At 64.4% G+C, this 114,752-nt stretch carries 97 protein-coding genes, 3 tRNA genes and 1 riboswitch (2 of these 101 running past the window's edge); of the genes, 37 read left to right on the top strand and 63 right to left on the bottom strand.

Translation table 11 applies throughout. The features are described 5' to 3' along the window. The 9 genes from PSEMAI1_RS0103120 to PSEMAI1_RS0103085 all read left to right on the top strand — a co-directional run. On the top strand, positions 1-435 hold the 3' portion of the coding sequence (locus PSEMAI1_RS0103120) for an inositol monophosphatase family protein (protein WP_024301454.1). It extends 354 nt beyond the left edge of the window; the window shows 435 of its 789 coding nt (coding positions 355-789); its start codon lies off the left edge, out of view; the stop codon is at positions 433-435. A gap of 501 nt (positions 436-936) precedes the next feature. After that, positions 937-2,154 (top strand): IS21 family transposase, encoded by a 1,218-nt coding sequence (istA, locus tag PSEMAI1_RS0103115; RefSeq protein ID WP_029770402.1) that lies wholly within the window; start codon positions 937-939, stop codon positions 2,152-2,154. Then, a complete protein-coding gene (locus PSEMAI1_RS22375; RefSeq protein ID WP_304412732.1) occupies positions 2,154-2,582 on the top strand; it encodes an ATP-binding protein in 429 nt (142 codons plus the stop codon). The genes istA (PSEMAI1_RS0103115) and PSEMAI1_RS22375 overlap by 1 nt, the downstream gene beginning before the upstream one ends. A gap of 38 nt (positions 2,583-2,620) precedes the next feature. Continuing rightward, a complete protein-coding gene (locus PSEMAI1_RS22370) occupies positions 2,621-2,938 on the top strand; it encodes an ATP-binding protein (RefSeq protein ID WP_304412731.1) in 318 nt (105 codons plus the stop codon). 965 nt (positions 2,939-3,903) lie between these two features. Continuing rightward, positions 3,904-4,872: an ABC transporter substrate-binding protein gene (locus tag PSEMAI1_RS0103105; RefSeq protein WP_024301453.1), complete on the top strand. Its 969-nt coding sequence runs from the start codon at positions 3,904-3,906 to the stop codon at positions 4,870-4,872. An 8-nt stretch (positions 4,873-4,880) separates the two neighbouring features. Further along, positions 4,881-5,648: an ABC transporter permease gene (locus tag PSEMAI1_RS0103100; protein ID WP_024301452.1), complete on the top strand. Its 768-nt coding sequence runs from the start codon at positions 4,881-4,883 to the stop codon at positions 5,646-5,648. Between the two features lie 11 nt (positions 5,649-5,659). After that, complete coding sequence (locus PSEMAI1_RS0103095; protein ID WP_024301451.1) at positions 5,660-6,457, top strand: ABC transporter ATP-binding protein; 798 nt, start codon at positions 5,660-5,662, stop codon at positions 6,455-6,457. A gap of 19 nt (positions 6,458-6,476) precedes the next feature. After that, positions 6,477-8,351, top strand: coding sequence for an ATP-binding protein (locus PSEMAI1_RS0103090; RefSeq protein ID WP_024301450.1), 1,875 nt, complete (start codon positions 6,477-6,479; stop codon positions 8,349-8,351). Beyond that, entirely contained in the window at positions 8,348-9,688 is a 1,341-nt protein-coding gene (locus tag PSEMAI1_RS0103085; RefSeq protein ID WP_024301449.1) for a sigma-54 dependent transcriptional regulator, read from the top strand. The genes PSEMAI1_RS0103090 and PSEMAI1_RS0103085 overlap by 4 nt, the downstream gene beginning before the upstream one ends. Before the next feature lie 62 nt (positions 9,689-9,750). Here PSEMAI1_RS0103085 and PSEMAI1_RS0103080 read toward each other — a convergent pair whose 3' ends face one another. Together PSEMAI1_RS0103080 and PSEMAI1_RS0103075 are read right to left on the bottom strand one after the other, a co-directional pair. Further along, complete coding sequence (locus PSEMAI1_RS0103080; protein ID WP_024301448.1) at positions 9,751-11,244, bottom strand: CoA-acylating methylmalonate-semialdehyde dehydrogenase; 1,494 nt, start codon at positions 11,242-11,244, stop codon at positions 9,751-9,753. 71 nt (positions 11,245-11,315) lie between these two features. Continuing rightward, positions 11,316-12,659, bottom strand: coding sequence for an aspartate aminotransferase family protein (locus PSEMAI1_RS0103075; protein WP_024301447.1), 1,344 nt, complete (start codon positions 12,657-12,659; stop codon positions 11,316-11,318). Positions 12,660-12,781: 122 nt separating this feature from the next. Between PSEMAI1_RS0103075 and PSEMAI1_RS0103070 the strand changes: the two genes are divergently transcribed. Then, a complete protein-coding gene (locus PSEMAI1_RS0103070) occupies positions 12,782-13,696 on the top strand; it encodes a LysR family transcriptional regulator (protein ID WP_024301446.1) in 915 nt (304 codons plus the stop codon). A 12-nt stretch (positions 13,697-13,708) separates the two neighbouring features. On the opposite strand, the gene PSEMAI1_RS0103065 is transcribed toward PSEMAI1_RS0103070, so the two are convergent. Next, positions 13,709-15,238 carry a TolC family outer membrane protein gene (locus PSEMAI1_RS0103065; protein WP_024301445.1) on the bottom strand — a complete coding sequence of 510 codons (1,530 nt, stop codon included), beginning with the start codon at positions 15,236-15,238 and terminating at the stop codon, positions 13,709-13,711. Positions 15,239-15,435: 197 nt separating this feature from the next. On the opposite strand from PSEMAI1_RS0103065, the gene PSEMAI1_RS0103060 reads away from it, so the two are divergent. Beyond that, entirely contained in the window at positions 15,436-16,086 is a 651-nt protein-coding gene (locus PSEMAI1_RS0103060) for a transglutaminase-like cysteine peptidase (protein ID WP_029770469.1), read from the top strand. A 23-nt stretch (positions 16,087-16,109) separates the two neighbouring features. After that, the gene (locus PSEMAI1_RS0103055) at positions 16,110-18,023 is read left to right on the top strand and encodes a LapD/MoxY N-terminal periplasmic domain-containing protein (protein WP_024301443.1); all 1,914 of its coding nucleotides are present in this window, start codon (positions 16,110-16,112) and stop codon (positions 18,021-18,023) included. Positions 18,024-18,142: 119 nt separating this feature from the next. On the opposite strand, the gene PSEMAI1_RS0103050 is transcribed toward PSEMAI1_RS0103055, so the two are convergent. From PSEMAI1_RS0103050 to PSEMAI1_RS0103035, 4 genes are all read right to left on the bottom strand, one after another. Further along, complete coding sequence (locus PSEMAI1_RS0103050; RefSeq protein ID WP_024301442.1) at positions 18,143-26,113, bottom strand: Ig-like domain-containing protein; 7,971 nt, start codon at positions 26,111-26,113, stop codon at positions 18,143-18,145. A gap of 129 nt (positions 26,114-26,242) precedes the next feature. Continuing rightward, positions 26,243-26,854 (bottom strand): response regulator transcription factor, encoded by a 612-nt coding sequence (locus tag PSEMAI1_RS0103045; RefSeq protein ID WP_051460191.1) that lies wholly within the window; start codon positions 26,852-26,854, stop codon positions 26,243-26,245. Between the two features lie 5 nt (positions 26,855-26,859). Continuing rightward, the gene (locus PSEMAI1_RS0103040; protein ID WP_024301440.1) at positions 26,860-28,269 is read right to left on the bottom strand and encodes an HlyD family type I secretion periplasmic adaptor subunit; all 1,410 of its coding nucleotides are present in this window, start codon (positions 28,267-28,269) and stop codon (positions 26,860-26,862) included. Next, positions 28,269-30,437, bottom strand: coding sequence for a type I secretion system permease/ATPase (locus tag PSEMAI1_RS0103035; protein ID WP_024301439.1), 2,169 nt, complete (start codon positions 30,435-30,437; stop codon positions 28,269-28,271). Before PSEMAI1_RS0103035 ends, PSEMAI1_RS0103040 begins: the two co-directional genes overlap by 1 nt. A 387-nt stretch (positions 30,438-30,824) precedes the next feature. On the opposite strand from PSEMAI1_RS0103035, the gene istA (PSEMAI1_RS0103030) reads away from it, so the two are divergent. Together istA (PSEMAI1_RS0103030) and istB are read left to right on the top strand one after the other, a co-directional pair. Then, positions 30,825-32,042, top strand: a complete 1,218-nt coding sequence (istA, locus tag PSEMAI1_RS0103030) for an IS21 family transposase (protein ID WP_029770402.1) — start codon at positions 30,825-30,827, stop codon at positions 32,040-32,042. Continuing rightward, positions 32,042-32,827: an IS21-like element helper ATPase IstB gene (gene istB, locus PSEMAI1_RS0103025; RefSeq protein ID WP_024301438.1), complete on the top strand. Its 786-nt coding sequence runs from the start codon at positions 32,042-32,044 to the stop codon at positions 32,825-32,827. The genes istA (PSEMAI1_RS0103030) and istB overlap by 1 nt, the downstream gene beginning before the upstream one ends. Positions 32,828-33,256: 429 nt before the next feature. Here the strand turns inward: istB and PSEMAI1_RS0103020 are convergent, their stop codons facing one another. The 3 genes from PSEMAI1_RS0103020 to PSEMAI1_RS0103010 are packed head-to-tail and all read right to left on the bottom strand — an operon-like array spanning position 33,257 to position 36,183. Next, positions 33,257-34,267, bottom strand: coding sequence for a cytochrome d ubiquinol oxidase subunit II (locus PSEMAI1_RS0103020; RefSeq protein ID WP_024301437.1), 1,011 nt, complete (start codon positions 34,265-34,267; stop codon positions 33,257-33,259). Beyond that, complete coding sequence (locus tag PSEMAI1_RS0103015; RefSeq protein ID WP_024301436.1) at positions 34,264-35,610, bottom strand: cytochrome ubiquinol oxidase subunit I; 1,347 nt, start codon at positions 35,608-35,610, stop codon at positions 34,264-34,266. Before PSEMAI1_RS0103015 ends, PSEMAI1_RS0103020 begins: the two co-directional genes overlap by 4 nt. Positions 35,611-35,613: 3 nt before the next feature. Next, the gene (locus tag PSEMAI1_RS0103010) at positions 35,614-36,183 is read right to left on the bottom strand and encodes a GbsR/MarR family transcriptional regulator (protein ID WP_024301435.1); all 570 of its coding nucleotides are present in this window, start codon (positions 36,181-36,183) and stop codon (positions 35,614-35,616) included. Between the two features lie 222 nt (positions 36,184-36,405). Between PSEMAI1_RS0103010 and mutS the strand changes: the two genes are divergently transcribed. Both mutS and PSEMAI1_RS0103000 read left to right on the top strand, forming a co-directional pair. Further along, positions 36,406-38,952 carry a DNA mismatch repair protein MutS gene (mutS, locus tag PSEMAI1_RS0103005; protein ID WP_024301434.1) on the top strand — a complete coding sequence of 849 codons (2,547 nt, stop codon included), beginning with the start codon at positions 36,406-36,408 and terminating at the stop codon, positions 38,950-38,952. 68 nt (positions 38,953-39,020) lie between these two features. Beyond that, positions 39,021-39,458, top strand: a complete 438-nt coding sequence (locus PSEMAI1_RS0103000) for a hypothetical protein (RefSeq protein WP_024301433.1) — start codon at positions 39,021-39,023, stop codon at positions 39,456-39,458. A 69-nt stretch (positions 39,459-39,527) separates the two neighbouring features. Here the strand turns inward: PSEMAI1_RS0103000 and aceK are convergent, their stop codons facing one another. Together aceK and PSEMAI1_RS0102990 are read right to left on the bottom strand one after the other, a co-directional pair. Next, positions 39,528-41,333, bottom strand: coding sequence for a bifunctional isocitrate dehydrogenase kinase/phosphatase (gene aceK, locus PSEMAI1_RS0102995; RefSeq protein ID WP_024301432.1), 1,806 nt, complete (start codon positions 41,331-41,333; stop codon positions 39,528-39,530). An 85-nt stretch (positions 41,334-41,418) separates the two neighbouring features. After that, complete coding sequence (locus PSEMAI1_RS0102990; protein ID WP_024301431.1) at positions 41,419-42,096, bottom strand: rRNA large subunit pseudouridine synthase E; 678 nt, start codon at positions 42,094-42,096, stop codon at positions 41,419-41,421. 521 nt (positions 42,097-42,617) lie between these two features. Between PSEMAI1_RS0102990 and PSEMAI1_RS0102985 the strand changes: the two genes are divergently transcribed. Together PSEMAI1_RS0102985 and icd are read left to right on the top strand one after the other, a co-directional pair. Then, positions 42,618-44,855 carry an NADP-dependent isocitrate dehydrogenase gene (locus PSEMAI1_RS0102985; RefSeq protein WP_024301430.1) on the top strand — a complete coding sequence of 746 codons (2,238 nt, stop codon included), beginning with the start codon at positions 42,618-42,620 and terminating at the stop codon, positions 44,853-44,855. 289 nt (positions 44,856-45,144) lie between these two features. Next, positions 45,145-46,389 (top strand): NADP-dependent isocitrate dehydrogenase, encoded by a 1,245-nt coding sequence (gene icd / locus PSEMAI1_RS0102980; protein WP_024301429.1) that lies wholly within the window; start codon positions 45,145-45,147, stop codon positions 46,387-46,389. Between the two features lie 217 nt (positions 46,390-46,606). Here the strand turns inward: icd and PSEMAI1_RS0102975 are convergent, their stop codons facing one another. Beyond that, on the bottom strand, positions 46,607-46,810 hold the full coding sequence (locus tag PSEMAI1_RS0102975; RefSeq protein ID WP_024301428.1) for a cold-shock protein: 204 nt from the start codon (positions 46,808-46,810) through the stop codon (positions 46,607-46,609). Between the two features lie 232 nt (positions 46,811-47,042). Between PSEMAI1_RS0102975 and clpS the strand changes: the two genes are divergently transcribed. Continuing rightward, on the top strand, positions 47,043-47,351 hold the full coding sequence (gene clpS / locus PSEMAI1_RS0102970) for an ATP-dependent Clp protease adapter ClpS (protein ID WP_024301427.1): 309 nt from the start codon (positions 47,043-47,045) through the stop codon (positions 47,349-47,351). Continuing rightward, positions 47,351-49,630: an ATP-dependent Clp protease ATP-binding subunit ClpA gene (gene clpA, locus PSEMAI1_RS0102965; RefSeq protein WP_024301426.1), complete on the top strand. Its 2,280-nt coding sequence runs from the start codon at positions 47,351-47,353 to the stop codon at positions 49,628-49,630. The genes clpS and clpA overlap by 1 nt, the downstream gene beginning before the upstream one ends. A 57-nt stretch (positions 49,631-49,687) precedes the next feature. Here clpA and xerD read toward each other — a convergent pair whose 3' ends face one another. The 8 genes from xerD to PSEMAI1_RS0102925 form a co-directional block, all read right to left on the bottom strand. After that, positions 49,688-50,578: a site-specific tyrosine recombinase XerD gene (gene xerD / locus PSEMAI1_RS0102960; RefSeq protein ID WP_024301425.1), complete on the bottom strand. Its 891-nt coding sequence runs from the start codon at positions 50,576-50,578 to the stop codon at positions 49,688-49,690. Beyond that, positions 50,562-51,029, bottom strand: a complete 468-nt coding sequence (locus PSEMAI1_RS0102955) for a methylated-DNA--[protein]-cysteine S-methyltransferase (RefSeq protein WP_024301424.1) — start codon at positions 51,027-51,029, stop codon at positions 50,562-50,564. The genes xerD and PSEMAI1_RS0102955 overlap by 17 nt, the downstream gene beginning before the upstream one ends. Positions 51,030-51,097: 68 nt before the next feature. Next, a complete protein-coding gene (gene rplS / locus PSEMAI1_RS0102950) occupies positions 51,098-51,466 on the bottom strand; it encodes a 50S ribosomal protein L19 (protein ID WP_024301423.1) in 369 nt (122 codons plus the stop codon). Between the two features lies 1 nt (position 51,467). After that, positions 51,468-52,238 (bottom strand): tRNA (guanosine(37)-N1)-methyltransferase TrmD, encoded by a 771-nt coding sequence (gene trmD, locus PSEMAI1_RS0102945; RefSeq protein ID WP_024301422.1) that lies wholly within the window; start codon positions 52,236-52,238, stop codon positions 51,468-51,470. Continuing rightward, the gene (rimM, locus tag PSEMAI1_RS0102940; protein WP_051460190.1) at positions 52,238-52,744 is read right to left on the bottom strand and encodes a ribosome maturation factor RimM; all 507 of its coding nucleotides are present in this window, start codon (positions 52,742-52,744) and stop codon (positions 52,238-52,240) included. The genes trmD and rimM overlap by 1 nt, the downstream gene beginning before the upstream one ends. Before the next feature lie 37 nt (positions 52,745-52,781). Then, positions 52,782-53,030 (bottom strand): 30S ribosomal protein S16, encoded by a 249-nt coding sequence (gene rpsP / locus PSEMAI1_RS0102935; protein ID WP_024301420.1) that lies wholly within the window; start codon positions 53,028-53,030, stop codon positions 52,782-52,784. A gap of 105 nt (positions 53,031-53,135) precedes the next feature. Then, positions 53,136-55,817, bottom strand: coding sequence for a bifunctional acetate--CoA ligase family protein/GNAT family N-acetyltransferase (locus PSEMAI1_RS0102930; RefSeq protein ID WP_024301419.1), 2,682 nt, complete (start codon positions 55,815-55,817; stop codon positions 53,136-53,138). Beyond that, on the bottom strand, positions 55,814-56,824 hold the full coding sequence (locus tag PSEMAI1_RS0102925; RefSeq protein WP_024301418.1) for a cation diffusion facilitator family transporter: 1,011 nt from the start codon (positions 56,822-56,824) through the stop codon (positions 55,814-55,816). Before PSEMAI1_RS0102925 ends, PSEMAI1_RS0102930 begins: the two co-directional genes overlap by 4 nt. Positions 56,825-57,021: 197 nt before the next feature. Between PSEMAI1_RS0102925 and nadA the strand changes: the two genes are divergently transcribed. The 5 genes from nadA to rpoS all read left to right on the top strand — a co-directional run bounded on the left by nadA (position 57,022) and on the right by rpoS (position 61,587). Further along, positions 57,022-57,939 (top strand): quinolinate synthase NadA, encoded by a 918-nt coding sequence (gene nadA / locus PSEMAI1_RS0102920; protein ID WP_024301417.1) that lies wholly within the window; start codon positions 57,022-57,024, stop codon positions 57,937-57,939. Positions 57,940-58,050: 111 nt separating this feature from the next. Next, entirely contained in the window at positions 58,051-58,794 is a 744-nt protein-coding gene (gene surE / locus PSEMAI1_RS0102915; RefSeq protein ID WP_024301416.1) for a 5'/3'-nucleotidase SurE, read from the top strand. Continuing rightward, on the top strand, positions 58,779-59,447 hold the full coding sequence (locus PSEMAI1_RS0102910; RefSeq protein WP_024301415.1) for a protein-L-isoaspartate(D-aspartate) O-methyltransferase: 669 nt from the start codon (positions 58,779-58,781) through the stop codon (positions 59,445-59,447). Before surE ends, PSEMAI1_RS0102910 begins: the two co-directional genes overlap by 16 nt. 74 nt (positions 59,448-59,521) lie before the next feature. Beyond that, entirely contained in the window at positions 59,522-60,595 is a 1,074-nt protein-coding gene (locus PSEMAI1_RS0102905; RefSeq protein WP_024301414.1) for a peptidoglycan DD-metalloendopeptidase family protein, read from the top strand. Between the two features lie 41 nt (positions 60,596-60,636). Then, complete coding sequence (rpoS, locus tag PSEMAI1_RS0102900) at positions 60,637-61,587, top strand: RNA polymerase sigma factor RpoS (RefSeq protein WP_024301413.1); 951 nt, start codon at positions 60,637-60,639, stop codon at positions 61,585-61,587. Between the two features lie 52 nt (positions 61,588-61,639). Here rpoS and PSEMAI1_RS0102895 read toward each other — a convergent pair whose 3' ends face one another. From PSEMAI1_RS0102895 to PSEMAI1_RS0102885, 3 genes are read right to left on the bottom strand one after another with little or no spacing between them, the layout of a single operon-like run. Beyond that, complete coding sequence (locus tag PSEMAI1_RS0102895) at positions 61,640-63,589, bottom strand: DUF3488 and transglutaminase-like domain-containing protein (protein ID WP_024301412.1); 1,950 nt, start codon at positions 63,587-63,589, stop codon at positions 61,640-61,642. Then, entirely contained in the window at positions 63,586-64,533 is a 948-nt protein-coding gene (locus tag PSEMAI1_RS0102890) for a DUF58 domain-containing protein (RefSeq protein WP_024301411.1), read from the bottom strand. Before PSEMAI1_RS0102890 ends, PSEMAI1_RS0102895 begins: the two co-directional genes overlap by 4 nt. Next, positions 64,520-65,434, bottom strand: coding sequence for a MoxR family ATPase (locus tag PSEMAI1_RS0102885; RefSeq protein WP_024301410.1), 915 nt, complete (start codon positions 65,432-65,434; stop codon positions 64,520-64,522). Before PSEMAI1_RS0102885 ends, PSEMAI1_RS0102890 begins: the two co-directional genes overlap by 14 nt. 74 nt (positions 65,435-65,508) lie before the next feature. Between PSEMAI1_RS0102885 and PSEMAI1_RS0102880 the strand changes: the two genes are divergently transcribed. Beyond that, positions 65,509-66,468, top strand: coding sequence for a histone deacetylase family protein (locus tag PSEMAI1_RS0102880; protein WP_024301409.1), 960 nt, complete (start codon positions 65,509-65,511; stop codon positions 66,466-66,468). A 57-nt stretch (positions 66,469-66,525) separates the two neighbouring features. On the opposite strand, the gene plsY is transcribed toward PSEMAI1_RS0102880, so the two are convergent. Continuing rightward, complete coding sequence (gene plsY, locus PSEMAI1_RS0102875; protein ID WP_024301408.1) at positions 66,526-67,170, bottom strand: glycerol-3-phosphate 1-O-acyltransferase PlsY; 645 nt, start codon at positions 67,168-67,170, stop codon at positions 66,526-66,528. Positions 67,171-67,241: 71 nt separating this feature from the next. Between plsY and folB the strand changes: the two genes are divergently transcribed. Continuing rightward, a complete protein-coding gene (gene folB, locus PSEMAI1_RS0102870) occupies positions 67,242-67,601 on the top strand; it encodes a dihydroneopterin aldolase (RefSeq protein WP_008953411.1) in 360 nt (119 codons plus the stop codon). Between the two features lie 55 nt (positions 67,602-67,656). On the opposite strand, the gene PSEMAI1_RS0102865 is transcribed toward folB, so the two are convergent. The 10 genes from PSEMAI1_RS0102865 to mutY all read right to left on the bottom strand — a co-directional run bounded on the left by PSEMAI1_RS0102865 (position 67,657) and on the right by mutY (position 77,017). Then, on the bottom strand, positions 67,657-67,884 hold the full coding sequence (locus tag PSEMAI1_RS0102865) for a hypothetical protein (RefSeq protein ID WP_232219820.1): 228 nt from the start codon (positions 67,882-67,884) through the stop codon (positions 67,657-67,659). Between the two features lie 185 nt (positions 67,885-68,069). Continuing rightward, positions 68,070-68,447 (bottom strand): group II truncated hemoglobin, encoded by a 378-nt coding sequence (locus tag PSEMAI1_RS0102860; RefSeq protein WP_232219819.1) that lies wholly within the window; start codon positions 68,445-68,447, stop codon positions 68,070-68,072. A 79-nt stretch (positions 68,448-68,526) separates the two neighbouring features. Further along, a complete protein-coding gene (locus PSEMAI1_RS0102855; protein WP_024301405.1) occupies positions 68,527-69,786 on the bottom strand; it encodes a D-amino acid dehydrogenase in 1,260 nt (419 codons plus the stop codon). 82 nt (positions 69,787-69,868) lie between these two features. After that, on the bottom strand, positions 69,869-70,735 hold the full coding sequence (locus tag PSEMAI1_RS0102850; protein ID WP_024301404.1) for a CheR family methyltransferase: 867 nt from the start codon (positions 70,733-70,735) through the stop codon (positions 69,869-69,871). Positions 70,736-70,792: 57 nt separating this feature from the next. Then, positions 70,793-71,143: an iron-sulfur cluster insertion protein ErpA gene (erpA, locus tag PSEMAI1_RS0102845; RefSeq protein ID WP_024301403.1), complete on the bottom strand. Its 351-nt coding sequence runs from the start codon at positions 71,141-71,143 to the stop codon at positions 70,793-70,795. A 211-nt stretch (positions 71,144-71,354) separates the two neighbouring features. Next, positions 71,355-72,398, bottom strand: a complete 1,044-nt coding sequence (gene argC, locus PSEMAI1_RS0102840) for an N-acetyl-gamma-glutamyl-phosphate reductase (protein WP_024301402.1) — start codon at positions 72,396-72,398, stop codon at positions 71,355-71,357. A gap of 125 nt (positions 72,399-72,523) precedes the next feature. Beyond that, positions 72,524-72,916, bottom strand: a complete 393-nt coding sequence (gene rpsI, locus PSEMAI1_RS0102835) for a 30S ribosomal protein S9 (protein WP_024301401.1) — start codon at positions 72,914-72,916, stop codon at positions 72,524-72,526. Positions 72,917-72,930: 14 nt separating this feature from the next. After that, positions 72,931-73,359 carry a 50S ribosomal protein L13 gene (rplM, locus tag PSEMAI1_RS0102830; RefSeq protein ID WP_008953419.1) on the bottom strand — a complete coding sequence of 143 codons (429 nt, stop codon included), beginning with the start codon at positions 73,357-73,359 and terminating at the stop codon, positions 72,931-72,933. A gap of 352 nt (positions 73,360-73,711) precedes the next feature. Next, entirely contained in the window at positions 73,712-75,913 is a 2,202-nt protein-coding gene (locus PSEMAI1_RS0102825) for a bifunctional (p)ppGpp synthetase/guanosine-3',5'-bis(diphosphate) 3'-pyrophosphohydrolase (protein WP_024301400.1), read from the bottom strand. A 63-nt stretch (positions 75,914-75,976) separates the two neighbouring features. After that, positions 75,977-77,017: an A/G-specific adenine glycosylase gene (mutY, locus tag PSEMAI1_RS0102820; RefSeq protein WP_024301399.1), complete on the bottom strand. Its 1,041-nt coding sequence runs from the start codon at positions 77,015-77,017 to the stop codon at positions 75,977-75,979. Between the two features lie 159 nt (positions 77,018-77,176). Between mutY and PSEMAI1_RS22445 the strand changes: the two genes are divergently transcribed. Together PSEMAI1_RS22445 and PSEMAI1_RS0102810 are read left to right on the top strand one after the other, a co-directional pair. Beyond that, a complete protein-coding gene (locus PSEMAI1_RS22445; protein WP_024301398.1) occupies positions 77,177-79,528 on the top strand; it encodes a THUMP domain-containing protein in 2,352 nt (783 codons plus the stop codon). Positions 79,529-79,777: 249 nt separating this feature from the next. Beyond that, positions 79,778-81,118, top strand: a complete 1,341-nt coding sequence (locus tag PSEMAI1_RS0102810; protein WP_024301397.1) for a dicarboxylate/amino acid:cation symporter — start codon at positions 79,778-79,780, stop codon at positions 81,116-81,118. A gap of 123 nt (positions 81,119-81,241) precedes the next feature. On the opposite strand, the gene PSEMAI1_RS0102805 is transcribed toward PSEMAI1_RS0102810, so the two are convergent. The 7 genes from PSEMAI1_RS0102805 to PSEMAI1_RS0102775 form a co-directional block, all read right to left on the bottom strand. After that, positions 81,242-81,317 (bottom strand) — tRNA-Phe (locus PSEMAI1_RS0102805). Positions 81,318-81,361: 44 nt separating this feature from the next. Beyond that, positions 81,362-81,437: transfer RNA gene (locus tag PSEMAI1_RS0102800), tRNA-Phe, on the bottom strand. Positions 81,438-81,578: 141 nt separating this feature from the next. Beyond that, a complete protein-coding gene (gene maiA, locus PSEMAI1_RS0102795) occupies positions 81,579-82,232 on the bottom strand; it encodes a maleylacetoacetate isomerase (protein ID WP_024301396.1) in 654 nt (217 codons plus the stop codon). Continuing rightward, the gene (locus tag PSEMAI1_RS0102790; RefSeq protein ID WP_024301395.1) at positions 82,225-83,208 is read right to left on the bottom strand and encodes a fumarylacetoacetate hydrolase family protein; all 984 of its coding nucleotides are present in this window, start codon (positions 83,206-83,208) and stop codon (positions 82,225-82,227) included. The genes maiA and PSEMAI1_RS0102790 overlap by 8 nt, the downstream gene beginning before the upstream one ends. A gap of 194 nt (positions 83,209-83,402) precedes the next feature. After that, positions 83,403-84,533, bottom strand: coding sequence for a homogentisate 1,2-dioxygenase (locus tag PSEMAI1_RS0102785; protein ID WP_024301394.1), 1,131 nt, complete (start codon positions 84,531-84,533; stop codon positions 83,403-83,405). 198 nt (positions 84,534-84,731) lie between these two features. Further along, the gene (hppD, locus tag PSEMAI1_RS0102780; protein WP_036986175.1) at positions 84,732-85,814 is read right to left on the bottom strand and encodes a 4-hydroxyphenylpyruvate dioxygenase; all 1,083 of its coding nucleotides are present in this window, start codon (positions 85,812-85,814) and stop codon (positions 84,732-84,734) included. 66 nt (positions 85,815-85,880) lie between these two features. Further along, positions 85,881-86,666, bottom strand: coding sequence for a phenylalanine 4-monooxygenase (locus PSEMAI1_RS0102775; RefSeq protein WP_024301392.1), 786 nt, complete (start codon positions 86,664-86,666; stop codon positions 85,881-85,883). Positions 86,667-86,837: 171 nt separating this feature from the next. Here PSEMAI1_RS0102775 and PSEMAI1_RS0102770 point away from each other — a divergent pair, with 171 nt between their 5' ends. From PSEMAI1_RS0102770 to PSEMAI1_RS0102760, 3 genes are read left to right on the top strand one after another with little or no spacing between them, the layout of a single operon-like run. Next, complete coding sequence (locus PSEMAI1_RS0102770) at positions 86,838-87,317, top strand: Lrp/AsnC family transcriptional regulator (RefSeq protein ID WP_024301391.1); 480 nt, start codon at positions 86,838-86,840, stop codon at positions 87,315-87,317. A gap of 2 nt (positions 87,318-87,319) precedes the next feature. Further along, on the top strand, positions 87,320-88,411 hold the full coding sequence (locus tag PSEMAI1_RS0102765) for an ABC transporter substrate-binding protein (RefSeq protein WP_024301390.1): 1,092 nt from the start codon (positions 87,320-87,322) through the stop codon (positions 88,409-88,411). A gap of 3 nt (positions 88,412-88,414) precedes the next feature. Then, a complete protein-coding gene (locus tag PSEMAI1_RS0102760) occupies positions 88,415-90,268 on the top strand; it encodes a diguanylate cyclase domain-containing protein (protein ID WP_024301389.1) in 1,854 nt (617 codons plus the stop codon). A 62-nt stretch (positions 90,269-90,330) separates the two neighbouring features. On the opposite strand, the gene metF is transcribed toward PSEMAI1_RS0102760, so the two are convergent. The 3 genes from metF to metK all read right to left on the bottom strand — a co-directional run bounded on the left by metF (position 90,331) and on the right by metK (position 94,179). Beyond that, positions 90,331-91,167: a methylenetetrahydrofolate reductase [NAD(P)H] gene (metF, locus tag PSEMAI1_RS0102755; RefSeq protein WP_024301388.1), complete on the bottom strand. Its 837-nt coding sequence runs from the start codon at positions 91,165-91,167 to the stop codon at positions 90,331-90,333. A 142-nt stretch (positions 91,168-91,309) separates the two neighbouring features. Beyond that, positions 91,310-92,722: an adenosylhomocysteinase gene (gene ahcY / locus PSEMAI1_RS0102750; protein ID WP_024301387.1), complete on the bottom strand. Its 1,413-nt coding sequence runs from the start codon at positions 92,720-92,722 to the stop codon at positions 91,310-91,312. A gap of 64 nt (positions 92,723-92,786) precedes the next feature. Continuing rightward, a riboswitch (S-adenosyl-L-homocysteine riboswitch) is annotated at positions 92,787-92,857 on the bottom strand. A 152-nt stretch (positions 92,858-93,009) separates the two neighbouring features. Further along, positions 93,010-94,179, bottom strand: coding sequence for a methionine adenosyltransferase (gene metK / locus PSEMAI1_RS0102745; protein WP_024301386.1), 1,170 nt, complete (start codon positions 94,177-94,179; stop codon positions 93,010-93,012). A 79-nt stretch (positions 94,180-94,258) separates the two neighbouring features. Between metK and PSEMAI1_RS0102740 the strand changes: the two genes are divergently transcribed. Beyond that, positions 94,259-95,146 carry a lysophospholipid acyltransferase family protein gene (locus tag PSEMAI1_RS0102740; RefSeq protein WP_024301385.1) on the top strand — a complete coding sequence of 296 codons (888 nt, stop codon included), beginning with the start codon at positions 94,259-94,261 and terminating at the stop codon, positions 95,144-95,146. A 9-nt stretch (positions 95,147-95,155) separates the two neighbouring features. Beyond that, positions 95,156-96,022 carry a lipid A biosynthesis lauroyl acyltransferase gene (locus PSEMAI1_RS0102735; RefSeq protein WP_024301384.1) on the top strand — a complete coding sequence of 289 codons (867 nt, stop codon included), beginning with the start codon at positions 95,156-95,158 and terminating at the stop codon, positions 96,020-96,022. A gap of 346 nt (positions 96,023-96,368) precedes the next feature. Here the strand turns inward: PSEMAI1_RS0102735 and PSEMAI1_RS0102730 are convergent, their stop codons facing one another. The 18 genes from PSEMAI1_RS0102730 to tpiA form a co-directional block, all read right to left on the bottom strand. Continuing rightward, positions 96,369-96,665, bottom strand: coding sequence for a DUF2818 family protein (locus PSEMAI1_RS0102730; RefSeq protein ID WP_024301383.1), 297 nt, complete (start codon positions 96,663-96,665; stop codon positions 96,369-96,371). A 9-nt stretch (positions 96,666-96,674) separates the two neighbouring features. Continuing rightward, on the bottom strand, positions 96,675-98,129 hold the full coding sequence (gene nuoN, locus PSEMAI1_RS0102725; protein ID WP_024301382.1) for an NADH-quinone oxidoreductase subunit NuoN: 1,455 nt from the start codon (positions 98,127-98,129) through the stop codon (positions 96,675-96,677). Between the two features lie 18 nt (positions 98,130-98,147). Next, positions 98,148-99,641: an NADH-quinone oxidoreductase subunit M gene (locus PSEMAI1_RS0102720; protein WP_024301381.1), complete on the bottom strand. Its 1,494-nt coding sequence runs from the start codon at positions 99,639-99,641 to the stop codon at positions 98,148-98,150. Between the two features lie 43 nt (positions 99,642-99,684). Further along, a complete protein-coding gene (gene nuoL / locus PSEMAI1_RS0102715) occupies positions 99,685-101,736 on the bottom strand; it encodes an NADH-quinone oxidoreductase subunit L (protein WP_024301380.1) in 2,052 nt (683 codons plus the stop codon). A gap of 34 nt (positions 101,737-101,770) precedes the next feature. Next, positions 101,771-102,076: an NADH-quinone oxidoreductase subunit NuoK gene (gene nuoK, locus PSEMAI1_RS0102710; protein WP_008953442.1), complete on the bottom strand. Its 306-nt coding sequence runs from the start codon at positions 102,074-102,076 to the stop codon at positions 101,771-101,773. A 26-nt stretch (positions 102,077-102,102) separates the two neighbouring features. Beyond that, a complete protein-coding gene (locus PSEMAI1_RS0102705; protein WP_024301379.1) occupies positions 102,103-102,747 on the bottom strand; it encodes an NADH-quinone oxidoreductase subunit J in 645 nt (214 codons plus the stop codon). A gap of 9 nt (positions 102,748-102,756) precedes the next feature. After that, positions 102,757-103,236: an NADH-quinone oxidoreductase subunit NuoI gene (gene nuoI / locus PSEMAI1_RS0102700; RefSeq protein ID WP_198019650.1), complete on the bottom strand. Its 480-nt coding sequence runs from the start codon at positions 103,234-103,236 to the stop codon at positions 102,757-102,759. A 28-nt stretch (positions 103,237-103,264) separates the two neighbouring features. After that, complete coding sequence (gene nuoH / locus PSEMAI1_RS0102695; RefSeq protein ID WP_036986174.1) at positions 103,265-104,314, bottom strand: NADH-quinone oxidoreductase subunit NuoH; 1,050 nt, start codon at positions 104,312-104,314, stop codon at positions 103,265-103,267. Continuing rightward, positions 104,315-106,672: an NADH-quinone oxidoreductase subunit NuoG gene (gene nuoG / locus PSEMAI1_RS0102690; RefSeq protein ID WP_024301377.1), complete on the bottom strand. Its 2,358-nt coding sequence runs from the start codon at positions 106,670-106,672 to the stop codon at positions 104,315-104,317. Between the two features lie 3 nt (positions 106,673-106,675). Further along, complete coding sequence (gene nuoF, locus PSEMAI1_RS0102685) at positions 106,676-107,971, bottom strand: NADH-quinone oxidoreductase subunit NuoF (protein WP_024301376.1); 1,296 nt, start codon at positions 107,969-107,971, stop codon at positions 106,676-106,678. Next, positions 107,971-108,471, bottom strand: a complete 501-nt coding sequence (nuoE, locus tag PSEMAI1_RS0102680; RefSeq protein ID WP_024301375.1) for an NADH-quinone oxidoreductase subunit NuoE — start codon at positions 108,469-108,471, stop codon at positions 107,971-107,973. The genes nuoF and nuoE overlap by 1 nt, the downstream gene beginning before the upstream one ends. Continuing rightward, positions 108,471-109,724 carry an NADH-quinone oxidoreductase subunit D gene (locus PSEMAI1_RS0102675; RefSeq protein ID WP_024301374.1) on the bottom strand — a complete coding sequence of 418 codons (1,254 nt, stop codon included), beginning with the start codon at positions 109,722-109,724 and terminating at the stop codon, positions 108,471-108,473. The genes nuoE and PSEMAI1_RS0102675 overlap by 1 nt, the downstream gene beginning before the upstream one ends. Next, complete coding sequence (locus PSEMAI1_RS0102670) at positions 109,717-110,310, bottom strand: NADH-quinone oxidoreductase subunit C (RefSeq protein WP_024301373.1); 594 nt, start codon at positions 110,308-110,310, stop codon at positions 109,717-109,719. The genes PSEMAI1_RS0102675 and PSEMAI1_RS0102670 overlap by 8 nt, the downstream gene beginning before the upstream one ends. Before the next feature lie 11 nt (positions 110,311-110,321). Beyond that, positions 110,322-110,798 carry an NADH-quinone oxidoreductase subunit B family protein gene (locus PSEMAI1_RS0102665; protein WP_008953451.1) on the bottom strand — a complete coding sequence of 159 codons (477 nt, stop codon included), beginning with the start codon at positions 110,796-110,798 and terminating at the stop codon, positions 110,322-110,324. Next, a complete protein-coding gene (locus PSEMAI1_RS0102660; RefSeq protein WP_024301372.1) occupies positions 110,789-111,145 on the bottom strand; it encodes an NADH-quinone oxidoreductase subunit A in 357 nt (118 codons plus the stop codon). Before PSEMAI1_RS0102660 ends, PSEMAI1_RS0102665 begins: the two co-directional genes overlap by 10 nt. Positions 111,146-111,235: 90 nt before the next feature. Continuing rightward, positions 111,236-111,320, bottom strand: a tRNA-Leu gene (locus PSEMAI1_RS0102655). A 14-nt stretch (positions 111,321-111,334) separates the two neighbouring features. Next, complete coding sequence (gene secG / locus PSEMAI1_RS0102650) at positions 111,335-111,679, bottom strand: preprotein translocase subunit SecG (protein WP_024301371.1); 345 nt, start codon at positions 111,677-111,679, stop codon at positions 111,335-111,337. 1 nt (position 111,680) lies between these two features. Next, a complete protein-coding gene (gene tpiA, locus PSEMAI1_RS0102645) occupies positions 111,681-112,427 on the bottom strand; it encodes a triose-phosphate isomerase (protein WP_024301370.1) in 747 nt (248 codons plus the stop codon). Between the two features lie 154 nt (positions 112,428-112,581). Between tpiA and pstS the strand changes: the two genes are divergently transcribed. From pstS to pstA, 3 genes are all read left to right on the top strand, one after another. Further along, entirely contained in the window at positions 112,582-113,622 is a 1,041-nt protein-coding gene (gene pstS / locus PSEMAI1_RS0102640) for a phosphate ABC transporter substrate-binding protein PstS (protein WP_024301369.1), read from the top strand. A gap of 120 nt (positions 113,623-113,742) precedes the next feature. Next, positions 113,743-114,705: a phosphate ABC transporter permease subunit PstC gene (gene pstC, locus PSEMAI1_RS0102635; RefSeq protein WP_024301368.1), complete on the top strand. Its 963-nt coding sequence runs from the start codon at positions 113,743-113,745 to the stop codon at positions 114,703-114,705. Position 114,706: 1 nt separating this feature from the next. Beyond that, a protein-coding gene (pstA, locus tag PSEMAI1_RS0102630) for a phosphate ABC transporter permease PstA (RefSeq protein ID WP_029770462.1) crosses the window boundary here: on the top strand, positions 114,707-114,752 show its start. The gene runs 881 nt beyond the window's last position; only the first 46 of its 927 coding nucleotides appear in the window; the start codon lies at positions 114,707-114,709; its stop codon lies beyond the right edge, outside the window.

Raw genomic sequence — 114,752 nt, 5'->3', positions numbered from 1 at the left:
CCCAACCGCAACGATCTGTTCACCGCCTCGCGCGGCGTCGGCGCTTTCCTCAACGACCGCCGCATCCGCGTTTCCAAGCGCATCGCCATGAACGAGTGCGTGATCGCCACCGGTTTCCCGGTGACGGATCAGAGCTACATCGACCAGTACCTGGGCATGCTGAAGGATGTGCTGGGCAAGACCGCCGGCGTGCGCCGCGAGGGTTCGGCCGCGCTCGATCTGTGCAACGTGGCCTGCGGCCGCGTGGACGGTTTCTGGGAGCTGAATCTGAAGCCGTGGGACATTGCGGCGGGCAGCCTGATCGTGCAGGAAGCCGGCGGCATCGTGACCGATCTGAAGGGTGAGGATGGCTGGCTGGAGTCGGGCGACATCGTGGCCGGCAGCCCGAAGGTGTTGGCGCAGTTGTTGCATACGCTGGCGCCGCACGTGGGTTGATCCCCCGGTTCTCGGTGTCGTTCTGCAACGCCCCGTCGGTTCGCTGGCGGGGCGTTGTTGTTTCTGCCGTGGGCGTTTCGGCTCTTGTCGAACCATCCGCTCGCTTTTTCCGATATCGCTGGCGAGGGTGTGGGGGCCGGTTCCACCCGACAGACGGGCGGATTGGTTGCGTCGGTCATGTTTTGGCTCGTGGGGAAGCTGGTGAGGGAGTGGGGAGCCGGTTCCGCCCGGCGGACGGGAAGGGGGAGTTTGCGTCGCCAAACTCCCCCTTCACCCCCAAAGGCGAGCCCACCGCCGCTTGTCTCCGTCAGGCTGGAGGCTGGCGAGGCGCGGCGGAAACTAGCCGGGCGCTAACGTCGCCCGGCGTCTGTCAGGCGACATCGTAAATTGACCCCCTAGCGACACGAAGAACTGACCCCCTTGTTTGCAAGGAGGCAGTCGTTGGAAACGCAGTATTCAGCGAGTCATCCTGTACCCCGTGAGGTTTGTGGAGTACGGGAGATGTTGGAGCCGGAAGCAGTAACGGCAATCGTTCGACTGGGGCAATCCGGCTGGGGGGCGAAGCGGATTGCCAAGACGCTGGGAATCGCCCGAAATACCGTGCGGCACTATTTGCGTGCCGGCGGCCCGGTGCCATACCAGCAGCCGCAACGCAGCGGCGTGCTCACCGGGCACGAGGCCTGGCTACGTGAGCAGTTTCTAACGCACAAGGGCAACTGCGACGTGGTGCGTCAGCTACTGGCTAAGGAACACGGTATTGCCACCAGCCTGCGCACCGTTGAACGCGCCTGCCGGCCATATCGGCAGGAGCTTGAAGCCAGCCGGCGAGCGACGATCCGGTTCGAGACTGCTCCTGGCGAGCAGATGCAGATCGACTTCGGCCAAGTGCGCATCCAGATCGGTGGCGAACTGGTGCGTGTGTACCTGTTCGTGGCGACGCTTGGCTACTCGCGCCGTGGCTTTGTTTGCCCATTCCGTCACGAACGGCAGAGTGCTTGGTTTGGCGGTATCGAAGCGGCGTTCGAGCACTTCGGTGGACGGGTGCAGACTCTGCTGATCGATAACGCCAAGGCCCTCGTGGTCGAGCACGACATGCAGACCCGGCAGGTCCGCTTCAACAGCCGCTTCGAGGCGTTCTGCCGGCATTGGGATGTGCGCGTGAAGGCCTGCGCGCCGTTCCGTGCGCGCACCAAGGGCAAGACCGAGAACGGCGTTGGCTATGTGAAGAAGAATGCTATCGCCGGTTACACATTCGAGAGCTGGGCCGCATTGGAGGCTCACTTGACCCGCTGGCAGCGGGAGGTGGCCGATACCCGCATCCACGGGACGACCGGCATGGCGCCCAAGGAGCGGTTCGACGGCGAACGTCCGCATCTGCGTCCTGTTGCCGGCATAGTGCCGTTCCTGCAAGTGCGGGAGCTGATCCGTCGCGTCAATGCCGAAGGCTGTGTCGAGCTCGATACTAATGCCTACAGCGTGCCCTGGCGGCTGATCGGCGAGATGGTCACGGTCGCTGTACGAGCAGGCACGGTGACGGTCCATTACGCCGGCCAGGAAGTAGCGCATCACGCCGAGTTGGCCGGCAGTCGCGGACGGCAAATTGACCGCGCCCATCTGCTTGGGGTCGTGCCGCCGCTATCCGAGCCGGTCCCGCCACACGGCGGCGCTTTGCTGCGCCCGCTGGCAGAGTATGAGGAATTGGTCGGAGGGGGCTGGTGATGATCGAACCCGACCGACTGGAAGAACTGTTGACCCGGCTGCACTTGACGGCGATCCGGGATCAGCTGGATAGCCTGCTGGACGAAGCGAGCCGTGCCCAAATGACACTGCGCGAAGCGCTGCTGTTCCTGGCCGAGCGAGAGGTGGCCCGGCGCGATACGCGACGCATCCAGATGGGGATGAAGCTGGCTCGATTCCCCTGTGTACGCACGCTGGAGGGCTTCGACTTCGATGCGCAGCCGTCGATTGATCCCGGCCAGGTCCGGGATTTGGCCACCGGGCGCTGGATTGGCCACGGTCAAGCGTTGTTGCTGCTGGGACCGCCCGGAGTCGGCAAGACGCATTTGGCGGTAGCACTCGGGCGTGAGGCGGTAGAGCGGGGTTACACGGTGCTGTTCAGTTCTGCTGCGTCTCTGATGGCTGACTGACGAAGGCGCATGCCGATGGGCGCTTGGAGGAGAAGCTGTTGCAGCTATCGAAACCCAAGCTGCTGATCGTCGATGAATTGGGCTACCTGCCGCTGGAACCGGCGGCAGCGCACCTGTTCTTCCAGCTGGTCTCGCGGCGCTATGAGCGGGCAAGCCTACTGATCACCAGCAACCGCCCGGTGGGGGAATGGGGCCAAGTGTTTGGTGACGCAGTGGCGGCAACGGCCATCCTGGATCGGCTGCTGCATCACAGCCAGGTGGTCACGATCCGGGGAGATAGTTACCGGCTACGCGACAAACGACGGAGCGGCCTGCTGCAGAAGGCGGCGGCCGAACCGATTACATCAACTAGTTGATTAACCCTGGGGGTCAATTCCAGATGTCGCCAGGGGGTCAAATCCTCGTGTCGCTTGACAGACCCACTACTGACGCACTGGGTTTGTTGATTTGGATTGGTGAAAAGGCAAACCCAAAGCAGAACCCGACGAGATTGGCTGAGTATCTGTGGATAATTGCCTTCAGGCATCACTGTGCCAGGCATCCCTCTACCTGCCTTTGCCCGCATTCCCCAGTGCCAAAGTATTGCTGACGTGACTATCTGCCTTTCTGTCGCAAAGCGAAGAGGAACCCATCAAGGTTGGCCGAAGACTTAGGAATCATGCCTTTGGTCAACGTAGCACTGGTTTCTCCAATGGCCAAACGTTACAAAAGACCTGCATATCCGTCTTTGCCTGTATTCCCAACGCCAAAACATGACCGATGCGACCAATCCGCCCTTCTGCCGCGCCGGCTGGATGGGGGATGGCGAGGTTTTAAGCGGCGGGCTGTCCGACGCCGGGCGACGTTAGCGCCCGGCTAGTTTCCGCCGCGCCTCGCCAGCCTCCAGCCTGACGGAGACAAGCGGCGGTGGGCTCGCCTTTGGGGGTGAAGGGGGAATTTGGCGACGCAAATTCCCCCTTCCCGTCCGCCGGGCGGAACCGGCACCTCACTCCCTCACCAGCTTCCCCACGAGCCAAAACCTGACCAACACAACCAATCCCCCCTTCCACCGCACCTCACCAGCGATATAAGAATCGCCTATAACCCGGCCGAGCCCAGTACCCCAGCCCTGAACAGCATCGCCCCTCCACCCTGTGCGAAAAACCGCACAACTCCCCTGCCCCTGTCTGGACTTTCGCCCACACCACCACGCCATCCAAAAACAAAATCACAAAAATTCAACAACTTACAAAACAACACTGCATGGCACGCTTCCTGCAAATCACTACGACAAGGCCACCAACGAGTGCCCTGCCCAGTACAACACCGAAGGAGACAAACCATGCTGCGTCATACCACCGCCATCGCCGTTTTCTGCGCCCTCGCCGCGAGCCAGGCCGCCAGCGCCCAGGACACCGTGCGCCTGGGCAACCTCAAGTTCGCCCACTACGGCGCCGTGTCCTACATGAAGGAAATCTGCGGCAAGTACAACATCAAGGTCGAAGAACGGCTGTTCGCCAAAGGCACCGACATCATGCCGGCCATCATCGCCGACGAGATCGACGTCGCCGCCTCGGCCGCCGATGCCGCCATCTCCGCCCGCGCCAACGGCGTGCCGGTGTACGCCGTGGCCGGCTTCGCCAAGGGCGGGGCGCGCATCATCGCCCAGGCCGATTCCGGCATCAAGAGCATGCGCGACCTGAAGGGCAAGAAGGTCGGCGTCACCCGCGGCGGCGCGCACGAGCTGCTGCTCTTGGCCGAGCTGGAGAAGAACGGCCTGACCTGGTCGGACAAGCCGGGCAAGGACGTGCAGATCGTCTACCTCGCCTACGCCGACCTGAACCAGGCGCTGGCCGGCAAGCAGATCGACGCGATGTGCCAGTCCGAGCCGCAGTCGTCGCAGGCCCTCAGCAAGAAGTTCGGCGTCGAGCTCTTGAAGCCCTACGACACCGCGATGGGCGAGCCGGTGCGCACCTTGGTGATGAGCGAAAAGCTCTATAACCAGCGCGACGTGGCCGGGCGGCTGATGAAGTGCTTCGTCGAGGCCACCAGCACCTTCAACAAGAACCCGCAGCTCGCCGAGAAGTACGTGCGCGAGAACCTGTTCAAAGGCCAGTTGAGCGCCGAGGACTTCCGCGACGCGATGAACAACGCCGACTACACCTACGACGTGACCGCGCTGCACCTCGACGTCACCACCCACTTCATGCAGAAGTACGGCGTCGGCCGCATGGCCAAGCCGCCCAAGGCGGTGGAGTGGGTCAAGCTCGATCTGCTGCAGCAGGCCAAGAACGAGCTGAAAGTGAAGTGAGGCCCATCATGCGCAAACACCTGACGTCTTTCGCGCACGGGGCCATCGTCCCCGTCGTCATCCTGCTGGTCTGGGAAGCCTGCGCCCGCGCCGGCCTGGTTTCACCCATCGTGCTGCCGGCGCCGTCGGCGGTGGCCGCCAAGTGGTGGGAGGCGCTGCAATCGGGCGAGCTGGTGCACGACTCGATCGCCAGCCTGTACCGCGTGGTGGTGGGCTTCCTGGTCGGCGCCGCACTGGCGCTGCCGCTGGGGCTGACCATGGGGTCGAGCCCGCGCCTCTACAGTCTGTTCAACCCCTTGCTGCAGCTCTTGCGCCCGATCCCGCCGATCGCCTATATCCCGCTCGCCATCCTGTGGTTCGGGCTGGGCAATCCGCCCTCGGTGTTCCTGATCGCCATCGGCGCCTTCTTCCCGGTGCTGATGAACACCATCGCCGGGGTGCGCCACGTCGACGGCATCTACCTGCGTGCGGCACGCAACCTGGGCGTGGGTCCGCTAGCGATGTTCACCCGCGTGATGCTGCCGGCGGCAACGCCCTACATCCTGACCGGGGTGCGCATCGGCATCGGCACCGCCTTCATCGTGGTCATCGTGTCCGAGATGATCGCGGTCAACGACGGGCTTGGCTTCCGCATCCTGGAAGCGCGCGAGTTCATGTGGTCGGACAAGATCATCGCCGGCATGATCACCATCGGCCTGTTGGGGCTGGTGCTGGATAGCGCGATGAACGCGCTCAACAACTACCTGCTGCGCTGGCATCGCGGCCTGGATCACTGAGGAGTAGCACCATGCAAGCACAACAGATCGTCGTGAACGACGTACAGAAGGTGTTCCGCACCCAGGAGCGCGACGTGGTGGCCTTGAAGGACATCAACCTGACCATCAGGCAGGGCGAGTTCGTCTGCCTCTTGGGGCCGTCGGGCTGCGGCAAGTCCACCCTGCTCAACGCCATCGCCGGCTTCTCGCTGCCCTCGTCCGGCGCCATCCTGGTCGATGGCCAGGCGGTCACCGCGCCGGGGCCGGAGCGCGGCATGGTGTTTCAGGAGTACGCGCTGTTTCCGTGGATGACGGTGGCCGAGAACGTCGCCTTCGGGCTCGAGGTCAAGGGCATGGCCAAGGCCGAGATCGCGGCGCGCGTCGACGGCCTGCTCGAGACGCTGCACCTGAAGGACTTCCGCAACCGCTTCCCCAAGGACCTGTCCGGCGGCATGCGCCAGCGCGTGGCGATTGCCCGCGTGCTGGCGATGGACTCGCCGATCATGCTGATGGACGAGCCGTTCGGCGCGCTCGACGCGCTGACGCGGCGCAACCTGCAGGACGAGCTCTTGCGCATCTGGTCCGAGTTCGGCAAGACCATCGTCTTCGTCACCCACAGCATCGAGGAGTCCATCTACCTGGCCGACCGCATCGTGGTGATGACCTACCGGCCGGGCACGGTCAAACGCGATCACCACGTGACCATGCCGCGCCCGCGCGATCCGTCCAGCGCCGAGTTCAACGAGCTCAAGCGCGAGCTGGGACGCCTGGTGATGGAGGAGCAGCAGCGCCACGCGGCGGCGGAGATGAAGCTGGCCGCAGTCGATTGATTGCCGCACAATCGACGGCATGAGCGTCCTGACCTTTCCGTCCGCCTTGCCGCACCTGCACCGGCTCCGCCGCCGCACCGTGTTCGGTGCGCTGGCGGGGCTGGTGCTGTGCGTGCTGGTGGCACTGGCCGCCTATGGACTGCTGCTGCAGGAGCAGCTGGCCCAGCAGCGCCAGGCCAATGCCCAGCGCCTGAGCGCCTACGCGCTGAGCCTGGACAACCTGCTCGCCCGCCACGAGACCCTGCCCTATGTGCTGAGCCTGGACGGGCGGCTGGCGAATCTGCTGGCGCGGCCGACGGATGCGGCACTGACGGCCGAGGTGAACCGCTACCTCGAAGGCGTGCAGCGCCGCGCCGGGGTGGCAGCGGTGTTCCTGCTCGACCGCCACGGCCAGACCCTGGCCGCTTCCAACTGGCACACGCCGCAAAGCTTCGTCGGCCAGTCCTACGCCTTCCGTCCCTATTTCCGCGATGCCGCCGAGGGCCGTCCCGGCCGCTTCTACGGCATCGGCAACACCACGCGCACGCCGGGCTTCTTCCTGTCCGCCCCCCTGCCCGGCCCTTCCGGTCCCGCCGGGGTGGTGGTGGTCAAGGTCAGCCTGGACGGTATCGAGCGCACCTGGCGTGCCAGCGGCGATCATCTCGCGCTGGCGGACCGCGACGGCGTGCTGTTCATCGCCACCGAACCCGCCTGGCAATACCGAACCCTGGCGCCGCTCCCGCCGGAGGTGCGCCGGCGGCTGCAGGACAATCGCCAGTACGGCGACCAGCGCCTGCCCCCGCTCGCCGATGGCGTCGCCATCCATGCTGGCGGGGAGCGGCTGCGTCTGCCACTGGGGCGGCAGCGCGCCGACCTGCTCGCCCAGTCCCACCCCGCCGGCTCCCTCGGCTGGCGCGTGCTGCTGTTCAGCGAGTTGACCGAAGCGCGCCAGGCGGCGGCCGGCGGCGCCGCGGCAATCGGCTTCGCCATGGCCTTCGTGCTGGTGCTAGCGGTGTACGGGCAGCAGCGCCGGCGCCGGCTGGCGGAGCGGCGCGCGGCCCAGGCCGAATTGCGCCGCGTGGAGGCCGAGCTGGAGACGCGCATCGCCGAGCGCACCGCAGCGCTGCAGGCCGCCAACACCGCGCTGGCGAACCGGGTGGACGCCCTCAAGCGCACCGAGAGCATCCTGCGCGAGACCCGCGACAGCGCGGTGCAGGCCGGCAAGCTGGCAGTGCTGGGGCAGATGGCGGCCGGCGTCACCCACGAATTGAACCAGCCGCTCGCCGCGCTCAACACCTTGTCCGACAACGCCGTGAAGCTGATCGAACTCACGCGCTACGACGAGGCGCGCGACAACCTGAGCCTGATCGGCCAGCTCACCGGCCGCCTTGGCCGCATCATCGGCCAGCTCAAGTCGTTCGCGCGCCAGGCACCGGCCGAGACGGCGGCGGTCAGCGTGGCGCAGGCGGTCGAGCATGCCTGCCTGATCGTCGAGCCGCGCCGGCGCGAGTTGGAGGCGGTGATCGCCGCCGATATCGACCCGACGCTGCAGGTCCAGGCCGACGTGGTGCGGCTGGAGCAGGTGCTGGTCAACCTGCTGCGTAACGGCCTCGACGCCATGGCGGGCCAGCCCGCGCCGCGTCTGGATCTCAACGCCACACGCCACGGCACGCGGCTGCGGCTGACGGTGCGCGACCACGGCCCCGGCTTGCCGGCCGAGGCGCTGGAGCGGCTGTTCGAACCGTTCTACACCACCAAGCCCGCCGGCCAGGGGTTGGGCCTCGGCCTGGCCATTTCGCTCGCCATCGTCGAGAGCTTCGGCGGCACGCTGACCGCCGGCAACGCCAACGGCCCCGGCGCCGTGTTCCGGCTCGACCTGCCCGTGCCCCCTCTTTCTGGAGACCTTCCCCGATGACCGATTCCGCACTGCCGGTTTTCCTGGTCGAAGACGACCCCGTGGTGCGCCACGGCTGCGCGCAGGCGCTGCGGCTGGCGGGCTTTGCCGTGACCGATTTCGGCGATGCCGAGAGCGCTCTCACGGCACTCGAACAGGCCTCGCCCGGTGCGCTGGTGAGCGACGTACGCCTGCCCGGACGCGACGGCCTGGCGCTGCTGCAACTGGCGCGCCGCCTCGACCCGGAGCTGCCGGTGATCCTGATCACCGGCCACGGCGACGTCACGCTGGCGGTGCAGGCGATGCGCGAAGGCGCCTACGACTTCATCGAGAAGCCGTTCCCGTCCGAGCGGCTGGCCGACGTGGTGGGGCGGGCGCTGGAAAAACGTGCCTTACAACTGGAGAACCGCCGCCTGCGTGAGCAGTTGCAAGCCGGCGGTGATTCGCCACTGATCGGCCAGACCCCGGCGATGCAGAACCTGCGCCGACTGGTGGCGGCACTGGCGCCGACCGGAGTCGACATCCTGATCAACGGCGAGACCGGCTGCGGCAAGGAGGTGGTGGCGCGCGCCATCCACGACGCCAGCGGCCGGCGCGGGCGCTTCGTGGCGCTCAACTGCGGCGCGCTGCCGGAAAGCGTGTTCGAGAGCGAGATCTTCGGCCACGAGAGCGGCGCCTTCACCGGCGCCGCCAAGCGGCGCATCGGCAAGTTCGAGCTGGCGCACGGCGGCACGCTGTTCCTCGACGAGATCGAGAGCATGCCGCTCGCGCTGCAGGTCAAGCTGCTGCGGGCGCTGCAGGAGCGGGTGATCGAGCGGCTGGGCGGCAACGAGCCGATTCCGGTGGATTGCCGCGTGATCGCCGCGAGCAAGGCGGACCTCAAAGCCGAGGCCGACGCCGGGCGCTTCCGCAGCGACATGTACTACCGCCTCAACGTCGCCCGCCTCGACCTGCCGCCGCTGCGCGAGCGCAAGGCCGACATTCCGCTGTTGATGGCGCACTTCCTGCAGCAGGCCGCCGCCCGTTTCGGCCGCCCGATACCGGAGTGGACACCGGCCGACCTGGCACGCTGGCAGCGCCACGACTGGCCGGGTAACGTGCGCGAGTTGCGCAACGTCGCCGAGCGCTACTGCCTGGGACTGGGCGACGGGCTGGAGCCCTCCGTCACCGAGCCGGCTGGGGGTGAGACCTCGCTCGCCGCCGTGGTGGAAGCGGCGGAGAAAGCCTGCATCGAGGAGGCACTGTCCCGCACCGGCGGCCAGGTGATCAAGGCTGCCGAACTGCTGCAACTGCCGCGCAAGACGCTGTACGACAAGCTGCACCGGCATGGTCTCGATCCGGAGCGTTACCGCCGCTAGCCGCGCGCCCAAAAAGAAGCCCAACCGAGGTTGGGCTCAAGTTACACCGTGTGGACCGGGTCTTACAAACTGGGGAAAGCGAACTGCGAGGCCTCGTGGCTGGCGCGTTGCGGCCAGCGCTGGGTGATGGCCTTGCGCCGGGTATAGAAGCGCACGCCGTCCGGGCCGTAGGCGTGCAGGTCGCCGAACAGCGAGCGCTTCCAGCCGCCGAAGCTGTGGTAGGCCACCGGCACCGGCAGCGGCACGTTGATGCCGACCATGCCGACTTCGATCTGGTCGGCGAACAGGCGAGCCGCCTCGCCGTCGCGGGTGAAGATGCAGGTGCCGTTGCCGTATTCGTGGGCGTTGATCAGGGCGATGGCCTCTTCCAGGCTGTTGACGCGCACCACGCACAGCACCGGGCCGAAGATTTCTTCCTGGTAGATGCGCATCTCCGGGGTGACGCGGTCGAACAGGGTGCCGCCGACGAAGTAGCCCTCTTCATGGCCGGCGACGCGGTAGCCACGGCCGTCCACCACCAGCTCGGCACCGGCCGCAACACCGTCGTCGATGTAACCGACCACCTTGTCGCGGGCGGCGGCGGTGACCAGCGGGCCCATGTCGAGGCCGCAGGTGGTGCCGGCGCCGATCTTCAGGGCCTTGATCTGCGGCGTGAGCTTGCCCACCAGGGCATCGGCCACCTGGTCGCCCACGCACACCGCCACCGAGATCGCCATGCAGCGTTCGCCGCAGGAGCCGTAGGCGGCGCCCATCAGCGCGCTGACGGCGTTGTCGAGATCGGCATCCGGCATCAGCACGGCGTGGTTCTTGGCGCCGCCCAGGGCCTGCACGCGCTTGCCGCGCCGGGTAGCCTCGCTGTAGATGTATTCGGCGATCGGGGTGGAGCCGACAAAGCTGAGGGCCTTCACATCCGGTGCCTCGATCAGTGCATCCACCGCTTCCTTGTCGCCGTGCACCACGTTCAGCACGCCCTTGGGCAGGCCGGCTTCGTGCAGCAGTTGGGCGATCAGGAGTGTCGAACTCGGGTCGCGCTCGGAGGGCTTGAGGATGAAGGTGTTGCCGCAGGCGATGGCGAGCGGGTACATCCACAGCGGCACCATGGCAGGGAAGTTGAACGGGGTGATGCCGGCCACCACGCCCAGCGGCTGGAAGTCGGACCAGGCGTCGATGTTGGGGCCAACGTTGCGGTTGTATTCGCCCTTGAGCAGTTCCGGCACGCCGCAGGCGTACTCGACGTTCTCGATGCCGCGCTTCAGTTCGCCGGCCGCGTCTTCCAGCGTCTTGCCGTGCTCTTCGCTGATGAGCTGGGCGATGCGCTGCTCGTTGGCTTCCAAGAGTTGCTTGAAGCGGAACATCACTTGCGCGCGCTTGGCGGGCGGGGTGTTGCGCCAGGCCGGGTAGGCAGCCTTGGCGGCGGCAACGGCTGTCTCCACGGTGGCGATGTCCGCCAATGGCAATTGATGGATGGCGGCGCCGGTGGAGGGGTTGTAGACGGCGGTGCTGCGGCTGCCGCCGGCGCTCAGTTCGCCGTTGATGAGGTGTTGCAGCGTGGTCATGGCATCTTCCTGATTGAATTCGGTTGGCTGGGCCGGCTTTGCCGCCGGCCCGTGAAAACACATGGCAAGGATCAAGCGACCTGGTTGAGCGCTTCGCCGACTGCGTCGAACAGGCGGTCGAGCTCGGCCGGGGTGCTGGTGAACGGAGGGCCGAACTGCAGGCAATCGCCGCCGTAGCGCACGTAGAAACCGGCTTGCCACAGTTTCATCGCGGCCTCGAACGGACGCACGATGGCGTCACCGTCGCGCGGGGCGAGCTGGATGGCACCGGCGAGGCCGCAGTTGCGGATGTCCACCACGTGCTGGCTGCCCTTGACGCCGTGAATGGCCTTCTCGAAGTGCGGCGCCAGTTCGGCAACACGTGCCACCAGGTTCTCGCGCTCGAGGATGTCGAGTGCGGCGAGGCCCGCCGCGCAGGCCACCGGGTGCGCCGAGTAGGTGTAGCCCTGGGTGAATTCGACCGCGTATTCGGGCAGGCTCTGGCCCATGAAGGTGTCGTAGATTTCCCTGCTCGCCACCACCGCGCCCATCGGCACGGCGCCGTTGGTGAGCTGCTTGGCGAGGTTCATGATGTCCGGCACCACGCCGAAGTAGTCGGACCCGAACAGCTTACCCATGCGGCCGAAGCCGGTGATCACTTCGTCGAAGATCAACAGGATGTTGTGCTGGTCGCAAATCTGGCGCAGGCGCTGGAGGTAGCCCGCCGGCGGCACGATCACGCCGGCCGAGCCCGCCACCGGCTCGACGATGACGGCGGCGATGTTGGAGGCGTCGTGCAGTTCGATCAGGCGCAGCAGGTCGTCGGCCAGTTCGATGCCGTGCTCCGGCAAGCCGCGGCTGAAGGCGTTCTGCGGCAGCAGGGTGTGCGGCAGGTGGTCGACGTCGAGCAGCGAGCCGTAGGCCTTGCGGTTGCCATTGATGCCGCCCAGGCTGGTGCCGGCGATGTTGACGCCGTGGTAGCCGCGCGCCCGGCCGATCAGCTTGGTCTTGCTGGCCTGGCCCTTCAGGCGCCAGTAGGCGCGTGCCATCTTGACCGCGGTGTCGGCGCATTCGGAGCCGGAGTTGGTGAAGAACACGTGGTCGAGCCCGGCCGGGGTCATGCCGGCGACCTTTTCGGCCAGCTTGAACGACAGCGGGTGGCCGAACTGGAAGGCCGGGGAGTAGTCGAGCGTGCCGAGTTGCCGGGCGACCGCAGAGGCGATTTCCTGGCGGGTGTGACCAGCGCCGCAACACCACAGGCCGGACAGGCTGTCGTAGATCTGACGGCCATCGGCGTCGGTCAGGTAGTTGCCGCTGGCGGCGACGATCAGGCGCGGGTCGCGCTGGAAGTTACGGTTGGCGGTAAACGGCATCCAGTGAGCGCGCAGGTCGAGATCGGTGGCGAGAGATGGCGTGACGGGCTGGGGCGAATTCATGGCACGGCTCCTGAAACGGTAAGGTGGAACAGGAAGTGGAAGTAACGGTGTCTAGCTTGCATCAACTGGCATGGTGAGTTAAATCATATTCTTCTCACGTTCAGTTTCGGTTTTACTCAACCATGAGCAAGACACACGCCCTCGCCCAGGTCAGCGATTTCGATATCCGGCTGCTACGACTGTTCAAGACCGTGGTGGAGTGCGGCAGCTTCGCCGCCGCCGAAGGGGTGCTGGGCATCAGCCGCTCGGCCATCAGCCTGCACATGGGGGATCTGGAAAAGCGCTTGGGGATGCGTTTGTGTCAGCGCGGCCGTGCCGGCTTCGCGCTGACCGACGAGGGGCGCGAGGTGTTGCGCGCGAGCCAGACGCTGCTCGCCGCCATCGAAGGTTTCCGCAGCGAGGTCAACCAGTTGCACCGCCAACTGCGCGGGGAATTCAACATCGGCATCATCAACAACATGGTGACCCAGCCGCACATGCGCATCACCCACGCGCTGAAGGCGCTGCGCACGCAAGGGCCGGGGGTGCGCATCAATATCGGCATGAGCACGCCGGGCGATATCGAGCGCGGAGTGCTCGACGGCCAGTTGCATGTCGGCGTGATCCCGCAGATCACCTCACTGGCCGGACTGGAATACCATCCGCTCTACGAGGAGCGCTCGCTGCTCTATTGCAGCCGCGAGCACCCGCTGTTCGCCCGCCCGGACAACGGCATCGACACCGGGGAGCTGAGCCGCAGCGAAGCCATCGCGCCCAGCTACCAGCTCCCGCTCGAGGCCCAGGAGCGGCTTCAGACAATGAACTGCTGCGCCACCGCCTCGGACCGTGAGGGCATCGCCTTCCTGATCCTTACCGGCAGCTTCATCGGCTTTCTGCCCGACCACTACGCGGCGCGCTGGGTGGAACAGGGCCAACTGCGCGCCCTGCTCCCCGAGCGCTATCACTACGACATTCCACTGGCCGTGGTCACGCGCAAGGGACGCCGTCCCAACCTGATCCTGGAGCGCTTTCTCGAGAACCTGGCGGGGACGGCGTAAGGGACGCCCAACTTACGGCTTGGCGGGAGCGCTAGCCGGTTTAGCGGCGGGCTTGACCGGTTTGACGGACTTGACGGGCTCGGCCGGCTTGGGCGCTTCGGCCGCCGGCAGTTCGACGTCGGCCGTCGCCGCCACGTACGGTCGCGGCTGGATGGCGTTCACGTCGACGGCGGGCGGCGGGGTGTAGGCGGTGTCGCAGGCGCCGCGTTCTTCCGCGCTCAAGCCATCCTTGGTCTCGTATTCCTCGATCGGCTTGAGGCGGAGGGTTTCCAGAAGGCGGCCGGAGTTCGCCAGCACGCTCGCCTGCGCCGTGGTGTGGTCCATCTGGGCGTTGACGTAAGCGCGCTTGGCGTCGTACAGCTCGTTCTCGCTGTCGAGCACGTCGAGCAGGGTGCGCTGGCCGATGTCGAACTGCTTGCGGTAGGCTTCGCGCGCCTTTTCCGTCGACAACTGGTGCTGGCGCAGCGAGTTCATCTGGTCCTGCAGCTTGACCACGTTGTTGTAGGCGATGCGCACGGTCTGGCGCAGGTCGCGGCACACCTTGTCGCGCAGGTCGAGCGTGGTGTTGAGCTTTTCGGCGGAGGATCCGAGCCGGGCGCGATCGGCGCCGCCGCGGAACAGGTTCACGTTGAACACCAGGCCCACCGAGGAACGCCGGGTCTGCCCCGAGATATCCTCGTAGTCGTTGGTGTAGCCCTTGCTGGCCCTGAGGTCCAGCGTCGGCGAGAAAGCGCCGCGCCGTGCACTCACCTCGGAACGGGCGGAGCGGACGGTGGACAGGGCGCTCAGGTAGGCCGGACTGCGCCCCACGGCGCTGGCCAGCAGATCCGGCCCCTTGGGCAGGGCTGTCTGCCAGCCCGGCAGCGGCGACAGTTGTGCCGGCGGTTCGATGCCGACCAGCCGGGAGTAGCGCACCGAGACGTCGTGCAGATTGGAGGTTTCCGTGATCAGGTTCGACTCGGCCAGCGCGAGGCGGCCGGCGGCCTGCTCGAAGTCCACGCGCCGTCCGGCCCCGGCCTGCACCTTCTTCTGGATCTGGTCGTAGATGCCTTTGTGGGTGGCGTAGTTTTCCTGGGCGAACTCCACCAGTTGGCGATACCGCAGCACGTCGGCATAGGCCTGCGTCACCTGCAGCGCCATGCTTTCCGAGGCCTCCAGGAAATCGAAGTAGCGCGCCTGCTGGTCATAGCCCAGTTGCTTGACGGTATTGTAGGTCTGGAAGCCCTGGAACAGGTTCTGCGTCAGCGTGGCCGTCCAGCCGCGCGTGGTATAGCGCTGGTCGCTGGTCGACGACGGGGCGTAATCGAAGCGCTGCCGGGTGGCTTCGTAGCTCAGGTCGACCGACGGCAGAAAGCCGGCGCGCCCCACTCCCACGTCTTCTCCCGCCCCGCGGAACTGGTGCCATTTGAGACGGACTTCCGGGTTGTTGACGATAGCTTTCTCAACCGCGTCTTTCAGTTCGATGGCCAGTGCCTGGTGCGACACCGCGCAGGCAAGAGCCAGAGCGATCGATATCCTCAGAACGGGATATTTGTTCGACATTGAACGACCTCGTGTAAGATGCAAACTATTTAATTGAGCAGATTTTATTAAACAATCATTAACAATACTGTTAATAGAAAAATTATACCATTGGCAATTTTCTTGTGGCGAACATTTCTTAACCTACCGTAGGACTCATGGCCCAGCCGCTCCCTTTTCCGTGGGCTTCCTTCGGTAGCCTCGGCACCTCAAAGTCGATGACCCGCTGTGTACGACGGGTGCTGGCCGGACTGCTGCTCGCCCTGCTCTGCCTGGCCGTCGTCGGCCGCAGCCTCCCCTCCCAACAGGCCGTGGCCCGTTACGGGCCGCAGGCGCAAAAACTGTTCCGGGAGTGGCAGGACCTGCTCAACACACTGGGCACGAGCCCGGAGGCGGCCCAGCTCAAGGAAGTGAACGCCTTTTTCAACCGGCGCATCGCCTACGCGGAAGACAAGGTGGTCTGGAAACAGGAAGACTACTGGCCCACGCCGCTGGAGACCTTCAGCAAGGGTGCCGGGGACTGCAAGAGCTTCGTGATCGGCAAATACGTGTCGCTGAGGCTGCTGGGGGTCGATCCGGACAAAATCCGGCTGACCTACGTCAAGGCCCGCATTGGCGGCCCCGCCAGCAACGTTACCCAGGCGCACATGGTCCTGGCCTATTACCCTGCTCCCGATGTCGAGCCGCTGGTTCTGGACAACCTCGTCACCTCCATCCTGCCGGCCTCGCAACGGCCGGACCTGATTCCGGTATTCAGCTTCAACATGGAAAGCATCTGGGTCGGCACGACGCAGAACAACAACGTCAGCCGGCTGACCCGCTGGAAGCAGTTGCTGGACAAAATGAAAGCCGAAGGCTTTATCCTCTGATAACGCTCACTTGATCCGTCACCATGACCAAACTCTCCCTGGTACAACGTTTGTGGTTGCTGTTGCTGATGCTGGCTTTCCTGTCGATAGGCGGGGCCTTGGTGGCCAACCTGCTCAACGCCCGCAGCTACCTGGAACAACAGCTGACCGCCCAGAACGCCGACACCGCCAATGCGCTGGCCCTGATGCTGACCCAGTACAAGGCGGAGCCGGTCATGGCCGAGACCCTGATCAATGCCGCCTTCGACCAGGGGCACTTTGTCCAGATCCGCTGGGAGGACACGGCCGGACGGCCCAAGGTGGCGCGCAAGAACATCGACGGCCTGGAAGACACCCCCGGCTGGTTCCATCGCCTGCTGCCGCTGGCTCCGGCACCGGGGCGGGCTCTGGTCAACAGCGGCTGGCTGCAGGCTGGCCGCGTCGTGGTCATCTCCCACCCGGGCTACGCCTACAGCTCGCTCTGGCTCGGCGCCGTGCAGACCGTGCTGTGGCTGCTGGCCACCGGGCTCCTGGCCGGCCTCCTGGGCTTTCTCGACATCCGCAGCCTGCGCCGCCAGCTGGGCACCGTGGTGGATCAGGCCCATGCCATCAGCGAACAGCGCTTCCTGCGCATCGCCATTCCCAGCATCCCGGAGCTGGCCGACGTGGCACACGCCATGAACACCATGGTGGAGCGCCTGCAAAGCTATCTGCTGGGGCTCAAGGACGAACTGGAACGGCTGCGCAAGGAGAAGCTGACCGACCCGACCACCGGCCTGCCCAACCGCGACGCCTTCGACCAGCGCCTGACCGCCCTGCTGGGCGACGCGGACGAGCCGGTCAGCGGCTACCTGCTGCTGATCCGCGTGGCCGGGCTCGCCGAGCTCAACCAGCGCCTGGGAGGGCGCAAGGCAGACGCCCTGCTGCGCCGGCTGGCCGACGACCTGAAACAGCACGGCCAGCGCACCCCGGGCGGGCTGGCGGCCCGCCTGCGCGGTGCCGACTTTGCCCTGCTCTGCCCCGAGCTGTCCGAACGCGAAGCCCTGCAACTGGCCAACGAGCTGTGCGCCCAGTGGCCGCTGTACCAGGCGATGGACCTGACCGATACCATGGGCGTCGGCCATATCGGCGTCACCGCTTTCAGCACCGGAGACAGCCTGACCCAGGTACTGGGACGGGCCAGCGACGTGCTGGCGCAAGCCGAGGCACAGGTACCCAATACCTGGAAACGGGAGGAAACCACCGTGTTCACCCCCACCCAGGCCAGCGACCTGAACTGGCGCCAGCTGATCGAAAGCGCCTGCCGCGACCAACAGCTCGCCTTGCGCTGGTATCCGGTGCGCAGTGCCGACCATCACATCCTGTGGCATGAAGGCATGCTCTATCGCCCGGAAATCGCCGACACCCCACCGATGAGCGCGCTACGCCTGGTCTCCCACGCCCTGCGGCTCGGGCTGACCCACCTGCTGGATCTCGCCGCGCTGACGATCGCGCTGGAACGCGGACCCGCCGGCGCGCTGGCCGTCAACTTCTCGCCGGCCTCGCTGGGGCATGACGCTTTCCTCGGCCAGGTCCAGCAGTTGCTCAAGCAGCACCCGGAACGCAAGGTCACCTTCGAATTTCACGAGACCGGCCTGAACGAGTACTGGGAGCCGTTCCTGGCCTTCAGCCGCAGCCTGCGCGCGGCAGGCCAGCGCATCGCCGTGGAGATCCAGGGACACGACCTGGAACTGGTCGCGCGCATTCACGAGGCGGGCATCGCCTACCTGGTGCTCGACAACGCCCTGACCCGCAACATCCATCAGGACGAAGGCCGCCAGGCCCTGCTGCGCGGCCTGCTGCAGATGACCTCGCTGATGGGCGTTCAGCTGGAAGCCAAGGGCATCGCCAGCCACGACGAGGCCCGGACACTGATCGAGCTGGGCGTCCACAGCCTGACCGGACCGGCCATCGCTTAACCTATCCAGCGGCAACAGGCAGCCCCATCTGTCCCCAGGGAGATGGGGCATTTTCTTGACCATCAATAAAAAAGCCGACAGCGCCATTACGCTGCCGGCTTTTTCGCTACGCCACCGGATCAATCGGTAATCAGTTTCCCGTTGTTCAGCAGATTCTGCAGGATCTGCTGATCGCTCAGGGTCATGTGATTAGTCACGTCCACGTTCTGCAGGGTGATCTGCTGCGTGTCCTGCCCGGCATTGAACCCACCAGCATACCCGCCGGTATGGCTGACGTGCACCACTGTACTGCTGCCCTGCAGTTCGAAGTGCAGGTAGTTGGTCAGGTTCGACGTCCCGGTGGCATGCTCGCCTTGCAGCAGATCGCGCAGATCCAGCACGTCACCGGTGGAGCCCGTCTGGAAGTCGGTGATGGTGTCTTTGGCCGGGGAGCCCACCGTACCGGCGTCCGCCAGGGACCACTTGAAGGTGTCGATACCCACGCTACTGGCAAACGTGCTGTCACCGGTCAGCGTGTCATCACCAGCCCCGCCTTCGATCCAGTCGTTGCCGCTACCGCCAACGATCGTATCGTTGCCACCCAAACCGTGCAGAGTGTCGTTTCCGCTGGAGCCGAAGATATAGTTGCCGCTGCCCGTGCCGCGAATGTCTTGACCGACCGTGTCCGGGGTCACCGTCAACACTGAGGACGACACATCGCCATCCGCATCGGTGATCTGGTAACTGATCTGGTCGCTATGGTTGGCGGGGAGGCGGTCATAGGTGAGGGCCTGCACCACGTAGCCCTGGTTGCTAGTGCTACCGGCGGCAAACGTGAACGACACGTAGCTCGCGGCAGAGCTGGTCGAAATGTCCACCGTGAACACCCCGCCGCTCGAATCGATGCCGTGGAAAGTACCGGTGCCGACCTGATTGCCCTGCGCATCGTAGGCCGTCCAGATACCGGTCGTGGACTGCGCGTAGTTGAACTGGGCAATGGTCGCCACCGCGTGCAGGGACTGCTCGGCCAGGTGCACGACCAGCACCTCGCCATTGTCGATAACGTTGGAGTTGCCGCTGATCTTGACGCCAAGACCGTCCTTGCCCGATCCGGCCCCGCCCGACAACACCACCGCGTCGTGTGCCGCATCGGTCAGGAGGCTGGTGCGAAGCATTCCGCTTGCCGTCACTGGAGCCGAGGTAAAGCCGTAAGCATCCCACGCCTGGCCGGCGGTGGTGCCGCCGCTCACCTGGCCCGTCGTCAGGTTGACGCTGGCGGACACGGACGAGGTGTACTGGTAGGTGCCGTCGGCCTTGACGTCCAGCGTGCCGTTGGCGGTGGTCACATGCGCCCAGCCGTCTGCGCCGAAGCTGAGGCTGTTGCCGTTGATCTTGGTCAGCGTCGTGGCATCGGCCCCCACGGCGTCGTTGCTCAGCAGATTGCCGCTGACGCTCCCCAGGAATCTCACGGCCGCCGCATCGCTGCCGGCCACCGGGCTGGTATCCGTTACCCCAATGGAAACCTTGGTCCAGGTGCTGGACGCGCCACCCGCCGAGGCCTGGTAATAGAAGCTGTCCGTCGGCGTATCGGCACTGGTGTGCGACAGGACCGGCGCGGTGTACTGGAAGTGACCGTCGGCGTACATCACCACCTTGCCGCCCAGCGTGGTCGTGAGGGTCACCGAGCTGCCGACCGTCAGCGCTCCGCTGCCGGTGGCATCGGTCGCCACCTGTGCCACCACGGCACCGGTTGCGTCGGCGTCGTTGCTCAGAACCATCGCCAAGGCATTGGCAGTGCCCTCGACCACTTGGTAGGTGTCGGCCACGCCGTCCGGCGCCGCCAGCACGGTCACCGTCAGCGGCACAGTGGTCGTGGCCGTGCTGTGGTTCGACGCTTCCGTCGCCGTCGCCACCACGTTCAACGACAGGGTGCCGTTGAAATCGGTCACCGGCAGCAGTTGCAGATTGGCGGTATTCCAGCCGGTGATATCCGCGATGCCATTGTTTCCCACGGTGACCGTGTGGGCCGAAGCGCCGTCGCCGTCCTTGAGCACGGTGCCGGCCGGCAGGCCGGTGATCTGGAGGGACAGGGTTTCGGAGCCATCGGTGTCGTTAAGCGACGACGTCAGGCTGGAGAGGCGAATCCAGCTATCCTCAAAACCGGTATTCACTTTGCTGACCACCGAAATATTGTCGAGCAACCCGCCATACGAGTTGCTGTCGGTGGCTTTGAACTCCAGCCGCGAGGTACCGTCAGCGGTGACCGGCAGATCAAGCGAGATATGCTGCCAGGTAGCGCTGCTTCCGCTCAGAGTCGTCACCAACTGGCCGTTCCAGTACACCCTCACCCCCGACGAGCTTTCCGAGCCCGACCGCGGCGCATAGTCCAGTTCCACGTGGTACGTTTCACCGGCCTTGACCGTGAAGTCATGGTAGAGGTTGGAGGCATCACCGGTATTCCGCTCCAGCTCGAGCACCTTGTTGCTACCACCCGATACACCATACACCGAAGCCTCATAGACCTCGACCTGATTCCCGGCATTGCCGGTATGCCATTGACCATCCCCCACGCTCGCGACGCTAACCGCCATACCGGTGGCCGAATTGGTGAAATCAACAGTGGTGAAGGACGAACTTCCTGCCGCACTCAAATTGGGCGCATCCGCCACCGCTTCCACATGGATGCTGGCGGTCGCGGCTGTCGCCGATACCTCGCCCAGGCTATCCACCGCCTTGTAGGTGAAGGAGGAATCCCCGCTCCAGTTGGCATCGGGCTTGAAGTACAAGGTATCGCTCACCGTGCTGCCCGCGCTGACCTGCTGCGTCATGGCGATATCGCTGTACAGCGTGCCGTTGGCCGGCAAGGAATCGATCTGGAACTGGCCTACTGCGCCATCTTCCGCATCCGTCCCTTGCAAGGACACAGTAATCGGAGTGTCCTCATTGCCGGAGGCCGAAACCGCAGCCGCACCCGGCAGCGCATTCACGGCGGCATGGTCGCTGCCGCCCGTACCGGCATTGCCGGCGAGGTCGGTGTAGCTGCCCCCCGCCACCGTCACGCCGACCGGACCGGCATAACCCGCCGCCGGGGAGAAGGTGGCCGTCCAGGTCTGGCCGCCGTCGGCGCTGCTGACGTCGCTCAGCGTGCCGCCGTCGACGGTGAGGTCGGCGTTGCTGAAGCCGGTGACCGCTTCGCTGAAGGTGAAGGTGACGGTGCTGGTCTCGCCGCTCTTGAGGGCGTCCGCCGCGATGTCGACCGTGACGCTCGGGCCGGCGGTGTCGACCGCCGCGGTGTCGCGGCCGCCGCTGCCGGCGTTGCCGGCGAGGTCGGTGTAGCTGGCGTTCGCCACCGCCACGCTGGCGCTGCCGGTGTAGCCGGCCGCCGGGGTGAAGGTGGCCGTCCAGGTCTGGCCGCCGTCGGCGCTGCTGACGTCGCTCAGCGTGCCGCCGTCGACGGTGAGGTCGGCGTTGCTGAAGCCGGTGACCGCTTCGCTGAAGGTGAAGGTAACGGTGCTGGTTTCGCCGCTCTTGAGGGCGTCCGCTGCGATGTCGACCGTGACGCTCGGGCCGGCGGTGTCGACGCTGTAGCTGCGGTCGGCCGTGGCGGTGGCGCTGTTGTGCGCGGCATCGCGGGTGGTGACGCTGGCCTGGATGGCGGTGCTGCCGGCCAGGTCGCCGCTGCCGACGCCGATGCGGTAGCCCAGCTGGCCGTTGCCCAGGTCTTCGACCTGGCCCTGGTAGCTGGACCCGCCGACGGTCAGGGTGACGGTGTCGCCGAGCTGGACGTCGCCGCCCACCGTGCCGCTGACGGTGACGCGGTCGCCCCCCAGCTCCTGGCTGTTCAGGGTGTTGTCGGCGGTGATCGGGTCGATGGTGATGCTGGCGGTGATCGCGGTGTCGACACCGTAGCCGTGGTCGGTGCTGGCCGTGGCGCTGTTGCCGGCGGCGTCGTGGGCGAGCACGCTGGCGTGCACGTTGCTGTCGGCCGCGAGGTCGCTGCCTTTGACGGCGACGCGGTACTGGCCGTCGGCGCCCACGGTGGTGTGGTAGTCCTGGCCGTTCACCGTCAGGGTGACGGCGTCACCGGCCTGGTAGTCGCCGCTCACGGTGCCGGTGACGGTGACGTCGCCCCCCGCTTCGGCGGCGTTGACGATGTTGTCGGCAGTGATGGCGTCGACGGCGATGGTCGCGGCAATGGTGGTGTCGACGCCATGGCTGTGCACGGTCGTGGCGGTGACGCGGTTGCCGGCCACGTCGGTGGCGACCACCTGGGCGTCGATGGTGCTGTCGGCGGCGAGGTCGCGGCCGGCGATGGCCACGCTGTAGCGGCCGTCGGCGTCCACGGTGGTGGCGTAGGCCTGGCCGTTCACCGTCAGGGTGACGGCGTCGCCGCTGCGGAACTCGCCAGTGACCGTACCGGTGACGGTGACGTCGCCGCCGGCCTCGGCGGCGTTGACGATGTTGTCGGCGGTGATGGCGTCGACGGCAATCTGGGCCACCGGCGCGGTGGTGTCGACCGCCGCACGGTCGCTGCCGCCCGTGCCGGCATTGCCGGCGAGGTCGGTATAGCTGCCGCTCGCCACCGTCACGCTGGCGGTGCCGGTGTAGCCGGCCGTCGGGGTGAAGGTGGCGGTCCAGGTCTGGCCGCCGTCGCTGCTGCTGACGTCGCTCAGCGTGCCACCGTCGACCGTGAGGTCGGCATTGCTGAAGCTGGTGACCGCTTCGCTGAAGGTGAAGGTGACGGTGCTGGTCTCGCCGGCCTTGAGGGCGTCGGCGGCGATGTCGACCTTGACGCCCGGCGCGGCGGTGTCGACGGTGGCGCTGTCGCGGCCGCCCCGGCCTTCATTGCCGGCGAGGTCGGTGTAGCTGCCGCCCAGCACCGTGACGCTGGCGGTGCCGGTGTAGCCGGCCGTCGGGGTGAAGGTGGCGGTCCAGGTCTTGCCGCCGTCGCTGCTGCTGACGTCGCTCAGCGTGCCACCGTCGACCGTGAGGTCGGCATTGTTGAAGCCGGTAACCGCTTCGCTGAAGGTGAAGGTAACGGTGCTGGTTTCGCCAGCCTTGAGGGCGTCGGCGGCGATGTCGACCGTCACGGTCGGCGCAATGGCGTCAACGGTGTAGGAGCGGTCGGCATTGGCGCTGGCGCGGTTGCCGGCCGCATCGCTGGTGGTGACGCTGGCCTGGATGGTGGTGCTGCCGGCCAGGTCGCCGCTGCCGACGTCGATGCGGTAGCCCAACTGGCCGTTGCCCAGGTCTTCGACCTGCCCGTGGTAGTCGGCGCCGCCGACAGTCAGGGTGACAGTGTCGCCGATCTGGACGTCGCCGCCCACCGTACCGGTGACGGTGACGAGGTCGCCGCCCACTTCGGCCTGGTTCAGGGTGTTGTCGGCGGTAATCGGGTCGATGGTGATGCTGGCGGTGATCGTGGTGTCGACACCGTGGCTGTGCACGGTCGTGGCGGTGACACGGTTGCCGGCCGCGTCGCTGGCGACGACCTGGGCGTCGATGGTGCTGTCGGCCGCGAGGTCGCGGCCGGCGATGGCCACACTGTACTGGCCGTCGGCATCGACGGTGGTGGCGTAAGCCTGGCCGTTCACCGTCAGGGTGACGGCGTCGCCGCTCTGGTATTCCCCGCTCACGGTGCCGGTGACGGTGACGTCGCCGCCGGCTTCGGCGGCGTTGACGATGTTGTCGGCGGTGATGGCGTCGACGGCGATCTGCGCTACCGGAGCGGTGGCGTCAACAGTGTAGTTGCGGTCGGCGTTGGCGCTGGCACGGTTGCCCGCCGCATCGCTGGTGGTGACGCTGGCCTGAATGGTGGTGCTGCCGGCCAGGTCGCCGCTGCCGACGCCGATGCGGTAGCCCAACTGGCCGTTGCCCAGGTCTTCGACCTGCCCGTGGTAGTCGGCGCCGCCGACAGTCAGGGTGACAGTGTCGCCGATCTGGACGTCGCCGCCCACCGTGCCGGTGACGGTGACGCGGTCGCCGCCCACTTCGGCCTGGTTCAGGGTGTTGTCGGCGGTGATCGGGTCGATGGCGATGCTGGCGGCGATGGTGGTGTCGACGCCGTGGCTGTGCACGGTCGTGGCGGTGACACGGTTGCCGGCCGCGTCGGTGGCGACCACCTGGGCGTCGATGGTGCTGTCGGCCGCCAAGTCACCGCCGGCGATGGCCACGCTGTAGCGGCCGTCGGCATCGACGGTGGTGGCGTAGGCCTGGCCATTCACCGTCAGGGTGACGGCGTCGCCGCTCTGGTATTCCCCGCTCACGGTGCCGGTGACGGTGACGTCGCCCCCCGCTTCGGCGGCGTTGACGATGTTGTCGGCAGTGATGGCGTCGACGGCGATGGTCGCGGCAATGGTGGTGTCGACGCCATGGCTGTGCACGGTCGTGGCGGTGACGCGGTTGCCGGCCGCGTCGGTGGCGACCACCTGGGCGTCGATGGTGCTGTCGGCGGCGAGGTCGCGGCCGGCGATGGCCACGCTGTAGCGGCCGTCGGCATCGACGGTGGTGGCGTAGGCCTGGCCGTTCACCGTCAGGGTGACGGCGTCGCCGCTGCGGAACTCGCCCGTGACCGTACCGGTGACGGTGACGTCGCCGCCGGCTTCGGCGGCGTTGACGATGTTGTCGGCGGTGATGGCGTCGACGGCGATCTGCGCTACCGGAGCGACAGTATCGACCGCTGCGCTGTCGCTGCCGCCGGTGCCGGCATTTCCGGCGAGGTCGGTATAGCTGCCGCTCGCCACCGTCACGCTGGCGGTGCCGGTGTAGCCGGCCGTCGGGGTGAAGGTGGCGGTCCAGGTCTGGCCGCCGTCGCTGCTGCTGACGTCGCTCAGCGTGCCACCGTCGACCGTGAGGTCGGCATTGCTGAAGCCGGTGACCGCTTCGCTGAAGGTGAAGGTGACGGTGCTGGTCTCGCCGGCCTTGAGGGCGTCGGCGGCGAAGTCGATCTTGACGCTAGGGGCCGTGGTGTCGACACCGTAGCTATGCACGCTGTTCGCCGTAGAGCTATTGCCGGCCGCGTCGGTGGCGACGACCTGGGCATCGATGCTCGAGTCGGCCGCCAAGTCGCGGCCGGCAATGGCCACGCTGTACTTGCCATCGGCATCGACGGTGGTGGCATAGGACTGGCCGTTCACCGTCAGGGTGACGGCGTCGCCGGCCTGGAATTCCCCGCTCACGGTGCCGGTGACGGTCACGTCTCCACCCGCTTCGGCGGCGTTGACGATGTTGTCGGCGGTGATGGCGTCAACGGCGATGGCGGCCACCGGTGCCAGGGTATCGACCGCCGCGCTGTCGCTGCCGCCCGTGCCGGTATTGCCGGCCAGGTCGGTGTAGCTGCCGCTCGCCACCGTCACGCTGGCGGTGCCGGTGTAACCAGCCGCCGGGGTGAAGGTGGCGGTCCAGGTCTGGCCGCCGTCGGCGCTGCTGACATCGCTCAGCGTACCGCCGTCGACCGTGAGGTCGGCATTGCTGAAGCCGGTAACCGCTTCGCTGAAGGTGAAGGTGACGGTGCTGGTCTCGCCGGCCTTGAGGGCGTCGGCGGCGAAGTCGATCGTCACGCTCGGCGCCGTTGTGTCCGTCACGCCTGCCGTGTTGGCTGTCGTGGCCGCGGCGGTGTTGGCATCGTCGGCAGAAGTCACGCTGTTGACCGTCGTGTTATCCACAGTTTCGGAAACGATATCCGGCGCAACAAGCGATTCGCTGACGCGCGCCAAGCGGATGAACGAGCTCCCGCTCTCTTCCGATCCAGCGCCGGTGAGACCCGCAGCGGCCGGCTCCAATTGCTCCAACGGATCCTGGCCCGCCTCCAACGCCGCCAGCACGCGTTGCGCTTCGGGCTCCAGCTTGGCAATCGCCGCTTCGGTCTTGTCGATCGCCTGGGGAACGATGGTTTCTTCGGTCAACGTCAGCTCCCGCGGACCGTCCACCGCCACCACTTCGCCCCCCGCCCGTTCAAGGCTCAGGCTGGCACCGTCCTGCAGCACGACGCGCTCGCCCGGACGGATGACATCGCCGGCCTTGAGCACACGCTCATGCCCGCTGGCGTCGATGACTTTTACGATGCCGTGGACGGCAAGAACTTTACCCTGGATGGCGGACGACTCATTCATTACGGACGGCTCCTGGCAATACAATTGTCATGGTGCCGAGGATAACCGCGCCACCAATAGGGCAACAGTGTACGGAAGGGCAGAAAATGACGGGCGGACCCCGGTCGGAATCCGCCGCGGAGAAAACGGCTAGACGGTGGTCAGCTTGAGCAACAGCTGCAGCCGGTCTTCCACGCCGAATTTCTGGAAGACCGAGGTGAGACGGGCCTTGACGGTGCGTTCGGAGATATCCAGCTGCCGGGCAATTTCCTTGTTGGACAACCCGCGCTTGAGCGCCTCGACCACCTCGGTCTCCCGCGGGGACAGGCGTTCCGCCCAGGCACGGGTCTGGCTCGGCGCCGAGCTCAGTTGGCCGAAACGCGCGCACATCTGCTGCATGATGCTGCGGCCTACCCAAATCCCGCCCGACTGGATGGTGCCGGCCACCTGTTTCAGCACATCGGAGGTACTCAAGGCATGGGCGTAGCCCGCAGCCCCCAACTGCAGCCAAATCATGCCTTCGCTGTTGGAGGGACTGGAAGACAGCGCCAGCACCCGATACTGCTCGCACACCTGGTGCGTTTCGATCTGCTGAGCGAGTTCCGCGTCGGTGGCCAGATCGAGCAACACCAGGCTCTCCGCCGCGATCGGGCGCTCAAGCAAGCTGGCAAGGCTGTCCACGTGGATGGCGTCGCGCGACTCGAAGACACCGGCCCAGTAGTCGGCCAGCGCCCGGCTGGCCGTCATGAAAACCAGGTTCATCGTCGTCATCGCTCCGTCAAGGCATTCGCTTTGGCGCGCAGCACCGGCTTGAGCAAGTAGGACAGAATGCTCTTCTTGCCGGTCATGATGTCCACCTGAGCCACCATGCCCGGGATGATCGGCAGTTTCTGTTCGCCCAGCATCCCCGCATTGGTTCTCACCCGCACGATGTAGAAGGCGTTGCCCTTGTCGTCGGTCACCGTATCGGCGCCGATTTCCTGCAGCACCCCCTCCATCCCGCCATAGATGGTGTAATCGTAGGCGGTGAAGCGCACATTGGCCTGCTGGCCGGGGCGCAGGAAGGCGATATCCCGCGGCGACACGCGCGCCTCGACCAACAGGGAATCTTCCAGCGGCACGATCTCCAGGATGTCCTTGCCCGGCTGCACCACCCCGCCCAGGGTGTTGACGAACAGGCGCTTGATCTCGCCTTTCACCGGCGAGCGGATCTCCGACATCTTCACCTTGTCGGCCAGGCCGGAACTGCCGGCGGACAGGCTGTTGATCTTGGCCATGGTATCGGAGAGTTCGGCGCTGGCGAGGTTGCGGAAGGTCAGCTCGACCTCGTCGATCTTGCGGCTGGCCTCCGAAATCGCCGCCTGGATCTTGGGAATCTGGGCACTGGCCATGTCGCGCTCGCCCTGGTAGCGCGACACATCCCGCTGCAGCCTGAGCAAGTCGACGTCCGACACCGCCCCCGACTCCTTCAGCGGCCGGGTCACCGCCAGCTCCTTGGCCGTGAGTTCGTAGCCCTGCTGAGCCTGGGCACGGCGCGCCTTGACCTCATTGAGCTCCTGGGTGCGCTGCGCCAATTGCTGACGGGCGATCGACAGGTTGGTCTCCAGCTCCAGCCGCTTCGACTGGTACAGCTCCATTTCCTGCTTGGCGATGTCCGGCGCCTGCTCGACGACCTCCTTCGGCAACTCCAGCGGCTTGCCGTTGGCGATGGCGCGCAGCCGCGCCGCCTTGCCCTGCAAGGCCAGGTACTGCGCCTGGTTCTCATTGAGCGACGACACGAAACGGGTGTTGTCGATCTTGAGCAGCAGCTGCCCCTTCTGCACCACCTGCCCCTCCTTCACCAGGATCTGCGACACCACGCCGCCGTCCAGGCTCTGGATATGCTGGTTCTGGGACAGCGGCACCACCTTGCCCTCGCCGCGCGCCACCTCGTCGACCTTGGAGAAGCCGGCCCAGATCAAGGCCACCAGCAACATGATGCCGAGTGCCCAGATGAAGACGCGTGGCCGCGCCGGATGCTGTTCCAGAATGGCCCAATCGGCGTCGGCGATGAAATCCTGCCGGCTCTCCAGGTCGCGCGCGGCGGCCCAGTCCATCAAGCGTTCCCAATACGGCGCGGTCCTGGCCTGGCCACTCCGGACCCAGGCCTTAAATCGATCTTTCCACGAAGTTCTCATCAGCCCGCCCTCCCCACTTTGCCCTGCTGCAGCGCTTCGATCACCGCCTCCTTCGGACCATCGGCCACCACGGTGCCGTTGTCGATCACGATCAGCCGGTCCACCAGATCCAGCAGCGCGTTGTGATGGGTGATCAACACCATGGTCTTGCCCTGCATGACATTGCTCAGCATCTGCTTGATCTGGGCCTCGGTGCTGTTGTCCATGTTGCTGGTCGGCTCATCCAGCAGCAGGATGGGCGGCGCGTTGAGCAGCGCGCGGGCGATGGTCACCGCCTTGCGTTGCCCGCCCGAGAGCGACTCGCCGCGCTCGCCGATGATCATGTCGAAGCCCTGCGGGTGGCTGTTGATGAACTCGGACAGGCCCGCCAGCTCGGCCGCCGCCGCCACGCTGGCATCGTGCGCGAACGGCGCGCCCATGGTGATGTTCTGCCGCAGCGTGCCGTAGAACAGCACCGAATCCTGCTGCACGTAACCGACGTGGCGGCGCAATTCGGCCGGGTCGACCTGGTTGAGGTCGATGCCGTCGATGCGCACTGAGCCCTCCGTCGGCTGGAACAGCCCGAGAATCAGCTTCTGGATCGTCGACTTGCCGGACCCCACCCGGCCGATGATGGCAACACGCTCACCCGGCTTGATCTTGAACGAGACGTTGCGCAAGGCAATCATCGGGTTGTCGGGGTAGGAGAACGAGACGTTGTGGAACTCGATGCCCCCGCGGAAGCTGGTGCGATGGAAGAAATTCGCCTCGTGCTCGCGCTCCACCGGCATCTTCATGAAGCCATCCAGCGACGAGAGCGAGGTCTTGGCATTGTGGTATTGCGTCAGCAGACCGACGACCTGCCCCATCGGCGCCATGGCCCGGCCCGACAGCATCACCGCCGCGATCACCCCGCCCTGGCTGGTATTGCCGGCCATGATCTCGTAGACCCCGAGCACCAGCATGCAGATCGACACCACCTGCTGCACGAAGCCGGAAAAATGGTTGGCCGACGCCGCCAGCAGTTTGAACCGAGCCCCGACCTGGGCCAGAAACAGCGTGGCCTGCTCCCACTGCCCCTGCTGCTGCCCCTCCGCCGCCAGCACCTTGATCGTCTCCAGCCCCGCCAGGTTCTCCACCAACTGGGCATTGCGCTGCGCCGAGGCCCTGAGCGTCGCCTCCGCCAGCGTCTGCATCTTTTCCTGGATCATCAGCGCAAACACCACCATGACCAGTGCCCCGACGATCATCGGGACGCTCAGGATGGGCGCAATCCACAGCACCACCAGCAGGAAGATCAGCACAAAGGGCAGATCGATCAGCGCGGTGACCGACGCCGACGCGATGAAGTCGCGTATGGTTTCGAAGGCGCGCAGGTTGGACGAAAACGCCCCGACCGAGGCCGGGCGGGCCTCCATGCGGATGCCCAGCACCCGCTCCATGATCAGCGTGGACAGCGTGACGTCCACCCGTTTGCTGGCCTGATCGATGAGAAACGCCCGCGCCATCTTCAGCCCGAAATCGAAGACCAGCGCCAGCAAGGCACCGATGGCCAGCACCCACAGCGTATCCGTGGCCATGTTGGGCACGACCCGGTCATACACGTTCATCGACACCAGCGGCGTGACCAGGGCGAAGACATTGATCAGCAACGCCGCCAGCATGGCGTCGCGGTACAGCGGCCAGCCGCCGTAGACAGTCTGCCAGAACCAATGACGCGAACGGATCTCCCCCAACTCCGGCGCCCGGCGCTCGTAGCGGAAACGGGGCCGGACAAAAATGGCCACCCCGGCGTACTTCTCGGCCAGTTCCGCGATCGGCATCTCGATCTCGGACTCGGTCAACTCCGGGAAGCTGATCTTGGCCAGCCCGCTGTGCTGGTCGATGCCGCGCAGAATGCAGGCCTCGTCGCCCTTGAGCAGCAGCACCGCGGGCAGCAGGGCCTCGCGCAACTTTTCCAGAGGCTGCCGCACCACCCGCGACGACAGGCCGATGCGGCGTGCCGAGCGGGAAAACATCGACGGCGAAAGACGATTGTTCTGTAGCGGAATACCTGCCACCAGCGATTCACGGGTCGCGTTGATGCCGTAGGAACGGGCTAAAGCAAACAGGCAGTCCAATAAGGGATCGAGGTGGGTTGCCTGCAGCGGAATAGAGCCGGCCTGCCCAGCATGAGGTCCGGAATGCATGTTGATGCCCCTTGCAATAAGGATTTTTGGCTATTTTGATGTGGGTTTTCACCGGCACGGGCCGGGTCCAAGGCAGATATTCTAGATCAATATCTTTGCAGATGGATGCCTACAATTTTAAATTTAATTTAAAGTTTAAAAAACAATATGTTTTAGAAAGACATGCTATCAATACGGCCCGGAATAGACTCCATAGTATATTGATGTACGACCTTCCCCGCTGATGTGGGGATCACTAGTCGATGATCTGCATGTGTCAGGCGACATCGTAAATTGACCCCCTAGCGACACGAAGAACTGACCCCCTTGTTTGCAAGGAGGCAGTCGTTGGAAACGCAGTATTCAGCGAGTCATCCTGTACCCCGTGAGGTTTGTGGAGTACGGGAGATGTTGGAGCCGGAAGCAGTAACGGCAATCGTTCGACTGGGGCAATCCGGCTGGGGGGCGAAGCGGATTGCCAAGACGCTGGGAATCGCCCGAAATACCGTGCGGCACTATTTGCGTGCCGGCGGCCCGGTGCCATACCAGCAGCCGCAACGCAGCGGCGTGCTCACCGGGCACGAGGCCTGGCTACGTGAGCAGTTTCTAACGCACAAGGGCAACTGCGACGTGGTGCGTCAGCTNCTGGCTAAGGAACACGGTATTGCCACCAGCCTGCGCACCGTTGAACGCGCCTGCCGGCCATATCGGCAGGAGCTTGAAGCCAGCCGGCGAGCGACGATCCGGTTCGAGACTGCTCCTGGCGAGCAGATGCAGATCGACTTCGGCCAAGTGCGCATCCAGATCGGTGGCGAACTGGTGCGTGTGTACCTGTTCGTGGCGACGCTTGGCTACTCGCGCCGTGGCTTTGTTTGCCCATTCCGTCACGAACGGCAGAGTGCTTGGTTTGGCGGTATCGAAGCGGCGTTCGAGCACTTCGGTGGACGGGTGCAGACTCTGCTGATCGATAACGCCAAGGCCCTCGTGGTCGAGCACGACATGCAGACCCGGCAGGTCCGCTTCAACAGCCGCTTCGAGGCGTTCTGCCGGCATTGGGATGTGCGCGTGAAGGCCTGCGCGCCGTTCCGTGCGCGCACCAAGGGCAAGACCGAGAACGGCGTTGGCTATGTGAAGAAGAATGCTATCGCCGGTTACACATTCGAGAGCTGGGCCGCATTGGAGGCTCACTTGACCCGCTGGCAGCGGGAGGTGGCCGATACCCGCATCCACGGGACGACCGGCATGGCGCCCAAGGAGCGGTTCGACGGCGAACGTCCGCATCTGCGTCCTGTTGCCGGCATAGTGCCGTTCCTGCAAGTGCGGGAGCTGATCCGTCGCGTCAATGCCGAAGGCTGTGTCGAGCTCGATACTAATGCCTACAGCGTGCCCTGGCGGCTGATCGGCGAGATGGTCACGGTCGCTGTACGAGCAGGCACGGTGACGGTCCATTACGCCGGCCAGGAAGTAGCGCATCACGCCGAGTTGGCCGGCAGTCGCGGACGGCAAATTGACCGCGCCCATCTGCTTGGGGTCGTGCCGCCGCTATCCGAGCCGGTCCCGCCACACGGCGGCGCTTTGCTGCGCCCGCTGGCAGAGTATGAGGAATTGGTCGGAGGGGGCTGGTGATGATCGAACCCGACCGACTGGAAGAACTGTTGACCCGGCTGCACTTGACGGCGATCCGGGATCAGCTGGATAGCCTGCTGGACGAAGCGAGCCGTGCCCAAATGACACTGCGCGAAGCGCTGCTGTTCCTGGCCGAGCGAGAGGTGGCCCGGCGCGATACGCGACGCATCCAGATGGGGATGAAGCTGGCTCGATTCCCCTGTGTACGCACGCTGGAGGGCTTCGACTTCGATGCGCAGCCGTCGATTGATCCCGGCCAGGTCCGGGATTTGGCCACCGGGCGCTGGATTGGCCACGGTCAAGCGTTGTTGCTGCTGGGACCGCCCGGAGTCGGCAAGACGCATTTGGCGGTAGCACTCGGGCGTGAGGCGGTAGAGCGGGGTTACACGGTGCTGTTCAGTTCTGCTGCGTCGCTGATGGCTGGACTGACGAAGGCGCATGCCGATGGGCGCTTGGAGGAGAAGCTGTTGCAGCTATCGAAACCCAAGCTGCTGATCGTCGATGAATTGAGCTACCTGCCGCTGGAGCCGGCTGCAGCGCACCTGTTCTTCCAGCTGGTCTCGCGGCGCTATGAGCGGGCAAGCCTACTGATCACCAGCAACCGCCCGGTGGGGGAATGGGGCCAAGTGTTTGGTGACGCAGTGGCGGCAACGGCCATCCTGGATCGGCTGCTGCATCACAGCCAGGTGGTCACGATCCGGGGAGATAGTTACCGGCTACGCGACAAACGACGGAGCGGCCTGCTGCAGAAGGCGACGGCCGAACCGATTACATCAACTAGTTGATTAACCCTGGGGGTCAATTCCAGATGTCGCCAGGGGGTCAAATCCTCGTGTCGCTTGACAGCATGTCCTGGCGGTTGATCGGTTCATCCCCGCTGGCGCGGGGATCACCATATAGAACCCCGGAGGGGCGGTGACAATCAGAGGCCGCCTTCAGATCCCCATCTTCAGCTTGTGTTTAGCCCCGGAACGAGAGTAGTCGCCATCGGGCTGGGTCTTGCCCCAATAGCGCCAATAAGCAGGGGACGGGAGAGGCATGCGATCATCCATCGGCATTCTCCGGAACAGGAATAGAAAATCGGCCCACGACCCCGCTGCCCGAATAGGCCAGCCAAGCCATGAGCCGATCAGCATACTGTCCGGCGGTGCCCCATGCCATCTTGCACGAATACCGCGCAACGCCTCCTCAGTTGCACACCGTCGGGGCCATCGCTAAGAGTAACTCAAGCCCTCCGCCTTGCCCCAGAACACCCGGTAGGCGTACACGCTGTAGCCGACGATGGTCGGCAGCACCACCGCCGCGCCCCACAGGATCACGCGCAGCGCCTCGGGGCTCGATGCCGCCTGCCAGAGGGTGAGACGGCCGATGACGATGTCGGGAAAGACGCTGTAGGCGAGCCCCCAGAACGACAGCAGCACGATGCCCACCGTCGCGGCGAAGGGCAGCCAGCACAGGGAGTCGTTGCCGGCGGCCTGGCGCCGCGCCAGCCGCGGCAGGCTCAGGGTGAGCAGCACGAACAGCGCCAGCGAGCCCAGCGGCAACGGCAACAGCAACAGGAAATCCGGCAGCACGAACCACTTGGCGGCGATGTGCGTGCTCGCCAGCGGCGTGGCGATCGAGACGGCCAGCACCGCCATGCCGGTGCCGTAGAGCGCCCAGCGTGCCCAGCCGATGGCGCGCGCCTGCAGCGCCCCACAGGTTTTCATGATCAGCCAGCCGGCGCCGAGCAAGGCGTAGGCCGCCGCCAGACCGGCCCCCGCCAGCAGTGCGAAGCCCCACGCCGCCGCACCCGGAGCGAAACCGGTGAGGTAGCGCCCCAGCATCACGCCCTGGCTCAGCGCCGCCAGCAGCGAACCCGCGGCGAAGGCCGCATTCCACCACGGCTGGTGCGGGTCACGCGCCTTGACGCGGAAGTCGAACGCCACGCCGCGCAGGATCAGGCCGAGCAGCATCAGCGCCACCGGCAGGTAGAGCTCGCCCAGGATGATGCCGTGCGCCAGCGGGAAGGCCACCAGCAACAGCCCCACCCCCAGCACCAGCCAGGTTTCGTTGGCGTCCCAGAACGGCCCGATGCTGGCGATCATGGTGTCGCGCTCGGCGGCCGAGCCCAGCGGCAGCAGGATGCCCACCCCCAGGTCGTAGCCATCCAGGATGACGTAGGCCAAGAGCGAAATCGCCATCAGGCCGGCGAAGACGGCCGGCAACCACAGTTCCGCGTTCATGCTTGTTCTCCTGCCAGTTTGGCCGAAAGCGGAGCGCCCTCGTGCTTGCCCGCCTTGCGCGCCAGATAGAACACCACCGAGACGTAGCTCGCCAACAGCACCACGTAGAGCGCCAGGTACATCAGCAGGGTGGAAAGAATCATGCCGCCCGGCACTGTCGAGGCGGCGTCGGCGGTGGTCAGCACGCCGGTCACCAGCCAGGGCTGGCGGCCGATCTCGGTGACGTACCAGCCCGCCAGCGTCGCCAGCCAGCCGGAAAAGGTCATGGCGGTGAGCAGGGTGACGGTCCAGCCCGCAGGCTCGCCACGGCGCCGCAGCTGCCAGGCCGCGAGCCACGCCGTCGCCAGCATCAGCACGCCCACCGCCACCATCACGCGGAAGCTCCAGAACACCTTGCCCACCGGCGGATGCTGGCCGGCGAACTCGTTCAGGCCGCGGATCTCGCCGTCCGGCTGGTGCGTGATGATCAGGCTCGCCAGCCTGGGGATGCCGATCTGGTAGCGGTTGGACTGGCTCGCCTCGTCCGGCAGCGCGAACAACAGCAACGGCGCACCCCGCTCGGTATGCCACACCCCCTCCATCGCCGCCAGCTTGGCCGGCTGGTGATGGAAGGTGTTCAGGCCGTGGGCGTCGCCGGCGAGCATCTGCAAGGGGATCAGCAGCGCCGCCAGGTAGACGCCGGTCTTCAGGCTATGGCGTACCGCCCTCCCCCGCTCGCCACGCCCCCAGCGATAGGCCGACAGCCCCGCCACCAGGAACGCCACGGTCAGCCCGGACGCCAGCAGCATGTGGGTCAGGCGGTACGGCATCGACGGATTGAAAATCACCTCCAGCCAGTCGGTGACGTGCGCCTGGCCGTTCACCATGGTGAAGCCGGCCGGCGTCTGCATCCAGGAATTGAGGGCGATGATCCAGAACGCCGACACCGTGGTGCCGAACGCCACCAGGAAGGTCGCCAGGGTGTGCATGCGGTTGGACACGCGCGAGCGGCCGAACAGCATGATGCCGAGGAAGGTCGCCTCCAGAAAGAACGCCGTGAGCACCTCGTAGGCCAAGAGCGGCCCGGCGATATTGCCGACGGTGCGCATGTAGCCCGGCCAGTTGGTGCCGAACTGAAAGCTCATGGTGATGCCGGACACCACCCCGACCGCGAAGGTCAGCGCGAACACCTTGACCCAAAAGCCGTAGGCCTCCATCCAGGCCTCGTCGCGTGTGGCGTTGAAGCGCCATTTGAAGAACAACAGCACCCAGCCCATGGCGATGCTGATGGTCGGAAACAGGATGTGGAAACTGATGTTGGCGCCGAACTGGATGCGGGCCAAGGTGACGGGGTCGAACTCCATGACTCACTCCTCCTTGCCGTCGTCGCGCCCGGTCAGCCGCCCCAGGCTCTGGGTGAACTGCAGTATCTTCTGCACCTGCGCCCCCAGCTTCATCAAGCGCTGCAGGGTTTCGACGTCCATGTCGCGGATGTCGGCAAACCACTTCGTCACCAGTTCGATGAGCTGGTACATCTCCTTCATGCGCACCTGGGCGTGGCGCTCGTCCTCGCAGCTCGGCGTCTCCATGATGGCGCCGCGCAGCATGGTGAGCGTGGGCTCCACCTCGCGCTTCTGGCGCTCCTCGGCCAGGGTCTTGAAGATCGCCCACACGTCGTCCGGGGTGGAAAAGTACTCGCGCCGGTCGCCCGGCAGGTGCTGCAGCTTGACCAGACGCCAGGCCTGCAGCTCCTTCAGCGCCATGCTGGTATTGGAGCGCGAACAGCCGATGGCCTCGACGATATCGTCGGCGTTGAGCGGCTTGGACGAGACGTACAGCAGGGCATAGATCTGGCCGACGGTGCGGTTGATGCCCCAGTGGCTGCCCATTTCACCGAAATGCAGCACGAAGGATTGGGTCAGGGGTGGCAGGTTCATTTTTTCCTTCTCGGATTTTCAGTAATTTCTGAAAGTTTGATACAGATCATAGACCGATGGCTTTTTACTTGCAACCAGCCCTCGTTGCAGCTAAAGGCCGCACCCGATCCGTCCCTGCCCGCGCCACCTACAGGAAGCGGCGACAACTGCGGTAAAATGGCCGTTTTTATCCAGCGGACGCCCCATGCGGCCGTCATCTCCCAGATTCTCCACGGACTTGGCATGACCACACCCCAGCACACCCCGATGATGCAGCAGTACCTCGCCATCAAGCGCGAACACCCGGACAAACTGGTGTTCTACCGCATGGGGGACTTCTACGAACTGTTCTATGAAGACGCCGAAAAGGCGGCACGGCTGCTGGACATCACGCTGACCACGCGCGGCGCCTCGGCCGGCACCCCGATCAAGATGGCCGGCGTGCCCTATCATGCCGCCGAGGGCTATCTGGCGCGGCTGGTGAAGCTGGGCGAATCGGTGGCCATCGCCGAACAGATCGGTGACCCGGCGCTCGCCAAGGGGCCGGTGGAACGCAAGGTGGTACGCATCGTCACCCCCGGCACACTGACCGACTCGGCGCTGCTCGACGACAAGCGCGACAACCTGGTGCTCGCCCTCCACAGCGTGCGCGGCAGGCTGGGGCTCGCCTGGCTGTCGCTGGCGAGCGGCGAATTCAAGGTGATGGAAACCAGCGTCGACGAGCTCGCCAGCGAGTTGGAACGCTTGAAGCCCGCCGAACTGCTGCTGCCGGACGAGAGCCAGGTCGGTCTGCTGGAACAGTTGTCGATCCCCAAGAAGAAGCTGCCGGCCTGGCAGTTCGACCAGCAATCCGGCCAGGAGACGCTGACGCGCCACTTCGGCACGCGCGACCTCGCCGGTTTCGGCGCCGAAGAACTGACCGTGGCGATCGGCGCCGCCGGTGCCCTGCTGGGCTACGTCAAGTCGACCCAGGGCGTGAACCCCGCCCACATCGCCAGCCTCTCGGTCGAAGACGAGAGCGACCTGATCCGCATGGACGCCGCCACGCGCCGCAACCTGGAACTGACCGAAACCATCCGCGGCGAACCGAGCCCGACGCTGAGCTCCCTGCTCGACTGCTGCGCCACCAGCATGGGCAGCCGCCTGCTGCGCCACTGGCTGCACCACCCGCTGCGCCGCCACGGCAAGATCCGCGAGCGCCTGGGCGCGGTGCGCGCGCTGCTGGCACGGCACGGAGACGTTGCCGAGCAGCTCGCCGAAGTGGCCGACATCGAACGCATCACCTCACGCGTGGCGCTGCGCTCGGCACGCCCGCGCGACCTCGCCGCGCTGCGCGACTCGCTCAAGGCGCTGACCGAGGTGAAAGGCCTGGCCGAACAACTCGACAGCCCGCTGCTGCGCCAGCTCGCCGTGCTGCTGCCGGCCGACAGTCCGGTGGCCGACCTGCTCAGCCGTACCATCCTGCCCGAACCCGCCACCTTCCTGCGCGACGGCGGCGTGATCAACCACGGCCACTCCCCCACCCTCGACGAGTTGCGCGCCATCCAGACCAACTGCGGCGAATTCCTGCTGCAGCTCGAAGCCCGCGAGAAGGAACGCACCGGCATTCCCTCGCTGAAAGTCGAATTCAACCGCGTGCACGGCTTCTACATCGAAGTCAGCAAGGCGCAAGGCGACAAGGTGCCGGACGACTACCGCCGGCGCCAGACGCTCAAAAACGCCGAGCGCTACATCACGCCGGAACTGAAGGAATTCGAAGACAAGGCATTGTCGGCACAGGACCGCGCCCTGGCGCTGGAAAAGCAGCTCTACGAGACCCTGCTCGACGAACTCGCCCCGCACATCGCCGAGCTGCAGCTGATCGCCCAGGCGGTCGCCACGCTCGACGTGCTGGCCGCCTTCGCCCGCCACGCCGAGACCCGCAACTATGTCGAACCGGAATTCGTCGACGACGTGCGGCTGGACATCGTCGAGGGCCGCCACCCGGTGGTCGAGGCCGAGGTCGAGCGCTTCATCGCCAACGACACCTGCCTCGCCGACAGCCGCAAGCTGCTCCTGATCACCGGCCCGAACATGGGCGGTAAATCCACCTACATGCGCCAGACCGCGCTGATCACGCTGATGGCGCACGTCGGCTCGTTCGTGCCGGCCGATTCCGCCGTGCTGGGCCCGATCGACCGCATCTTCACCCGCATCGGCGCCTCCGACGACCTGGCCGGCGGCCGCTCCACCTTCATGGTAGAAATGACCGAGACCGCCAACATCCTCAACAACGCCACCGACAAATCCCTGGTGCTGATGGACGAAGTCGGCCGCGGCACCTCGACCTTCGACGGGCTGGCGCTGGCCTGGGCCATCGCCAAGGCGCTGATCGAAAAGAACCGCGCCTACACGCTGTTCGCCACCCACTACTTCGAGCTCACGCGGCTCGCCAGCGACTACCCCGGCGTCGCCAACGTCCACCTCTCCGCCATCGAGCACAAGGACAAGATCGTGTTCCTGCACCACGTCGAAGACGGCCCGGCGAGTCAGAGCTACGGCCTGGCGGTGGCGCAACTCGCCGGCGTGCCGGGCAAGGTGATCCGCGAGGCGCGACGCCGTCTCGCCGAGCTGGAAAACCAGTCCGCCGCGGCCCAGCAACCGGACCTGTTCGCCGCGCCGCTCCCCGTCGCGGCCGCCGATCCCGAGCCGCACCCGGTGCTGGAACGGCTGGCCGAACTGCAGCCCGACGAACTGACTCCACGCCAAGCCCTCGACCTGCTCTATGCATTGAAAATAATGGCTAATTGAGCAAGCAAAACCGGGGGGCTTGCCTACAATGAAAAGCGGATACACCACTTGTAAAGGAGAGCGACATAATGCAGTCGGAAAGTGCAGTGGCCAACCCGGGGCTGGTCAGATTGTTCGGTCAAACCGAAGCGGGAGAAGCGGTCTCGTTGACCGCCATCCGCGGACGCGCCAGCAAGCAACTCACCCGGTTCGCCACCCTGGCACAGCAGCAGCTGGGGGACCGCGCCATCACCATTCCGCCGGCACTCAGCCTGGTGAGCCGCCCGGAAGGAGAATTGGAACTGGAAAGCCAGCATCCGCAAGCCGATGCCATCCGGGCATGGCTGCGTGGGAACAGCACAATAGCCAAGAAATTCAAGGAGGTGGAAGTACTGTTTGAAATCGTGCGGGCAGCAGAACACCCCGGCGTCGTGTTTCCGGAAGAGTCCTGCTTTCATATCGGTCTCACCAGCGCCGGGCCGATCGCCTACTTTGAGGACCACAGCTGCACGCCTGGCGGGCACTGAGTCATACTTTCCGACCAAGACAAGGGGACGGTATGCCGTCCCCTTTGTCATGCCACTCCCTCTGCGCGTTTAAACCGGCTCGGCCAGGGTGGGCTCGGCGCGGGCACGCCTCCCCCGGCCATAGCTGGCGGCGAAGCGGTTGACGAAGCGCATTTCCAACGGATACGGGTAGAAATCGTCGATGTAGCCGTCGCGGATGCGCTGCTGTTTGTGCTGCCAGAAACCCGCGTCGAGCAGATCCTTGTGGTACCGCAAGAACACCTTCCTGACCTCGGCATCCCCCAAGAGGAAGGTGGCGAACTCCTCCGGGAACACGTCGCCCTTGGCGACCGGGTACCACACCTCGCCCGACATCTCCATCTCCGGATTGGGAGCCGGCGGGATGCGGCGGAAATGGCAGTCGGTCATGTATTCGATCTCATCGTAATCGTAGAAGATCACCCGGCCATAACGTGTCATGCCGAAGTTCTTGAACAGCATGTCCCCAGGGAAGATATTGGCCGACGCCAGCTCGCGGATGGCGTTGCCGTAATCGCGCACCGCCTCGACCTTCTCCTCCGGCGACGCCGTCTGCAGGTAGAGGTTGAGCGGCTTCATGCGCCGTTCGATGTACAGGTGCTTGATGACGATGCTCTGCTCGTCCTCCTCGATCTGCGACGGCGCCTGTTGGCGCAGCTCATGCAGCAGCTCCTCGGTGAAGCGCCGCTTCGGGAACGCCACGTTGGAGAACTCCAGCGTATCGGCCATGCGCCCGACCCGGTCGTGCCGCTTCACTAGCTGGTACTTGGCGCGCACGGTGTCGTGATCGACCTCCTTGGTCACGCCGAACACGTCCTTGATCAGCTTGAACACGTAAGGGAAAGACGGCAGCGTGAACACCAGCATCACCAGCCCGCGGATACCGGGCGCCACGATGAACTGGTCGTTGGAATGCTGCAGATGCTGGATGAAGTCGCGGTAGAAGGTGTTCTTGCCCTGCTTCTGCAAGCCCAGCATGGTATAGAGCTCGGCCTTGCTCTTGGTCGGCAGCATCGAGCGCAGGAACTGCACGTAGCCCGAGGGTACCGCCATGTCCACCAGGAAATAGGCCCGGCTGAACGAGAACAGCACCCCGATGCGCCATGGTTCGAGCAGCACGGTATCGAGGTAGAGCTTGCCGTCGGCGTCGTGCAGCACCGGCACCGCGAAGGGATAGCTGGAACCGCCGTTCACCACCTTGCCGAAGATGTAGGCCGTCTTGTTGCGGTAGAACGCCGAGGACAGCACCTGGATCTGGAAATTGGCTTCGAGCTTCGGCCAGCGCCCTTGCAAGTAGTCGTGCGTCATGCGCAGCACGTAGCCGATGTCGCGCGCCAGGCTGGCGAAAGGCCGCCGCCAGCCGAAATCGCGCACGATCTGCCGCAGCACCGAACGCAGCCCGTAGTGCAGCGGGTAATAGCTGCGGTAGGACGGCGGGTCCGCCTCGATGTACTCGGTGGAAATCGCCGGGCGCACGAAGATGAAATCGTTGTTGAAATAATCGCGGTGCAGAATGCGCGTGAACACCGAATTGAAAAACGTCTCCGCGCACTCCGGCTGCTTGTGGTTGGTCAACAGGCCGATGAAGTACAGCTTGGCCTGCTGCCAGATCTCGTCGTCCAGCAATTCGGCGTGGAACTCGCGATGCAGCCGCTCCACCGTCTCGCTGACGCGCTCGTCGTAGAACTGGATACGGTCGCGGATGGCCTGCTGAATCCCCTGCCAGTCGCCCTCTTCGAACAACAGCTTGGCTTGGCGGTTGCACTCGCTGAACAGGCGGTAGTGCTTGTCGAAGCCCTCGACCAGCGCCTGAGCGATATCACGCGCGACGGGGTTGTAGTACTCGGGTATCTGCATACGCTCGCCTTTTGCTGCGCAGGCCGCGCCTCGGGCGGCCGACGTGAGTCACCAGTCTGTCGGCCATGGCGAACGTACAGAAGCACTAGGACTTCTTGGCAAACCGGAAGCGCGGCGCCGGACGGGGGCCAGGCGCCGGTTCGGCGGCCTGCCGCCCCGGCTGCTGCACGGGCGCCTTGCCGACGGGTTTAGCATGCCCCGCACGCGGCAAATCGGCAAGCGACACCTCCAGCCGGCGGAACTCACCCGGCTGCAGTCCCTCGAGCCGCCACGGTCCGACCGCCACGCGCACCAGCCGCAGCGTCGGCAACCCCACCTTGGCGGTCATGCGCCGCACCTGCCGGTTTTTGCCCTCGCTGATGATGATCTCCAGCCACGCGTCGGGCACCGTCTTGCGAAAGCGCACCGGCGGCTTGCGTTCCCACAGCTGCGGGGGCTCGGATAGCAGGCTCACCTCGGCCGGCTGGGTGACGAAATCACCGAGGTTCACCCCGGCGCGCAACGCCTCGAGTTGCTCCTCGGCCGGCGTCCCCTCCACTTGCACCCAGTACGTCTTGGGCTGCTTCCAGCGCGGGTCGCTGATGCGATGCTGCAGCTCGCCATCGCCAGTCAGCAGCAACAAGCCCTCGCTGTCGGTATCCAGCCGCCCGGCCGGGTACACCCCGGGAATGTCGATATGGTCTTTCAGCGTGGGATGCAACTCGTGCTGCGAGAACTGGCAAATCACGCCGTAAGGCTTGTTGAACAGGATCAGTTGGGGCATGGCGGCACACCGGCAAAAACACAGGAATGCGCGAATGATAACAAGCCCGGCAGGTGCCGGGCAGTGACTGTTCGTACTCGAACCCGACCGCGCCACCCGGATGGGTGAGCTGACGGCACACCCCTGTTTTCGTTTTTTCACATTCCGGCGAGCCGGCGCGCGCGGGGCGCCCCACCTTGTCCACGGCGCAAAACCATGCCTCTTAACGGAAAATTGCCGCGAATTAATGAAAATTGCTGCTATTTTTGAAAAACGGCATTTTCAATTTTGCGCCGAATAGGGGACAACTTCTATTCAAACAGCCGTTTGAACACCAAATCCGTACAAAAAGCGACATCAAAGTTCGGATACGCAACAGAACAGAGCGCTATAATTCGCTTTTGAAAAGCCCCCGAGAGTCTACGGACGACCACCGCACCCCGGCACGGCGTCCGCCTTTCCGCTGCCTTTCATCGCGCCGGCACCCTCACCCGCCCGGCCGCGCTACGCTCTGACGTCGTAATAATCATGGAGATAGAGTAATGCCTTCGGAACGCCCGACCATCATCTACACACTCACCGACGAAGCGCCCGCGCTGGCAACCAGCGCCTTCCTGCCGGTCATCCAGACCTTTACCGGCCCGGCCGGCATCAATATCGATACCGCTGACATCTCGGTGGCCGCGCGCGTTCTGGCCGAGTTTCCCGACTATCTGAGCGACGAACAGAAGGTCCCGGACACCCTGGCCGAACTCGGCCGCCTCACCCAGGACCCGGACACCAACATCATCAAGCTGCCCAACATCAGCGCCTCCGTGGCCCAGCTGATGGCCTGCATCAAGGAACTGCAAGCCAAGGGCTACGCCCTCCCCGACTACCCGGAAAACCCGGCCACCGACGAAGAAAAGGCGATCAAGGCTCGTTACGCCAAGTGCCTGGGCTCCGCCGTGAACCCGGTGTTGCGCGAAGGCAACTCCGACCGCCGCGCCCCGGCCGCCGTCAAGAACTACGCCAAGAAGCACCCGCACTCCATGGGCGAATGGAAGCAGTGGTCCCAGACCCACGTGTCCCACATGGATCACGGCGACTTCTACCATGGCGAGAAGTCGATGACACTCGACCGCGCCCGTGACGTGAAGATGGAACTCACCACCAAGAGCGGCCAGAACATCGTGCTCAAACCGAAGGTCGCGCTGCAGGAAGGCGAGATCATCGACTCGATGTTCATGAGCAAGAAGGCGCTGTGCGACTTCTACGAGAAGGAACTGGAAGACTGCCGCCAGTCCGGCATCCTGTTCTCGCTGCACGTCAAGGCCACCATGATGAAGGTGTCGCACCCGATCGTGTTCGGCCACTGCGTCAAGATCTACTACAAGGAAGCCTTCGAGAAGCACGGCAAGCTGTTCGACGAGCTGGGCATCAACGTCAACAACGGCATGGCCACCCTGTACGAAAAGATCGAGACCCTGCCGGCCTCCAAGCGTGAAGAAATCATCCGCGACCTGCACGCCTGCCAGGAACACCGTCCGCGTCTGGCCATGGTGGACTCCGCCAAGGGCATCACCAACTTCCACTCGCCCAACGACATCATCGTCGACGCCTCCATGCCGGCCATGATCCGCAACGGCGGCAAGATGTGGGGTGCCGACGGCAAACCGTACGACTGCAAGGCCGTGATGCCGGAATCGACCTTCGCCCGCATCTACCAGGAGATGATCAACTTCTGCAAGTGGCACGGCAACTTCGACCCGCGCACCATGGGCACCGTGCCGAACGTCGGCCTGATGGCGCAGAAGGCCGAAGAATACGGCTCGCACGACAAGACCTTCGAAATCCCGGAAGACGGCGTGGCCAACATCGTCGACCTCGCCACCGGCGAAGTGCTGCTGAGCCAGAACGTGGAAGCCGGCGACATCTGGCGCATGTGCCAGGTCAAGGACGCCCCGATCCGCGACTGGGTCAAGCTGGCCGTCACCCGCGCCCGCAACTCCGGCATGCCGGCCGTGTTCTGGCTCGACCCGTACCGTCCGCACGAGGCCGAACTGATCAAGAAGGTCGAAACCTACCTGAAGGATCACGACACCGCAGGTCTCGAAATCCACATCATGTCGCAAGTGCGTGCGATGCGTTTTACCCTCGAGCGCGTCGCCCGCGGCCTCGACACCATCTCGGTGACCGGCAACATCCTGCGCGACTACCTGACCGACCTGTTCCCGATCATGGAACTGGGCACCTCGGCCAAGATGCTGTCCATCGTTCCGCTGATGGCCGGCGGCGGCATGTACGAAACCGGCGCCGGCGGCTCGGCACCGAAGCACGTGCAGCAGTTGCTCGAAGAAAACCACCTGCGCTGGGATTCGCTGGGCGAATTCCTGGCCCTGGCGGTATCGCTGGAAGAGCTGGGCATCAAGACCGGCAACGCCAAGGCCAAGCTGCTCGCCAAGACGCTGGACGAGGCCACCGGCAAGCTGCTCGACAACGACAAGTCGCCGTCGCGCCGTACCGGTGAACTCGACAACCGCGGCAGCCAGTTCTACCTCGCGCAGTACTGGGCGCAGGCGCTGGCCGAGCAGACCGACGACAAGGAACTGCAGGCCCACTTCGCGCCGCTCGCCAAAGCGCTGACCGCCAACGAGCAGAAGATCGTCGACGAGCTGAAGGCCGTACAGGGCAAGCCGGCCGACATCGGCGGCTACTACCTCGCCGACGCCGAGAAGTGCAATGCGGTGATGCGCCCGAGCGCCACCTTCAACGCCGCGCTGGCCGCCGCACGCGCCTGAGCGCCATGACCGGGAAGCTCGCTTCGCGAGCCTTCTGCCAAGACCGAACGCCAGGGTTCCTCCTGGCGTTTTTTCATGCCGGCCAATTGAGGACAATCATGTTCCACCAAGCGTGCGCTCGGCTACAATAAGCGCAGCAGCGTACATCGGGAAATCGGTAGTTGCCCCGGCGCGCATCTCCGTCAAGCTAACAATCAAGAGTAGCCTGCACTGCTACCGGCAGTGCACAGCGGCGACAGCACCGGGACATGGTAGACAACAGGTCAACACAGAAGGAGAAGGAGAAACAATGAGTGCATCCCACATCAAGGTTCCCGTCGGTGGCCAGAAAATCGTCCCGGGTCAGCCGATCCCGAACAATCCCATCATCCCGTTCATCGAAGGCGACGGCATCGGCGTCGACATCACCCCGGTCATGATCAAGGTCATCGACGCCGCGGTGGACAAGGCCTACGGCGGCGCGAAGAAGATTCACTGGATGGAAGTGTACGCCGGCGAGAAGTCAACCAAGCTGTACGGCCCGGACGAATGGCTGCCGAAGGAAACCTTCGACGCGCTGAAAGAGTATTCGGTGTCGATCAAGGGCCCGATGACCACGCCGGTAGGCGGCGGCATCCGCTCGCTGAACGTGGCCCTGCGCCAGGAACTGGACCTGTACCAGTGCGTGCGCCCGATACAGTACTTCCAGGGCGTGCCGTCGCCGCTGAAGCACCCGGAACTGGTGAACATGGTGATCTTCCGCGAAAACACCGAAGACATCTACGCCGGCATCGAATGGAGCGCCCAGTCCGAAGGCGCCCGGAAAGTCATCAAGTTCCTGCAAGATGAAATGGGCGTCAAGAAGATCCGCTTCCCGGAAACCTCCGGCATCGGCATCAAGCCCGTTTCCATCGAAGGCACCCAGCGCCTGGTGCGCGCCGCGATCAAGTACGCCATCGACAACGATCGCAAGTCGGTGACCATTGTCCACAAGGGCAACATCATGAAGTTCACGGAAGGCCTGTTCCGTGATACCGCCTATAAGCTCGCCCAGGAAGAATTCGGCGCCGAGCTGATCGACGGCGGCCCGTGGTGCAAGTTCACCAACCCGAACACCGGTCGCGAGATCATCGTCAAGGACGCCATCGCCGACGCCTTCCTGCAGCAGATCCTGCTGCGTCCGGCCGAATACGACGTGGTAGCCACGCTGAACCTGAACGGCGACTACATCTCCGACGCACTGGCCGCCCAGGTCGGAGGCATCGGCATCGCCCCCGGTGCCAACATCTCCGACCAGTACGCCTGCTTCGAAGCCACCCATGGCACCGCGCCGAAGTACGCCGGCCAGGACAAGGTGAATCCGGGTTCGCTGATCCTGTCTGCCGAAATGATGCTGCGCCACCTGGGCTGGAAAGAAGCCGCCGACCTGGTGATCAAGTCGATGGAAGCCGCCATCGCCGACAAGCAGGTGACCTACGACTTCGCCCGCCTGATGGACGGCGCCACCGAAGTGAGCTGCTCCGCCTTCGGCGACGCGATGATCGCGCGCATGTAATCCCGCCCGACGGGAGACATAGGGCTTGCCAAGTGCAAGCCCTTTTTCATTCGAGCATGACAAAAATGCCTGTCAATACAATAACAATTACTGCGCGGATGGCATGGAAAATACCCTGTTTTAGATTGAGCGAAACCAAATAAAAAACCCGCTTATTAGCGGGTTTTTTCATCCAGGTGCTGGCCTCATTAACTGAAGCCGGCGATAACCATAGTGGTTACTGCGGCTGGATATTGGATGCTTGCTTGCCTTTCGGACCGTTCACCACGTCGAAGCTCACACGCTGCCCCTCTTTCAGGGACTTGAAGCCTTGTACGTTGATAGCCGAGAAATGCGCGAACAGGTCTTCACCGCCTTCATCCGGGGTGATGAAACCGAAGCCTTTAGCATCATTGAACCACTTGACAATACCAGTTGCCATCTTACTTCCTTGCATTTAACAGGCTGGTGAGGCCGACCAACAAAAGCTTAAAAGCGCTTCGGTTTTCCCTGCCGGGAAACCTCATTCATTTCAATTAAGCCAAGCACCAGACTCCTTTCTACGCAACCCAAGGCCCAGCGTCAAGCCCAAGAGGAAAAGAATTCTGCCCCCCTTGAAAAAAATCCTGGCGGAACCAAAATAAAAGTGAAATGCCTCATTGCTGAAAGCCGACATGTCTACGCAGTTCAAGGACGATGCCCAACTGGAGGCATCGCGGGCGAAGACACGCCCACCGTCGATGTATAAGGTCTTGTTATTGAACGACGATTACACTCCGATGGATTTTGTGGTAGAGATACTGCAACACTTCTTCCACAAGAACCGGGAACAGGCCACACACATCATGCTGCAGGTGCACACCCAGGGCCGCGGGGTGTGTGGCGTTTATACCAAAGATGTCGCCGCGACCAAAGTTGAGCAGGTGTTGCAATTTGCGAAAGCACACCAGCATCCGCTCCAGTGCGTAATGGAGGAAAACTGATGATTGCCCAAGAGCTCGAAGTAAGCCTGCACATGGCGTTCATGGACGCCCGGCGCAAACGGCACGAATTCATCAGTGTCGAGCACCTGCTGCTGGCGATGACGGACAACCCGTCCGCGGCGGAAGTGCTGCGTGCATGTGGAGCGAATCTCGATCAGCTCAAGAAGCAGCTGACCGACTTCATCGACGAACACACCCCGACCGTCCCCGGCGAGGCCGAGGTGGAAACCCAGCCCACACTGGGCTTCCAGCGCGTGATCCAGCGCGCCATCCTGCACGTGCAGTCGTCCGGCAAGAAGGAAGTGACCGGCGCCAACATCCTCGTCGCCATCTTCGGCGAGAAGGACTCGCACGCCGTGTACTACCTGCACCAGCAGGGCATCTCCCGGCTGGACGTGGTCAACTTCATCTCGCACGGCATCACCAAGCAGCGTTCCCAGCCGTCGCCCAGCGAGCAGCGCGACAACAGCGACAACGAGGCGGAAGACGCATCGGCGAACGTCGGCGGGGCGCTGGAGAACTACACCCAGAACCTCAACGCGCTGGCCCGCGAAGGCAAGATCGATCCCTTGATCGGCCGCGAGCACGAACTGGAGCGCACCGTGCAGATCCTCTGCCGGCGCCGCAAGAACAACCCGCTGCTGGTCGGCGAGGCCGGCGTCGGCAAGACCGCCATCGCCGAAGGCCTGGCACGCCGCATCGTCAACGGCGAGGTGCCGGAAGTGCTCGACCGCGCCACCGTCTACTCGCTGGACATGGGGGCGCTGCTGGCGGGCACTAAGTACCGTGGCGATTTCGAGCAGCGCCTCAAGGCCGTCATCAAGCAGCTGACCGAAGACCCGCACGCCATCCTGTTCATCGACGAGATCCACACGCTGATCGGCGCGGGTGCGGCCTCCGGCGGTACGCTGGACGCCTCCAACCTGCTTAAGCCGGCGCTGTCGAACGGCTCGCTGCGTTGCATCGGGGCGACCACCTACAACGAGTTCCGCGGCATCTTCGAGAAGGACAACGCCCTGTCGCGGCGCTTCCAGAAGATCGACATCAACGAGCCTACCGTCGAGCAGACGGTGGAAATCCTCAAGGGGCTCAAGTCGCGCTTCGAAACGCATCATGGCGTGAAGTACACCCACGGCGCGCTGGTCACGGCCGCCGAGTTGTCGGCACGCTACATCAACGACCGGCACCTGCCGGACAAGGCCATCGACGTGATCGACGAAGCCGGGGCGGCGCAGAAGATCCTGCCCAAGTCGCGCCAGCGCAAGGTCATCAACAAGGCCGAGATCGAGGACATCGTCGCCAAGATCGCGCGCATCCCGGCCAAGACCGTCTCGTCCAACGACAAGAACGTGCTGAAGAACCTCGACCGCGACCTGCGCAGCGTGGTGTTCGGCCAGGACAAGGCGATCGAGGCGCTGGCGACGGCGATCAAGATGGCGCGCTCCGGCCTGGGTAATCCGCAGAAGCCGATCGGCTCGTTCCTGTTCAGCGGTCCCACCGGCGTCGGCAAGACCGAGGTGGCCAAGCAACTGGCCTACTTCCTCGGCGTCGAGATGCTGCGCTTCGACATGTCCGAGTACATGGAACGGCACGCGGTATCGCGCCTGATCGGCGCCCCGCCGGGATACGTCGGTTTCGAACAAGGCGGCCTCCTGACCGAGGCCATCAACAAACACCCCTACGCGGTGCTGCTGCTGGACGAGATCGAGAAGGCCCACCCGGACATCTACAATATCCTGCTGCAGGTGATGGACCACGGCACCCTGACTGACAACAACGGACGCAAGGCCGACTTCCGCAACGTGATCATCATCATGACCACCAACGCCGGAGCGGAATCGCTGTCCAAACCGAGCATGGGCTTCACCAACGCCAAGCAGACCGGTGACGAGATGGCCGACATCAAGCGCCTGTTCAGCCCCGAGTTCCGCAACCGGCTGGATGCCACCATCCCGTTCCGCATGCTGGACGAGAACATCATCCTGCAGGTGGTGGACAAGTTCCTGATGCAACTGGAACACCAGCTGGCCGAGAAGAAGGTCGACATCCACTTCACCGATGTGTTGCGCAGCTACCTGGCGAAGAACGGTTTCGACCCGCTGATGGGTGCCCGCCCGATGGCCCGCCTGATCCAGGACACCATCCGCAAGGCGCTGGCCGACGAGCTGCTGTTCGGCCGGCTGGTGGACGGTGGCGAGGTCACTGTGACAATCGACGCCAACGACAAGGTCGAGCTGCAGTTCGACGAGAAGACGCCGCTGGCGGCGGAACCGGCCTGAACCTGACCCTCTACGCCATACAGCACAACGCCCGCATCTGCGGGCGTTTTCTTTGACTCAACCGCGCGGGTGATGCCGCTCATGCAACTGGCGCAGCCGCTCCCGGGCGACATGGGTGTAGATCTGCGTGGTGGAGATGTCCGAGTGCCCGAGCAGCAGCTGCACCACGCGCAAATCGGCACCGTGGTTGACCAGATGCGTGGCGAAGGCGTGGCGCAGGGTGTGCGGGCTGACCGGCGGCAGGCCCTGGCGGCGGGCGTAGCCGGAAATCAGATGCCAAGCCATCTGACGCGTCATCCCTGCCTTGAGGCGGGTGACGAACACGTGCTCGCACGCGGCACCGGCCAGCAGGGCAGGCCGGCCTTCCGTCAAATAACGCGCCAGCCAGTCCTGCGCCACCTCCCCCATCGGCACCAGCCGCTCCTTGCCGCCCTTGCCCAGCGTCATCACCACACCGCTGTTGAGATCCACCTGCTGCAGCGTCAGGCCGACCAGCTCCGACACCCGCAGCCCGGTGGCGTACAGCACCTCCAGCATGGCGCGGTCGCGCAGGCCCAGTGGCGTGGCGGGATCCGGGGCTTCCAGCAGGGCGACCACATGGCCCTCCGACAAGGACTTGGGCAAAGGCTGCCCGTGCCTGGGGCGATCGAGCACGGCGGAAGGGTCGTCCGGCCGCTGGCCGCTGGCGTGCAGGTACTGGTAGAAGCGGCGCACGGCACTGACCAGACGCGCCCTCGTCGTCGCCTTCTCCTTATCGATGCCAAGCAACATGGCGTGCTGCAGATCCGCCACACCCGCCGTGGCCAGCGCCACCCCGCCCTCCTCGTCCAGGCGGGCCGCCAGCTTGAGCAGGTCGCGCCGGTACGCCGCCAGCGTATTGCGCGACAGCCCGTCGCTGAGCCACAGCTGGTCGAGGAACAGGTCGATCTGCTCAGCGTTGCTGTTCATGTCGCAACAGCCAGAACTTGATGGACAGGGTCTGCTCCGCGCTCGAATGGTTGAAGCCTCCCAGGCCGGAACGCGCCAGCACCCGGTGGCAAGGAATCACGATAGGCAGGGGATTGTTGCCGCAGGCCTGCCCCACCGCGCGGGCAGAGCTGCCCAGCAGTTGGGCGATGGCGCCGTAGCTGACGGTGGCGCCGGGAGGAATGTCGGCAATCGCCTGCCACACCCGCTGCTGGAACGCGGTACCCTGGGGCCGGCACGGCAGATCGAAGCGGAAATCGGAGTGCCGGAAGTACTCCTGCAACTGGCGCGCCACTTCCTCGGCCAGAGAGCCCGGCTCCGGTGGCAGCAGCGGGACCGGGGCATCCAGGAACTCGATGCGGCTGACGATCCGGAACGGCGCCACGATGCCGAGATGGCCGAACGGCGCCGCGATGACGGCGGTATAGGGCATGGCAAAGTCCGAAAAAAAAAGCGCAAGGCATGCACCTTGCGCTCTCATCATAGCTGTTAGCCGGGCACTCAGCCTTGCTTGCGAGCCGGCAGCTTTTCCTTGATGCGGGCGGACTTGCCGGTACGGCCACGCAGGTAGTACAGCTTGGCGCGACGCACGTCACCACGGCGCTTCACTTCGATCGAAGCCACCAGCGGGGAGTAGGTCTGGAAGGTACGCTCAACGCCTTCGCCGGCGGAAATCTTGCGCACGATGAAGGAGCTGTTCAGGCCGCGGTTACGCTTGGCGATCACCACGCCTTCGTAAGCCTGCAGACGCTCGCGGTTACCTTCCTTTACCTTCACCTGAACGACAACGGTGTCGCCCGGGGCGAAAGCCGGAACGGTCTTGCCGATGCGGGCAATTTCTTCTTGCTCGAGTTGCTGGATCAGATCCATGTCAATGCTCCTGGTTTTTCGGGAGGTCTTGTTCCTGCTGGTACTCTGCCAGCAGCCGAGACTCCTGTTTTGTCAAAGGGCGGTCTTGCAACAGGTCGGGACGACGCTTCCACGTCCTTCCCAGCGCCTGCTTCAACCGCCATTTTGCGATCAAGGCATGATTACCGGACATCAGCACGTCCGGCACCCGCATGCCTTGATATTCTTCGGGTCGGGTATAGTGCGGGCAATCCAACAGCCCGTTCACGAAGGAATCCTCGTAAGCCGACTGGGCATCGTTGAGCACTCCCGGCAGCAGCCTGACGACGGCATCCATCAGCACCATGGCCGGCAGCTCGCCACCGGACAGCACGTAGTCGCCGATGGAGATTTCCTCGTCGACGCGACGCTCGATCAGACGCTCGTCGATGCCTTCATAGCGCCCGCACAGCAGAATGAGGCCGGGGCGCCGGGACAGTTCGACCGCCTTGGCATGGCCCAGAGGCTTTCCCTGCGGCGACAGGTACACCACATGGCTCTGCGCCACGCCGGCTTGGCGCTGACGTTCTTCCGCCGCCGCAATGGCCGCCTCCAGAGGCTCGATCAGCATCACCATGCCTGGTCCGCCGCCGTAGGGGCGGTCATCCACGGTACGGTAATTGTCCGTGGTGAAATCCCGCGGATTCCAGGCCTGGAACCCCCAGATGCCCTGCTCCAGCGCACGCCGGCTGACGCCGAAACGGGAGACAGCCTCGAACATCTCGGGGAACAGCGAGATAGCGTCGATCTGCATCAGTCGTCGAGGTTCCAGTCTACCGTGATGCGCTTGTCAGCTAGGCTGACGTCGAGCACGAACTGGCCGACGAAGGGGATGAGCCACTCGCGCTTGCCTTCCCGGACCACCAGCACCTCGTTGGCGCCGGTTTCCATCAATTCGGCCACCTGACCGAAACGCTGCCCGTCCTTGTTCACGACATCCAGGCCGATCAGGTCGGACCAGTAGTACTCGTCCTCGGCGGTGTCCGGGAACTCGCTGCGCGGGATGGCGATCTGCATGCCGCGCATGGCTTCGGCCGCCTCGCGGCTGTCGACGCCTGCCAGCTTGGCCACCAGGGCCTTGGGCTGAACGGCGCCCTCCTCGAAACGATAGGACGACCACTGCCCGTCCCGCCCCAGCCACCAGACCGGGTACTCGAACAGGCTGTCGGCAAACTCGGTGTCGGCGTGGATTTTCACCCAGCCACGAACACCGAAGGCGCCGCGCACATACCCCATCAAGACGAGATCATCGTTGCGCATGCGCCTCTAACCCTGCGTATAGCGTGGCGGCCTGCAATCAGGCAGCTACTTTTTGCTCTTTGACCAGCTTGGCAACGGCATCGGTCAGCTGAGCGCCAACGCCAACCCAGTGGTTCAGGCGATCGGCGGCGAGGCGGACGCGCTCTTCTTTCTCGTTGGCAACCGGGTTGTAGAAGCCCAGGCGCTCGATGAAGCGACCGTCACGACGGTTGCGGGAGTCGGTCACCACGATGTTGTAGAACGGACGGTTCTTGGAGCCGCCGCGGGCCAGACGAATCACTACCATTGTCGATTGTCCTTGAATAAAAACGGTATCGTAGAAAAGCCCACGATTTTAGGGCAGTTTTCCCTTATCTTGCAAGCGCTTATTCCGGCCGTCCATCGCGGCCGGTCAAGCTTGCAACACCTTGGTCACCAGCATCAGCGCCCGATCCTCCAGGTGGTACTCGCTGGCGAAGCCCAGTTTGTGCATCAGCTTGAGCATGCCCTTGTTGCCGGAGAGCACCTCTCCGCGCATCACTTTCAGCCCCTGATCACGCGCCGCGTCGAACAAGGCGCTCATCAGGATGAAGCCGATCCCCTTGCCTTGCCACTGGTCGGCCACCTCCAGGGCGAACTCGCAGCTCTCGTTGTCCGGGTCGGTGACGTAACGCGCCACGGCGAGCTGCTCCTCGCCCTGCGGGGTCTCGCGGGTCATGGCCAGCGCCATCTCGCGGTCGTAGTCGAGCTGGGTGAAGCGCACCAGCATGCTCTGCGACAGTTGCTTGATGCTCGACATATAGCGGTTGTAGCGGCTTTCTTCCGACAGATTGCGCACGAACTCCTGCTGCATCTGCGCGTCCTCCGGGCGCACCGGGCGGATGGTCACCTGGGTCTGATCCTTGAGCCGGGAACACACCACCATGTGCGAGGGGTACGGCATGATGGCCATGTGGCGATACGGCTTGCCGTCCGTCCTGGCCGCCTGCACGATGATGCGCGCGTCCAGCGCGACTACCCCCTGCTCGTCGGCCAGCAGCGGATTGATATCCATCTCGCGGATTTCCGGCAGCTCGCACACCATCTCCGACACCCGCAGCAGCACCTCCTTCAACTGGTCGATGTCGGCTGCCGGCAGGTTCTTGAACGGACCGAGAATCTGTCCGATACGCGTCTTGCCGATCAGGCTCTCGACCAGGTAATGGTTGAGCGGCGGCAGGGCGAGTGCCCTGTCGTTCATGACCTCGACCGCGATGCCGCCGGCACCGAAGGTGATCACCGGACCGAACGCGTTGTCGTGCGTCACCCCCACCATGACCTCGCGGGCAAAACGCCGGCTGCGCATCGGCTGCACCGAGACACCGGCGATGGTGGCGTCGGGGCGCGCCTGACGGCAGCGCTCGACGATGTCGGCAAACACCTGGCGCAGCGCCGCCGCACTGCCGATATTGAGCTCGACGCCACCGACGTCGGACTTGTAAATGATGTCCGGCGAATCGATCTTCAGCACCACCGGGTAGCCGGTTTCTTCGGCCAGCCTCACCGCCTCGTCGGGGTCGCGCGCCAGCCGGGTGCGGTTGACAGGGATATTGAAGGCCGACAACACCTCTTTCGACTCGCGCTCGGACAGGATCATCCTCCCCTCGGCCAGCGCCGCGTTGATCAGCGAGCGCGCCCGCGCCACGTCGGGCGACACCCACGTGCCCTCCAACGGGCCCGGCGTCTGCATCAACAGCCGCTGGTTGTGATGGTAGGCCGCCAGGTTACGGAACACCTCGACGGCGTATTCCGGGGCGCGGAAATGGGCGCACTTAGCCTTGCTGAACAGCTCGCGGCTCTCCGACACCTTGGCGTCCCCCAGCCAGGACAGCAGGATGGGCTTGGTCGACTCGCGCTGCAGCCCCACCATCAGCTGCGCGGTGGTCAGATGGTCGGTGCCGGCCTGCGGGGTGAAGATCACCAGCACGCCGTCCACGTTGGCATCGTCGAGGCAGGCCTTGACCGCCGTGCGGAAACGCACCGGGCTGGCGTCACCGATGATGTCGACAGGGTTGCCGTGCGACCAGTTGCGCGGCAGCACGTCGTCGAGCAAGGCCAGGGTCGGCTCCGACAGCTTCGCCAGTTCCACGCCGTTGAGATACGCGCTGTCCGCCGCCAGCACCCCCGGACCGATACCGTTGGTGACGATGGCCAGCCGCCGCCCCTGCACGCGGAAACTGGCAGCCAGTACCTTGGCGGCGGTGAACAGCTGAGAGATCGACCCCACCCGCAGCACGCCGGCGCGCGACAGCACCGCGTCGAACACGTCGGCGCTCTGGACCAGATTGCTGGAATGGGTCAGGCCGGTCACGTCGTCCTCGTAGCGGCCGGACTTGATCACCACCACCGGCTTGGTGCGGGCGGCGGCACGCAGCGCGCTCATGAAGCGGCGCGCATCGTGGATGTGATGGACGTGCAGCAGGATTCCCTGGGTGAAGGTATCCGCCACCAGGTAATCGAGAATCTCGCCGAAATCCACGTCCAGCCCCTCGCCCACCGAGATCACGCTGGAAAAGCCGATACCCTTGCTGTCGGCCCAGTCGAGCATCGCGGTGCACAGCGCGCTGGACTGCGACACCAGCGCCAGGTTGCCGGGACGAACCTTGCTGGAGTAATTGGAGGCGTTGAAGCCAGCCACCGGCCGCATCAGGCCGAGCACGTTGGGGCCGAGCACGCGAATGCCGAAATGCCGGGCGATCGACAGCGACTCCTTGAGGATCTCGCGCTCGAGCTGCTCGCTGTCGGCGAACTCCTTGGCCAGCAGCACCGCCTTCACCCCTTTCTTGCCGCAATCCCGGAGGATGGCCGGCAAGGTCCTCACCGCCGTGGTCACCACGGCCAGCTCGACCTCGCCCTCGATCAGCCGGACCGACGGCACCGCGCGCATGCCCCCGACCACCTTGTGGTTGAGGTTGACCGGGTGCAGCTGCCCCTGGAAATTGCCGGCCAGGAGGCTGGCGAACACCGCCTGGCCGATCGAACCTGGGGTATCGCTGGCGCCGACCACGGCGACCGAGCGCGGGGAAAACAGGGGGGTGAGATAGTGCGGTTTCATGGCAACTCATCCGATGTTCTGATCTGAACCGGTACCTGGCGCACAGCAGGGGGCGACGGCGACCACTCGGCTTGCAAAGTGACGTGATCGATATGGAAACGGTGCGACAGCATGCGCTGCGCGGCGGCCAGCACCTGCGGCCAGTCCTGCGGCGTAGCGATGCCCAGATGCGCCGACAGGGCGATGCGCTCCGACGACATGTACCACACGTGCAAGTCATGCACCGAACCGACGCCGTGAATCGTCGCCAACGCCTGGCCGATCGCGTTGTAGTCCAAATGCTCGGGCACCCCTTCCATCAACACCAGCAAGGACTGCCGCAACAGGCGCCAGGTCGACGCCAGGATCAAGGCGGCCACCGCCACCGACAGGATAGGGTCGGCCGGCGTCCAACCGGTAAACCGGATGATGGCGCCGGAGGCGATCGCCGCCACCGAGCCCAGCATGTCGCCCATCACGTGCAGCAAGGCGGCCCGGCTGTTGAGCGTATGGGCGCCACGGCTCAAGATCCAGGCCGCCAGCACGTTGACGGCCAGCCCCGCCGTGGCGATCAGCATCACGCCGCCGCCATTGACCGGCTGCGGATTCAGCAGCCGCCCCACCGCCTCGACGGCGATGAAGATGATGACGCCGAACATGAACAGGCTGTTGATGAAGGCCGCGATCACTTCCGCCCGACCATGACCGAACGAATGCCGGGCATCGGCCGGCTGCCGGGCGAGATGCGCCGTCAGCAGCGCCAAGAGCAGCGAGCTCGAGTCGGTCAGCATGTGGCCGGCGTCCGACAGCAGCGCCAGCGAACCGGACCACCAGCCGCCGAGCGCTTCGACCACGGCAAAGCCGAGGGTGAGCATGACCGCGAGACGCAGGGCTCGGCTGCTGGCATGGCGCGCCTCGTTCGGGTCCAGGCCATGCCGATGGACATGGTGATGGTTGGCCGAATGATCGTCATCATGAGCGTGATCGACCACGCCATGGTCGTCATGCAGATGAAAATTCAGGGACATGCATTCTCCTGCGGGGCAGCTTCCGGCATCGACGTCCGAACGCCACAGCCGGGCTTGCCATTAGCATCAAGCGCATACGGCGGCTGGCAAGCCGGCCTCAATGTTGTTAATCTTCACACTTTAGATACAAATCTTCATTGTGCCGCGTCAAAGGAAGGTGCCGAAGATTCCCCAGCGCGGACGGAGCCAAGGTCATCATGACGAAACGCGTCGTCACACTCGCACACTACTACACCCAGCCGGAAATTCAGCAGATGGCGGACAAGGTAGGGGACAGCCTCGAACTGTCGCTCTACGCCCGCGAGGCCGAAGCGGACATCATCGTGTTCGCCGGCGTCCGCTTCATGGCGGAAACGGCCAAAATCCTGAACCCGCGGGCCGAAGTCATCCTGCCGGACGCCGGCTCCACCTGTTCGCTGGTCACCCAGACCGATGTCGCGGCGCTGAAGGCCTGGCGCGAAGAGCACGCCGACTACGTCCACGTGTCGTACATCAACTCCAGCGCCGAACACAAGGCGCTGTCGGACTGGATCGTCACCAGCCGCAACGTCGATGACATTATCGCGCATCTCTATGAGCAAGGTAAGAAAGTCATCTTCTCGCCCGACCGCAACATGGGCGCCTACCTCAACTACCAGTACGGCTACGACATGCCGCTGTGGTCGGCCGTGTGTGAAGTGCACGACAAGTTCAACGAGGCGGCCCTCAACGAGGCGCTGAGTGCCGTGACCGGCGAGGCGCATCTGATCGCCCACCCGGAGAGCCCCTTGCCGGTGCTCAAGCGCGCCGACTACGTCGGCTCGACCTCGGGCATGCTCAACTGGGTCAAGCAGTACCAGGGCAGCCCGGACTCCGTGATCTTCGTCGCCACCGAAGATGGCATTCTGTACAACATGAGCCAGGCCCGCCCCGACCTGGACCTGCGCCAGGCGCCCATCTATGCCGGTTGCCAGTGCAACTCCTGTCCCTACATGAAGATGAACACCATCGAGGCGGTCAAGCGCGCCCAGCAAGGCGGTGGCACGCGCATCGACTACCTCAGCGCGGAACAAATGGACGCCGCTCGGGTGCCGATCGAGCGCATGCTGGAGTTCAGCCAGCGCTACTACGCCTGACCCCGAAACCCGCCGCCCGGCGGGTTTTTTGTTCGCCCGCGCCGATGACAGGAAGGTTTTCATCGGACTCCCGGCAGCGATACAATCAGCACGACCCCTCAGGAAAACGGCATGAAGTTTCTCATCAGCAACGACGACGGTTACTTTGCCCCCGGCATCGCCACCCTGGCTGAAACCCTTTCCCGACACGGCGAGGTGGTGGTCGTGGCCCCCGAGCGCGACCGCAGCGGCGCCAGCAACTCGCTGACCCTCGACCGCCCGCTCAACGTGCGCAAGGCAGCCAACGGTTTCTTCCACGTCAACGGCACCCCCACCGACTGTGTGCACGTGGCCGTCACCGGCTTGCTCGACTTCCGCCCCGACATGGTGTTCTCCGGCATCAACCACGGCCCGAACATGGGCGACGACACCATCTATTCCGGCACCGTGGCGGCGGCCACCGAGGGCTTCCTGCTGGGCATCCCTTCCGTTGCGGTGTCGCTGGCGGGCAAGAGCGGTGCACATTTCGCCACCGCGGCCGCCGTCGTCGACCGGCTGATGGAACGCCTGCTGCGGGAGCCCTTCCACACCCCGGTGTTGCTTAACGTCAACGTCCCCGACATCCCGCTCGACCAGCTCAAAGGCATGACAGTCACACGACTGGGGCGGCGCCACTATGCCGAACCGGTCATCAAGGCGCAAAATCCGCGCGGCGATACCGTATACTGGGTCGGTCCGGTCGGTCCGGCACAGGATGCACGTGAAGGAACCGACTTCTGGGCACTTGCCAACAACCAAGCCTCGGTCACACCGTTGATGCTCGATCTGACCGCCTACGGCCAACTGGACGGAATCAAGACATGGCTTCACAGCTGACACCGGAGCGTCAGAATTACGGCATGCTGTCCGACCGGACGCGCATGCGCATGGTCGACCGCCTGCGTCAGGCCGGCATCTGCGACGAACGGGTATTGGCGGCCATGTACGAGGTCCCGCGCCATCTATTCGTCGACCAGGCGCTGGCGACCCGCGCCTACGACGACGTGTCGCTGCCGATCGGCCACGCCCAGACCATTTCGCAGCCGTTGACGGTGGCCCGGATGACCGAGTTGCTGATCGCCGGCCGCTCTCCCGGCAAGATACTGGAAATCGGCACCGGCTGCGGCTATCAGACGGCCGTACTGCTGAAAACCGGCGCCCAGGTTTTTTCGATTGAACGGTTGGCGCCGTTATTGGACAAAGCTAGACAACACCTGCGTGCCGCACGGCTGGTCCATGCCCGGCTGGTGCACGGCGACGGCCACTTCGGCCTGCCGGAAGCCGCCCCGTTCGACGGCATCATCATGACCGCCGCGGCAAAAAGCCTACCCGAAGCCTTGGTCGGCCAGTTGGCCGAAGGGGGAAAACTGGTCATGCCCATGGGGGACGGCGAGCAATTCCTCTGGCTGATCGAGAAAACGGCGCAGGGCCTGCAGAAAACCAAGCTTGACCCGGTAAAATTCGTCCCCCTGCTGCCTGGCCGCGGCTGACAGGCCAAAAACGCCACAACATCGCCAGCGGACAATTTACAACCATTAACCTACTGACATATAACATCACCAGCATGCGCATCCAGCTCGACCGAAAAGTCCCCACCCTGATCACCTTGCTGACCGCCACCCTGCTATCCGGCTGCAGCACTCTGGTCCAAGAGGCGGCCCCGGTGGAAAGCGGGGCCGCGACGACGACGAACAGCGCGGCGGCCACGTCCGCTCCTGCCGTCACCGCCCCAGTCGCAAACGGCAACGGGGCCGTCGCCACGCCGTACCGGCAGGGCACCAGCATCAAAGCCGCAACGGGGAACGCTGCCAAGACGCATATCGTGCAGCCGGGAGAGAACCTGTTTCGCATTTCGCTGAATAACGGCTTGAAGTATCAGGACGTCGCCGCCTGGAACAAGCTGCCCGACTACCAAATCAAGGTCGGGCAGGTGCTGCGGCTGACTCCGCCGGACGCCGAGCCAGAAGCCCCGGCAAACGGCACGGCGGCCAAACCGGCGGCAACGGCGACGCCAGCCGCAACGGCGCCTGCCGCCAATGGACAAGCGGCGCTCAAGGCCTATCCCAAGGCCTTGAAGCTGCCTTATTCGGAGACGGCGGCCAAGACGCTGGCGGCACAGAGCGAAGGCAGCAGCGCCCCGGCGGCGGCCAAACCGGCGGCCCCTGCGGTGGCGCCGACCACACCCAAGGTCGAACCCAAGGTCGAGCCGCAGGGGACGGCCAAGCCGGAAGCCAGCGCTCCGGTAGAGGCGCCAGGCAAGGCAGGCGAAGGCGACATCGCCTGGGCCTGGCCGGTGAAGGGCAAGGTGCTGCGCGGTTACTCGGACAGCAACAAGGGGGTGGATATCGGCGGGCGCATGGGCCAGCCGGTCCTGGCCGCCTCCGACGGCAAGGTGGTATATAGTGGAAATGGCCTACGGGGTTATGGCAAGCTGATCATCATCAAACACAACAAGACATTCCTCTCGGCTTACGCTCACAACAGCCAGCTACTGGTCAAGGAAGGACAGGCAGTAAAGAAAGGTCAGCCCATTGCCGAAATGGGAAATACGGACGCGGACCAAGTGAAACTGCACTTTGAGATCCGCCGCTTCGGCAAACCGGTTGACCCGTTGCAATATCTTGACAGCACATCCTGACGGGGACGCGTCCCCGTCGGATAACAGCGAAGGGGGTAGAAATGAGCAACGACCTGGATATTCTCGACGACGACGATATTACGGCGGAGGAAGAGGCCAACGAGGAAACCGCGGCGGAAACCGACGGTGACGAAGTTCAAGAAACCCCATCCAGCTATGACGATATTGCCGACGTCACCCAGATCTACCTGAACGATATCGGTAACAACGCCCTGCTCAGCCCACAGGAAGAGCAGGCCCTGGCGCGGCAAGTAGTACAAGGCGATTTCGAAGCGCGCCAGAAGATGATCGAGCACAACCTGCGCTTGGTCGTGAACATCGCCAAACGCTACATCAACCGGGGCCTGGCCCTGCTCGACCTGATCGAAGAGGGCAACATCGGGCTGATGCATGCGCTGGAAAAGTTCGACCCCGAGCGCGGCTTCCGCTTCTCCACCTATGCCACCTGGTGGATACGCCAGAGCATCGAGCGCGCCATCATGAACCAGTCGCGCACCATCCGCCTGCCGGTCCATGTCATCAAGGAACTCAACGTCTACCTGCGCGCTTCGCGCCACCTGGAAAGCCAGATCGGGCGCGAGCCCTCGGTCGAAGAAATCGCCCATCTGGTCGACAAGCCGGTCGAAGATGTGCGCCGGGTGATGAACCTGAACGAGCGCATGGCCTCGCTGGATGCCCCGCTGGACATCGACCCGATGCTGTCGATCGGTGAATCGATCCCGGACGAGCAGCACGACGAACCGGAAATCCAGTTGCACAATGCCCAGCTGGAAAACTTCGTCCACGAGTGGATGGCCCAGCTCAACGACAAGCAGCGCATGGTGATCGAGCGCCGCTATGGCCTGAATGGCCATGAAATCTGCACGCTGGAAGAACTGGCCAGTACCCTCAACCTGACCCGGGAGCGGGTGCGCCAGATCCAGATCGAGGGCCTGGAACAATTGCGCCGCATCCTGCGCCGCAAAGGCATAGGCAAGGACCTGTTGCTGTAATAACTCCTGCCCCACCGCCATGCTCGACCCCGGCTTGCCGGGGTTTTGTCGTTCAGCGCACCGAAGCCGGCCGAAAACGCCGCACCTCGCGCAGCCAGCGCCGCGCCGCTCTGGGAGAGACTTCAGCCGTCGTCCGGTAGCGCAGGCCGGCGTAAGCATCCAGCAGGGCCATCAACTGCGCCCGGTCGGCCTCGGCCAGGCCGGCGGCCCGGTGCAAGACCTCGGCCGGCGTATCGGCCGGCGTGACCGCCACCCCAACCCTGCGCAAACGCCGTCCCAGCAGCGACCACCCCACCTGCAACGGCTCTCGCTGCGGCTGGCGGCGCCACCACCACCAGAACGGCATGACCATGAATACCGCCCCCACCAGCAGACCTTTCAACACGGCAGGAACATCGACCTCCTGCCCCAGCCCGAGCGAGCGGAACAGCAGGCGCTGACGGCCTGCATCGTAGCCCACCACCCACTGCTGCCAGTTGAAGTTGGCCGCCTGCCAGTATTGGCGCAAGGCCAGCATCCATTCGGGGGGGCGCCCACCCAGCATCGGCACCGTGGCGCGCACGCCCGGAACGACCTGGTCGACTCCCCGCTCGATGCGATCAGGCGATACCGCCGCCGTCGGATCGATCCGCCACCAGGCCTGCCGCGAAGCCAGCCAGACCTCGACCCAGGCATGGGCATCGGAGGAACGAATCTGCCAGAATCCCCCGGCCGGATTGTATTCGCCCCCCTGATATCCCACGATCACACGGCTGGGAATGCCGGCGGCACGGGCAAGAAAGGCCAGGGCCGAGGCGTAATGCTCGCAGAACCCCTGTCGCGTCTCGAACAGGAACTGGTCGACGACAGCCCCGCTCAACGGTGGCGGCGACAAGGTGTAACGGAAGCTTTCCAGCCGGAAATGCTCGAGCACGGCCCGGATGTAGGCCTCGTCGTCGCGGCTGCGGGCGCGGATGCCGGCCGCCAGTGCCCGCGTCCGCTCATTGCCCGCCGGCAAATAGCGGTAAAACGCCTGGTGAACCTCATCCAATGGCTCCGCCAGCAGCGCACCGGCGTGGCTGGCCGCCCGATAACGGATGCGGACATCGCTGACCCGCTGCTGCTGCCAGACCATGCCTGCCCGCTCGCGCAGGCCTTCGGCGACGCTGCCCGGCAAATCGAGCACCGGCACTCTTCCCTTATCCGGCACCACCGTCAGCGTGTAGCCGACGGGCACACCACCCATCACCTTCCCACCGGGCTCGGCAATCGCCCCGGCATTGAACCAGCGCCGGCCGTCGAAGCGATCGAACAGCATGACACGCCAGTAGAAATCGCGTTGCGCCGGAGGTGTTCCGGCAAAGACGGCGGTGAAGACCGGCTCGTTGCTCGGGATCAGCTGGCTGATGCTGCCCGGCGCCATGTCGTCGGACAGCCCGCTGCTCGCACTCGCGCCGGCGGCCGGCATGCTCCACAACGGCCCTGGCAGGCGGGGCATCACGACGAACAGCACCAGCATCAGGGGCAAGGAAAGCAGCAGGGCCAGCAGCGTGGTCCGTAAGCTGGCAAGCAAAGGCTGCTTGCCATGCAGCGCCGCCATCGCCCAGGTCAGGCAGAACAGGCTCAGCACCAGCCAGGCCGCCGCACCGGGCGACTGGTCGAACAGCAAGGGCGTCGCCGCAAGGAAAAAACCCAGCCCCAGCAAGACCCGCCAGTCGCGCAGGCCGAAGGTCTCGAATGTCTTGAAGCCCACCAGCAACAGCAGCAGGGCACTGCCGCCCTCGCGTCCGACCAGGGTGCGCAGGCTGAGCCACAACAACACCAGCGGCACCGCCAGGGCCAGCGCCACCAGCCAGCGCGGCGGCAGCTGGCGGTGCTGCCACAACAACACACCGCGCGCCAGCAGCATGGCGCCAGATAAGGCGGCCACCCAGCCCGGCAGGTAAAGGGCCAGCGGTGCGGCCGTAATCGCCAGCGCAACCAGCACCGGCAGCGCGCGCCGCAGAACGTCGTTCCCCATCATGACGGCGCTCCGAACCGGGCCAGTGCCGCTAGCGCTTGTTCGCGTTGGTGCGGCTGCGGTCCGACCTCGACTCCCGGCAGACGCAGCCGATAACACTGGTGCTCGCGCTCGCACTCCAACACGCGCCAGGCCAACCAGGAAAGCCGGGGCTCGGTGCCCTCGGCGGGCGGATAGTCGTACCAATCCAACACCCGGCAGCCGGCGGCGGCCATGCCGGTAAAGCGCTTGCTCGCCAGGACATCGCGCCGCGCCAGGACTTTCCAGGCAATCTGGCGTGGCGTATCGCCGTCCCGATAGGCGGCGAGATGGGAGAATTCGTCCTCGCCCGCCGCGGACAAGGCCCCTCCCTCCCGGTGCGCGCCCTGCCCATGGCTTACTGCATCGCGCCGGGGCGCCGGATAAACCAGGACCTGCTCGCGCAAGCGGACGTAGGCAAAGGCCCTGACCAGACCGAAGGGGACATCGCTGCCGAGCGCGAGCGCCGGCATGGCCAGCAGGCCGCGCTTGTCGGTGACCAGAGGCAGGGAGAGCCAGACGCTGGATCGGGCCGGCAGAACAACGCTGACCGCGCGATCGGTGCTGCCCACCAAATGACCTTGCAGGGTACGCGCCCAAGCGGAGGGGTTGTCGAGCCGCACCGAGAAGCGGGCGATTTCTCCGGCAAACACCGGTTCGGCCGTACCGGCCTGCAGGGTCAGGCCGGCCAATTGCCGATACGCCATCAGCACCGACACCAGCAACAGGCCGATGACCCAGAACGACAAGGCATACGCCAGGCTCACGGCGTAATTGAGGGCGCCGACCCAGATCGCCAGCGCCACACCCAGCAACATCCAGCCGAAGGAGGTAGGCAGCAGGTAGACACGCTGATGGCGCAAGGTCCATTGCGCCGACAACGGCAGGCGGCGGATCAGCCAGGTTCGCAGGCGGCTACGGAATCGCAACGCGCGCCACCAACGCAGCCAGCTCGTCGCCCGGCACCAGCCCTCCCCCCGGCACGGCCGCGCTCAGGCGGTGGCCAGCCACCGCCGGGAACACCGCCTTGATGTCGTCCGGCAACACATGGTCGCGCCCTTCCAGCAAGGCCCAGGCCCGAGCCGCCGCCACCAGGGCCAGCCCGGCGCGCGGGCTCAGCCCCTGGGCGAAGCGCCGCTCCTGCCGGGTCGCCTGAAGCAGGGCCAGCACATAATCGGCCAGCGCCGGGCTGACCGTCAGGCGGCCCGCCTGGGTCTGCAACTGCAGCAACGTTTCCGGCGACAAGGCCGGCACCAGCTCCTCCATCACCCGGCGCCGCTCCTCGCCCAGCAACAGCGCCCGTTCCGCCTGCGGCGGCGGATAACCGAGCCCGATGCGCATCAGGAAACGGTCCATCTGTGACTCGGGCAACGGGAAAGTACCGACCTGCTCGAGCGGATTCTGGGTGGCGATGACGAAAAACGGCTGCGGCAGCACGTGTGTCTCGCCGTCCACCGACACCTGCTGTTCCTCCATGGCCTCCAGCAGCGCCGACTGCACCTTGGGCGAGGCGCGGTTGATCTCGTCGGCCAAGAGCACCTGGGCGAACACCGGTCCACGGTGAAAGCGGAACGAGCCGGCCTCGCGCTCGAAAATATTCACGCCGACGATGTCGGCCGGCAGCAGGTCGCTGGTAAACTGCACACGCCGATACTCGAGGCCCAGCACACGTGCCAGGCCATGGGCCAGCGTGGTCTTGCCGACACCGGGTACGTCCTCGATCAGCAGGTGGCCTCGGGCGATCAGGCAGGCCAGCGCCAGCTTGATCGCATCGTTCTTGCCGAGCACCAGCGTATTCAGTTGACGATAAGCAAAGGCGAGAGATTGCATTTCCGGGTGGTTCCGCGCACTATTTATCGAAAAGTCATAGATTGCGTCCCATTCTACGCAACAAGGAAACGCTCGTGTTCAACTGGCTGAAAAACCGCCTGCCCCATAACGGACTGACCGCCTATATCACCCATTCCGACTGCCTGCTGCACAATATGGGGGTCGGCCACCCGGAATGCCCGGAACGGCTGACCGCCATCCGCGACCAGTTGATGGCCTCGCAGCTGTTCGACTTTCTGCAGGAGGTCGAGGCACCGCTCGTCACCGACCAGCAGCTGGCCCGCATCCACCCACCGCGCTATGTCGAATACATCGAATCGTGCGCACCGTCGGTCGGCACCTTCCGCATCGATCCGGACACCGCCATGTCGCCGGGAACGTTGCCCGCCGCGCGCCGTGCCGCCGGTGCCGTGGTCAAGGCGGTGGACCTGCTGTGCGAGGGCAAGGCCCCCAATGCCTTCTGTGCCATACGCCCGCCCGGCCACCATGCGGAAAGCGACCGCTCAATGGGTTTCTGCTTCTTCAACAACCTCGCGGTCGGCGTGGCGCATGCTTTGTCATACTACAAGCTGGAGCGGGTTGCCATCATCGACTTCGACGTCCACCACGGCAACGGCACCGAACAGATCTTCCGCGACGACCCGCGAGTGATGATGGTGTCCACGTTCCAGCACCCGTTCTACCCCTACTGCGGCGACCAGCCGCTCGGCCCCAACATGCACAACGTCCCACTCAAGGCCGGCAGCGGCGGCCGTGAATTCCGCGAAGCGGTGGAGAACGTCTGGCTTCCGGAGCTGCGTCAGTTCCAGCCGCAGATGCTGTTCATCTCGGCCGGCTTCGATGCGCACCGCGAGGACGACATGGGCTCGCTGGGGCTGGTGGAGGCGGATTACGAATGGGTGACGCGGAAGTTGGTAGAGCTTGCCGCGCAATACGCCGAAGGCCGCATCGTGTCGGTGCTGGAAGGCGGCTACGACCTGTCGGCGCTGGCGCGCAGCGTGGCGGCGCACCTGCGGGTGCTATCGGAGGGGTAACCTCTTCGGCCAACCCAAAGAAAGCCGACCAGAAGTCGGCTTTTTCATGTCACGGCCTTACTGCCCCCCAGTACCGTTGCGGGCCGAGCCGTCGGCCTTGTCGCCGATCTTGCCCTCCTGCCCGGTCAGCAGCTTGATCAGGTTGGACTTGTGGCGATGCACCACCAGGATGGCGATGATGATGGAGGTGCCGAAGTACACGCTGTTCGGCCCGACGATGAAAAAGGCGTAGACCGGCGCCAGCACTGCGGCGGTCAGCGCCGACAGCGAGGAGATCTTCACCACGACGGCCATGAACAGCCAAGTCGCCACGGCGGCCAGCGCCAGCCACAGGTTTAAGCCGAACAGCACGCCGACGGCGGTGGCCACCCCTTTGCCGCCCTTGAAGCCGAAGAATACCGGCCACATGTGGCCGACCAGCACGGCGATGGCCGCCATGCCCACCGCCTGCTCGCCCAGACCGTAGCGGGGACCGAGCCACTGCACCAGCGCCACCGCCACCCAGCCCTTGACGCCGTCGCCCAGCAGCGTCAGCGCGGCGGCCAGTTTCTTGCCGCTGCGCAGCACATTGGTGGCGCCGGGATTGCCGGAACCGTAGGAGCGCGGATCGGCCATGCCCATCAGGCGGCTGACGATCACGGCGAAAGACAACGAACCGATCAGGTAGGCCGCCACCAGAAAAGCAAAAGCTGTCGTGGTCATCGTATATCCACTAAAATGCAAGACTTCGAATTTTACGGTATCAGGCGGCAATCCCCAACTGCCGCGCTCCAATGGACATCATCTTCTTGCGCGAGGTGCGCGCCGACACCGTCATCGGCGTCTACGAATGGGAGCGGCAAGCCCCGCAAGTCATCGAAATCGACCTGGAAATCGGCATTCCGAGCGAGGTGCCCTGCCATAGCGACGATATCGGCGACACCATTCATTACGGCGTCGTCGTCGAGCGCCTGCGCAAGGCGCTGGCGGAACAGCATTTCCTGCTGATCGAAGCGTTGGCCGAATACATCGCCAAAGTGATCCGCGAGGACTTCGGGGCACCATGGGTCAAGGTGTCGGTCACCAAGCTCGGCATCCTGCCGGGGGTGAAGCAGGTCGGGGTGATGATAGAACGCGGCCATCGCCCGCACTGAGTCCAGAAAACACCACGGCCCGCCTGCGCGGGCCGTTTGCCATTGAAAACGGAAATTACCACTGCCACTTCAGGCGCAGCTCGGTCTGGTGCTTGTTGACCTTGAGCGACAGGCGGGCATCGTCGCTAAGCCGCCAGCTTGGCCGCAGATCGAAACGGTCGAGCACCCCGGGGGTTTCGACCTTCTCCAGCGCAAACGATCCGTATTGCAGCACCAGCGTCTGCTGGGGGGCACCCCAGTTTTCGTTCTTTCCGGCGTAGGCCGAGGCGGGGCTCGCGCACATCCAGGCCGTGCGGGAACAATTCGCCAACGCTGGCGCAACCGCGCAGCAGCAACACAACGAAGCGATCCAGCACCACGAGCGTTCCATGGCCATCGTCCAGAAAAGTCGATGGGAAGCCCCCACTCATATCAGCATGGATCATCTCCCGACCCATTCAAGTAGTTATTTCATTTTCAATTATCCGTTTATTCTTGCTGATTGCGCATGAAGTCGGCGGTATTGAAAAACGCCTCCAGCAGCTTCTCCTTCAGGCTCTCCTCGACCATCAGCTCGGAAACCGCCCGGCTCATGCAGGACATCCATTGATCGCGGGCGGTACTGTCGACCGGGAACGGCATGTGCCGGGCGCGCAGGCGCGGATGGCCGTACTTCTCGATGTACAGCGACGGGCCGCCGAGCCAGCCGGAAAGGAACATGTACAGCTTGTCGCGCGACTCGGTCAGGTCCGCCGGGTGCATGTCCCGGAGCTCCTTGACCGCCGGATCGCTGTCCATGATGTCGTAGAAGCGGTCGGTCAGCCAGCGCACCACGCCGGCACCGCCCATCAGTTGGAAAGGAGTCATGTCCTGCATCGTTCTATCCTGCCAGTTGGGCAGCCACAGGGTCGGCCGCGCTTGTGCCGCAAGCAAGGCCCACACCGGATCAGCTGCCGGTAAAAGGGAAATCCAGCGGCGGACGGCGTCCGCCGATGATGTCGGCCAGCGCCCGCCCCGAGCCCGGCCCTTCGGTCCAGCCCAGCGTGCCGTGGCCGGTGTTGAGGTAGAGACGCGGGTAGCGGGTGCGCCCGATCAGCGGCACGTTGCCCGGCGAGGCGGGACGCAGGCCGGTCCAGTACTGCGCATCGCCCTCCCAGTCGCAGGCGTCGGGGAACAGCGCGCGCGCGCGCTCCACCAGCAGGCCACAGCGCACCGGGTTGAGGGTCGACGAGTAGCCGGCGAGTTCGGCCGTGCCGGCCACGCGCAGCCGGTCCCCCAGTCGCGACATGAACACCTTATAGCTTTCCTCGGTGAGCGCCACCGTCGGCGCCGCTTCCGGATTGCACACGCGTAGCGTGACCGAATACCCCTTGGCGGGGTAGATCGGCAGGCGCAGGCCGGCGGTGCGGGCGATCGGCGTGCTGTAACTGCCCAGCGCCAGCACGTAGGCATCGGCCGTCACCGTCTCGAACAGGCCGTCCGGGCGGGTCACCGACACGCCGGCGATGTCGCCGCCTTCGGTCAACAGGGCATTGATGCGGGTGGAAAAACGGAATTCGACGCCCAGCTCGGCGGCAGCCTCCGCGAGGCCGCAGGTGAACTTGTAAATGTCGCCGGACTGGTCGCTGTCGCAATAGGTCGCCCCGGCAATCCGGTCGGCGTAGCCGGCCAGCGCCGGTTCGATGCGCACCAGTTCGGCCCGCGAGACTTCCCTCTTCTCGACGCCGAAGGCGCGCATGGTCTCCGCCGCGCGCAAGGCGCGCTCGAGTTCCTGTTGCGACTGGAACAGGGTCACGATGCCGCGTTCCAGATGATCGAAGGCGACGCCGGTCTCCTGGCGGATCAGCGCGAAGGTTTCCCGGCTGAAGCGGCCGAGCGCCAGCATGCGCAGCATGTTACGGTGTGCCCGCTCCGGCAGGCATTCGCGCAGGAAACGCAGCGCGAAGGCCCATTGCGCGCTATCCAGCCGCGGCCGGTACAGCAGCGGGGCGTCTTCCTTCAGCAGCCACTTGAACACTTTCCAGGGGGTGGACGGCTGTGCCCACGGCTCGGAATGACTCACCGAGATCTGACCGCCGTTGGCGAAACTGGTCTCGCGCGCCACCCCGGCGCTACGCTCCAGCACCATCACGTCGTGCCCGTCACGGGCCAGGAACCAGGCCGTCGAGACGCCGATAATGCCCGCGCCCAACACCACCACCTTCATTGAGCTACTCCGTTCGCGATGAAACAGCGGGCCTGCGAACCCGCTGCGCAATGGATCAGGGTAACGCCAGCCGGGAATGCGTTCAAGCCGGCCGACCGGCGCCGTGCGTGGCCAGTTCGTACACGGTCTTGCCGCGCAGCTTGAACAGGTCGGCGGCGAAGTAGAAGTTCTCGGAATGGCCGACGAACAACAGGCCGTCCGGCTTCAGCAGCGGAGCGAACTTCTTCAGCACGGCCAGCTGGGTCTCGCGATCGAAGTAGATCATCACGTTGCGGCAGAAGATGGCATCGAACTGCTTGCGCAGTGGCCAGTTGTTGTCGATCAGGTTCAGGCGCGAAAAGCTGATCATGCTGCGCAGCGAGGCCTTGGCCTGGTAACTGCCGTCCGCCAGCTTGTCGAAGAAGCGTGTGGCATGGCCGGCCGGCAGACGCGAGATCTTGTCGGCGGGATAGATGCCCTGGCGCCCGGTCTCCAGCACCGTGGTGTCGAGGTCGGTGGCGGCGATCGTCACCCGCGCCCCCGGCACGCTCTCCTGTGCGGTCATCGCGATCGAGTACGGCTCCTCGCCGGTCGAGGCGGCGGCGCACCAGATGGCGATCTCACCGCCCTGCTGCGCCTTCTTCTTCAGGTGCTCGGAGAGGATGGGGAAATGGTGTTCCTCGCGGAAGAAGAAGGTCAGATTGGTGGTCAGCGCATTGACGAACTGCTCGAACTCGCGCAGCCCGGCGGCCGACTCCAGCTGATCGAGGTAGGCGGCAAAGCTCGCGAGCTTGAGCTCGCGGATGCGCCGCACCAGTCTGCCGTACACCATGTCCTTCTTGGACGGGTTCAGCGCGATGCCCGCCTCGCGGTAGATCAGCTTGCGGATGCGTTCGAAATCCGCGTCGCTGAAGGCGAACTCACGCGTGTACTCGACCTTGGGCAGGACAATCGATGGCAGCTTGATCATGAAATCCACATAAAAAAACCCGGGCAGAAGCCCGGGTCTTATCTTAACGTGGATTGCTTACACCGAGAAGGACGAACCACAACCGCAGGTGGTTTGCGCGTTCGGGTTGCGGATCACGAACTGCGAGCCTTCCAGGCTTTCCTGGTAGTCGATCTCGGCGCCGACCAGGTACTGGTAGCTCATCGGGTCGACCAGGAAGGTCACGCCGTCGCGCTCGATGGAGGTGTCGTCCTCGTTGACGATTTCATCGAAAGTGAAGCCGTACTGGAAACCGGAACAGCCGCCGCCGGTCACGAAGACGCGCAGTTTCAGGTCCGGATTGCCTTCTTCCGCCACCAGGTCGCGCACTTTGGCGCAGGCGCTGTCGGTGAACACGATCGGGCTCGGCATTTCGGTCGTAGCAGTCATTTTTACCTCACAAAACAAACAAATGCCGTCAGCACGGCTTTCATCCTACTATTTTAGTCGGATATTAGGCCGGCTGACCAGCTTTCAATAGCCGGACTGGCGCAGAAACCACGGTGGACACCCCGAACCAAGCGCTGGCAGCCCGCCGCCACCTAGCGCGGCGGGCATCGGACAGCGGAATCCGGACACGCTGCCGATGGCTTCGGCCCTGTTACGGCAGCAGCGGTACGATGTCGAGACCGGCGTTTTCCGGCTGACCGAACATCAGGTTCATCACCTGCACCGCCTGCCCGGAAGCGCCCTTGACCAGGTTGTCCTCGACCACCAGCACGATCAAGAGATCACCGTTGCCCGGGCGATGCAGGGCGATGCGCGCGGTGTTGGAGCCGCGCACCGAGCGGGTCTCGGGGTGGCTGCCGGCCGGCAGCACGTCGACGAACGGCTCGCCGGCGAAGCGTGCCTCGAACAGCGCCTGGAAGTCGGTGTCGAGCGCCTCGGGGCGGATGCGCGCGTAGATGGTGGAGTGGATACCGCGGATCATCGGCGTCAGGTGCGGCACGAAGGTCAGCTTGACCGGCGCGCCGTGGATCGCCGACAGCCCCTGCATGATCTCGGGCGAGTGGCGGTGCCCCTTCACGGCGTAGGCCTTGAAGTTGTCGCCGGCTTCGGCCAGCAGCGTGCCGACTTCGGCCTTGCGCCCGGCACCGGACACGCCCGACTTGCAGTCGGCGATCAGGGTGTCGACGTCGACCAGCTGCTTGCCGCCTTCCAGCAGCGGCAGCAGGCCGAGCTGGACCGAAGTCGGATAGCAGCCGGCCATGCCGATCAGGCGCGCCTGCTTGATGGCCTCACGGTTCACTTCGGGCAGGCCGTAGACGGCTTCGGCCAGCAGGTCGGTGCAGGTATGTTCCATGGCATACCATTGCTGGAACACGGCGGGATCCTTCAGGCGGAAGTCGGCGGCGAGGTCGATCACCTTGACGCCGGCCTCCAGCAGTTCGCGCGCCTGGGCCATGGCCACGCCGTGCGGGGTGGCGAAGAACACCACGTCACACTCGGTGAGCTTGGCCTCTTCAGGCGTGGAGAAGGCGACGTCGACGCGACCACGCAGGCTGGGGAACATCTCGGCCACCGGCATGCCGGCTTCCTTGCGCGAGGTCACCGCCGTCACCCGTGCCCCCGGGTGCCCGGCCAAGAGACGCAGCAGTTCGACCCCGGTGTACCCGGTGCCGCCGACAATACCCACCTTGATCATGCCCAACTCCTTGTAACTGTAAAACAATGTCGCAAAACCGACAGTCTAAGTACAGTCACCCGACAACGCAACAAAACAAAAAAGCCACCCAAAGGTGGCTTTTTTCGATCCAGTCCAAAAGCGGATTAACGCTTGGAGAACTGCTTGGCGCGGCGTGCTTTGCGCAGACCGACTTTCTTACGCTCGACTTCACGGGCGTCGCGGGTAACGAAGCCGGCGTTGGACAGAGCGGGCTTCAGCTCGGCGCTGAAGTCGATCAGGGCACGGGTGATGCCGTGACGGATGGCGCCGGCTTGGCCGGTTTCGCCGCCACCAACCACGTTCACCTTGATGTCGAAGGACTCGAGGTGCTCGGTCAGAGCCAGCGGCTGGCGGATCACCATGCGGCCGGTTTCACGGGCGAAGTATTCGTCGACCGGCTTGCCGTTGACGACGATCTGGCCGGAACCCTTTTGCATGAATACGCGCGCTACCGAGCTCTTGCGACGGCCGGTACCGTAGTAATATTTACCGTTCATCTTTTGCCTCTAAATCAGAATTCCAGCACTTTCGGCTGCTGAGCAGTGTGCGGATGTTCGCTGCCGGCGTATACCTTGAGCTTCTTGATCATGGCGTAACCCAGCGGACCCTTCGGCAGCATACCCTTGACGGCTTTTTCCAGAACACGTTCCGGGAACTGGTTTTGCAGTTCGGTGAAGGAACGCTCTTTGATACCGCCCGGATAGCCGGTGTGACGGTAGTATTTCTTGTCGAGTGCCTTGGCACCGGTAACGCGCAGCTTGTCGACATTGACGACAACGATGTAGTCGCCGGTGTCAACATGCGGGGTGAATTCCGGTTTGTGCTTGCCACGCAGACGGCGGGCAACTTCGGCCGCGAGGCGACCCAGCACCTTGTCCGAGGCATCGACCACGTACCACTCGCGCTTTACTTCATGCGGCTTGGCAGAAAAGGTCTTCATGGAGCTCTTCCATCGTAAATTCTTGAAAGTTCCGGATTCTATTACAGTGCCCGGGGGCTGTCAAACCCTTGGGCGGCAACAGAAAAGCCCTGGCGGGGCGCACTCGGAAAAGTGTGGTAACGGCGTCGCAAAACGCAGGGAAAGCCCTACCCCAGACTTGGGCGAAAGGCAAAAAAAAGCGCAACCGTCTAGATTGCGCCAAGTTCCACCTAAGAAGGAGGATGGAGGAGACAACACCAAAACGCACACATTGCATGTAACGTCCTGATGCAGTACCGATTATCGACAGGTGTTATCGATTACGCAAGTATTTTTTGTGCAGCGCAGTATAAATTTACAACAGACGCTTGAATCACACCCGCCTCGCCTCGAGAATCCCTTGCAGATCAAGCACATGCGACAAAACCCGATTGATGTCGTTTACTTGCCTCACTTCGACGGTGAAACGCATCCTGGCCTTCAGATCCTTGGACAGCGTGTTCACGGCGATGACATTGAGCTTTTCCCGCGACAGCACGTCGGAAATATCGCGCAGCAAGCCATTGCGATCGTGCGCGATCACTTCGATGTCGATCGGGAACACGCTGGCCTTCTGCTCCCCCCAGTCGGCGGCGATCAGCCGCTCGGGCGCGTCGGCCGATAGCCGCTTGAGCGTCAGGCAGTTGGCGCGGTGGATGGAGATGCCGCGCCCCTTGGTGACGAAGCCGACCACCGCGTCCGGCGGCGCCGGCTTGCAGCAGCGCGCCAGCTGCGTCATCAGGTTGTCGATGCCCTCGATCAGGATGCCGCCGGCGTTGTGGCCGCCCTTGCTGCGCTTGACCACGTCTTCCGGCGCGAGGTCCGGCGGCGGCGGCGGGGCGAAGCTTTCGATCGCCTGCGCCAGGGAGCGGAGGGACAGCTCGCCGTGGCCGAGCGCGCCGTAGAGGTCGTCCATGCGGGCGAAGCCGAGCTTTTCCGCCAGGCTGCCCAGATTGGGCTGCAGGTTGGGGTGGCGCGCCAGCTCCTTCTCGAACAGCTGGCGTCCGCTCTCGCGCACCGCGTCGGCGTTCTGCATCCGGATGTGCTGGCGGATCTTGGAGATGGCGCGGTGGCTCTTGACCCAGCCTTCGTGCAGCCAGTTGACGCTGGGCCCCCCTTCCTTGGCGGCGAGGATCTCGACGCGCTGGCCATTCTGCAGGGGCGTGGAAAGCGGCACAATCTGCCCTTCCACCTTGGCGCCGCGGCAGCGGTGGCCGAGATCGGTGTGGATGGCGTAGGCGAAGTCGATGGCGGTGGCGCCGCTGGGCAGCGCCAGCACCCGGCCGTTGGGGGTGAGCACGTAGATGGTGTCGGCGAACAACTCGGTCTTGAAGGCGTCGGTCAGACCGGAGCGGTCGGACACCTCCTCGCGCCAGTCCAGCAGTTGCCGCAGCCAGGAGATCTTTTCCTCGTAGGCGGCGTCACCTTTGCCGCCTTCCTTGTAGCGCCAGTGCGCCGCCACGCCGAATTCGGCGTGCTCATGCATGTCGAAGGTGCGGATCTGCACTTCGATGACGCGGTCTTCCGGGCCGATCACGGCGGTGTGCAGGCTGCGATAGTCGTTGGACTTGGGGTGCGAGATGTAGTCGTCGAACTCGCCCGGCACCGGCTGCCACATGCTGTGGATCAGGCCGAGCACGGTGTAGCAGTCCTTCACCGAGTCGACCAGCACCCGCACCGCGCGGATGTCGTACAGCTCGGAGAAGTCGAGGTTCTTCTTGCGCATCTTCTTCCAGATGGAATAGATGTGCTTGGGCCGTCCGGCCACCTCGCCGTTGATGCCGGCGCTGCGCAGCTCGCCGCGCAGCGTATCGAGCACGCGCGCAATGTAGTCGATGCGCTCGAGACGGCGCTCGTCGAGCAGCTTGGCGATCTTCTTGTAGTTGTCCGGTTCGAGGTGTCGGAAGCCGAGGTCTTCCAGCTCCCACTTGATCTGCCATACCCCGAGGCGGTTGGCCAGCGGCGCGAAGACGTCCATGGTTTCCTGCGCGATGGCACGGCGCACCGGTTCCGGACATTCGGTCAGGTAGTGCATGGTCTGGGTGCGCCAAGCGAGCTTGATCAGCACCACGCGGATGTCGGCCACCATGGCGAGCAGCATCTTGCGCATGGTTTCGGCCTGACGCGCACGCTCTTCCGGGGTGTCGAGCTTGTCGATGCGGGCGATCTCGGTGAGCCGGCGCACGCGGTTGACGCCGTCCACCAGCATCGCCACGGTGGGGTTGAATGCGCTCGCGAGCCAGTCGTGCCAGTCTTCGCGGTAATCCGGCACGGCGAACAGCAGCGTGGCGACCACGGCGTCGGTGAGCAGGTCGAGATCGGCGACGATGGCAGCGGCCGACACGGCGTGGCTGAACACGTCCTCGCCGGTCTGCGCCAGGCGCTTGTCCGCGTACAGTTCGCGCGCGGCGGTGAAGGCGCGGGAGAGGGTCACCCGGTCGGCATCGTTTTGCGAGGCGGACAGGTGTTCGAGCCAGCGCTGCGGATCGGCGGCGCCGGCCAGGGTATCGGCTACGGAACGGACTACGGAAACCATGATTCTCTATTCTCGTGACGGCATCGCTGCCGTCCTCTTCGTCAACATCGGTACACCGAAGGTTCAGCGTTCTTCGGCCAATTTTTGCAGCAGCCGGCGCACCGGGGCCGGCACGCCGGCGTCGGGGGCCTCGGCCAGCGGCAGCCAGCCACCGTTTTCTTCCCGCGCCACCCGGCCGTCCAATGCATCAAGGCGCAGCGGCTGCGGCGTGATGATCAGCCGGTAGTGCGAAAACACGTGTTCCAGTTCGGGCCAGACCGGCAGCAGGTCGCCGGCGCCGCGCTCGCGCCGCCATGCGTCGACCGCCTCGGGCGAGTCGAACTCCGGTAGCGACAGCAGCCCGCCCCAGATGCCGCTGGGCGGGCGGCGCTCGAGCCAGACGCGGTCCTGGTGCACTGCCAGCATCATCACGGTGTATCGCGTCGGCACGGCCTTCTTGGGGCGGCGCGTCGGCAGTTCGGCGCAGCGTCCGTCGCGAGCGGCGACGCAACGGTCGACCATCGGGCAGATGGTGCAGGCCGGCTTGCTGCGGGTGCAGACGGTCGCGCCGAGATCCATCATGCCTTGGGTATAGGCGGTCATGCCTTGATTTGGCAGCAGCGATTCGGCCAGCGCCCACAATTGCTGCTCGACCTTCTTCTCGCCGGGAAAGCCCTCCACTCCGAAACAGCGAGTCAGCACGCGCTTGACATTGCCATCGAGGATGGCCTCACGCTGGCCGAAGGCGAAAGCAGCAATCGCTGCAGCGGTGGAACGGCCAATGCCGGGCAGCCGTTCGATCTGGCTGCGCTCGTGCGGGAATTGCCCGCCGAACTCACCCATCACCATGCACGCTGCCTTATGCAGATTCCGTGCCCGGGTGTAGTAGCCCAGCCCGCTCCACAAGGCCAGCACGTCGTCGAGCGGGGCGGCGGCGAGGCTGGCGACGTCGGGGAAGCGCGCGAGAAAACGCGCGTAATAGCCCAGTACCGTGCTTACCTGGGTTTGCTGCAGCATGATTTCCGACAGCCACACCCGGTAGGGGTCGCTCACCTGCCACGGCAGGCCGTGCCGTCCGTGGGTTTGCTGCCATTCGATCAGGCGCTCGGCGAAGGCGCTTTCCATGCTGCTTTTCCTGCTGAGAAACGAACCGGACATGGTACTGCAAAGCACTGGCGCGACCAAGACGCCATGCCTCTTCCAGCATGGGGACGTGTGCGGGAATTCCAAGCGCCGCCGGACGAACTGGCTTAAAATACGGGATTGATTTTCACGAGATGTACCATGTCTAGCTTCCGCTCCCGCCAACGCGCCAACCTGCGCCGCGACCAGACCCACCGCGATCGCCAGGCCCAGGCCGCTTCAACGCCCGGTAACGATGCCCCGGCAGGCCAGCCAACCGGCAAGCCGCCGCGCCAGGATGAGCGCCGTCATTTTGACCGGAAGCCGGACAGCCGCCCCCATGGCCAAGGCAAGCCACCACGCCGGGAGGGTGAAGGCTTCAACAAACCAGGCAGCCGTGGCTTCGGCCAACCCCGCCAGCAAGGCGAGGGACAGGAACGTCGACCGGCTCCACGCCGCGAGGGCGAAGGTTTCAGTCAGCAAGAACGCCGCCAGTTCGGCGACAAACCGCGTTTCGGCCAGCCGCGCCAGCAAGGTGAAGGACAGGAGCGTCGACCGGCTCCGCGCCGGGAGGGTGAAGGCTTCGGCCAGCAGGAGCGCCGCCAATTCGGCGACAAGCCGCGCTTCGGCCAGCCGCGCCAACAGGGCGAGGGGCAGGAGCGTCGACCGGCTCCACGCCGTGAAGGTGAAGGTTTCGGCCAGCAGGAGCGCCGCCAATTCGGCGACAAGCCGCGCTTCGGTCAGCCGCGCCAGCAGGGCGAGGGGCAGGAACGCCGTCCCAGCCCGCGCCGCGAGGGCGAAGGTTTCGGCCAGCAGGAACGCCGCCACTTCGGCGACAAACCGCGCTTCGGTCAAGCCCCACGCCAACATGACGAGGGGCAGGAACAAGGCCCGGCCTTCGACCGCAACAAGCGCCATTATGGCCAATCGCGCAAGGACAGCGCCGCCTTCGGCAAGGCTGAGCAGCACGACACTGGCGGCCAGCCGCGCTTCGGCCAACCGCCCCGCCAGCAGGGAGAATGGCAGGAGCGCCGCCCCGCCTCACGCCGTGATGACGAAGGGTTCGCCAAGCCGGGCAAGCGCCACGGCGGCGATCAGCCGCGTTTCAGCCGTGACCGCTCCGACCAGCCGCGTCGCCACGAAGGCGGGCGTCGTCCGGAAGACGACGCGCTGCCGTTCACCCCGAGCCCGACCGGCGCCAGGAAACCGAGCTTCATCAAGCGCGCCGAGGACGTCGAGTCGCGTCCAGCCCCGCGCGACAGCCGCGGCGCACCGTTCCACGGTGGCCATCGCCACGACGCTCCGCGCCAGCCGGCCCCCAGCGCACCGCTGAACGTCGGCCGCAAGGTCCAGCTGTCGCTGTTCGCGCCTTGCCCGCGCGGCCTCGAAGGCGTGCTGGCCGAGGAACTGGGTGCGCTGGGCGCGCGCCACGTCCAGCCGACCGACGGCGGGGTCGGCTTCAGCGGCGATGCCACGCTGATGATGCGCGTCAACCTGCACAGCCGCACCGCCAGCCGCGTGCTGATGCTGGTCGCCGAGGGCGGCTACGCCTCCGAGCACGACGTCAATCGCCTGGCGCTGCAGGTGGACTGGCCGCGCTTCTTCGACGTCAGCCGTACCATCAAGCTCAAGACCGACGGCGTCGGCTCGCAGGTGCGCAGCCTCGACTTCGTGTCGCTGACCGTCAAGGACGCCATCTGCGACCGCTTCCGCCAGTCCGGCCTCGGCCGTCCTTCGGTCGACACCCGTACGCCGGACGTGCGCGTGCAGGTGTTCCTGACTCCGGACACCGCCAGGATCTACCTCGACACCAGCGGCGAGCCGCTGTTCAAGCGCGGCTGGCGCGAGGAAACCGGCGAGGCGCCGCTGCGCGAAAACCTCGCCGCCGGCATCCTGCTGCTGGCCGGCTACGACGGCAGCCAGCCGCTGATCGACCCGATGTGCGGCAGCGGCACCTTCCTGGTCGAGGCTGCCGACATCGCCCTCAAGCGCGCCCCGGGCCGTCACCGCCGCTTCGCCTTCCAGCAGCTGCGCGACTTCGATTCAGTGGCCTGGGAGGCGCTGCTGGCCGAGGCCCGTTCGGCCGAACAGCCGCTGGCGCCGCTTGCCATTGCCGGTTCCGACCGCGATGCCGTGATGACCGCCATCGCCCGCCGCAACCTGCAGGCGGCGGGTCTGGCCGACGTCGTCGCGCTCAAGACCTGCGACGTGCTCGACGTCCGCCCCAGTGCCGACAGCGGCCTGATCGTCAGCAACCCGCCGTACGGCGTGCGCCTCGATGAGCAGGATGCGCTGGCCGCGCTCTACCCGCAGCTGGGCGACTGGCTCAAGCAGCACTTCGCCGGCTGGACCGCGCACTTCTTCACCGGCGACCTGCGCCTGGCCAAGCTGATCCGCCTCGAGGTGAAGCGCCGCGTGCCGCTCTACAACGGCGCGCTGGAATGCCGTCTGTTCGCCATCCCGCTGGTGGCCGGCAGCGCGCGCCGTGACAAGGGCGATGAGCACGCCGGCTGAGCCTCACGCCACATTACCCCCCGACAAGCCGCCATCCGCCGATGGCGGCTTCGTTTTTGTCGCTACGCCCCTCTCCCCCGCTTCGCACAATTCCGATCAGGAATGACGACCATTCCGGTTTGTTAGGGATTTCGCCAATTAGCCAACGCTAATGTCGCTGTTAGCATCCGTCGCGAGTCGTGCCACAGCCCTACCGCGGTCCGGCCACGGCGTTCACACACGATATTGTTGATAGCGACAGGGATTGACATGAAGAAACCGTTCTACACCCGTCTTTACTTCCAGGTGCTGCTGGCGATCGCCATCGGCGTCACGCTGGGCGGCGTGGCACCGGAACTCGGTGCCAAGATGAAACCGCTGGGCGACGCCTTCATCAAGCTGATCAAGATGATGATCGCCCCGATCATCTTCACCACCGTGGTGGTGGGCATCGCCAAGATGGGCAGCATGAAGGAAGTCGGCCGTGTCGGCGGCAAGGCCCTGCTGTACTTTGAAGTGGTGACCACGCTGGCGCTGGTGATCGGCCTGGTGGTGGTCAACGTTCTCAAGCCGGGCGCCGGCCTCAACATCGACCCGTCCACGCTGGACGCCGCCGCCGTGGCCAAGTACGCCGACGGCGCCAAGTCGATGAGCACCATCGACTTCCTGATGAACATCATCCCGCACAGCGTGGTGTCCGCCTTCGCCGAAGGCGAGATCCTGCAGGTGCTGCTGTTCTCGGTGCTGATGGGAGTGGCCCTGTCGGCCATGGGCGAGAAGGGCAAGCCGCTGGTAAGCATTCTGGACGAATTCTCCCACGCCATGTTCCACATCATCGGCATCATCATGAAGCTGGCCCCGATCGGCGCCTTCGGTGCCATGGCCTTCACCATCGGCAAGTACGGCGTGGGCTCGCTCAAGCAGCTGAGCTACCTGATGCTGTGCGTGTACCTGACCTGCGCCGCCTTCGTGTTCGTCGTGCTGGGCGGTATCGCCAAGCTGTCCGGCTTCAGCCTGTGGAAGTTCCTCGCCTACATCAAGGAAGAGCTGATCCTGGTGCTCGGCACCTCGTCGTCCGAATCGGCGCTGCCGCGCATGATGACCAAGCTGGAAAACCTCGGCTGCGCCAAGCCGGTGGTGGGCATGGTGGTTCCGACCGGCTACTCGTTCAACCTCGACGGCACCTCGATCTACCTGACCATGGCCGCCATCTTCATCGCCCAGGCGGTGAACGTGGACCTGACGCTGGGCGAGGAACTGGGCCTGTTGGGCGTGCTGCTGCTGACCTCGAAGGGCGCGGCGGCGGTGACCGGCGGTGGCTTCATCACCCTGGCCGCGACGCTCGCCACCATGGGCGGCAAGCTGCCGGTGGAAGGCCTGGCTCTGCTCTTGGGCGTAGACCGCTTCATGTCCGAAGCGCGCGCCATCACCAACCTGATCGGCAACGGTGTGGCCACCGTGGTGGTCGCCAAATGGGAGAATGCGCTCGACGTGGAACGCATGAACCGCGTGCTGAACGGCGAAACCGTGGAAGAAGCCGACGAGCCGGAAGCGGTAGCCGAGCAAGCACTGGATACCATGGTGCTGACCAGCAAGACCGGCAACGCCTGAGTTTAGCGCGCTATAGAATCGACAACCCCGTCCTCGCGACGGGGTTTTTGTTGTCGTACGCCCGCCCTGCCGGGCGCACAAACAAAAAGCCCGCTACCGGAGTAGCGGGCTTTTCGTGAAACCTGGTGGCCAAGGGCGGAATCGAACCACCGACACGCGGATTTTCAATCCGCTGCTCTACCAACTGAGCTACTTGGCCATGAAAACGCATTCTGTCGCCGATGACCACTCGAAAGATTCAAGTGGTGGCCAATCTCGGAATCGAACCAAGGACACGCGGATTTTCAATCCGCTGCTCTACCAACTGAGCTAATTGGCCCCATGCGACATCACTGCGTCGTCAGAGATGCGCATTAAATCAGAATCCAGCCTAGGGCGTCAAGCCCTAATGCAAACTGACAGGCAAACAGACGACTTTCGGACCACGCAGGGCCCGCGAACGCCTGCCACCCTACCCCGCTCAGGCCGGCGGCGCATCCGGCTGGCGCGACGGGTGGGCGGCGGCGAAGGCCGGCAGGCGCTCCAGCACCTCGCCCACGGCGACCAGACGCGGGTACGGCGTGAGGTCGACCGAGAAACGCCGGGCGTTGAACAGCTGCGGCACCAGGCAGACGTCGGCCAGCGTCACCGTCTCACCGAAACAATACGGGCCGGCGCTGTTCGCCAGGGTCCGTTCCAGCGCGGCAAAGCCCAGCTCCACCCAATGGCGATACCAGCCGTTGCGCGCCTCCTCGTCCACGCCCAGCTCCTGCTTCAGGTAGTTCAGCACGCGCAAGTTGTTGAGCGGGTGGATTTCACAGGCGATGGCCTGAGCGATGGCGCGCACCCGGGCGCGTGCCACCGGTTCGGCCGGCAGCAGTCGCGGCGTATCCGGATAGGCTTCGTCGAGGTATTCGCAGATCGCCAGCGACTGGGTGAGCAGCACACCATTGTCGGACAACGCCGGCACCAGCCCTTGCGGGTTGAGCGCCAGGTAGTCGGGCGCCTGCTGCTCACCCTTGACCAGGCTCACCGGGGCCTGGGTATAGTCCAGGCCCTTGTGGTTGAGCGCGATGCGCACGCGGTAGGCGGCGCTGGAGCGGAAGTAGCCGTACAGGGTGCGGGACTCAGTCATGCGCCACCACCGTCTGCTCGATGGCACCGAACAGGCTTTCGCCGGCAGCGTTCTTCATCTCGATGCGCACCTTGTCGCCCACCTTCATGAACGGCGTGCGGGCCTCGCCGCTGTCGATGATCTCGATCATGCGCTGTTCGGCCAGGCAGCAGCTGCCGACGCTGCGGTCGTGGTTGGACACGGTACCGGAGCCGACGATGGAGCCGGCGGCGAGCGCACGGGTCTTGGCGACGTGAGCCACCAGCTCGGGGAAGCTGAACTGCATCTCGACACCGGCGTTGGGGCGGCCGTAGAAGGCGTCGTTGTAGTCGACCAGCAACGGCAGATGTACCTTGCCGCCTTCCCAGGCTTCGCCCAGTTCGTCCGGCGTGACCGCCACCGGCGAGAAAGCAGTGGCGGGCTTGCTCTGGAAGAAGCCGAAGCCCTTGGCGAGCTCGTTGGGGATCAGGTTGCGCAGTGTGACGTCGTTGACCAGCATCAGCAGGCGGATGGCGCGGCCGCAGGCCTCGACGCCGGCGCCCAGCGTCACGTCGCCGGTGATCACCGCCACCTCACCTTCGAAGTCCAGTCCCCAGGCCGGGTCGCGTAGCGGAATCGCCGCGCGCGGCGGCAGGAAGTTGTCGGAGCCGCCCTGGTACATCAGCGGATCGCTATAGAAGCTCTCCGGCACAGTGGCGCCGCGCGCCTTGCGCACCAGCTCGACGTGGTTGAGGTAGGCACTGCCATCGGCCCATTGGTAGGCGCGCGGCAGCGGGCTGTGGCAGCGGGCCTGGTCGAAGGCTTCCGCACCGGCGGCCTCGCCGCGGTTGAGCGCCTGGTAGACCTGCTGCAGTTGCGGTTCGATCTTGTCCCAGTCGTCGAGCGCCGCCTGCAGGCTGGCGGCGATGTGCGGGACGGCGACGGCGCGGGTGAGGTCGCGGCTGACGACCATCAGCTGGCCGTCGCGGGTGGAGTTCTGGTAGGTGGCGAGTTTCATCGGTGGGTTCTCGTCTTGCTCGTTGTTCGGACGGAGACGCGGTTCTCGACGCGCGGCGCAGGCGGCTCGGCCGGCGGGAATGCAAAGCCGCCAAGGGCCGCAGGCCCGGTCACAGAGCCCGAAGGCCCTGTCACAAGGCCACTCCGGTGCGGGCCCCCGCGCCGGAGCACGGCATGCGCGTCGAAAGCCGATTCTCAGGCCTTGGGTTTCCAGCTGTCCACATAGCCGGTCCATTCCGTCCCGGCCATGGCCTCGCCCTGCTCCAGCGCATCGCGTGCATCGATCATCACCGCCACTTCGTCGGTGAAGGTCTTCGGATCGCTCATCGCCTTGGCGAACGCCTTCGGGTGCGGGCCGTGGGTGAAGCCGGCCGGGTGGAAGGTCAGCATGCCGGGCTTGATGTTGTCGCGGCTGAAGAAGTCCCCGGCGTGGTAGAAGATCACTTCGTCGTAGTCGTCGTTGTTGTGATAGAACGGCACCTTGAGCGCGCCGGGATCGGATTCGATCGGGCGCGGCACGAAGGTGCAGATCACGAAACGCTCGGCGACGAAGGTGCTGTGCGCCGACGGCGGCAGGTGGTAGCGGTGCGACATCAGCGGGCGGATGTCGCGCCAGTTGATGCGGCACACCGCGAGATTGCCGTGCCAGCCGATGGCGTCGAGCGGGTTGAACGGGTAGGTGACGGTGGAGAGCGCGCCGCGGCGCTTGATCACCACCTGCCATTCGTCCTCGGTCTGCTGGGCGCGGAAGGCGTCGTCGATCTGCGCCATGTCGAGCATGGCCTCGTCGAAGATGGCGTGCGGCCCGACCAGGCCCTTGTCGGGCAACTGGTAGGCGCCGTTGGTGGCCTCGATCAGCAGCATCGTGGTGCGCTCGGCCGGTTCGATGCGCCAGCTGGTCGAGCGCGGGATCAGGATGTAGTCGCCGTCGCGGTAGCTCAGGTGGCCGTAATCGCAGAACAGCTCGCCGCTGCCTTCGTGGATGAACAGCACGTCGTCGCCGTCGCCGTTGCGGAACAGCGCCGGCATGGCCTGGTCGACGCTCCAGATGCGGAAGTCGCAGTGGGCGTTCTTCAGCACGGTGGCGGCGGAAAACGGCATGGCGCCGACCTTGGGCAGTTCGTTCAGGTCGAAGGCACGGGGACGCAGCGGCCCCTCCCAGGCGCTCCAGGCAGTGGGCGGGTGCTTATGGTGCAGGTGAGTGGCCGGACCGAAGAAGCCACTGCGGCCGACTTCGCGTTCGTAGATGGCCTCGGCCGGCAAGTCGGCGTGGGCCTGGCGCGAGACGGTGCCCTCGCGGTGAGGAAAGCTGATCCATTTGCGCATGATGCAATTCCTGTGTGGTCTGGCAGGCTTCGGCCAAACTTAAAAGTTGGCCGAAAGACAACAATTGGCGGCTCAGGACTTGTGCAAGAAATCGTTGCGAGCGCCCCGCGGCCGGTTCGAGAAGCACAGCCGTACAAGTGGTACGGCGAGCATCACAGGACCGGCCCCGGGGGGCACAGCAGATTTATTCACAAGTTCTCAGTCGGCCTTCAACACGCCGCGCCTGATCTGGTCTTCCTCGATCGACTCGAACAAGGCCTTGAAGTTGCCCTCACCGAAACCCTCGTTGCCCTTGCGCTGGATGATCTCGAAGAAGATCGGCCCGATCACCGTCTCGGTGAAGATCTGCAGCAGGATGCCCGCGCCTTCCACCGGCGCGCCGTCGACCAGGATGCGGTTCTTGCGCAGCCGCTCGAGGTCTTCGCCATGCCCCGGCACGCGCTCGTCGACCTTGTCGTAGTAGGTGTCCGGCGTGTCGAGGAAGCGCGTGCCGGCGGCCTTCAGCGTTTCCACCGTGTGGTAGATGTCGTCGGTGGACAGCGCGATGTGCTGGATGCCCTCTCCGTGATAGGCGCGCAGGAATTCCTCGATCTGGCTCTTGTCGTCGGACGACTCGTTGATCGGGATGCGGATCTTGCCGCACGGGCTCGTCATCGCCCGCGACACCAGTCCAGTCAGCTTGCCCTCGATGTCGAAGTAGCGGATTTCCTTGAAATTGCCGATGCTCTCGTAGAAGCCGGCCCACTTGTCCATGTTGCCGCGCATCACGTTGTGGGTGAGGTGGTCGATCTCCTTGAGCCCGACGCCGACCGGGTGCTGGTCCACTCCCTCCAGCGGCACGAAATCGACGTCGTAGATATTGTGTTCGTCGCCGTAGCGGTCGACGAAGTACAGCGCCGAACCGCCGATACCGCCGACCGCCGGGATGTTGAGCTCCATGCAGCCGATCGGGCGCTCATACGGCAGGGCTCCGTGCTCCAGCGCATACTCGTAGGCCTTGGCCGCGTCCTTCACGCGCCAAGCCATGGCGCAGGCCGACGGGCCGTGCACCTTGCCGAACTCGCTAGCAGGCTGGCTGCGCTCGCCGTTCAAGATGAAGTTGATGTCGCCCTGGCGGAACAGCCGCACGTTCTTGCTGCGATGGCGGGCGATTTCGGTAAACCCCAGCGACAGGAAAAGCTGGCGCAGATGTTCCAGCTCTTCTTCCTTCGGCGCGGTGAACTCGACGAATTCGAAGCCGTCGGTAGCGAGCGGGTTGCCGGTCATGGTTTCCATCTTCATTGATCGTTTCTCCTCGGAGCCCTCTGCCGGGGCCGTCCTTGTGTGGGTGGGGGAACTGCCAAAGCCTCAAGCCAGACCGTTCTGTTCGGTCCAGCGGGCGAATTCGTTTTCCAATTGGTCGAAACTGTCGATCACGAACAGCTGATCCTGCATGTGCCAGATGTCGTACGAAGTCTCGGCGATCAGCCCGATGTCGAAGTCGACCTTGCGCGTCTTGTCCGACAGGCTGTAGAGCACCTCGTTGGGCGAGGACAGGATGCCGGCGCCGTAGATGCGCAAGCCTTCCGGGTTGCGGATCAGGCCGAACTCGACGGTGTACCAGTAGATGCGCGGCAGCCAGACGCGGCCGGGATGTTCGCTCTCGAAAGCCTTGACACCGGCTCGGCCGAAACGCTCGAAGAACGAGGCGAAACGCGGGTTGGACAACAGCGGCGCATGCCCCAGCAGGTCGTGGAACATGTCCGGCGCCGGGGTATAGCCGATCTCCTCGGGCTTGCGGATGAAGTCGGTGGACGGGAAGATGCGCTGCGCCAACAACTCGAAGAACTCCTTGTCCGGCACGATGCCGTCGACCCGGGTCAGGCGCCAGCCGGTGGAGGCCTCGATGCGGTCGCTGATGTCGGCCAGGCGCGGGATGCGCTCCGTGGGAAAGTCGATCAGGGACAGCCCCGCCAGGAATTCGTTGCAGGCCCTGCCCGGCAGCACCGCCCACTGGTTGCTCAGCAGCGTGGCCCAGGTATGGTGCTCGATATCGGTATAATCCGGCACCGCCGCCTTGTGAATGTCCAGTTCGGACGGCAAGGCGGACAACTGCATGTCCGCGCGCTCACGCGCCGCTTCTGCGGTGTACATGGCGTTATCTCCTTGGTAAACAATCTGCAGCGGTCTGACGCCACTGTTAAAATGCAACATGCTTCCAAGCTCATTTTAGGCAATTTGCTTCGCAATTTCCTTGCAAAGAAACCCGAAAATTACTAATAACTAAAATAAAATTTTACTCTTTAGCGAAAATACGAGAACAAAATGCCAGACATCACCCTAGACAAGACAGATCTGAGAATCCTTGCCGAACTCCAGCTCAACGGCCGTCTGAGCAACGTCGAGTTGGCCGAACGCATCGCGCTCTCCCCGTCGCCCTGCCTGCGTCGCCTCAAGCAGCTGGAGGAATCCGGCGTCATCCGCCAGTACGTGGCACTGCTCGACCCAGCCCGCATCGGCCTGGGCCTGCAAGCCTTCGTACGCGTCATGCTGGAGAAGCGCGGCAACCTGGACCTGTTCATTGAAGCCGTGCAACGCTGGCCCGAGGTCATCAATTGCTACGCCATGACCGGCGAGATGGACTACCTGCTGCAGGTCTACTTCGAGGACATGGAGCACTTCTCGCGCTTCGTGATGGACCAGCTGCTGCAGCAGCCCGGCATCCAGGACGTCAAGTCGAGCTTCGTGCTGAAGGAATTCAAGCGCACCGCCGCCCTGCCACTCGAGCATCTGAAGGGCGGCTGAGCGTGCCCCGTCGCTGGTTCGGGGTCCTGCTGCCGCTGATATGCTGGCTGCTGCCGCAGCCCACCCTCGCCTTCAGCGTGGCCTTCGTCAACCCGGGACGGCACGACGAGCCCTACTGGCTAAGCGCCAGCCAGGCCATGCAGGCCGCCGCGCGTGATCTCGACATCGAGCTGGAAGTGCTCTACGCCGAACGCGACCATCTGAAGATGATCGATCTGGTGCGCCAGGTCACGGCGCGCTCGCAGAAGCCCGATTACCTGATCGTGGTCAACGAGAAGCTGGTCGCTCCGGCCATGCTGCGGCTCGCCAACGCTGCCCGCCTCCCCACCCTGCTCGCCTACAACGAACTCTCGCCCGAGCAGCGCGCCGAGATCGGCCGCCCGCGCCGGCAACTGCGCTACTGGCTGGGTTCGCTGGCGCCGGACAACGAACAGGCCGGATACGACTCGCTCGAGGCCCTGATTGCCGCCGCCCGCCAGCGCGGCCTGCTGAACGCCCCGGCCGAACTGCTGATGATTTCCGGCGACCCCGCCACCCCGGCCTCGGTGGAGCGGCTGCGCGGCGCGCAACAGGCGCTGGCCGCCTACCCCCAGGTGCGGTTGGTTCAGGTGGTCAACGGCATGTGGCAGCGCGAACGAGCCTACCAACAAGCCAACTGGCTGTTGGCGCGCCATCCCCGCACCCGGCTGATCTGGACCGCCAACGACCTGATGGCGTTCGGCGTGCGTCAGAGCCTGCAGGAATACGGCCGGCAGCCCGGCCGCGACGTGCTGATCGCCACCGTCAACAACTCGCAGGAAGTGATGCGCGCCCGCATCGACGGCGAGATCAGCGCGCTCAGCGGCGGGCACTTCCTGACCGGGGCGTGGGCACTGGTCATGCTCTACGACTACGCCCACGGCAAGGACTTCGCCACCGAGGGGCTGGAGTTGAGGAAGCCGATCTTCGGCCTGATCACCCCAGCCATGGCGCAACGCTATCTCGATAAATTCGCCGGCAACGACTTCGACGGCATCGGCTTCCGGCGCTTCTCGCGCCGGCTGAACCCGACGCTCCGGCATTACGATTTCCGCTTCCAGCGGGTGCTGGAGTAAACCATGCCGCGCCCGTTCAAATCGCTGGCACGACAGCTGATCCCGCAGTTACTGCTGCTCGGCGTGCTGCTTGGCCTGGCTACCAGCGCCGTGCGCATCGGGCTGTTGCTGCAGGATGAGCGGCAGCAGCAGAACAAGATGCACGAGACGGTGCAGCAGCTATTCGTGCCGCTGATCGCCCAGAGCGTCTGGGACGTCGACCTGCCCGCCCTGCATCGCGAACTGAAGGCGCTGGCCCGCTTGCCCGGCATCGACCACGTCGTGCTGCATACCCGTGACGGCCAGACCCTGCGCGCGAACGCCTCCCCCGCGCCCCGCTCCCATCAAATCCGCTACGAACTACCGCTGACAAGCGAGCTGAGTCCCGACAAGCCGCTGGGCACGCTGGAAGTGGTCGTCCGCGACCGTCCGCTGCTGGCCACGCTGGGCAGGGAACTGCTGGATTCGCTGCTGACACATCTGCTGGAATTGCTGGTGCTGGTCGCCCTGCTGTTGTGGCTGCTGCGGCAGCGTTTCGTCCTGCCGCTGCAGCAGCTGACCGACAAGGTACGCACCTTCCGCCCGGGACAGCCAGTGGCTCCGTTCAGCATCCGCCGCCGGCCGCGGCGCTGGACGGATGAACTCGACCAACTGGCCGACTCCTTCCTCTTGATGCGGGAGAGCCTCAACACCCACCTGCGCGAGCAGCTGCGCTACGAAGCCGAGCTGAAAACGCACCACGACCACCTTGCCGCACTGGTCGGCGAGCGCACCGCCGCGCTCGACCGGCTGCTGGACTTCCAGCAACTGATCGGCCGCATCTCCTCGCGCTTCATCAACATCCCGCTGGCCGACGTCGATCGGGCCACCGAGCTGGCGCTGGCCGAGATCGGTCGCGGCATGCAGGTGGAGCGCTCCTTCCTGATCGGCCTGGAATCTCCCTGGACCATCGGCAGCGTGTACGAATGGTGCGAGCACGGGGTGCTTCCGACCACACGCGACTTCACCGGAGACGACCTGAGCCGGCTGCCGTGGCTGACCGCCAGGCTGGAAGCCGACGGCTTCATCGGCATCGGCGACACCTTGGCCGTGCCGGACGCGGCCGGTGAATTTGCCGCCACCCTGCGCCGGTATGACGTAAAGAGCCTGTTGATGGTGCGCATCGACTATCAGGGCAAGGCCATCGGCCTGTTCGGCTGCAGCATGGTCAGCCAGCCCCGGAACTGGGACGAGAAGGAGCGACAGCAATTGCGCCTGATGGCCGATCTGCTGGCCAACATGATCATGCGCAAGCGCCAGCTGGAAGAACTGGAACACTCGCGCCAGCTATTGGAGCAGGCCAACCGCCATCTGGCGCTGATCGCACTCAACGACAGCCTCACCGGCATCCCCAACCGACGCCACTTCGACGAGCAGAAGTCCGCGCTGTTCGCCCGTGCCGTCGGGCGCCCCTTCTCGGCGTTGGCGATCGACATCGATTTCTTCAAGCAATACAACGACGGCTACGGCCATGCCGAAGGCGACCGCTGCCTGTGCCGGGTGGCGACCGAAATGGCGCGCCACTTCGGCAACGGCGACGCCCTGCTCGCCCGCACCGGTGGCGAGGAGTTCACCGTGCTGCTGCCGGACTGCCCGGCCGACACGGCCTGGCTGCAGGCGGAAGCGCTACGCCTGGCGATAGCCGCGCTGCGCATCCCGCACCAGCACTCCAGCGTGGCGCGCTGGGTCACCATCAGCATCGGTCTCGCCAGCGTCGTGCCGCAGCCCGGGCTGCACGTCGCGACGCTGATCGAGCAGGCCGACAGCGCGCTCTACCTGGCCAAGTCGGCCGGGCGCAACCGCGTGGCAAGCCATCGGCCCGCCACTGCGGTGGCATGAAAAACGGCCCCGCGGGGCCGTCGGCGTGTCGTACTGTTCAGTGCTTGGCGCCATGCACGGCTTTACAGCCCCAGCCGTTGCCAGATCGTCGACACGATGCCGGCCTGGTTCAGCGTGTAGAAATGCAGGCCGGGGGCGCCGCCCGTCAGCAGCCGGTCGCACAGTTCGGTCACCACGTCGAGGCCGAGTGCGCGGATCGAAGCGGTGTCGTCATAGTAGGACTGCATCCGCAGGCGCAGCCAGCGCGGTACTTCGGCCCCGCACATGTCGGAGAAGCGGCACAGCTGGCCGAAGTTGGAAATCGGCATGATGCCCGGCACGATCGGGATGTCCACGCCGCGCGCCTGCACCTCGTCGACGAAGCGGAAGTAGGCGTCGGCGTTGAAGAAATACTGCGTCATCGCCGAATTGGCGCCGGCCTGCACCTTGCGCACGAAGTTGTTGAGGTCGTCCTCGGCCGAGCGCGCCTGCGGGTGGAACTCCGGGTAGGCCGCCACTTCGATGTGGAAGTGGTCGCCATGCTCGGCGCGGATGAACGCCACCAGCTCGTTGGCGTAGCGGAACTCGCCAGCCTCGCCCATGCCCGACGGCAGATCGCCGCGCAGCGCCACGATGTGGCGGATGCCGTGGCTCTTGTACTCGTTGAGGATGGCGCGGATGTTCTCGCGGGTGGAGCCGATGCACGACAGGTGCGGTGCAGCGGCATGGCCCTCGTTGCGGATCTCCAGCACCGTCGCCAACGTGCCCTCGCGCGTGGTGCCGCCGGCGCCGAAGGTGACGGAGAAGAACTCGGGCTTGAACTGCGCCAACTGCTGACGCGTGGTGCGCAGCTTGGCGATGCTTTCCGCCGTCTTCGGCGGGAAAAACTCGAAACTGAAGGTACGCGGCTTGGTGCTCATGATCTGATCTCTGTCGCCGCCCCGTGCCCAGCATGGCCGAAGCGGTCGTTATTCCCGGTGGTGTCGTCCGCCGCCGTCGAACGGCGGCGGGAAAAGGCGGACTGCCCGGCCCGCCCTTCCTTGTACTCACATCAATAGCGCATCAATAGCGGTAATGCGCCGGCTTGTACGGGCCTTCCTTCGGCACGCTGATGTAATCAGCCTGCTGCTGGGTCAGCTCGGTCAGCTTGACGCCGATGCGTGCCAGATGCAGGCGCGCCACCTTCTCGTCCAGGTGCTTCGGCAGCACGTAGACCTCTTTGCCGTACTTCTCGCCGAACTGGAAGATTTCCATCTGCGCCAGCACCTGGTTGGTGAAGCTGTTGGACATCACGAAGCTCGGGTGGCCGGTGGCGCAGCCGAGGTTCACCAGGCGGCCTTCGGCCAGCAGGATGATGCGCTTGCCGTCCGGGAAGATGATGTGATCGACCTGCGGCTTGATGTTTTCCCACTGGTACTGGCGCAGGGACGCCACCTCGATCTCGCTGTCGAAGTGGCCGATGTTGCAGACGATGGCGTTGTTGCGCATCTTCGTCATGTGCTCGTGGGTGATCACGCCGACGTTGCCGGTGGTGGTGACGAAGATGTCGCCCTGGTCGCACACGTCGTCCATGGTCACCACGCGGTAGCCTTCCATCGCCGCCTGCAGCGCGCAGATCGGGTCGATCTCGGTCACCCACACCGTGGCGCCCAGGCCGCGCAAGCTCTGCGCGCAGCCCTTGCCCACATCGCCGTAACCCAGCACCACGGCGATCTTGCCGGCGATCATCACGTCGGTGGCGCGCTTGATCCCGTCCACCAGCGATTCGCGGCAGCCGTACAGGTTGTCGAACTTGGACTTGGTCACCGAGTCGTTGACGTTGAACGCCGGGAACGGCAGGCGGCCTTCCTTCTGCAACTGGTACAGGCGGTGCACGCCGGTGGTGGTCTCCTCGGTCACGCCCTTGATGTGCTTCAGGCGCTTGGAGTACCAGTTGGCGTCCCGTTCCAGGTAACGGGCGATGGCGGCGTACAGCGCCACTTCTTCCTCGTTAGTCGGCGAGGCGATCAGCGAGCGGTCGCTCTCGGCACGGGCACCCAGCATCAGCAGCAGCGTGGCGTCGCCGCCATCGTCGAGGATCATGTTGGCCGGCTCGTTCTCCGGCCATTCGAAGATCTTGTGCGAGAACTCCCAGTACTCGTCGAGCGACTCGCCCTTGAAGGCGAATACCGGGATGCCGGCCGCGGCGATGGCAGCGGCGGCGTGATCCTGGGTCGAGAAGATGTTGCAGGACGCCCAGCGCACTTCGGCGCCCAGCGCCACCAGCGTCTCGATCAGCACGCCAGTCTGGATCGTCATGTGCAGCGAGCCGGCGATGCGCGCGCCCTTGAGCGGCTTGGATTCACCGTACTCGGCGCGCAGCGCCATCAGGCCCGGCATCTCGGTCTCGGCAATCGCCAGTTCCTTGCGGCCCCAGTCGGCCTGTGCCATGTCGGCAACGTGGAAATCGGTAAAGGTATCAGCCACAGCGTTCATCAAGAACTCCACGATGTGGCCGGTGGGATGCGGCTCACCCGCAAGCCCGTCCGGCACGGGTTTATGAGGGTGAGCGCCGTTATTACGGAAACCGAGCCTGGGAGGTCGATCCCTCTCGCAGCGCTCCTCGGTCTAGCCGCGCATTGTACCTGCAAAACGGGCCGGCCGAACAGTCGACAAGCCCGGCTGCGGCGGCGCTGCCACACCGCTTTCGCGGCAGCTGCAGGGCTCCACGGCATGAAAAAAGCGGGCACGCGGCCCGCTTCCGGCATGAGAACGCCGTGCGCTTACAGCCCGGCAGCGGCGCGCAGCGCCTCCACCTTGTCGGTGCGCTCCCAGGTGAACTCCGGCTCTTCGCGGCCGAAATGGCCGTAGGCGGCGGTCTTGCTGTAGATCGGGCGCAACAGGTCGAGCTCCTTGATGATGCCCTTCGGACGCAGGTCGAAGTGCTGCTTCACCAACTCGACGATCTGCTCGTTCGGGATCACGTTGGTGCCGAAGGTGTCCACCGAGATCGACGTCGGCTGGGCCACGCCGATGGCGTAGGAAACCTGGATCTGGCACTGGCGCGCGAGACCGGCGGCGACGATGTTCTTCGCCACGTAGCGGCCGGCGTAGGCGGCCGAGCGGTCGACCTTGGACGGGTCCTTGCCGGAGAACGCGCCACCGCCGTGCGGCGCCGCACCGCCGTAGGTGTCGACGATGATCTTGCGCCCGGTCAAGCCGCAGTCGCCCTGCGGGCCGCCGATGACGAAGCGGCCGGTCGGGTTGATCAGGAAGCGGGTCTCTGCGGTCAGCATCTCCGGCGGCAGCACCGGCTTGATGATGTCCTCGATCACCGCCTCGGTCAGCGCCTTGTGGTCGATGTCCGGCGCGTGCTGGGTCGACAGCACCACGGTGTCGATGCGCTTGGGCAGACCGGTCTCGCTGTCGTAAACGCAGGTGATCTGGCTCTTGGCGTCCGGGCGCAGCCACGGCAGGCGGCCGTCCTTGCGCAGCTCGGCCTGACGCTGCACCAGGCGGTGCGCGTAGTAGATCGGGAACGGCATCAGCGTCGGGGTCTCGTCGCAGGCGTAGCCGAACATCAAGCCCTGGTCGCCGGCGCCCTGGTCGAGATCGAGGCCTTCACCTTCGTTCACACCCTGGGCGATGTCCGGCGACTGCTTGTCGTAGCCCACCAGCACGGCGCAGCCGCGGTAGTCGAAGCCCATGTCGGCGTTGTCGTAGCCGATGCGCTTGACGGTTTCGCGGGCGATCTTGATGTAATCGACGTTGGCGGTGGTAGTGATCTCGCCGGCCAGCACCACCAGGCCGGTGTTCACCAGCGTCTCGGCGGCAACACGGGCGTGCTTGTCCTCGCGCAGAATGGCGTCGAGGATGGCGTCGGAAATCTGGTCGGCTACTTTGTCCGGATGCCCTTCAGACACCGATTCGGAAGTAAACAGGTATTCGCTCATTGATTTTTCATTCCCGGAGAAAGCCTAAAACTGAAGGATGATAAAATAGGCCGCTTCCACTTCTGATTCTGAACCCGTGATGGCAACGTTGGTCCATTTTCTGCTCTCCCTCCTCGCGCGGCTGCCACTCTCGTGGCTGCAGGGGCTGGGGGCCTGCCTGGGACGGCTTACCTATCATCTGTCCCCCCGCTTCGCGGCGAGACTGGAGGAAAATCTTAGGTCAAGTCAAATCGGCAAAACTTATCAGGTTTTCCAAGACTTAGTCAAACAATCCGCCGCAGAAACCGGCAAGGGCGCGCTGGAACTGGCCATCGCCTGGTGCCGCGAGCCGGACGACATCGCCGCCATGGTGCGCCACTGCAGCGGCTGGGAACACGTCGAGAAAGCCCTCGCCGCCGGGCACGGCATCGTCTTCGTCACACCGCACCTGGGCAGCTACGACATCGCCGGGCGCTACATCAGCTCGCGCCTGCCCTTCCCGCTCACCGCCATGTACCGTCCGCCCAAGCTCGCCTGGCTGGAACCGGTGATGCAGGCCGGGCGCAGCCGCGGCAAGGGCAAGACCGCGCCGGCCACCGGCGCCGGCGTGCGCGTGCTGATGAAGGCGTTGAAGTCCGGCGAGGCCACCATCATCCTGCCCGACCAGGTGCCGGGCAACGGCGAAGGCGTGTGGGCGCCGTTCTTCGGCCAGCCCGCCTACACCATGACGCTGGTGCCGCGCCTGGCACAGCTCTCCGGCGTCGAGGTGCTGCTGTTCACCGGCGAGCGTCTGCCCAGGGGGGCCGGTTTCGCAGTGCACATCGAACCGCTGCCGGAACCGTTCAGCGGCGACAAGGAACAGGATGCCACGACGCTCAACCGCGCCGTCGAGACCCTGATCCGCCGCTACCCCGCGCAGTACCTGTGGAGCTACAACCGTTACAAATGCCCGGCCGGCGTCAGCCGGCCCACCCCGCAACGAGGATAACAAGCAACAATGAAGATCGTTTTCGCCCTGCTGTGGCTGCTCCGCCTGCTGCCGATGTGGCTGATCGGCGCGCTCGCCTGGCTACTCGGCAGCCTCGCCTACGCCCTGGCGCGCGAGCGGCGCCGCGTCGGCCTGATCAACCTGCGGCTGTGCTTTCCCGACATGTCGCTGGCCGAACGCAAGCGCCTGATCCGCCGCAACTTCCGCCACATGATCCGGCTCGCGCTGGAATACGGCGTATGCTGGTGGAGCTCGGCCGAGCGCATCCGCAAGCTCGTCACGGTCAAGAACCTGCACTACGTCACCGACCTGCGCACCAAGGGCGAAGACGTCATCCTGTTCTACCCCCATTTCGTCGCCTTCGAGATGGGTGCCTACCGCATGAACCAGGACATCCCGCTGGTCAGCGTCTACTCGCACCAGAAGAACCGCGAGCTCGACGCACAGATCTACAAGGGCCGCCAGCGCTACGACAACTGCTACATCGTGTCGCGCCAGGAAAGCCTGCGCTCGATCATCAAGGCGATGCGCCAGGACCACGCGCCCTTCCTCTACCTACCCGACCAGGACTTCGGCCCGCGCGACTCCATCTTCGTCAAATTCTTCGACACCGACGCCGCCACCATCCCCGGCCTGTCGCGCATCGCCAAGCTGTCCAAGGCGCACGTGGTGCCGGTGATCGCGCGCCGCGTCGGCAACCGTTTCGAACTGGAATACTACCCGCCGTGGGAAAACTACCCGACCGACGACGTCGAAGCCGACACGCGGCGCATGAACGCCTTCCTCGAGGAGCGCATCCGCGAGATGCCCGACCAGTACTTCTGGCTGCACAAGCGCTTCAAGACCCGTCCTCCGGGCCAGCCGCGCTTCTACTGAGTCCCAATCTTCCCGAGCCGACCACCCCGGTCGGCTTTCTGCCGCCCGGCGCGGCTTACTCCCCCGGCTGCTCGCAGCGCCAGCCCCCGGGGAGAGACCAAACCCCAAAGCGAACGGTCGATCCCCGTATGGGCAAGCCCACCGGTCTCCCATCCCCCCACAAACGGCAACCGCGCCCCCTTGTCCCCCCTGCCACGGCGCCAATCCACAACTCGCTCCAAACCCGCTGACGAACCATAGCCCCCACAGGCAAGCGGGGACGCTCACCGTCCCGCCAACGATCACCCTGGCGCAAAAAAACCCGACTGCACGCAGTCGGGTTTTTTTGACGGAAACGGCTTCTCGCTCAGTGGCGGCGCTTCTTCCAGAAATAGCAATACACGAAGCCCGGGAAGGCGAACACCAGGAACAGCGAGGCGGTCGTTGCGTAGAACTGCCAGTTCTGGCTGTGCACCGGCATCTGGCGCCCTTCCAGGAAGCGCGCCAGCAGACCGACCAGGAAGAACAGCACCACCAGCTCCAGCAGCCGCCAGCCGACATGCTTGGACTCGACCCTGATCACGCCGGCGATGCGCGGCATGAAAAACGGCAGGTTGGCCGCCAGCACGGCGACGAGCAAAACGGTGGCGACGCTGCTCTCCATGGCGACTCCTTACAGCACGGTCAGCGACTGCTTCATCGCTTCGACGCAGAGTTCGATCAGGCGCTGCGGCACCACGCCCAGCACCAGCAGGGCCAGGGCGTTCAGCGACAGCACCAGCTGCATGTCGCCCCGCACGCTGATCGGGCTCGTATCCTGCACTTCGTCGAAGTACATGTGCTTGACCACGCGCAGGTAGTAGAAGGCGCCGATCAGCGACATCACCACGGCGAACACCGCCAGCGGCACCAGGCCGATATCGACGATGGCCTTGATCACGGCGAACTTGGCGTAGAAGCCCACCAGCGGCGGAATGCCGGCCAGCGAGAACATCGCCAGCAGCATCAGCGCGGCGTACCAGCTGTTGCGGTTGTTCAGGCCCTTCAGGTCTTCCAGCTTGTCGCACTCGAAACCAGCGCGCGACAGCGCCAGGATGATGCCGAAGGCAGCCAGCGTGGTCAGCACGTAGGTGATGGCGTAGAACAGCGCCGAAGAGTAGCCCTGCTCGTTGCCGGCCAACAGGCCCAACAGCATGAAGCCCATGTGCGAAATGGTCGAATAGGCCAGCATGCGCTTCAGATTGGTCTGGGCGATGGCGGTGATGTTGCCGATCGCCATCGACAGCACAGCCACGATCGCCAGCATGCTCTGCCAGTCGCCGGTCAGGCCGTCCAGGCCCTGCACCAGGATGCGGAAGACGAACACGAAGGCGGCCAGCTTCGGCGCGGCGCCGATCATCAGCGTGATCGCGGTCGGCGAGCCCTGATAGACGTCGGGCACCCACATGTGGAACGGAACCGCGCCCAGTTTGAACGCGAGGCCGGCCACCAGGAACACCAGGCCGAACACCAGCAAGAGCTGGTTGGCCGAACCGCCGTGGATGGCCTTGGCGATGGCGGCGATTTCCAGCGTGCCGGTCGCACCGTACACCATCGACATGCCGTACAGCAGCAGGCCGGACGCCAGCGCGCCCAGCACGAAGTACTTCATCGCCGCTTCGGTCGCTGGCACCGAGTCGCGCTGCAGCGCAATCAGTGCGTACAGCGACAGCGACAGCAGTTCCAGCCCCATGTACAGCGACAGGAAGTGGCTGGCGGACACCATCACGTTCATGCCGAACAGCGCGAACAGCGCCAGGGTGAAGAACTCGCCCTTGTACATGTCGCGGTCGGCGGCGTACTGGCGGGAATACACCAGGATCATCGCGGTTGCGCCGTACATCGCCAGTTTCACCAGCGAAGCCAGCGGGTCGGCGACGAACATGTTGGACAGCGTGTACTGCGCATACGGCTCGAACGTGTATACCTGCAGCGCGGCGGTGCCGGCCAGGGTCAACATGCTGAGGCCGTAGGTGATGCCGCGCTTGGCATCCGAAATAAACAGATCGAGCAACAGGATGGCCGACAAAGCCGAGAGCAGGAAGATCTCGGGCAATACCGGCACCAGGTTCAAATCAGCCCAATTCATCGTGGTTTCCTTGTGGCCTCACAGCTTGCTTTGCGCTACGTGCGCGATCAGATCGTTCACCGACAGGTGCATCTTCGACACGAAGGCCTGCGGGTAGAGACCCATGCCGAGGACGGTAATGGCCAGGATGGCCAGCACCAGGAACTCGCGCTTGTTGACATCCTTCATCTCGGCTACGTGGCTGTTGCCGACATCGCCGAAGATCACCCGCTTGTACATCCACAGGGTGTAGGCCGCGCCGAAGATCAGCGTGGTGGCGGCCAGGGCGGCATACCAGAAGTTCACCTGCACCGCGCCCATGATCACCATGAACTCGCCGACGAAGCCGGAAGTGGCCGGCAGACCGGAGTTGGCCATGCCGAACAGCATCATGAAGGCGGCGAAGATCGGCATCTTGTTGGCCACGCCGCCGTAGTCGGCGATGTTGCGGCTATGCAGACGGTCGTACATCACGCCGATGCAGAAGAACATCGCAGCCGAGACGAAACCGTGCGACACCATCTGCACCAGCGCGCCTTCGACAGCCCACTGGTTCAGGTTGCTGCCGAGGAACATGAACATGCCCAGGGTCACGAAGCCCATGTGCGAAATCGACGAATAAGCCACCAGCTTCTTCATGTCGGACTGCACCAGCGCCACCAGGCCGATGTACACCACCGCCACCAGCGACAGCGCCACCATCACCCAGGCCAGCTCGCGCGAAGCGTCCGGCAGGATCGGCAGGGCAAACCGCAGGAAACCGTAGGCACCCAGCTTCAGGGTGATCGCCGCCAGCACCATCGAACCGCCGGTCGGCGCTTCCACGTGGGCGTCCGGCAGCCAGGTGTGCACCGGCCACATCGGCACCTTCACCGCGAACGACAGGAAGAAGGCGACGAACAGCAGCATCTGCACGCCCAGCGCGATCTTCATGTCATGGAAGGCCAGAATCTCGAAGGTCTTGCCGGCCTTGAAGTACATGTAGATGAACGCCACCAGCATCAGCAGCGAGCCCAGCAGGGTGTAGAGGAAGAACTTGACCGACGCGTACACGCGACGAGGACCGCCCCACACACCGATGATCAGGTACATCGGGATCAGCATCGCCTCGAAGAACACGTAGAACAGCATCGCATCGAGCGCGGCGAACGAGCCGTTGATCAGACCGGACATGATCAGGAAGGCCGCCATGTACTGCGCCACGCGCTTCTCGATCACTTCCCAGCCGGCCAGCACCACCATCAGCGTGGTGAAGCTGTTGAGCACGATGAACAGCATCGAGATGCCGTCCACGCCCAGGTGGTAGTTGATGTTGAGCGCCTCGATCCACGGACGCATTTCTTCGAACTGCATGCCGCCGTTCAGGTCGTTGAAGCCGGTATAGAGCGGCAACGACACCAGGAAGCCGGCCAGCGACCCGGCCAGGGCCAGCCAACGGGCCAGTGGCGCGCGCTGGTCCCCTCCCGTCGCCAGCACCAGCAACCCGGCCACGATCGGTGTCCAGATCACCAGACTTAACAGATTAGTGAACATAGTCAAAACCTAAGTTGTTATTCAATTCCAGTGTATCGACCTATCAGCGCAGGATGATGCCGGCAAACCACAGGGTCATCAGCCCCAGCACACCGATGATCATCGAAGCGGCGTAGCTGTAGATGAAACCGGTCTGCAGCTTGCGGGTCAGGCGGGAGAACACGCCGACCAGCTTGGCCGTCCCGTTCACCATCAGGCCGTCGATCAGCAGCATGTCACCCGCTTTCCAGCACAGGGTGCCCAGCGCGCGTGAACCTTTGGCGAACAGGTTGAAGTACAGATCGTCCATGTAGTACTTGTTGTCCAGCACCTTGTGCACGGCGCTGAAGCGCTGCTTGATGGCCGCCGGAATCTGCGGCGCCTTCATGTAGAAGAACCAGGCCACCACCACGCCGGAGAGCGCGAGCCAGAACGGCAGCGTGCTCAGGCCGTGGATGGCCATCGCCAGCGGACCGTGGAACTCTTCGGCCAGCTCGTGCATGCCCGGGTGCTTCAGCGCGTCGATGGTGATCGCGCCCTTGAAGAAGTCGCCGAACAGCAGCGGTTCGATGGCGAAGAAGCCGATCAGCACCGACGGAATCGCCAGCACCACGAGCGGCAGGGTCACCACCCACGGGCTCTCGTGCGGCTTGTCGTTCGGGCCCAGACCATGATGATGATCGGCGGTCGGCTCCTCGTCGTCGTGATCGCCTTCGTGGCCATGATGCGAACCGTGGTTCTCCATCCAGCGTTCTTTACCATGGAACACCAGGAAGTACATGCGGAAGGAGTAGAACGCGGTCACGAACACGCCGGCGATCAGCGCCCAGTAGGCAACGCCGGCGAACGGCAGGTGCGAGGCGGCCACGGCTTCGATGATCGAGTCCTTCGAGTAGAAGCCCGAGAAGAACGGAGTACCGATCAGCGCCAGCGAACCGATCAGCGAGGTGATCCAGGTGATCGGCATGTACTTGCGCAGGCCGCCCATGTTGCGCATGTCCTGATCGTGGTGCATGCCCATGATCACCGAACCGGCGCCGAGGAACAGCAAGGCCTTGAAGAAGGCGTGCGTCATCACGTGGAACATGGCGGCGGAGTAAGCCGACGCGCCCAGCGCCACGGTCATGTAGCCGAGCTGCGAAAGCGTGGAATACGCCACCACTTTCTTGATGTCGTTCTGCACGATGCCCAGGAAGCCCATGAACAGCGCGGTGATGGTGCCGGAGATCATCACGAAGTTCAGCGCGGTGTCCGACATCTCGAACAGCGGGCTCATGCGCGACACCATGAACAGACCGGCGGTCACCATGGTGGCGGCGTGGATCAGCGCCGAGATCGGGGTCGGACCTTCCATCGAGTCCGGCAGCCACACGTGCAGCGGGAACTGGGCCGACTTACCCATGGCGCCGACGAACAGCAGGATGCAGGTCACGGTCATCAGCGACCACTCGACACCCGGGAAGATCTGGATGGTCTTGTTGGCGAGCGCCGGAGCCGCGGCGAACACGTCGCTGTAATTCAGCGAGCCGCCGAAGTAGCTCAGCACCAGGCCGATGCCCAGCAGGAAGCCGAAGTCACCCACGCGGTTGACCAGGAAGGCCTTCAGGTTGGCGAAGATCGCGGTCGGACGCTTGAACCAGAAGCCGATCAGCAGGTAGGACACCAGGCCCACTGCTTCCCAACCGAAGAACAGCTGGATGAAGTTGTTGCTCATCACCAGCATCAGCATCGAGAAGGTAAACAGCGAGATGTAGCTGAAGAAGCGCTGGTAGCCCGGATCTTCCTGCATGTAGCCGATGGTGTACACGTGCACCATCAGCGACACACAGCTCACCACCACCATCATCATCGCGGTCAGGTTGTCCACCAGGAAGCCGACCGAGTACTCGTGGCCGCCTACGGTCAGCCAGGTGTAGACCGGGCCGTTGAAGACTTCCGCCTGCCCGGAGAGGAAGCCGGACAGCACCTTGAGCGACAAGGCAGCCGAAACCGCCACCCCCAGAATGGTCACGACGTGTGAGGCACGACGTCCGATGGCCCATCCAAACAAGCCCGCGATGAGAGACCCGGCCAGCGGCGCCAGGGCAATCAGCAGGTATAAGCTTTTCATATCCATGCTTTGTGCTTTGTAGTTTGGTATCCGGTTTGCCTTAGCCTTTGAGGCTGCCCAAGTCTTCGACGTTGATGGTCTGCAGATTGCGGAACAGCACCACCAGGATCGCCAGACCGATGGCGGACTCGGCGGCCGCCACGGTCAGGATGAAGAAGACGAAAATCTGCCCTGCCGTATCCGACAGGTAATGCGAGAACGCGATGAAGTTGAAATTCACCGCGAGCAGCATCAGCTCGATAGCCATCAGGAGAACGATCACGTTCTTCCTGTTCAGAAAGATGCCCAGCACACTGATAGCAAACAGGATTGCGGCCAGCACCAGGAAGTGAGTCAGCGTCAGCACGTTTCCTCCCTTATGTTGTTCGGCCGTCAGGCCTGTTGATCAGCGGACTCGGCTTCAGCAACCGGTTCCGAACGTTTTACGGCGGCCATCTTCACCAGGCGCACACGGTCGTCGCGGCGTACCACGACCTGCTCGCCCGGATTGATGAACTTGGTGTCCTTGCGCTTGCGCATGGTCAGCGCGATGGCGGCCACCATGCCGACCAGCAGCACCACGGCGGCCAGTTCGAACGGCCACAGGTAGGTGGTATAGATCAGGAGGCCCAGCTCGCGGATGTTGCTGGCGTTGGCCGCCAGCGGTGCGGCGGCCTGGTAGCTGCCGAGGCTGGCCTCGGGGCTCAGCAGGATCAGCACCATCTCGCCCACCATGATCAGGCCGACGGTGCCGGCCAGCGGAGCGTTCTTCCAGAAGCCCTCACGCAGCTTCTCGAAATTGACGTCGAGCATCATCACCACGAACAGGAACAGCACCATCACGGCGCCGACGTAGACCAGTACCAGCGCAATGGCGAGGAACTCCGACTCCAGCAGCAGCCAGTGACCGGCGCTGGTGAAGAACGCCAGCACCAGGTACAGCGCGGCGTGCACCGGGTTCTTGGCCGTGATGACGCGGACCCCGGCGAAGATCAGAATCGCCGACAGCACATAAAAAACGACGGTAGCAAAACTCATCACACCCCCTTAGCGATACTTGGCATCAGCCGCCTTGCGGGCGGCAATCTCGGACTCGTACTTGTCACCGATGGCCAACAGCATGGGCTTGGTGTAGTAGAGGTCGCCACGCTTTTCGCCGTGATACTCGAAAATGTGGGTTTCCACGATGGCATCGACCGGACAGGCTTCTTCGCAGAAACCGCAGAAGATGCACTTGGTCAGGTCGATGTCGTAGCGCGAGGTGCGGCGGGTGCCGTCGTCACGCTGCTCGGACTCGATGGTGATCGCCATCGCCGGACACACCGCCTCGCACAGTTTGCAGGCGATGCAGCGCTCTTCTCCGTTGGCGTAGCGGCGCTGGGCGTGCAGACCGCGGAAACGCGGCGACAGCGGCGTCTTCTCTTCCGGGAACTGCACGGTAATCTTGCGCGCGAAGAAGTGGCGGCCGGTCAGCATCAGACCTTGCACCAGTTCCACCAGCAAGAACGTTTTGAAAAAATTGCGAATCGTATCCATGCTCTTCACCTAACCCGTATCAGTTCCAGAGCGTCAACGGGCTCATCATCCACACGCCGACGACAAACACCCAGACCAGCGTAACCGGAATGAACACTTTCCAGCCCAGACGCATGATCTGGTCGTAGCGGTAACGCGGGAAGGTCGCGCGGAACCACAGGAAGCAGAACAGAACCAGCGACATCTTCAGCGCCATCCAGATGAAGCCGGAGGCACCCAGCAGACCCCACGAAGCCGGGAACGGCGACAGCCAGCCGCCCAGGAACATCAGCGAGGTCATCGCCGCGATCAGGATCATGTTGGCGTATTCGGCGAGGAAGAACACGGCGAAGGCCATGCCGGAGTATTCCACGTGGAAGCCTGCCACGATCTCGGATTCACCTTCGGCCACGTCGAACGGAGCACGGTTGGTCTCGGCCACGCCGGAAATCAGGTAGACGATGAACAGCGGGAACAGCGGCAGCCAGTTCCACGACAGCGCGGAACCACCGGCCACGCCATGCCCCTGCTGGTTGACGATGTCGACCAGGTTCAGGCTGCCGCTCACCATCAGCACGCCGACCAGGGCGAAGCCCATGGCGATTTCGTACGACACGATCTGTGCCGCCGAACGCAGTGCGCCGAGGAACGAGTACTTCGAGTTGGCGGCCCAGCCGGCGATGATCACGCCGTACACGCCCATCGAGGTGATGGCCATGATGTAGAGCAGCGAGGCGTTGGTGTTCGCCAGCACCAGGGTGTCGGTGAACGGCACCACAGCCCAGGCGGCCAGCGCCGGGCCGATCGACAGCACCGGAGCCAACAGGAACAGGCCCTTGCTGGACTGGGTCGGGAGAATGATCTCCTTCATCAGCAGCTTGATGCCGTCGGCCAGCGGCTGCAGCAGGCCGTAGTAACCGACCCGGTTCGGGCCGATACGCACCTGCATGTAACCGATCACCTTACGTTCGGCCAAGGTCAGGTAGGCCACTGCACCCATCATCGGCGCCACGATGGCGACGATCTTGAGCAGGGTCCACACGGTGAGCCCCGCCTCATTGCCAAGAATGCTTTGCAAGAACTCCATCATTTACCCCTGCTTGATCTCGATCGGGTCGAACATGCCGCCCAGCGCGATGGTGGTCGGGTGGGCGGTTGCCAGGCGCACGACACCGGCCGGCAGCGTGGCATCGGCTTCGATCGCCACACGCACCTGAGCATCTCCCTGCTTCAGCGTCACCACGGCGCCGGATTGCACGCCGGCAGCGTCCAGCACGCTCTGCGCGGCATGCGCGACCGGTACGGCAGCGGCACGAGTCGCCTGCAGCGACGGGGCGCGGCGGCAGATGGCGTCGGCCTGATACAGCGGCACTTCGCCGACACGAACCAGAGCGGCGGCAGCCGGCTGAACGTTGGCCGAAACCGTGCTCAGCGCGTTGTTCAGGCTGGCGGCGATATCGCCCTTACCCTGCCACTCGGCGCGCACTTCTTCGACACTGGTGTACTCGAAGCCGGAAATCCCCAGCATGTTGCCCAGTACGCGCAGCACCTTCCAGGCCGGACGTGCTTCGCCCAGCGGACGGACCACGCCGTTGAAGGTCTGCAGGCGGCCTTCCATGTTGACGAAGGAGCCGGCGGTCTCGGAGAACGGCGCGATCGGCAGCAGCACGTCGGCGTAGTCGAGCAGGCCCTCGGCCTTGAACGCGGTCAGCGCGATCACGGTCTCGGCCGACTTCATCGCGGCGACGGCGGCTTGCGGGTTGTAGCTGTCGAATTCGACTTCGGTGTTCAGCAGCACGTAGGCCTTGCGCGGCTCGGCGATCATCTGCTGGGCGTTGAGGCCGGCCGATACGGAAGCTCCGAAGACGCCACGCGTCGGCACGGCGCCGACCAGCTCGGCACCGACGCTGTTGGCCGCCTCGGCCAGCACGCCGAAGCGGGCGCCGCTCAGGCGGGCGATTTCCTGCGCCAGCGACAACAGTTCGGAGAAGGCCGGATGGTGCTGCGCCACGTTGCCCAGCACCACCGAGGCAGTCTCGGCGCCGCACAGGCTTTCGGCGATACGCTGCGCTTCGGCCGACACGGTCACAGCGGCCAGATCGATCGCGCTCTCGCCCGACTTGATCGCCACCACGGCTTTCAGCACCTGGGCCAGCGCGTTCACCAGCGACAGCGGCGAAACGATCAGCTTGGCGTTGAGCTTGGTCAGCAGGACATCGTCGGCGACGTGGATGACGTTGAGCTCGCTGCCCTTCTTCACGGCCTGGCGCAGGCGCGAGGCCAACAGCGGCTGCTCCTGGCGCTGGGTGCTGCCCACCACTAGTACGGACTTGGCCGAAGCCAATTCGACGATGCTGGAACCCAGCCACTGCGCGCCCTGCTGGGCGGCGTCGGCGCGGAAGTCGGAGCGGCGCAGGCGGTAGTCGACGTTGTTCACGCCGAAGCTGCGCGCCAGCTTCTGCGCCAGGAACAGTTCTTCGGTGGTGCTGTGCGGGCTGGCCAGCACGCCGATGGCATCCTTGCCATGATCGCGCGACACGCCGTTCAGGCCCTTGACCACGTACTCCAGCGCGGTCTGCCAGTCGGCTTCGTGCCACTGGCCGTCGTGCTTGATCATCGGCTTCTGCAGACGCTCGGCGCTGTTCAGGCCTTCGTAGGAGAAGCGGTCACGGTCGGCGATCCAGCACTCGTTGATCTCTTCGTTTTCGAGCGGCAGCACGCGCATCACCTGGTTGCCCTTGACCTGGACAATCAGGTTGGAACCGAGGCCGTCGTGCGGGCTGACCGACTTGCGGCGCGACAGCTCCCAGGCGCGGGTGCTGTAGCGGAACGGCTTGGAAGTCAGCGCGCCCACCGGACACAGGTCGATGACGTTGCCGGAGATTTCCGAGTCCACGGTCTTGCCCAGGTAGGGCATGATTTCGGAGAACTCGCCACGGTTGGCCATGCCGATTTCCTGGAAGCCACCGATTTCTTCGGTGAAGCGCACGCAGCGGGTGCAGTGGATGCAGCGGCTCATTTCCTCGGCGGAAACCAGCGGCCCCATGTCCTTGCCCACCACCACGCGCTTCTCTTCCTGATAGCGCGAAGCGGAATTGCCGTAGCCCACGGCGAGATCCTGCAGCTGGCATTCGCCGCCCTGGTCGCAGATCGGGCAATCCAGCGGGTGGTTGATCAGCAGGAACTCCATCACCCCGGCCTGGGCCTTCTTGGCCATGTCGGAGTGGGTGTGCACCTTCATGCCGTCCGTCACCGGAGTGGCACAGGCCGGCAGCGGCTTGGGAGCCTTCTCTACCTCGACCAGGCACATGCGGCAGTTGGCCGCGATGGAGAGTTTCTTGTGGTAACAAAAGTGAGGGATGTACGTACCCACCGAGTGAGCCGCATCCATGACGGTGCTACCCTGCGGGACCGTCAGTTTCTTACCGTCGATTTCAATTTCAAGCATCGCTCAACACCATTTGTGGTCCACCAAGGTCTTCCCGTGTTCGATCGCGTATTCGAACTCATGACGGAAATGCTTGGTGAAACTGCGAACCGGGAACACCGCGGCATCGGCCAGGGCGCAGATGGTGCGGCCCGCCATGTTGTTGCCCACGGAATCCAGAAGCTCCAGATCGCCCGGACGGCCCTGGCCGTTGGCGATGCGATGGATCACACGATAGAGCCAGCCGGTGCCTTCACGGCACGGGGTGCACTGACCGCAGGACTCTTCGTGGTAGAAGTAGGCCAGACGCTCCAGCGCCTTGATCATGCACACGTCTTCATTCATCACGATCACGGCGCCCGAGCCCAGCATGGAGCCGGCCTTGCTGATGCTGTCGTAATCCATGGTGCAGCTCATCATGATCTCGGCCGGCAGAATCGGCGCGGACGAACCGCCCGGGATCACCGCCTTGAGCTTCTTGCCGTCCTTCATGCCGCCGGCCATTTCCAGCAGCGTCGAGAACGGGGTGCCGAGCGGAATCTCGTAGTTGCCCGGACGATTGACGTGGCCGGAGACCGAGAACAGCTTGGTGCCGCCATTGTTCGGCTTGCCCGCTTCGAGGAACTTCTGCGCGCCGTCGCGGATGATGAACGGCACCGAAGCGAACGACTCGGTGTTGTTGATGGTGGTCGGCTTGCCGTAGAGACCGAAGCTCGCCGGGAACGGCGGCTTGAAGCGCGGCTGGCCTTTCTTGCCTTCCAGCGACTCCAGGAGTGCGGTTTCCTCGCCGCAGATGTAGGCACCGTAGCCGTGGTGAGCGTACAGCTCGAAGCTGAAGTCGGTGCCGAGGATGTTCTGACCGAGGAAGCCGGCCTTACGGGCCTCTTCCAGCGCCTCTTCGAAGCGCTGGTATTCGGCGAAGATCTCGCCGTGGATGTAGTTGTAGCCGGCCTTGGTGCCCATCGCGTAACCGGCGATGATCATGCCTTCGATCAGCGCGTGCGGGTTGAAGCGCAGGATGTCGCGGTCCTTGAAGGTACCCGGCTCGCCCTCGTCGGTATTGCACACGACGTACTTGTCGCCTGGGAACGAACGCGGCATGAAACTCCACTTCAGGCCGGTCGGGAAGCCCGCGCCGCCACGGCCGCGCAGGCCGGAGTTCTTCACCTCGGCAATCACGTCTTCCTGCGGCTGCTTGCTGTCGAGAATCTTGCGCAGCGCCTGGTAGCCGCCACGTGCCACGTAGGCGTCGAGGCGCCAGGCATCGGCGGCAGCCGTATCCACGCCTTCGAAAATCACACCATTGACGAAGACTGCCATTATTTCAACTCCGCCAGTTTTTTATCGATAGCTTCGGGCGTCATGAAGCTGCACATGCTGTGGTTGTTCACCAGCAGCACCGGAGCGTCGCCGCAAGCACCCATGCACTCCCCTTCCAGCAGGGTGTACATGCCGTCGGCGCTGGTTTCGCCGATGGCGATGCCCAGCTTGTCCGAGATGTACTCGGCAGCGTTGACGCCGCCGCGCAGCGCACAGGGCAGGTTGGTGCAGACGGTGATCTTGTATTTGCCCACCGGCTTCATGTCGTACATGTTGTAGAAGGTGGCGACTTCGTAGGCGGCTACCGGCGGAATTTCCAGGTAGTTGGCGACGAACTCGATCACCTCGCTATTCAGGCAGCGGGCCTCCGGGGTTTCACCGGTGGAACGCCGTTCTTCCAGCGCGATGCGCAGCGCGCCCATGACGGCGGAGCGCTTCTGGTCGGCCGGATATTTGGCGACCTCGCGGTCGATCAAGGCAAGCGATTGTGCGGACAGCATCAGCGGTCAATCTCCCCAAACACGATATCCTGAGTACCGATGATCGCGACCACGTCGGCGATCATGTGGCCGCGCGACATTTCGTCCAGGGCCGCCAGGTGGGCATAGCCGGGAGCGCGGATTTTCAGACGGTACGGCTTGTTGGCGCCATCCGACACCAGGTAGATGCCGAACTCACCCTTGGGGTGTTCCACCGCGGCGTAGGCCTCGCCTTCCGGCACGTGCATGCCTTCGGTGAACAGCTTGAAGTGGTGGATCAGCTCTTCCATGTTGCTCTTCATGCCTTCACGCGAAGGCGGAGCGACCTTGAAGTTGTCGGTGATGACCGGACCCGGATTCTTCTTGAGCCAATCGACGCATTGCTTGACGATGCGGTTGGATTGGCGCATTTCCTCGATGCGCACCAGATAGCGGTCGTAGCAGTCGCCGTTGACGCCGACCGGGATGTCGAAATCCATGCGGTCGTACACGTCGTACGGCTGTTTCTTGCGCAGGTCCCACTCGATGCCCGAACCACGCAGCATCGGGCCGGTGAAGCCGAGGTTCAGCGCACGCTCCGGCGACACCACGCCGATGCCGACGGTACGCTGCTTCCAGATGCGGTTGTCGGTCAGCAGGGTCTCGTACTCGTCCACGCACTTCGGGAAGCGCTGGGTGAAGTCGTCGATGAAGTCCAGCATGGTGCCCTGGCGGCCTTCGTTGAGCTTGGCCAGTTCACGCGCGTTCTTGATCTTGGAGACGGTGTACTGCGGCATCGAGTCCGGCAGGTCGCGATAGACGCCGCCCGGACGGAAGTACGCCGCGTGCATGCGCGCACCGGAGACCGCCTCGTAGCAGTCCATCAGGTCTTCACGCTCGCGGAAGGCGTACAGGAACATGGTCATCGCGCCGATGTCGATGGCGTGCGCCCCGATCCACAGCAGGTGGTTCAGGATACGGGTGATCTCGGCGAACATGACACGGATGTATTGCGCCCGCTCGGGAACTTCCACCCCGAGCAGCTTCTCGATAGCCAGGCAGTAGGCGTGTTCGTTACACATCATCGACACGTAGTCGAGGCGGTCCATGTAGGGCAACGACTGGATGAAGGTCTTGCTTTCGGCCAGCTTCTCGGTGCCGCGATGCAGCAGGCCGACGTGCGGGTCGGCGCGCTGGATCACTTCACCGTCGAGTTCCAGTACCAGACGCAGCACGCCGTGGGCGGCCGGGTGCTGCGGACCGAAGTTGAGCGTGTAGTTGCGAATCTCAGCCACCGTAGGTCTCCTCGCGAATGATGCGCGGGGTGATTTCCCGCGGTTCGATGGTGACCGGCTGGTAGATCACCCGTTGCTGGGTCGGGTCATAACGCATTTCGACGTAGCCGGACAGCGGGAAGTCCTTGCGGAACGGATGGCCGACGAAACCGTAGTCGGTCAGGATGCGGCGCAGGTCCGGATGGCCGTCGAAGACGATGCCGAAGAAGTCGAACGCCTCGCGCTCGAACCAGTTGGCGGAATTCCACACGTCGACGACGGAATTCACCACGGGGAAATCGTCTTCCGGTGCGAAAGTCTTGAGGCGGATGCGCCAGTTGTGTTTGAGGGACAGCAGATGATAGACGACGGCGAAACGCGGACCGTCCCAGGGCTGGTCCTTGTAGGTGCTGTAGTCGAGGCCGCACAGATCGATCAGTTGCTCGAACGACAATTCGGCATGATCGCGCAGCAGGGTAGCCACGTCGACGATGTTTTCTGCCTTGCAGACGATGGTCAGCTCATCGAGCGCCAGCGTGCTCTGGACAAGTCTGTCGCCCAGAACCTGCTCGACCACCGACTTGAGCGCTTCCATTTTGGAGGCCATGGGTTTCTACCTTAGCGGGCAATGGTGTTGGTACGTTTGATCTTGTTCTGCAGCTGGATGATGCCGTACAGCAGCGCTTCGGCGGTCGGAGGACAGCCGGGCACGTAGACATCCACAGGAACGATTCGGTCGCAACCCCGGACGACGGAGTACGAATAGTGATAGTAGCCACCACCGTTGGCACAGGACCCCATGGAGATGACCCAACGCGGCTCGGCCATCTGGTCGTAGACTTTGCGCAGGGCGGGGGCCATCTTGTTGCACAGCGTGCCGGCCACGATCATCAGGTCGGACTGACGCGGGCTGGGACGAAACACCACGCCGAAACGGTCGAGGTCGTAACGGGCCGCGCCCGCATGCATCATTTCCACCGCACAGCAGGCGAGGCCGAAGGTCATCGGCCACAGCGAACCGGTACGCGTGTAATTGATAAGCTTATCGGCGGTGGTAGTGATGAAACCTTTTTCGAGAATACCTTCTACTCCCATTCCAGGGCTCCCTTTTTCCACATGTAGACGAAGCCCAGCGTCAGAACCGCGATGAACTCCAGCATGACACCAAACCCGAACACACCCAGTTCCTTCAGCACGACGGCCCACGGGAACAAGAAGGTGATTTCGAGATCGAACAGAATGAAGAGAATAGCGACGAGGTAGTAACGCACATCGAATTTCATGCGTGCATCCTCAAAGGCCTCGAAGCCGCACTCGTAAGGTGAGAGCTTTTCGGGATCCGGACGATTGGGAGCCAGCAACCACCCCAAAACAATGGGGCCGACGCCGACCAGGAGCCCGACCAAGACGAACAACAGAATGGGAAAGTAATTTTGCAGCATTCCCGTACACCCCCAAAAAAAGGAGGTGTTACCCTCCTTGGCTCAAAATAAAACAGGCCACCGGAATCCCGGTGGCCTGTTCTTTTACGGTGGTGCCGACAGTGAGACTCGAACTCACACAGCTTTCGCCACTACCCCCTCAAGATAGCGTGTCTACCAATTTCACCATGTCGGCACATAACTAAACTTTTAGTCCGGTATCTTCGAACCGGCAGGCTTCTGATTCGCCGCGCCGCCCGGGAGTTGCGGCGCAACCTTTTCAACTTGCCCACCCATCACACCCAGCTCACTGGAGGGACCAGCCGAGAGCTTGACCAGGGCGAGACAGGTCGAGAAAAACACAATAGCTGCAACAGCAGTGGTGCGACTCAGGAAGTTCGCCGACCCTGAGGCCCCGAACAAACTACCCGAAGAACCTGCTCCGAACGCCGCGCCCATATCGGCGCCCTTGCCGTGCTGCATCAGGACAAGGACGATAATCGACATTGCGGACACAATATTGATTATCCAAATGAGCGTTTTTAGAATTTCCATACTATATCAATTTCGTAGCGGTTTGGCAAATCATCGAAAACGACTCTGGCACCAGGGATGCACCCCCTACCAGCGCTCCGTCAACATTATCGATGGACAGGATTGCCGCTGCATTCTCTGCCTTGACGCTGCCGCCGTAGAGGACGCGAATAGTAGCAGAGCCCTTCAGCCGGCGCAAGCATTCGGCCTTTATTTCGTGGTGAACCTCCTCGATCTGCTCGAGGCTGGCCACCTTGCCGGTACCGATCGCCCACACCGGCTCGTAGGCCACCACCACGGCGCCGCTGTCGACACCGTCGAGCGCCGACAACTGCTCCCGGATCACCGCGAAGTGACGCCCCGCCTCACGCTCTTCCAGCGTTTCCCCGACACAGTACACCGGCGTCAGGCCGGCGGCGATGACATTGAGCAGCTTCCGGCGCAGCTGGTCGCCCTCTTCTTTCAGGTACTGCCGGCGTTCGGAGTGGCCGACCAGCACGTAAGCGCAACCGACGTCGGCCAGCATCTGGGCGGAGGTCTCGCCGGTATAGGCACCGTCGTCGGCGAATTGACTGACATCCTGGGCGGCAAGAGAAAGACGGCTTCCCTTCAGCAGCTCGCCGACCGATACCAGGTAGGGGGCAGGAACCGCCAGGGCGACACCGGCACGGTCGACTTGTTCCGACGACAGCAGCTGCTTCACCAACTGTGCGTTGAAAGCGTGACGCCCATGCATTTTCCAGTTACCAATCACCAACTTATCAGCCATAGCACCCCCATATTATTCCGACGCGCATTATATCCCCGATCATTGGAGCGTCAAGCGAGCCGGCCGACGCCTTGAAACACAACTTGTAATATTTCTGCAAAATAGCGGGGCTACGATGCGTCCATCTCAACTTTGTCGCTCACTCGGAGTAAGCATGAAACAGTCCATTCGCCTGGCCGCCTCTCTGGTTCTGACGGGGGCCGTTGTTTCCGGTACGGCTTTCGCCGCTGACATTACCGGGGCCGGCGCTACCTTCCCTTACCCGCTGTACGCCAAATGGGCCGAGGCTTACAAAGCCGCCAGCAACAACAGCATGAACTACCAGTCGATCGGCTCCGGTGGCGGCATCAAGCAGATTCAGTCCAAGACCGTCGATTTCGGCGCTTCCGACATGCCGCTGAAGCCGGAAGAGCTGGCCAAGTCGAACCTGACCCAGTTCCCGACCGTGATCGGCGGCGTGGTGCCAGTGTACAACCTGCCGGGCGTGGCCTCCGGCCAGATCAAGTTCACCGGCACGCTGCTGGCCGACATCTTCCTCGGCAAGGTCAGCAAGTGGAACGACCCGGCCATCGCCGGCCTGAACCCGGGCGTGAAGCTGCCGGATCAGAAGATCACCGTGGTGCGCCGTTCGGACGGTTCCGGCACCACCTTCATCTTCACCAACTACCTGTCCAAGGTGTCCAGCGACTGGGCCGGCAAGGTCGGCTCCAACACCGCCGTGAACTGGCCGACCGGCGTGGGTGGCAAGGGTAACGAGGGCGTGGCCAACTACGTGACCCGCATCAAGGGCGCCATCGGCTACGTCGAATACGCCTACGCCAAGCAGAACAAGCTCTCCTACGGTCAGCTGCAGAACCAGGCCGGCAGCTACGTCGCCCCGAGCGAAGAGAGCTTCAAGGCCGCCGCCGGCAACGCCGACTGGAAAAACTCCCCAGGCTTCTACCTGATCCTGACCAACCAGCCGGGCAAGACCAGCTGGCCGATTTCCGGCGCCACCTTCATCCTGATGCACAAGAAACAGGATAAGCCGGAACAGGGCACCGAAGCGCTGAAGTTCTTCGACTGGGCCTACAAGAACGGCGACAAGACCGCGCTGGATCTGGACTACATTCCGATGCCGGCCAACGTCAAGACCACCATTCGCGACAGCTGGAAGCAGATCACCGACAACAGCGGCAAGGCCATCTGGAAGTAAATCGCCATTTCAGACGGCGGCTGGCACAATAGGAGCCTCTGTCCTGCCACCGCCGGGCGACCAGGCCGGGGAGACGTCTCTCCCCGGCTTTTTGTCTGGATCGAATACATAGAGCCACACATGGAAAAGTACAATAACGAGCAGCGGATGAACCGTCAGATGATGCTCGACAAGCTGTTCAGGAACGTGACGCTGACCTTCGCGTTCCTGGTCCTGGCGTTGTTGATCGGCATCCTGATTTCTCTCGTCATTGGCGCCCTGCCCAGCATCAAGGCGTTCGGCTGGCAGTTCTTCATCACCAGCGACTGGGACCCCGTGTCCGAGAAGTTCGGCGCGCTGGTCCCGATTTACGGCACCCTGGCCACCTCGCTGATCGCGCTCTTGATCGGCGTGCCGGTCAGCTTCGGCATCGCCCTGTTCCTGACCGAGCTGTGCCCGACCTGGCTCAAGCGCCCGCTGGGCATCGCGGTCGAGCTGTTGGCGGGCATCCCGTCGATCATCTACGGCATGTGGGGTCTGTTCGTGTTCGCCCCGCTGTTTGCCGACCATGTCCAGCCGATGCTGATCGACAACCTGGGCGAGTTACCACTGATCGGCTTCCTGTTCCAGGGCGCGCCGATGGGCATCGGCATCTTCACCGCCGGGCTGATCCTGGCGATCATGATCATTCCGTTCATCGCCTCGGTGATGCGCGACGTGTTCGAGGTGGTGCCGACCCTGCTCAAGGAGTCGGCTTACGGCCTGGGCTCGACCACCTGGGAGGTGGTGCGCTACGTGGTGCTGCCCTACACCAAGACCGGCGTGGTCGGCGGCATCATGCTGGGCCTGGGGCGCGCCCTGGGTGAAACCATGGCGGTGACCTTCGTGATCGGCAACTCGTCGAACTTCGCCACCGGCCTGTTCGAGCCGGGCAACTCGATCGCCTCGTCGCTGGCCAACGAGTTCGCCGAGGCGAGCGGCGAGCTGTACCTGTCGTCGCTGATCCAGCTCGGCCTGATCCTGTTCTTCATCACCTTCGTCGTGCTGGCCTGCTCCAAGATATTGTTGCTGCGCCTGAAGAAGCAAGAAGGGAAGGCTTCCTGAAATGAATGATCGTACGCATACCCCTGGCACCATGCCGTCCTCGCTGG

This window comes from Pseudogulbenkiania sp. MAI-1, assembly GCF_000527175.1.
Lineage (GTDB): Bacteria > Pseudomonadota > Gammaproteobacteria > Burkholderiales > Chromobacteriaceae > Pseudogulbenkiania.
Note: the sequence above shows the minus strand (reverse complement) of the source record. Positions and strands in the feature narration are given on the sequence as shown.

Coding starts and splice junctions, on each gene's coding strand:
- istA (WP_029770402.1), top strand. CDS start 937: ATGTTGGAGCCGGAAGCAGTAACGGCAATCGTTCGACTGGGGCAATCC.
- PSEMAI1_RS22375 (WP_304412732.1), top strand. CDS start 2,154: ATGATCGAACCCGACCGACTGGAAGAACTGTTGACCCGGCTGCACTTG.
- PSEMAI1_RS0103105 (WP_024301453.1), top strand. CDS start 3,904: ATGCTGCGTCATACCACCGCCATCGCCGTTTTCTGCGCCCTCGCCGCG.
- PSEMAI1_RS0103100 (WP_024301452.1), top strand. CDS start 4,881: ATGCGCAAACACCTGACGTCTTTCGCGCACGGGGCCATCGTCCCCGTC.
- PSEMAI1_RS0103095 (WP_024301451.1), top strand. CDS start 5,660: ATGCAAGCACAACAGATCGTCGTGAACGACGTACAGAAGGTGTTCCGC.
- PSEMAI1_RS0103090 (WP_024301450.1), top strand. CDS start 6,477: ATGAGCGTCCTGACCTTTCCGTCCGCCTTGCCGCACCTGCACCGGCTC.
- PSEMAI1_RS0103085 (WP_024301449.1), top strand. CDS start 8,348: ATGACCGATTCCGCACTGCCGGTTTTCCTGGTCGAAGACGACCCCGTG.
- PSEMAI1_RS0103080 (WP_024301448.1), bottom strand. CDS start 11,244: ATGACCACGCTGCAACACCTCATCAACGGCGAACTGAGCGCCGGCGGC.
- PSEMAI1_RS0103075 (WP_024301447.1), bottom strand. CDS start 12,659: ATGAATTCGCCCCAGCCCGTCACGCCATCTCTCGCCACCGATCTCGAC.
- PSEMAI1_RS0103070 (WP_024301446.1), top strand. CDS start 12,782: ATGAGCAAGACACACGCCCTCGCCCAGGTCAGCGATTTCGATATCCGG.
- PSEMAI1_RS0103065 (WP_024301445.1), bottom strand. CDS start 15,238: ATGTCGAACAAATATCCCGTTCTGAGGATATCGATCGCTCTGGCTCTT.
- PSEMAI1_RS0103060 (WP_029770469.1), top strand. CDS start 15,436: ATGACCCGCTGTGTACGACGGGTGCTGGCCGGACTGCTGCTCGCCCTG.
- PSEMAI1_RS0103055 (WP_024301443.1), top strand. CDS start 16,110: ATGACCAAACTCTCCCTGGTACAACGTTTGTGGTTGCTGTTGCTGATG.
- PSEMAI1_RS0103050 (WP_024301442.1), bottom strand. CDS start 26,113: ATGAATGAGTCGTCCGCCATCCAGGGTAAAGTTCTTGCCGTCCACGGC.
- PSEMAI1_RS0103045 (WP_051460191.1), bottom strand. CDS start 26,854: ATGAACCTGGTTTTCATGACGGCCAGCCGGGCGCTGGCCGACTACTGG.
- PSEMAI1_RS0103040 (WP_024301440.1), bottom strand. CDS start 28,269: ATGAGAACTTCGTGGAAAGATCGATTTAAGGCCTGGGTCCGGAGTGGC.
- PSEMAI1_RS0103035 (WP_024301439.1), bottom strand. CDS start 30,437: ATGCATTCCGGACCTCATGCTGGGCAGGCCGGCTCTATTCCGCTGCAG.
- istB (WP_024301438.1), top strand. CDS start 32,042: ATGATCGAACCCGACCGACTGGAAGAACTGTTGACCCGGCTGCACTTG.
- PSEMAI1_RS0103020 (WP_024301437.1), bottom strand. CDS start 34,267: ATGAACGCGGAACTGTGGTTGCCGGCCGTCTTCGCCGGCCTGATGGCG.
- PSEMAI1_RS0103015 (WP_024301436.1), bottom strand. CDS start 35,610: ATGGAGTTCGACCCCGTCACCTTGGCCCGCATCCAGTTCGGCGCCAAC.
- PSEMAI1_RS0103010 (WP_024301435.1), bottom strand. CDS start 36,183: ATGAACCTGCCACCCCTGACCCAATCCTTCGTGCTGCATTTCGGTGAA.
- mutS (WP_024301434.1), top strand. CDS start 36,406: ATGACCACACCCCAGCACACCCCGATGATGCAGCAGTACCTCGCCATC.
- PSEMAI1_RS0103000 (WP_024301433.1), top strand. CDS start 39,021: ATGCAGTCGGAAAGTGCAGTGGCCAACCCGGGGCTGGTCAGATTGTTC.
- aceK (WP_024301432.1), bottom strand. CDS start 41,333: ATGCAGATACCCGAGTACTACAACCCCGTCGCGCGTGATATCGCTCAG.
- PSEMAI1_RS0102990 (WP_024301431.1), bottom strand. CDS start 42,096: ATGCCCCAACTGATCCTGTTCAACAAGCCTTACGGCGTGATTTGCCAG.
- PSEMAI1_RS0102985 (WP_024301430.1), top strand. CDS start 42,618: ATGCCTTCGGAACGCCCGACCATCATCTACACACTCACCGACGAAGCG.
- icd (WP_024301429.1), top strand. CDS start 45,145: ATGAGTGCATCCCACATCAAGGTTCCCGTCGGTGGCCAGAAAATCGTC.
- PSEMAI1_RS0102975 (WP_024301428.1), bottom strand. CDS start 46,810: ATGGCAACTGGTATTGTCAAGTGGTTCAATGATGCTAAAGGCTTCGGT.
- clpS (WP_024301427.1), top strand. CDS start 47,043: ATGTCTACGCAGTTCAAGGACGATGCCCAACTGGAGGCATCGCGGGCG.
- clpA (WP_024301426.1), top strand. CDS start 47,351: ATGATTGCCCAAGAGCTCGAAGTAAGCCTGCACATGGCGTTCATGGAC.
- xerD (WP_024301425.1), bottom strand. CDS start 50,578: ATGAACAGCAACGCTGAGCAGATCGACCTGTTCCTCGACCAGCTGTGG.
- PSEMAI1_RS0102955 (WP_024301424.1), bottom strand. CDS start 51,029: ATGCCCTATACCGCCGTCATCGCGGCGCCGTTCGGCCATCTCGGCATC.
- rplS (WP_024301423.1), bottom strand. CDS start 51,466: ATGGATCTGATCCAGCAACTCGAGCAAGAAGAAATTGCCCGCATCGGC.
- trmD (WP_024301422.1), bottom strand. CDS start 52,238: ATGCAGATCGACGCTATCTCGCTGTTCCCCGAGATGTTCGAGGCTGTC.
- rimM (WP_051460190.1), bottom strand. CDS start 52,744: ATGCGCAACGATGATCTCGTCTTGATGGGGTATGTGCGCGGCGCCTTC.
- rpsP (WP_024301420.1), bottom strand. CDS start 53,030: ATGGTAGTGATTCGTCTGGCCCGCGGCGGCTCCAAGAACCGTCCGTTC.
- PSEMAI1_RS0102930 (WP_024301419.1), bottom strand. CDS start 55,817: ATGAAACCGCACTATCTCACCCCCCTGTTTTCCCCGCGCTCGGTCGCC.
- PSEMAI1_RS0102925 (WP_024301418.1), bottom strand. CDS start 56,824: ATGTCCCTGAATTTTCATCTGCATGACGACCATGGCGTGGTCGATCAC.
- nadA (WP_024301417.1), top strand. CDS start 57,022: ATGACGAAACGCGTCGTCACACTCGCACACTACTACACCCAGCCGGAA.
- surE (WP_024301416.1), top strand. CDS start 58,051: ATGAAGTTTCTCATCAGCAACGACGACGGTTACTTTGCCCCCGGCATC.
- PSEMAI1_RS0102910 (WP_024301415.1), top strand. CDS start 58,779: ATGGCTTCACAGCTGACACCGGAGCGTCAGAATTACGGCATGCTGTCC.
- PSEMAI1_RS0102905 (WP_024301414.1), top strand. CDS start 59,522: ATGCGCATCCAGCTCGACCGAAAAGTCCCCACCCTGATCACCTTGCTG.
- rpoS (WP_024301413.1), top strand. CDS start 60,637: ATGAGCAACGACCTGGATATTCTCGACGACGACGATATTACGGCGGAG.
- PSEMAI1_RS0102895 (WP_024301412.1), bottom strand. CDS start 63,589: ATGATGGGGAACGACGTTCTGCGGCGCGCGCTGCCGGTGCTGGTTGCG.
- PSEMAI1_RS0102885 (WP_024301410.1), bottom strand. CDS start 65,434: ATGCAATCTCTCGCCTTTGCTTATCGTCAACTGAATACGCTGGTGCTC.
- plsY (WP_024301408.1), bottom strand. CDS start 67,170: ATGACCACGACAGCTTTTGCTTTTCTGGTGGCGGCCTACCTGATCGGT.
- folB (WP_008953411.1), top strand. CDS start 67,242: ATGGACATCATCTTCTTGCGCGAGGTGCGCGCCGACACCGTCATCGGC.
- PSEMAI1_RS0102865 (WP_232219820.1), bottom strand. CDS start 67,884: ATGTGCGCGAGCCCCGCCTCGGCCTACGCCGGAAAGAACGAAAACTGG.
- PSEMAI1_RS0102860 (WP_232219819.1), bottom strand. CDS start 68,447: ATGACTCCTTTCCAACTGATGGGCGGTGCCGGCGTGGTGCGCTGGCTG.
- PSEMAI1_RS0102855 (WP_024301405.1), bottom strand. CDS start 69,786: ATGAAGGTGGTGGTGTTGGGCGCGGGCATTATCGGCGTCTCGACGGCC.
- PSEMAI1_RS0102850 (WP_024301404.1), bottom strand. CDS start 70,735: ATGATCAAGCTGCCATCGATTGTCCTGCCCAAGGTCGAGTACACGCGT.
- erpA (WP_024301403.1), bottom strand. CDS start 71,143: ATGACTGCTACGACCGAAATGCCGAGCCCGATCGTGTTCACCGACAGC.
- argC (WP_024301402.1), bottom strand. CDS start 72,398: ATGATCAAGGTGGGTATTGTCGGCGGCACCGGGTACACCGGGGTCGAA.
- rpsI (WP_024301401.1), bottom strand. CDS start 72,916: ATGAACGGTAAATATTACTACGGTACCGGCCGTCGCAAGAGCTCGGTA.
- rplM (WP_008953419.1), bottom strand. CDS start 73,359: ATGAAGACCTTTTCTGCCAAGCCGCATGAAGTAAAGCGCGAGTGGTAC.
- PSEMAI1_RS0102825 (WP_024301400.1), bottom strand. CDS start 75,913: ATGGTTTCCGTAGTCCGTTCCGTAGCCGATACCCTGGCCGGCGCCGCC.
- mutY (WP_024301399.1), bottom strand. CDS start 77,017: ATGGAAAGCGCCTTCGCCGAGCGCCTGATCGAATGGCAGCAAACCCAC.
- PSEMAI1_RS22445 (WP_024301398.1), top strand. CDS start 77,177: ATGTCTAGCTTCCGCTCCCGCCAACGCGCCAACCTGCGCCGCGACCAG.
- PSEMAI1_RS0102810 (WP_024301397.1), top strand. CDS start 79,778: ATGAAGAAACCGTTCTACACCCGTCTTTACTTCCAGGTGCTGCTGGCG.
- maiA (WP_024301396.1), bottom strand. CDS start 82,232: ATGACTGAGTCCCGCACCCTGTACGGCTACTTCCGCTCCAGCGCCGCC.
- PSEMAI1_RS0102790 (WP_024301395.1), bottom strand. CDS start 83,208: ATGAAACTCGCCACCTACCAGAACTCCACCCGCGACGGCCAGCTGATG.
- PSEMAI1_RS0102785 (WP_024301394.1), bottom strand. CDS start 84,533: ATGCGCAAATGGATCAGCTTTCCTCACCGCGAGGGCACCGTCTCGCGC.
- hppD (WP_036986175.1), bottom strand. CDS start 85,814: ATGAAGATGGAAACCATGACCGGCAACCCGCTCGCTACCGACGGCTTC.
- PSEMAI1_RS0102775 (WP_024301392.1), bottom strand. CDS start 86,666: ATGTACACCGCAGAAGCGGCGCGTGAGCGCGCGGACATGCAGTTGTCC.
- PSEMAI1_RS0102770 (WP_024301391.1), top strand. CDS start 86,838: ATGCCAGACATCACCCTAGACAAGACAGATCTGAGAATCCTTGCCGAA.
- PSEMAI1_RS0102760 (WP_024301389.1), top strand. CDS start 88,415: ATGCCGCGCCCGTTCAAATCGCTGGCACGACAGCTGATCCCGCAGTTA.
- metF (WP_024301388.1), bottom strand. CDS start 91,167: ATGAGCACCAAGCCGCGTACCTTCAGTTTCGAGTTTTTCCCGCCGAAG.
- ahcY (WP_024301387.1), bottom strand. CDS start 92,722: ATGAACGCTGTGGCTGATACCTTTACCGATTTCCACGTTGCCGACATG.
- metK (WP_024301386.1), bottom strand. CDS start 94,179: ATGAGCGAATACCTGTTTACTTCCGAATCGGTGTCTGAAGGGCATCCG.
- PSEMAI1_RS0102740 (WP_024301385.1), top strand. CDS start 94,259: ATGGCAACGTTGGTCCATTTTCTGCTCTCCCTCCTCGCGCGGCTGCCA.
- PSEMAI1_RS0102735 (WP_024301384.1), top strand. CDS start 95,156: ATGAAGATCGTTTTCGCCCTGCTGTGGCTGCTCCGCCTGCTGCCGATG.
- PSEMAI1_RS0102730 (WP_024301383.1), bottom strand. CDS start 96,665: ATGGAGAGCAGCGTCGCCACCGTTTTGCTCGTCGCCGTGCTGGCGGCC.
- nuoN (WP_024301382.1), bottom strand. CDS start 98,129: ATGAATTGGGCTGATTTGAACCTGGTGCCGGTATTGCCCGAGATCTTC.
- PSEMAI1_RS0102720 (WP_024301381.1), bottom strand. CDS start 99,641: ATGTTCACTAATCTGTTAAGTCTGGTGATCTGGACACCGATCGTGGCC.
- nuoL (WP_024301380.1), bottom strand. CDS start 101,736: ATGGATATGAAAAGCTTATACCTGCTGATTGCCCTGGCGCCGCTGGCC.
- PSEMAI1_RS0102705 (WP_024301379.1), bottom strand. CDS start 102,747: ATGAGTTTTGCTACCGTCGTTTTTTATGTGCTGTCGGCGATTCTGATC.
- nuoH (WP_036986174.1), bottom strand. CDS start 104,314: ATGATGGAGTTCTTGCAAAGCATTCTTGGCAATGAGGCGGGGCTCACC.
- nuoG (WP_024301377.1), bottom strand. CDS start 106,672: ATGCTTGAAATTGAAATCGACGGTAAGAAACTGACGGTCCCGCAGGGT.
- nuoF (WP_024301376.1), bottom strand. CDS start 107,971: ATGGCAGTCTTCGTCAATGGTGTGATTTTCGAAGGCGTGGATACGGCT.
- nuoE (WP_024301375.1), bottom strand. CDS start 108,471: ATGCTGTCCGCACAATCGCTTGCCTTGATCGACCGCGAGGTCGCCAAA.
- PSEMAI1_RS0102670 (WP_024301373.1), bottom strand. CDS start 110,310: ATGGCCTCCAAAATGGAAGCGCTCAAGTCGGTGGTCGAGCAGGTTCTG.
- PSEMAI1_RS0102665 (WP_008953451.1), bottom strand. CDS start 110,798: ATGGGAGTAGAAGGTATTCTCGAAAAAGGTTTCATCACTACCACCGCC.
- PSEMAI1_RS0102660 (WP_024301372.1), bottom strand. CDS start 111,145: ATGCTGCAAAATTACTTTCCCATTCTGTTGTTCGTCTTGGTCGGGCTC.
- secG (WP_024301371.1), bottom strand. CDS start 111,679: ATGGAAATTCTAAAAACGCTCATTTGGATAATCAATATTGTGTCCGCA.
- tpiA (WP_024301370.1), bottom strand. CDS start 112,427: ATGGCTGATAAGTTGGTGATTGGTAACTGGAAAATGCATGGGCGTCAC.
- pstS (WP_024301369.1), top strand. CDS start 112,582: ATGAAACAGTCCATTCGCCTGGCCGCCTCTCTGGTTCTGACGGGGGCC.
- pstC (WP_024301368.1), top strand. CDS start 113,743: ATGGAAAAGTACAATAACGAGCAGCGGATGAACCGTCAGATGATGCTC.